85 protein-coding genes (1 of these 85 only partly in view) are annotated in these 115,343 nt (G+C 71.7%); 32 read left to right on the forward strand and 53 right to left on the reverse strand.

Annotated elements, in window-relative coordinates; translation table 11 throughout:
• Positions 1-218: 218 nt before the first annotated feature.
• Complete coding sequence (locus IF04_RS0109995; protein WP_037958992.1) at positions 219-1,544, reverse strand: SWIM zinc finger family protein; 1,326 nt, start codon at positions 1,542-1,544, stop codon at positions 219-221.
• Positions 1,545-1,591: 47 nt separating this feature from the next.
• Complete coding sequence (locus IF04_RS0110000) at positions 1,592-4,561, reverse strand: DEAD/DEAH box helicase (RefSeq protein ID WP_030253681.1); 2,970 nt, start codon at positions 4,559-4,561, stop codon at positions 1,592-1,594.
• Between the two features lie 147 nt (positions 4,562-4,708).
• Here IF04_RS0110000 and IF04_RS0110005 point away from each other — a divergent pair, with 147 nt between their 5' ends.
• Positions 4,709-4,891: a hypothetical protein gene (locus IF04_RS0110005; RefSeq protein ID WP_030253684.1), complete on the forward strand. Its 183-nt coding sequence runs from the start codon at positions 4,709-4,711 to the stop codon at positions 4,889-4,891.
• Positions 4,892-4,997: 106 nt separating this feature from the next.
• Here the strand turns inward: IF04_RS0110005 and IF04_RS0110010 are convergent, their stop codons facing one another.
• Positions 4,998-5,807, reverse strand: a complete 810-nt coding sequence (locus tag IF04_RS0110010; protein WP_051830991.1) for a hypothetical protein — start codon at positions 5,805-5,807, stop codon at positions 4,998-5,000.
• 128 nt (positions 5,808-5,935) lie between these two features.
• Positions 5,936-6,247, reverse strand: a complete 312-nt coding sequence (locus tag IF04_RS0110015) for a hypothetical protein (protein ID WP_030253689.1) — start codon at positions 6,245-6,247, stop codon at positions 5,936-5,938.
• Positions 6,248-6,343: 96 nt separating this feature from the next.
• Between IF04_RS0110015 and IF04_RS0110020 the strand changes: the two genes are divergently transcribed.
• Entirely contained in the window at positions 6,344-7,246 is a 903-nt protein-coding gene (locus IF04_RS0110020; protein WP_030253691.1) for an oxygenase MpaB family protein, read from the forward strand.
• A 7-nt stretch (positions 7,247-7,253) separates the two neighbouring features.
• Here IF04_RS0110020 and IF04_RS0110025 read toward each other — a convergent pair whose 3' ends face one another.
• Complete coding sequence (locus tag IF04_RS0110025; RefSeq protein WP_078600082.1) at positions 7,254-7,904, reverse strand: class I SAM-dependent methyltransferase; 651 nt, start codon at positions 7,902-7,904, stop codon at positions 7,254-7,256.
• 184 nt (positions 7,905-8,088) lie between these two features.
• Here IF04_RS0110025 and IF04_RS0110030 point away from each other — a divergent pair, with 184 nt between their 5' ends.
• The 5 genes from IF04_RS0110030 to IF04_RS38655 all read left to right on the forward strand — a co-directional run bounded on the left by IF04_RS0110030 (position 8,089) and on the right by IF04_RS38655 (position 13,757).
• Entirely contained in the window at positions 8,089-10,314 is a 2,226-nt protein-coding gene (locus IF04_RS0110030) for a sensor histidine kinase (protein ID WP_157847634.1), read from the forward strand.
• Positions 10,314-10,736: a roadblock/LC7 domain-containing protein gene (locus IF04_RS0110035; RefSeq protein ID WP_051830996.1), complete on the forward strand. Its 423-nt coding sequence runs from the start codon at positions 10,314-10,316 to the stop codon at positions 10,734-10,736. The genes IF04_RS0110030 and IF04_RS0110035 overlap by 1 nt, the downstream gene beginning before the upstream one ends.
• 275 nt (positions 10,737-11,011) lie before the next feature.
• Positions 11,012-11,629, forward strand: coding sequence for a GTP-binding protein (locus tag IF04_RS0110040; RefSeq protein ID WP_030253700.1), 618 nt, complete (start codon positions 11,012-11,014; stop codon positions 11,627-11,629).
• Positions 11,630-11,914: 285 nt separating this feature from the next.
• Positions 11,915-12,322 (forward strand): roadblock/LC7 domain-containing protein, encoded by a 408-nt coding sequence (locus IF04_RS0110045; protein WP_030253702.1) that lies wholly within the window; start codon positions 11,915-11,917, stop codon positions 12,320-12,322.
• A gap of 79 nt (positions 12,323-12,401) precedes the next feature.
• Positions 12,402-13,757, forward strand: a complete 1,356-nt coding sequence (locus IF04_RS38655; protein ID WP_051830997.1) for a DUF6397 family protein — start codon at positions 12,402-12,404, stop codon at positions 13,755-13,757.
• Here IF04_RS38655 and IF04_RS0110055 read toward each other — a convergent pair.
• Together IF04_RS0110055 and IF04_RS0110060 are read right to left on the reverse strand one after the other, a co-directional pair.
• Positions 13,688-14,557 carry an acyl-CoA thioesterase gene (locus tag IF04_RS0110055; protein WP_030253706.1) on the reverse strand — a complete coding sequence of 290 codons (870 nt, stop codon included), beginning with the start codon at positions 14,555-14,557 and terminating at the stop codon, positions 13,688-13,690. The genes IF04_RS38655 and IF04_RS0110055 overlap by 70 nt on opposite strands.
• A gap of 142 nt (positions 14,558-14,699) precedes the next feature.
• Complete coding sequence (locus IF04_RS0110060) at positions 14,700-17,213, reverse strand: DEAD/DEAH box helicase (RefSeq protein WP_030253708.1); 2,514 nt, start codon at positions 17,211-17,213, stop codon at positions 14,700-14,702.
• Positions 17,214-17,367: 154 nt separating this feature from the next.
• Here IF04_RS0110060 and IF04_RS0110065 point away from each other — a divergent pair, with 154 nt between their 5' ends.
• Positions 17,368-18,159 (forward strand): metal-dependent hydrolase, encoded by a 792-nt coding sequence (locus IF04_RS0110065; RefSeq protein WP_030253710.1) that lies wholly within the window; start codon positions 17,368-17,370, stop codon positions 18,157-18,159.
• 611 nt (positions 18,160-18,770) lie between these two features.
• Here the strand turns inward: IF04_RS0110065 and IF04_RS0110070 are convergent.
• Together IF04_RS0110070 and IF04_RS37255 are read right to left on the reverse strand one after the other, a co-directional pair.
• Entirely contained in the window at positions 18,771-20,552 is a 1,782-nt protein-coding gene (locus tag IF04_RS0110070; protein ID WP_030253713.1) for an ABC transporter ATP-binding protein, read from the reverse strand.
• Complete coding sequence (locus tag IF04_RS37255) at positions 20,549-22,813, reverse strand: ABC transporter transmembrane domain-containing protein (protein WP_078600144.1); 2,265 nt, start codon at positions 22,811-22,813, stop codon at positions 20,549-20,551. Before IF04_RS37255 ends, IF04_RS0110070 begins: the two co-directional genes overlap by 4 nt.
• A gap of 311 nt (positions 22,814-23,124) precedes the next feature.
• On the opposite strand from IF04_RS37255, the gene IF04_RS0110085 reads away from it, so the two are divergent.
• Positions 23,125-23,925, forward strand: a complete 801-nt coding sequence (locus tag IF04_RS0110085) for a L,D-transpeptidase family protein (RefSeq protein ID WP_030253717.1) — start codon at positions 23,125-23,127, stop codon at positions 23,923-23,925.
• Positions 23,926-24,143: 218 nt separating this feature from the next.
• Complete coding sequence (locus IF04_RS0110090; RefSeq protein ID WP_078600084.1) at positions 24,144-25,529, forward strand: cation:dicarboxylate symporter family transporter; 1,386 nt, start codon at positions 24,144-24,146, stop codon at positions 25,527-25,529.
• 62 nt (positions 25,530-25,591) lie between these two features.
• Here the strand turns inward: IF04_RS0110090 and IF04_RS0110095 are convergent, their stop codons facing one another.
• Positions 25,592-27,151, reverse strand: coding sequence for a Gfo/Idh/MocA family protein (locus IF04_RS0110095; protein WP_078600086.1), 1,560 nt, complete (start codon positions 27,149-27,151; stop codon positions 25,592-25,594).
• A gap of 277 nt (positions 27,152-27,428) precedes the next feature.
• Between IF04_RS0110095 and IF04_RS0110100 the strand changes: the two genes are divergently transcribed.
• On the forward strand, positions 27,429-28,808 hold the full coding sequence (locus IF04_RS0110100) for an alpha-amylase (RefSeq protein WP_030253724.1): 1,380 nt from the start codon (positions 27,429-27,431) through the stop codon (positions 28,806-28,808).
• Between the two features lie 43 nt (positions 28,809-28,851).
• On the opposite strand, the gene IF04_RS0110105 is transcribed toward IF04_RS0110100, so the two are convergent.
• Together IF04_RS0110105 and IF04_RS0110110 are read right to left on the reverse strand one after the other, a co-directional pair.
• On the reverse strand, positions 28,852-31,794 hold the full coding sequence (locus IF04_RS0110105; RefSeq protein WP_030253726.1) for an FAD-binding and (Fe-S)-binding domain-containing protein: 2,943 nt from the start codon (positions 31,792-31,794) through the stop codon (positions 28,852-28,854).
• A gap of 52 nt (positions 31,795-31,846) precedes the next feature.
• Positions 31,847-32,317, reverse strand: coding sequence for a MarR family winged helix-turn-helix transcriptional regulator (locus tag IF04_RS0110110; protein WP_037958885.1), 471 nt, complete (start codon positions 32,315-32,317; stop codon positions 31,847-31,849).
• Between the two features lie 156 nt (positions 32,318-32,473).
• Between IF04_RS0110110 and IF04_RS0110115 the strand changes: the two genes are divergently transcribed.
• Positions 32,474-34,321: an ABC transporter ATP-binding protein gene (locus IF04_RS0110115; RefSeq protein ID WP_030253730.1), complete on the forward strand. Its 1,848-nt coding sequence runs from the start codon at positions 32,474-32,476 to the stop codon at positions 34,319-34,321.
• A gap of 10 nt (positions 34,322-34,331) precedes the next feature.
• A complete protein-coding gene (locus IF04_RS0110120) occupies positions 34,332-34,964 on the forward strand; it encodes an AAA family ATPase (RefSeq protein ID WP_030253732.1) in 633 nt (210 codons plus the stop codon).
• 60 nt (positions 34,965-35,024) lie between these two features.
• Here the strand turns inward: IF04_RS0110120 and lacZ are convergent, their stop codons facing one another.
• The 4 genes from lacZ to IF04_RS0110140 all read right to left on the reverse strand — a co-directional run bounded on the left by lacZ (position 35,025) and on the right by IF04_RS0110140 (position 41,265).
• Positions 35,025-38,213 (reverse strand): beta-galactosidase, LacZ type, encoded by a 3,189-nt coding sequence (gene lacZ, locus IF04_RS0110125; protein ID WP_030253734.1) that lies wholly within the window; start codon positions 38,211-38,213, stop codon positions 35,025-35,027.
• Positions 38,214-38,322: 109 nt separating this feature from the next.
• Positions 38,323-38,979, reverse strand: coding sequence for a LutC/YkgG family protein (locus IF04_RS0110130; RefSeq protein WP_030253736.1), 657 nt, complete (start codon positions 38,977-38,979; stop codon positions 38,323-38,325).
• Entirely contained in the window at positions 38,976-40,472 is a 1,497-nt protein-coding gene (locus tag IF04_RS0110135; protein WP_030253739.1) for a lactate utilization protein B, read from the reverse strand. Before IF04_RS0110135 ends, IF04_RS0110130 begins: the two co-directional genes overlap by 4 nt.
• 40 nt (positions 40,473-40,512) lie before the next feature.
• Positions 40,513-41,265, reverse strand: a complete 753-nt coding sequence (locus IF04_RS0110140; protein ID WP_030253741.1) for a (Fe-S)-binding protein — start codon at positions 41,263-41,265, stop codon at positions 40,513-40,515.
• A 123-nt stretch (positions 41,266-41,388) separates the two neighbouring features.
• Here IF04_RS0110140 and IF04_RS0110145 point away from each other — a divergent pair, with 123 nt between their 5' ends.
• Positions 41,389-42,693 carry an MFS transporter gene (locus IF04_RS0110145; protein ID WP_078600088.1) on the forward strand — a complete coding sequence of 435 codons (1,305 nt, stop codon included), beginning with the start codon at positions 41,389-41,391 and terminating at the stop codon, positions 42,691-42,693.
• A gap of 211 nt (positions 42,694-42,904) precedes the next feature.
• On the opposite strand, the gene IF04_RS0110150 is transcribed toward IF04_RS0110145, so the two are convergent.
• Complete coding sequence (locus tag IF04_RS0110150; RefSeq protein WP_030253746.1) at positions 42,905-43,342, reverse strand: VOC family protein; 438 nt, start codon at positions 43,340-43,342, stop codon at positions 42,905-42,907.
• A gap of 360 nt (positions 43,343-43,702) precedes the next feature.
• Here IF04_RS0110150 and IF04_RS0110155 point away from each other — a divergent pair, with 360 nt between their 5' ends.
• The 3 genes from IF04_RS0110155 to IF04_RS0110165 all read left to right on the forward strand — a co-directional run bounded on the left by IF04_RS0110155 (position 43,703) and on the right by IF04_RS0110165 (position 46,237).
• Positions 43,703-44,584 (forward strand): metallophosphoesterase family protein, encoded by an 882-nt coding sequence (locus IF04_RS0110155; RefSeq protein ID WP_211259789.1) that lies wholly within the window; start codon positions 43,703-43,705, stop codon positions 44,582-44,584.
• Positions 44,581-45,291: a 4'-phosphopantetheinyl transferase family protein gene (locus tag IF04_RS0110160; protein ID WP_051830999.1), complete on the forward strand. Its 711-nt coding sequence runs from the start codon at positions 44,581-44,583 to the stop codon at positions 45,289-45,291. The genes IF04_RS0110155 and IF04_RS0110160 overlap by 4 nt, the downstream gene beginning before the upstream one ends.
• 466 nt (positions 45,292-45,757) lie before the next feature.
• On the forward strand, positions 45,758-46,237 hold the full coding sequence (locus IF04_RS0110165; RefSeq protein WP_063829454.1) for a hypothetical protein: 480 nt from the start codon (positions 45,758-45,760) through the stop codon (positions 46,235-46,237).
• Between the two features lie 168 nt (positions 46,238-46,405).
• Here IF04_RS0110165 and IF04_RS0110170 read toward each other — a convergent pair whose 3' ends face one another.
• From IF04_RS0110170 to IF04_RS0110205, 8 genes are all read right to left on the reverse strand, one after another.
• Complete coding sequence (locus IF04_RS0110170; protein ID WP_211259783.1) at positions 46,406-50,191, reverse strand: SDR family NAD(P)-dependent oxidoreductase; 3,786 nt, start codon at positions 50,189-50,191, stop codon at positions 46,406-46,408.
• Positions 50,188-51,012 carry a thioesterase II family protein gene (locus tag IF04_RS0110175; protein WP_063829455.1) on the reverse strand — a complete coding sequence of 275 codons (825 nt, stop codon included), beginning with the start codon at positions 51,010-51,012 and terminating at the stop codon, positions 50,188-50,190. The genes IF04_RS0110170 and IF04_RS0110175 overlap by 4 nt, the downstream gene beginning before the upstream one ends.
• Entirely contained in the window at positions 51,009-54,326 is a 3,318-nt protein-coding gene (locus IF04_RS0110180) for a non-ribosomal peptide synthetase (protein ID WP_078600092.1), read from the reverse strand. Before IF04_RS0110180 ends, IF04_RS0110175 begins: the two co-directional genes overlap by 4 nt.
• 172 nt (positions 54,327-54,498) lie before the next feature.
• On the reverse strand, positions 54,499-55,293 hold the full coding sequence (locus IF04_RS0110185; protein WP_063829456.1) for a thioesterase II family protein: 795 nt from the start codon (positions 55,291-55,293) through the stop codon (positions 54,499-54,501).
• The gene (locus IF04_RS0110190; RefSeq protein ID WP_211259784.1) at positions 55,293-56,354 is read right to left on the reverse strand and encodes a methyltransferase; all 1,062 of its coding nucleotides are present in this window, start codon (positions 56,352-56,354) and stop codon (positions 55,293-55,295) included. Before IF04_RS0110190 ends, IF04_RS0110185 begins: the two co-directional genes overlap by 1 nt.
• 1 nt (position 56,355) lies before the next feature.
• The gene (locus IF04_RS0110195) at positions 56,356-57,561 is read right to left on the reverse strand and encodes a cytochrome P450 (RefSeq protein WP_030253765.1); all 1,206 of its coding nucleotides are present in this window, start codon (positions 57,559-57,561) and stop codon (positions 56,356-56,358) included.
• 168 nt (positions 57,562-57,729) lie between these two features.
• Complete coding sequence (locus tag IF04_RS0110200) at positions 57,730-59,595, reverse strand: non-ribosomal peptide synthetase (protein ID WP_051831002.1); 1,866 nt, start codon at positions 59,593-59,595, stop codon at positions 57,730-57,732.
• Between the two features lie 169 nt (positions 59,596-59,764).
• A complete protein-coding gene (locus tag IF04_RS0110205; RefSeq protein WP_078600096.1) occupies positions 59,765-61,198 on the reverse strand; it encodes an MFS transporter in 1,434 nt (477 codons plus the stop codon).
• Between the two features lie 505 nt (positions 61,199-61,703).
• Here IF04_RS0110205 and IF04_RS40105 point away from each other — a divergent pair.
• Both IF04_RS40105 and IF04_RS0110215 read left to right on the forward strand, forming a co-directional pair.
• On the forward strand, positions 61,704-65,123 hold the full coding sequence (locus IF04_RS40105; protein WP_078600098.1) for a condensation domain-containing protein: 3,420 nt from the start codon (positions 61,704-61,706) through the stop codon (positions 65,121-65,123).
• A gap of 134 nt (positions 65,124-65,257) precedes the next feature.
• The gene (locus IF04_RS0110215) at positions 65,258-65,785 is read left to right on the forward strand and encodes a DinB family protein (protein ID WP_030253775.1); all 528 of its coding nucleotides are present in this window, start codon (positions 65,258-65,260) and stop codon (positions 65,783-65,785) included.
• Between the two features lie 90 nt (positions 65,786-65,875).
• Here the strand turns inward: IF04_RS0110215 and IF04_RS0110220 are convergent, their stop codons facing one another.
• From IF04_RS0110220 to lysW, 18 genes are all read right to left on the reverse strand, one after another.
• Positions 65,876-66,994, reverse strand: coding sequence for a winged helix DNA-binding domain-containing protein (locus IF04_RS0110220; protein WP_030253777.1), 1,119 nt, complete (start codon positions 66,992-66,994; stop codon positions 65,876-65,878).
• 96 nt (positions 66,995-67,090) lie between these two features.
• The gene (locus tag IF04_RS0110225; RefSeq protein ID WP_030253779.1) at positions 67,091-68,095 is read right to left on the reverse strand and encodes an acyl-CoA dehydrogenase family protein; all 1,005 of its coding nucleotides are present in this window, start codon (positions 68,093-68,095) and stop codon (positions 67,091-67,093) included.
• 5 nt (positions 68,096-68,100) lie between these two features.
• Positions 68,101-69,261, reverse strand: coding sequence for an acyl-CoA dehydrogenase family protein (locus IF04_RS0110230; protein WP_030253782.1), 1,161 nt, complete (start codon positions 69,259-69,261; stop codon positions 68,101-68,103).
• A 45-nt stretch (positions 69,262-69,306) separates the two neighbouring features.
• A complete protein-coding gene (locus IF04_RS0110235; protein WP_211259785.1) occupies positions 69,307-70,068 on the reverse strand; it encodes a thioesterase II family protein in 762 nt (253 codons plus the stop codon).
• Positions 70,065-71,324 (reverse strand): cytochrome P450, encoded by a 1,260-nt coding sequence (locus IF04_RS0110240; protein WP_030253787.1) that lies wholly within the window; start codon positions 71,322-71,324, stop codon positions 70,065-70,067. Before IF04_RS0110240 ends, IF04_RS0110235 begins: the two co-directional genes overlap by 4 nt.
• A 187-nt stretch (positions 71,325-71,511) precedes the next feature.
• Positions 71,512-72,243, reverse strand: a complete 732-nt coding sequence (locus IF04_RS0110245) for a sulfotransferase-like domain-containing protein (RefSeq protein ID WP_030253790.1) — start codon at positions 72,241-72,243, stop codon at positions 71,512-71,514.
• A 34-nt stretch (positions 72,244-72,277) separates the two neighbouring features.
• A complete protein-coding gene (locus tag IF04_RS0110250; protein WP_157847635.1) occupies positions 72,278-73,159 on the reverse strand; it encodes a RimK family alpha-L-glutamate ligase in 882 nt (293 codons plus the stop codon).
• Between the two features lie 66 nt (positions 73,160-73,225).
• Positions 73,226-74,260: a BtrH N-terminal domain-containing protein gene (locus IF04_RS0110255; protein WP_030253795.1), complete on the reverse strand. Its 1,035-nt coding sequence runs from the start codon at positions 74,258-74,260 to the stop codon at positions 73,226-73,228.
• A complete protein-coding gene (locus tag IF04_RS0110260; protein WP_051831007.1) occupies positions 74,257-74,922 on the reverse strand; it encodes a hypothetical protein in 666 nt (221 codons plus the stop codon). Before IF04_RS0110260 ends, IF04_RS0110255 begins: the two co-directional genes overlap by 4 nt.
• 11 nt (positions 74,923-74,933) lie before the next feature.
• Positions 74,934-75,683, reverse strand: a complete 750-nt coding sequence (locus IF04_RS0110265; RefSeq protein WP_030253799.1) for a 2OG-Fe dioxygenase family protein — start codon at positions 75,681-75,683, stop codon at positions 74,934-74,936.
• A 225-nt stretch (positions 75,684-75,908) separates the two neighbouring features.
• The gene (locus tag IF04_RS0110270) at positions 75,909-81,206 is read right to left on the reverse strand and encodes a type I polyketide synthase (protein WP_078600102.1); all 5,298 of its coding nucleotides are present in this window, start codon (positions 81,204-81,206) and stop codon (positions 75,909-75,911) included.
• Position 81,207: 1 nt separating this feature from the next.
• Complete coding sequence (locus tag IF04_RS0110275) at positions 81,208-81,423, reverse strand: MbtH family protein (protein ID WP_245654350.1); 216 nt, start codon at positions 81,421-81,423, stop codon at positions 81,208-81,210.
• 158 nt (positions 81,424-81,581) lie between these two features.
• Entirely contained in the window at positions 81,582-86,150 is a 4,569-nt protein-coding gene (locus IF04_RS0110280) for a non-ribosomal peptide synthetase (protein ID WP_078600104.1), read from the reverse strand.
• A 34-nt stretch (positions 86,151-86,184) separates the two neighbouring features.
• Entirely contained in the window at positions 86,185-87,006 is an 822-nt protein-coding gene (locus tag IF04_RS0110285; RefSeq protein ID WP_030253804.1) for an SDR family oxidoreductase, read from the reverse strand.
• Entirely contained in the window at positions 87,006-88,169 is a 1,164-nt protein-coding gene (locus IF04_RS0110290) for a M20/M25/M40 family metallo-hydrolase (protein ID WP_051831009.1), read from the reverse strand. The genes IF04_RS0110285 and IF04_RS0110290 overlap by 1 nt, the downstream gene beginning before the upstream one ends.
• The gene (locus IF04_RS0110295) at positions 88,162-89,079 is read right to left on the reverse strand and encodes a [LysW]-aminoadipate kinase (RefSeq protein WP_245654351.1); all 918 of its coding nucleotides are present in this window, start codon (positions 89,077-89,079) and stop codon (positions 88,162-88,164) included. The genes IF04_RS0110290 and IF04_RS0110295 overlap by 8 nt, the downstream gene beginning before the upstream one ends.
• A gap of 88 nt (positions 89,080-89,167) precedes the next feature.
• Positions 89,168-90,148: an N-acetyl-gamma-glutamyl-phosphate reductase gene (gene argC / locus IF04_RS0110300; RefSeq protein ID WP_030253811.1), complete on the reverse strand. Its 981-nt coding sequence runs from the start codon at positions 90,146-90,148 to the stop codon at positions 89,168-89,170.
• 43 nt (positions 90,149-90,191) lie between these two features.
• Positions 90,192-90,371, reverse strand: coding sequence for a lysine biosynthesis protein LysW (gene lysW, locus IF04_RS0110305; RefSeq protein WP_030253814.1), 180 nt, complete (start codon positions 90,369-90,371; stop codon positions 90,192-90,194).
• A 456-nt stretch (positions 90,372-90,827) separates the two neighbouring features.
• Between lysW and IF04_RS0110310 the strand changes: the two genes are divergently transcribed.
• The 5 genes from IF04_RS0110310 (at position 90,828) to IF04_RS0110330 (ending at position 95,590) form a co-directional block, all read left to right on the forward strand.
• Positions 90,828-92,099: a DegT/DnrJ/EryC1/StrS family aminotransferase gene (locus IF04_RS0110310; protein WP_211259786.1), complete on the forward strand. Its 1,272-nt coding sequence runs from the start codon at positions 90,828-90,830 to the stop codon at positions 92,097-92,099.
• A 47-nt stretch (positions 92,100-92,146) separates the two neighbouring features.
• Positions 92,147-93,019, forward strand: coding sequence for a transketolase (locus IF04_RS0110315; RefSeq protein ID WP_078600106.1), 873 nt, complete (start codon positions 92,147-92,149; stop codon positions 93,017-93,019).
• Positions 93,016-94,035 (forward strand): transketolase family protein, encoded by a 1,020-nt coding sequence (locus IF04_RS0110320; protein ID WP_078600108.1) that lies wholly within the window; start codon positions 93,016-93,018, stop codon positions 94,033-94,035. The genes IF04_RS0110315 and IF04_RS0110320 overlap by 4 nt, the downstream gene beginning before the upstream one ends.
• A gap of 101 nt (positions 94,036-94,136) precedes the next feature.
• Complete coding sequence (locus IF04_RS0110325) at positions 94,137-94,409, forward strand: acyl carrier protein (RefSeq protein ID WP_157847636.1); 273 nt, start codon at positions 94,137-94,139, stop codon at positions 94,407-94,409.
• Complete coding sequence (locus IF04_RS0110330; protein WP_030253824.1) at positions 94,406-95,590, forward strand: acyltransferase family protein; 1,185 nt, start codon at positions 94,406-94,408, stop codon at positions 95,588-95,590. The genes IF04_RS0110325 and IF04_RS0110330 overlap by 4 nt, the downstream gene beginning before the upstream one ends.
• A gap of 101 nt (positions 95,591-95,691) precedes the next feature.
• Here IF04_RS0110330 and IF04_RS0110335 read toward each other — a convergent pair whose 3' ends face one another.
• Both IF04_RS0110335 and IF04_RS0110340 read right to left on the reverse strand, forming a co-directional pair.
• Positions 95,692-96,090, reverse strand: a complete 399-nt coding sequence (locus IF04_RS0110335; protein ID WP_030253826.1) for a PaaI family thioesterase — start codon at positions 96,088-96,090, stop codon at positions 95,692-95,694.
• A 96-nt stretch (positions 96,091-96,186) separates the two neighbouring features.
• Positions 96,187-96,684: a hypothetical protein gene (locus IF04_RS0110340; RefSeq protein ID WP_030253828.1), complete on the reverse strand. Its 498-nt coding sequence runs from the start codon at positions 96,682-96,684 to the stop codon at positions 96,187-96,189.
• Between the two features lie 246 nt (positions 96,685-96,930).
• Between IF04_RS0110340 and cysC the strand changes: the two genes are divergently transcribed.
• Genes cysC through IF04_RS0110355 form a run of 3 tightly spaced genes read left to right on the forward strand, consistent with a single transcriptional unit; the run spans position 96,931 to position 99,691 of the window.
• Positions 96,931-97,491, forward strand: coding sequence for an adenylyl-sulfate kinase (cysC, locus tag IF04_RS0110345; RefSeq protein ID WP_030253830.1), 561 nt, complete (start codon positions 96,931-96,933; stop codon positions 97,489-97,491).
• Positions 97,488-98,408, forward strand: coding sequence for a sulfate adenylyltransferase subunit CysD (gene cysD / locus IF04_RS0110350; RefSeq protein ID WP_030253832.1), 921 nt, complete (start codon positions 97,488-97,490; stop codon positions 98,406-98,408). Before cysC ends, cysD begins: the two co-directional genes overlap by 4 nt.
• Positions 98,409-98,410: 2 nt before the next feature.
• A complete protein-coding gene (locus IF04_RS0110355) occupies positions 98,411-99,691 on the forward strand; it encodes a sulfate adenylyltransferase subunit 1 (RefSeq protein ID WP_051831013.1) in 1,281 nt (426 codons plus the stop codon).
• A gap of 93 nt (positions 99,692-99,784) precedes the next feature.
• On the opposite strand, the gene IF04_RS0110360 is transcribed toward IF04_RS0110355, so the two are convergent.
• Positions 99,785-101,962: an alpha-galactosidase gene (locus IF04_RS0110360; protein WP_030253837.1), complete on the reverse strand. Its 2,178-nt coding sequence runs from the start codon at positions 101,960-101,962 to the stop codon at positions 99,785-99,787.
• 244 nt (positions 101,963-102,206) lie between these two features.
• Between IF04_RS0110360 and IF04_RS0110365 the strand changes: the two genes are divergently transcribed.
• The 3 genes from IF04_RS0110365 (at position 102,207) to IF04_RS0110375 (ending at position 105,415) form a co-directional block, all read left to right on the forward strand.
• Positions 102,207-103,382 (forward strand): ROK family transcriptional regulator, encoded by a 1,176-nt coding sequence (locus IF04_RS0110365; protein WP_037958890.1) that lies wholly within the window; start codon positions 102,207-102,209, stop codon positions 103,380-103,382.
• A gap of 100 nt (positions 103,383-103,482) precedes the next feature.
• On the forward strand, positions 103,483-104,628 hold the full coding sequence (dgoD, locus tag IF04_RS0110370) for a galactonate dehydratase (protein WP_030253841.1): 1,146 nt from the start codon (positions 103,483-103,485) through the stop codon (positions 104,626-104,628).
• A 67-nt stretch (positions 104,629-104,695) separates the two neighbouring features.
• Entirely contained in the window at positions 104,696-105,415 is a 720-nt protein-coding gene (locus IF04_RS0110375) for a FadR/GntR family transcriptional regulator (protein ID WP_030253843.1), read from the forward strand.
• 53 nt (positions 105,416-105,468) lie between these two features.
• Here the strand turns inward: IF04_RS0110375 and IF04_RS0110380 are convergent, their stop codons facing one another.
• The 6 genes from IF04_RS0110380 to IF04_RS0110405 all read right to left on the reverse strand — a co-directional run bounded on the left by IF04_RS0110380 (position 105,469) and on the right by IF04_RS0110405 (position 111,596).
• The gene (locus tag IF04_RS0110380) at positions 105,469-106,452 is read right to left on the reverse strand and encodes a fumarylacetoacetate hydrolase family protein (protein ID WP_030253845.1); all 984 of its coding nucleotides are present in this window, start codon (positions 106,450-106,452) and stop codon (positions 105,469-105,471) included.
• 91 nt (positions 106,453-106,543) lie between these two features.
• Positions 106,544-107,482: a VOC family protein gene (locus IF04_RS0110385; RefSeq protein ID WP_030253847.1), complete on the reverse strand. Its 939-nt coding sequence runs from the start codon at positions 107,480-107,482 to the stop codon at positions 106,544-106,546.
• Positions 107,483-107,495: 13 nt separating this feature from the next.
• Positions 107,496-108,494, reverse strand: coding sequence for an amidohydrolase family protein (locus tag IF04_RS0110390; RefSeq protein ID WP_030253850.1), 999 nt, complete (start codon positions 108,492-108,494; stop codon positions 107,496-107,498).
• Positions 108,491-109,621: an FAD-dependent oxidoreductase gene (locus tag IF04_RS0110395; protein WP_030253853.1), complete on the reverse strand. Its 1,131-nt coding sequence runs from the start codon at positions 109,619-109,621 to the stop codon at positions 108,491-108,493. The genes IF04_RS0110390 and IF04_RS0110395 overlap by 4 nt, the downstream gene beginning before the upstream one ends.
• 23 nt (positions 109,622-109,644) lie before the next feature.
• Positions 109,645-110,607 carry a cyclase family protein gene (locus IF04_RS0110400; RefSeq protein ID WP_030253855.1) on the reverse strand — a complete coding sequence of 321 codons (963 nt, stop codon included), beginning with the start codon at positions 110,605-110,607 and terminating at the stop codon, positions 109,645-109,647.
• A complete protein-coding gene (locus tag IF04_RS0110405; protein WP_030253857.1) occupies positions 110,604-111,596 on the reverse strand; it encodes a fumarylacetoacetate hydrolase family protein in 993 nt (330 codons plus the stop codon). Before IF04_RS0110405 ends, IF04_RS0110400 begins: the two co-directional genes overlap by 4 nt.
• 133 nt (positions 111,597-111,729) lie before the next feature.
• Here IF04_RS0110405 and IF04_RS0110410 point away from each other — a divergent pair, with 133 nt between their 5' ends.
• Positions 111,730-112,644: a LysR family transcriptional regulator gene (locus tag IF04_RS0110410; protein WP_030253859.1), complete on the forward strand. Its 915-nt coding sequence runs from the start codon at positions 111,730-111,732 to the stop codon at positions 112,642-112,644.
• 390 nt (positions 112,645-113,034) lie between these two features.
• On the opposite strand, the gene IF04_RS0110420 is transcribed toward IF04_RS0110410, so the two are convergent.
• Entirely contained in the window at positions 113,035-114,120 is a 1,086-nt protein-coding gene (locus IF04_RS0110420; RefSeq protein WP_030253861.1) for a class I mannose-6-phosphate isomerase, read from the reverse strand.
• Between the two features lie 178 nt (positions 114,121-114,298).
• Between IF04_RS0110420 and IF04_RS0110425 the strand changes: the two genes are divergently transcribed.
• Positions 114,299-115,343, forward strand: partial view of an acyltransferase family protein gene (locus IF04_RS0110425; protein WP_051831016.1) — the 5' portion only. Its footprint extends 80 nt past the window's final position; 1,045 of the gene's 1,125 nt are visible here — the first part of the coding sequence; it begins with the start codon at positions 114,299-114,301; its stop codon lies beyond the right edge, outside the window.

A 115,343-nucleotide genomic window follows, 5' to 3' on the forward strand; every position in this document is an offset into this window, starting at 1 on the left:
GCGACAGGCCGTCGCACACGACGGGCTCCCGCGGCACCAGCGGGCTGGGCCGTACGACCGGCTGCCGGAGGAGTCCGGGCTCGGACTCGCCATGCTCCGCTCATGACGACCGATGTGGGCGGTGTCGACGCATTTTTGGGCGGAGAGCGAGCCTTGAAGAGCTGCGCCCCTCGGAGCCTGCGTGCACCGAGAGGCTCCCCTTCGGGCCCGCGTACTGCCTACCCCGTGTACGTCCCTTCCTCCGCCACGAGGGACGCGAGTGCCGCTGCCGGGTCTTCGTCCGGCGGCCCCGAAGGCAGCCAGCGGCCCTGCTCCTTCCGGTACGGCCACCAGCGGCCGTCCTGCCCCAGCCGCAGCTGCGCGTCGCCGCCGACGACCGTCCACCGGTTGCGGGTGACCCGGAACCGGGGCCGGTCCGTGTCCTCCGCCCAGGCGGCGGCCAGCCCCGCGGTGGCACGGGCCAGCGCCTCGGGGCCCGGGGCCCACTCCTCCTCCAGGACCGCGAGTCCGGCCGGGCCGCCCTGCCGCCACGCCCGTACGGCCGCCGTCAGGCCCCTGGCGTCCCGCCCTGAGGCCGCCGCGAGCCGTTCGGCGACCGGCGCGGGCGGGCCCGCCGCGGCGAACCGTACGAGGTCCTCGGCGGGCGTCGGACCGCTCGCCGGCGGGGTGTCCGCGTGCCAGGTGGACAGCGCCTCGGCGAGCAGCCTCCTGGCCCGCTCCGCGGTGTCTCCGATGAGGAACTCCAGGGCCGGTACGTCGACTCCGGGCGCGGGCGGGGTGCCGCCGCCCAGCGCGGGCGCGGCGCCCGCCTCGCTCACCGGGGGCGGAGGCGGCGGCAGCGACGGCAAGTCCTCCTGAGCCGCGAACGCCTCGGCCGCCGGCACCCCGGCATCGGCGTCCGGCACACCACGTGGCGTGGCGGTGCCCTCGTCGTCCTGATCCGGCGCGTACGCCTGTGCACGCGCCGCACTGCGCGCCTGCAGCTCGCCCAGCAGCTCTTCCTCACCGCGGCCGCGCAACAGGAGCAGCACGAACGGATCCTGGTCCAGCAGCCGCGCCATCTGATAGCAGAGCGCGGCCGTATGGGCGCAGTGGTCCCATGCCTCGCAGCCGCAGGACGGCTCCAGATCGCCGATCCCCGGGAGCAGTTCGACGCCGGCCGCCGCCGCGTCCTCGACGAGCTGCGGCGGCATGTCACGGTCCAACAGCGCCGCGATGTGCCCCGCCCGGTCGGCGACCATGTCCAGGAACCGGTCCCAGTCCGCCGCGCCCAGCTCCTGGAGCAGCACGTCCGAACGGTGCGCGGTGCGGTCGCGGTCCTGGACGACAGCGGTGATCCGCCCCGGCCTTACGGACACCGCGCCCACCGCCCCCGCACGGGCGTGCCGGCGCCCCAGCTTCAGCTGCGCGTTGTCCAGCGCCGTGTCCTCCAGTGCCTTCAGCCACGCCTGCCCCCACCATGTGCGCGCGAAGCCGCCCCCACGTGCGGGCGGCAGCGCGGCGAAGGTCCGCTCGGACCGCCCCGTGTGCTCGTCCCCGTGCATGCCGTCGGTCTCGTCGCCGTACGCGCCCTCGGCGCCGTGGAAAACGCTCATCGTTCGCCCCCTCGAAGCTCCACCAGGTCTGCCAGTTCCGCGTCGGTCAGCTCGGTGAGCGCGGCCTCGCCCGAGCCCAGTACGGCATCCGCCAGCCGCTGCTTGCGGGCGAGCATGTCGGCGATCCGGTCCTCCACCGTGCCCTCGGTGATCATGCGGTGCACCTGCACCGGCTGGGTCTGGCCGATGCGGTACGCGCGGTCGGTGGCCTGCGCCTCGACAGCCGGGTTCCACCACCGGTCGAAGTGCACGACGTGCGAGGCGCGGGTGAGGTTCAGCCCGGTGCCCGCCGCCTTCAGAGACAGCAGGAAGACCGGCACGTGGCCGTCCTGGAAGCGGCGCACCAGTTCCTCCCGGCGCGCGACGGGCGTACCACCGTGGAGCAGTTGGCTCGGCACGCCACGCGCTGCCAAGTGCGCCTCCAGAAGCCGCGCCATCCGCACGTACTGGGTGAACACGAGCACCCCGGCCCCCTCGGAGAGCAGCGTGTCCAGCAGCTCGTCCAGGAGCTCCACCTTCCCCGACCGCTCCGCGAAGCGCCGCCCGCGGCCCTGCTCGATGCCGTCCTCCTTGAGGTACTGCGCGGGGTGGTTGCAGATCTGCTTGAGCGAGGTCAGCAACTTGACCACGAGGCCGCGGCGGGCGAAGCCGTCCGCGCCGGCGATGTCGGCGAGCCCCTCGCGCACCACCGCCTCGTACAGCGCGGCCTGCTCCCCGGTGAGGGCCACCGCGCGGTCGGTCTCCGTCTTGGGCGGCAGCTCCGGAGCGATGCCCGGGTCCGACTTGCGGCGGCGCAGCAAGAACGGCCGTACGAGCCGCGCCAGCCGCTCCGCTGCGGCGGGATCCGCGCCGCCCTCGACGGCCTGCGCGTAGCGCGTGCGGAAGCGGCCGAGAGGGCCCAGGAGCCCGGGCGTGGTCCAGTCGAGGATCGCCCACAGCTCGGAGAGGTTGTTCTCCACCGGGGTGCCGGTCAGCGCGACCCGGGCACCGGCCGGCAGCGTCCGGAGCTGCCGGGCGGTCGCGGAGAACGGGTTCTTCACGTGCTGGGCCTCGTCGGCCACGACCATGCCCCAGCCCACCCCGGCCAGCTTCTCGGCGTCCACCCGCATCGTCCCGTAGGTCGTCAGCACGACCTCACCGGCCGTCAGATCAGCGAGGCTGCGCCGCTCCGCGTGGAACCGGCGCACGGGGGTGCCCGGAGCGAACTTCTCGATCTCCCGCTGCCAGTTGCCCATCAGCGAGGTCGGGCAGACCACGAGAGTCGGGCCCGCGGTCTCCGGTGCGGCCTGGCGGTGCAGATGAAGCGCGATCAACGTGATCGTCTTGCCCAGTCCCATGTCGTCGGCCAGGCAGCACCCGAGGCCGAGCGACGTCATACGGTGCAGCCAACCGAGGCCGCGCAACTGATAGTCGCGCAGCGTCGCGGCGAGCGCGGGCGGCTGGGCAGGCGCGTCGTCCCCCGGACGCTCCGGGTCGGCGAGCCGGTCGCGCAACTGCCGCAGCGGGCCGGACGCCTGCACCTCCACATGCTCGCCGGGGCCGCTCTCGACCGCTCCCGTGAGCGCTGCCCCGAGCGCGTCCATGGGGGTGACCTTCCGGTCCCGGCGCTCGCGTGCGGTGCGCAGCACTTCGGGGGCGACGAGCACCCACTGGTCGCGCAGCCGTACCAGTGGCCGCCCGGCCTCCGCCATCCGGTCCAGCTCCGCCCGGCTCAGCTCGTGCTCCCCGATGGCGAACCGCCAGCTGAACGACAGCAGCGACTCGGCGGACAGCAGCGACGGCAGAGCGGACTCCGTGCGGTCCGGTGCCGACTCCGAAGGAGCCGCCGCCTCCGGTGGGCCCACGACGGCATGCGTGGTGAGGCTGCGGGCGAGCTGCTTGGGCCAGTGGACCTGTACACCGGCGGCAGCGAGCGCCCGTGCGCCGGGCCCCAGCAGGTCGCCGATCTCCTCCTCGGCGAGCTCGAGAGCGTCCGGTACGGCGGCGGAGAGCAGCGGCTCCAGAGGTGCCCAGGCGGCGGCCGCCCGTCGCAGCGTGAGCAACGTGTCCGTGCGGGCCCGCGCCCCGAAGGCACGCCCTGCCGGCGAGTCGCCCGCCCACACGTCGGAGACATCGGCGACCAGCGTCGGGTCGGTGAGGCTGTGCAACTGGAGCACGGCGGAGAAGCGTGCAGGAGTGGGTCCGCCGTCGGAGCCGAGCGCGCCGTCGTGGCCGTCCAGCCCGGCGATCTCGATACGGAGGGACAGGCGCACGCCCGCGTCGTGTCCCGCGGCTACATCGGCCGCCCAGGCCCGCTGCTCGGGGATGTGCTGTGGCGCCTCTGCCGCATACGCGGGGCTGCCGATGGCGGTCACGGCGGCGGGGGAGCGCGGCAACCCGTCGGCCACGGCGTCCAGGAACGAGCGCAGCAGCCGCTCCGGTGCGGGCAGCCGTACCGGACAGGTCCCCGGGAGTAGCGTGGCGTGCGCGTACGGAGGCATCGCGGCGGCCAGCTCCCGTATGCGGGCGCTGTCGTCCTCTTCGAGCGGACCACAGCGCCAGGCGTCGTGTTCCTCGGCGCTGAGCCCGGGCAGCAGCCTGCCCCGCGCCACGAGGTGCAGCGCGATCACTGAGGCGGCGCCCCAGAAGGCCGCGGCGGGGTGCGCGCTACGGGAGGCGCGCGCTCGGGTCAGTACGGGGAGCGCGGCGGCAACCGGCAAGAAGAGGGCGGGTACCTCCCGGGTGACGACCTGGCCCTCATCGGAGGGCAGGGCGACGGTCAGCCGCTCGGCGGACACGGTGCCCGCGTCGAAACCGTCGGGCAGAGGCTCGCCCTCAGGCAGTGGCTCACCGCCGAGCAGCGGCTCGCCGTCGGGCCGCCAGAAGGCGATCCGTCCCCTGCGCGGCGGATCACCTGGCACGTACACGGCGGCGCACCGGGCGAGGCCGGAGAGCCGGTCGAGGGTGAGCGCGGGAAGTGCTGGCACGTGCCGACGACTCCTCAAGTTTGACTACTTGCCTTCGGAGCGGCCGAGGGTACAGCACGATCCGCGCCTGGGTGGAACCTCCGGGGCCGATCCGGCGTTCAATGGAAGACAGCGAACGCGGCATCCGCCGCGGAAAGGGCGTGAAGGATGTCCACAAGTGCGAAGGTCGCCGTCGGCGGCGTGGCGGCAGGCGTGATCCTGCTGTGGCTGCTGCCGTTCTGGGCGGCGCTGCTGGTCATGATCGGGGTGCCCGCGATCGCTTATCTGACGCTGGACCCCTCGCAACGGCGGCGCCTGCGCCGCGTCACCCGCAAGGAGCTGGGCCGCTGAGCACCCCGGACGCCGCGACGGTGCGGCTGGCGCCCGGGTGACCCGTGGCGGTGCCACCGCGGCCGCCGCAGCACGGCCGTGACGCCGCCGCGCGCGGTGTGCTGCCTCAGGCCGGCCGGGCCGCCATCGCGTCCAGCGACTCCAGCAGTCCGGGAAGCTCCGGGCCGCGGCCCACGGGAAGGACCTCGCCCGGCTCGTCGTCGAGCAGGACGAAGGCGATGTCGTCGGTCCGGGCGACCATGCTCCAGCCCGGCCCGTCCACGCGCAGGGTGCGCGCCTCGTCGGCGGCGAAGGACGAGCGCACCCGCCCCGGCGGAGGAGGCTGCCGCACGTACTCACGCGCCTCGTCCAGCACCCGCCGCACCCCCGCGTGCGGCTTGGTGCCGGGATCGACGAACGTGACCTCGCCCTCGACCTGCTCGCGCCACGCCGCCCACTGCAGGGCGATCTCGTCCGCTCCGAGGCGCCGTTGGGCAGGCCCCCACTCCAGCGCGTCCGGAGGCGTCAGCGGCTCCGGATCGCCCTCCTCGGGCGCCGGGTCGTGCGGCGCCGGCACTCCGGGCGCCGCCACCGCGAGCGCGAGCGGCCAGCCCGGCAACGCTGCGACGATGCTGTTCTCGTCGGGGGAGAGGTCGTACTCCATACCGCAGTCCCAGGCCGCTATCGCACAGGCGACCAGCGAGACGTCCTCGGTCGCGACGGTCCAGCGCGCGCCCCTGCCGTCCTGGCCGAGCACCAGCCCGTAGCCCTCCTCGTACGGCTCCAGGCGCAGCTTGGCGCAGACCTCGGGATAGTCGTCACCGAGCACGCTCGGGAACTGTCCGGGCGTCAGCAGCACCGCGGTCAGTACGAACAGCTGGTCGTCATCGACCTCGATGTCGCTGCCGTCGCCGACGGCGCCCTCCGTCGCGGACACTGGGCCTCCCACTCGTTGGCGGCCCGGGCAGGTGCCGACCGCACAGATCACGTCGTCGGCGCACCTTAATTGGCCGGACAGGCGATTGTCACGGCTCGTGTGCCCGCTCCTGGTAAAGGCGGCGCGACTCAGGCAGCCGGCAGGCTCAGCAGGTCCCTGGCCACTTCCTGCGGCGACTGACGGCGCTCCCGCGCCAGCGCGATCAGCGCCCGGCACGCCAGTTCGTTGATGCCGAAGGCGAGCGCTTCCGGGGACACCCAGTCCGCGGCCTCGGCGCTGCGGTCCTCGTCCCCTTCGGCGCACGCCGCCACATGTGTGGCCGCGGCCTCAAAGAGGTTGTGCGCGCCCTTCCTGGCCGGCTCCCGCTCCGGACGTGGCGGCCTCGGTCCGAACAGGCCATGAGCGAGACGGAGCCGGAGTCTGCGAAGGAGGTCGGTCATCATTCCTCCATGCCGGTAGAGAAGCGTGTGGAGCCTTTCAAGTCTCCCCTCTCCCCGTAGGGTTGGACCTTCGGCGACGAAAGGGACGGTGTTCTCATGAGGCGTTACGACTTCCTCAAGGAGATTCAGCGGCTGGATCCTGAGCGCGACTTCCTGCGGATCTTCCGCATCACGGTGACGCATGAGTTCCCATGGGACATCACCAGAGCGCTTGAACTCGCCCTTTACCGCACGTATGCGGTACCCAGCATCGGCCGTCTGCTCGCGGAGACCTCGGAGCTGACGGAGCGTACGCAAAAGCGCTACGACGACACCGCGCTCCTTCTGGACTCGGTCGTCGAGCACGGCTTCGAGACCGAGGGCGGCCGCACGGCCATCCGGCGCATGAATCAGATGCACCGCAGCTACGACATCAGCAACGACGACATGCGTTATGTGCTGTGCACGTTCGTGGTCGTACCGAAGCGCTGGATCGACCAGTACGGCTGGCGGCGGCTGAGCGAGCACGAGAAGCGCGCGATGGCCGCGTACTACGGGACGCTCGGCAAGCACATGGGCATCACCGACCCGCCCCGGACCTACCAGGAATTCGAACGCTATCTGGACGACTACGAACATGAGCACTTCGGCTGGGACGAGGGCGGAAGACGCGTCTCGGATGCCTCGCTCGACCTGATGGCCGGGTGGTACGGGCCGCTGGCCCCCATAGTGCGCGCCGCGAGCACGGCCCTCCTGGACGACGCCCTGCTGGACGCGTTCCGCTACGACCGGCCACGCCCGGCAGTACAGGCCGCCGTACGTGGCGCACTGCGGTTGCGCGCCAAGGCCGTGCGTCTGCTGCCGCCGCGCCGCACCCCGCACTACGCCCGGCAGAACCCGGAGATCAAGGGCTACCCGAACGGTTACCGCATCGCCGACCTCGGGACCTTCCCCAAGGGCCGGCAGCGCACCGTCGGCTGCCCGGTGCCGCACGCCGCTGCAGAACCGGGCCAACGCTGAAGTGCGGTCATCCTCGGCGCACGGCCAGCGCCAGGTAGCGCGCGTCCTCGTCCACGTACTGGACCAGGTCCCAGCCGCTGCGCGCCAGCATCGGCCGGAGGTTCGGCTCAGCCCGTAGGTCGTCCGGGGTGAGCGGTCGCCCCTTACGGGCGGCGAGGGCGGCCCGGCCGATCGGGTGGAACAGCGCCAGCCGCCCTCCGGGCCGTACGACCCTGGCCAGTTCGGCGAGGTTCTGCGGCGGATCGGCGAGGTGGGAGATCAACCCGGCCGCGAAGACCGCGTCCAGGGCGCCGTCCCGCACCGGCAGCGCGGAGACGTCCGCGAGCAGCAGGGTCGCCTCGGCGTTCCGTCCGGCCCGTACGGCCTCCTCCAGCATCTCCGGCGTGAGGTCGGCCCCGAGCACCGTGCCGGACGGTCCCACAGCGGCACGCAGCGCGGGCAACGCCCGTCCCGTGCCGCATCCGGCGTCCAGCACACCATCGCCCGCCCGCAGGCCCAGCTCCGCGACGCCTGCCGCGTAGGCCGGCCCGTCGTCGGGGAAGCGGCTGTCCCAGTACCGCGCTCGCTGCCCGAAGAACTCCCGCACATCGTGCGGCTGGTGGCCGGGCCCGCGGTGACCGGCGCCTTCGGCAGGGGTGCTGTCGCTGAATTCGTTCATGGTGACGCATGATCCCTCATCGGCCGGGTCCCGTACGGTTCTGATCCCGCAACGACCGGAACACCCGAAGGGCGCGCAGGTTCGGGCGCGCGCCGGTCGGGCGTCGGTACCGGGCCGCCAAATGCCAGCACTTCCGGACTGTACGCCCGGTGGGCGGCCCCGACGCGGATAGCGTCCCGTGGCCATGGGACACCGCATCCTCCGCCCCCGTACGGTGTGCGCCCGCATCGTCTGCGTGCTCACGGCCCCCATCGTGGCCTTGCTCGCCCTCTGGGGCTCGGCGACCGTCACCGCCGTGCAGGACGCGGTGGCAGCGCGGCAGGCGCAGCGTATCGAGGACGAGGTCCGCACACCCGTGTACGAGGTGGCGCGGGCCCTCCAGGAGGAACGCCTGGCCACCGTCACGTACTTGTCGGACCCCACTCAGGCGCGCATGGACGCCTTCGAAGCGCGCGCCAGCGAGACGAAGAAGGCCGCTACCCGGTTGCGGCAGGACGGTCGGCGCACAGTGAACGAGGCCGCGGGGCTTCCGGCCCGCACGGCCGACCGCTTGGCGGACCTCACCACCGCAATCGACGCGCTCCCGGAGCAGCGCCGGCTGACGACGGAGCGCTCCCTCACGTGGCAGCAGGCGTACGGCCCCTACACGGAGGCGATCGCCTCGGCCCTCAGCTTCAACGGAGCGCTGAGCAGCACTACGGATGGCACGCGGCCCGCTGAGGAGTTGGGCCGAGCCCGTGAACTGCTCGCCCAGGAGGACGCCGTCCTCACGGCCGCAGACCTCTCCGGAACGCTCGACAAGGAGCGGCAGCGGTCGTTCACCGGTACCGTCGCAGCGCGGCGCCTCATGCAGCGCATCGCCACGGACGACCTGCCGGCTCCTACGGACGCGGCCTGGCGCACACTCGCCACCAGCCGCGCTCATGCGGACGTCCGCGCCATGGAGAACGCGGTGAGTGCCGCCGCCCCCGGCCGCGGCGCGGCGCAGGCGGCGCCAGGCGCCCGCTGGCGCCCCTCGTACGAGGACCTGCGGCGCGAACTGCACGGCATCGAGAAGGAGCTGGCCACCGACGCTGCACGCCGTCCTGGCCCGCTCGTGTACGGCGTCTCGCCGTCCACTGCGGCGGCTGCCGGCATCGGGTTCCTCGCCCTCGTGCTCTCCCTGGTCGTCGCCGTACGGATCGGCCGCGGCCTGGGCAGGGAGCTCACCGCCCTGCGTGACGGTGCGCTCGGCATCGCCCGGCACGAACTCCCCGAAGCGCTGCGTGCAGCGCGTGCCGGCCGACAGGCCGATATGCCCAACGCCCCCGAGACACCGACCGCCGCTGACGAGATCTCACAGGTCCGCGCTGCCCTGGACAGCGTGCACCGTGCAGCGCTGGACGCGGTCGTGGAGCGGGCCGAAGGGGCCGACGGCATCAGCGGTGTCTGCGTGAACCTCGCCCGCCGCAGCCAGGTCCTCCTCCACCGCCAGCTCGCCCTCCTGGACAGTATGGAACGCCGCTCCCAGGATCCGGCCGAACTCGGAGACCTCTTCAGGCTCGACCACCTCACCACCCGTATGAGGCGTCACGCCGAGAGCCTGCTCATCCTCTCCGGCGCGGCTCCCGGACGTGCCTGGCGGTCACCGGTGCCGCTCACGGACGTGGTGCGCGCGGCGGTGTCGGAGATCGAGGACTACGCGCGCATCGAGGTGCGGCGCCTCCCCGCGGGTGCGATCCCGGGTGGCGCGGTCGCGGAGCTCACCCACCTACTGGCCGAGCTCATTGAGAACGCCGCACAGTTCTCACCGCCGCACACCAAGGTGCGGGTACAGGGCGAACAGGTCGGCACTGGGCACGTGCTGGAGATCGAGGACCGTGGCCTGGGCATGGACGAGGCGGCACGGGACGAGGCGAACCGGCGCATCGAGCAGGCAGCCTCGCTCGACCCCTTCGACGGCGACCGGCTGGGGCTCTTCGTGGTCAGCCGGCTGGCTGCCCGACATGACGTGCGCGTCGTCCTGCGCGCCTCGCCATACGGAGGCACGACGGCCGTGGTGCTCCTGCCGAACATCCTGGTGCACGAGGCCACGCCCCCTGTACGGAGCGCGCCGGCCGGCCCGCCCCAGGACGCGCCACTGGAGCGGGTACGCGCGCACCTCGAACACCGGACCGGGCGCGCAGTGGAGCCGCAGCCAGACGCAGCCATGACGGCCTCGCCCGATGGCGCGGCCCCGCCCGACGGCACGGACGGGCTCCCGCGCCGCATACGGCAGCACAGCCTCGCCGTTCAGCTGCGTGAGCCGTCCCTCACTGAGGCGGACACGCCGCCCGAGGCGGAGCCCGCGCTCGTCCCGGAACAGATACGCACCCGTATGACCGCCTACCGCCACGGCTGGGCCCGCGGCTCCACGATGGGAGAACCCTGATGCACGAGGAACGAGCGAGCGGCACACCGTCGCGCCCCCGGAGCGGCCTCGACTGGCTGCTGGACGATCTGGCCGCCCGGGTGCCGGAGGTCCGGCATGCCGTGGTGCTCTCCGGCGACGGCCTGGTGACCGGGGCCTCGGGCTCGCTCCCTCGGGAGGACGCCGACCACCTGGCGGCCGTGGCCTCCGGGTTCCACGGCCTGGCCAAGGGCACGGGGCGCCACTTCTCCTCGGGAAGGGTGCGCCAGACGGTGGTGGAGATGGACAACGGCGTCCTGTTCGTCGCCGCGGCCGGGGACGGTTCCTGTCTGGCGGTGCTCAGTACGGCGGTGACCGACATCGGAATGATCGCCTACGAGATGGCCCGGCTCGTCCGGCGCGTGGGCGAACACCTGCGTACCCCACCGCGCTTCACCACATAGGCGGCGCGGGTGGCGTGTGATGCCCCAGGACACCATGCACCCGGGCCGCTGCCGTGCGCCGCAGCGGTGATCCGGTTCACCGAATCGCCCCGCGTGGTGACGCGGGAGGGATTACGGTCCTGACCGTAATTGCCGGGCACCGCACATCGGCCCACCGGACCGCTCGGGTCACACCGTCCGGCACCGGCATCCGGGCCCCGGCACCCATGAACGCGTCCGTCCCTCACTTGCGCGCTTGCCCGAGTGCGCACACCGCTTCCTGGAGGTCAGTACCGATGGTTTCCGCGGATTCCGTGCACCCCGGAACGGTGCAGGACGAGCCCGAGATGGCCCTGAAGATCCTGATAGCGGGCGGCTTCGGAGTCGGCAAGACGACGCTGGTCGGCTCGGTCAGCGAAATCCGCCCGCTGCGCACGGAGGAGTACCTCAGCGAGGTGGGGGAGGGGGTCGACGACACCCGCGGTGTGGTCGGCAAGACCACCACCACGGTGGCGATGGACTTCGGCCGGATCACCATCAGACCGGGCTTGTCGCTGTACCTCTTCGGAACCCCCGGGCAAGAGCGCTTCTGGTTCCTGTGGGACGACCTCTCCGAAGGCGCCCTGGGCGCCGTCGTCCTCGCGGACACCCGCAGGCTGGCGGACTGCTTCCCCGCGGTGGACTACTTCGAGAACCGCCGGGTGCCGTTCCTCGTGGCCGTCAACTGCTTCCCCGGAACGCGCTCCTACGGCGCGGACGACGTGTCGCGGGCGCTGGACCTGGACGGCGGTACGCCGGTGCTGCTGTGCGACGCGCGCGACCGGGACTCCGGGAAGGAAGTACTGATCCGGCTGGTCGAGCACGCAGGGCGGATGCACACGGCCCGCCTCCTGGACACGGTGAGCCGTCCTTAGGCCCCGCGGCCCTCGTCCATGCACCGCCCGGTGATGCGTGCCCCCCTCGCGTACCTCGATAGCTCTTCGCTCAGCTGCGCACGCCCTCGAACCACTCGTCCTTGGTCACCCTTCGTGCCATGGGGTCATCCTGCAGTTTCCGGAGGCACTGAAGCCGGCGGGCGCGGGCCGACGTGTCCGGGCCGCTTGCCGAGAACGCCGAGGTGAGCGAGGCTGGCACAGCGGTGCGCGACGCATGGCACTGCCGACCGGTAGGTAGCACGGTGTTACGGGGAGGAAGCGGGCATGGCACTGAGCAGCGGACTGGACTGGCTGCTGGACGACCTGACACGGCGCGTCGATCAGGTACGGCACGCCCTCGTGCTCTCCAATGACGGCCTGGTCACCGGGGCGAGCGAGGGCCTGGTGCGGGAGGACGCCGAGCACCTGGCCGCGGTCGCCTCCGGACTGCACAGTCTGGCCAAGGGGTCCGGGCAGCAGTTCCGGGCGGGCCGGGTACGGCAGACCATGGTCGAGTTCGACGACGGGGTGTTGTTCGTGACGGCGGCGGGCGACGGCAGTTGTCTGTGCGTGCTGGCCGAGGCCGACTCCGATCTTGGGCAGATCGCGTACGAAATGACGCTGTTGGTGAACCGGGTCGGGGAACATCTCGGCGTCGCGGTGCGCCAGCCGCAAAGTTATCCACAGGTCTGAGGCGGGGGTTGACCCGCTGTCACACTCCGCGGCTACAGTCGTGACTGTCAGTGATTGGACTGTAGCGGGGGAGTGCGACATGACCGCGATGTATGAGGGTTCCGAGACACTCGCGATGGGGCGGGCGGCTCGTGAACTAGGGCTGAAGACAGGCGAGTTCGAGCTCGCCGCGCAGCTCGAGGAAGTGATGACGGTCCTGCCGGGGCCGGGCGGCGCGCCCGGCCGACGGCGGGTGCCGGCGGCGGAGGTCGAGCGGCTGCGGGAGGAAGCGGGCTTCCCGGACACGTTGCGTGAGCGGATCCGCGTCGTCGGCGCGACGGAGGGTGCCGAGCTGCTGGGCATCGCCCCCGGCAGGTTCCTGCGTCTGGCCCGGGCGGGCTGCTTCGGCCCTGTCCGCTTTTATGTGAACCGCTACGGCGCGATCGTGTGGCAGTACCTCGCAGCGGAGCTCCAGGCTTTCGCGGGCAGGGAATGCAGCCTCATCCACGGGCCCACACCGCCGCCGATGCGCGAGCTGCTGACCCGCGGACAGGACTGGCGGGGCAGGCTGTGGCGGAGTCGGCGGGTCGCCCAGCTCGTGGAGGAGGCGGACGGCTCCTGGGCGGTATCGGCTGTGATCGCCGCTGTACTGCCGCCGGAGGAGCTGGCGTCGCTGGTCCGTGACCCGGCGGAGCGGGCCTGGCTGCGCAAGCTGAGGCCACGCCTGTCGTCGGCCGGGGCGAACACGACCCGCACCCGTGAGGCGGTCGAACGCGCCGAGACGGCCCAGGAGTTCGACGAGGTGATGTGGTACCGCATCAGCCTCTCCCGGCAACTGGACGCGGCCCGCCAGGAACACCCGGCACCGGTCCTGTCCCAGCCCGGCGCCGCCCCTTCGCGCCCGGCCTTCGACGATCCCCGCCTTCAGGAGATGTATGGAGAAGAGTCTTGTGAGGCAACGGGCCCTGTGACTGTCGGCGCTGCCACGGCGAGCCCTGCAACTGCGGCCCCTGCGACTGCGGCACCTACGACCGCGAGCCGCGCGGGAGCGACGGAACGCGGCAATGCGTCATCTCCCGCCCGCCTCGCCGAAGCGCCGCCCCACGGTACCGATGGAGCACTCGCCCCCGAGGCAGTCGCGCGCCGCGCTCGCCTTATTCGCGCACGGACAGGGACACCGACCACTTCGCGCACCCGGCCGAGGACAGCGGCTACCGGCGGCGTTCCGCCTCAGCCCGGCACCGACAGGGCCGGCTCGTTGTTCGCCCGGCGACGGGCCGGAAGGACCGGCGAGGCGGCCGGACCGTCCCCGGCCCGGCCGTCGACCGAACGGCCCGGTGCGTCCTCGCCCGGCCGCGGCCGGGGCTTCGTCGGCCGCTCTCGCCCTCAGTCGCCGAGCTTGCGGAAGAGCCCTTCCTGGACGACCGAGACGAGCAGCCTGCCCTCGCGGTCGTAAATACGGCCACGGGCCAGGCCCCGGGCGCCGGTGGCGATCGGCGACTCCTGGTCGTAGAGGAACCACTCGTCCGCGCGGAACGGCCGGTGGAACCACATCGCGTGATCCAGAGACGCCATGTCGAACCCGCGCGGACCCCACAGGGGCTCGATCGGGATGCGCACGGCATCCAGCAGCGTCATGTCGCTGGCGTACGTCAGCGCGCAGGTATGGACGAGCGGGTCGTCACCCAGCGGCCCGACCGCCCGCATCCACACGGCACTGCGCGGCTCCGCACCCTCGATCTCCTCGGGCTTCCACCGCAGGCGGTCGACGTAGCGGATGTCGAAGGGCTGGCGGCGGGCCATCCGTTCCAGCGCCTCGGGCAGTCCGCCGAGGTGCTCGCGGACTTCCTCGGTGACCGTCGGCAGGTCCTCGGGAGCCGGTACCGCACGGCTGATCGGAAGTTGATGCTCGAAGCCCGGTTCGGGCTTGTGAAAGGAGGCGGTCAAGTTGAAGATCGTGCGCCCCTGCTGGACGGCCACGACCCGGCGCGTGGTGAAGGAACGCCCGTCACGCACCCGCTCGACCTGGTACACGATTGGCACCCCGGGCCGACCGGGCCGCAGGAAGTACGCGTGCAGTGAGTGGACCGGTCGGTCGCCTTCCGTGGTCCGTCCGGCGGCCACCAGCGCCTGCCCGGCGACCTGGCCGCCGAAGACCCGCTGCAGGGATTCCTGGGGACTGCGGCCGCGGAAGATGTTCACCTCGATCTGTTCCAGATCGAGCAGGTCGACCAGCTTTTCCGCCGGATTGGTCATCTACGGGCGTCCTTCATCAGTGTCGGAGAGGAGTCGGGGCAGAGGCGTTCGGCCGGCACGAGACCCACGGTGGGACCTGAGCAGGCGCCCCCGGTCGGAACCGGGCGGGCGTCCACCGTCAGTACCGAGCAGGCTTCCATGGTCAGAGCTGACCCACCGAGGTGACGCGCACGACCGCGCGTCCCTCCTCGTCCGAGGCGGCGAGATCCACCTCGGCGGAGATGCCCCAGTCGTGGTCGCCGTTCGGGTCGGCGAACGTCTGCCGGACCCGCCACAGTCCGTGCTCGGGGTCCTCCTCGATCTGCAGGAGCTTGGGGCCGCGCGCGTCGGGGCCGGTGCCCAGGTCTTCGTACTCGTCCCAGTAGGCGTCCATCGCGTCCGCCCAGGCGTCCTCGTCCCACCCGGAGTCGGCGTCCAGCTCGCCCAGTTCCTCGACCTTGTCCAGCGCCGCGAGCTCGACCCGGCGGAACATCGCGTTGCGGACGAGCACCCGGAAGGCGCGGACGTTGGTCGTGACCGGCTTGACCTCGTCCGCGTGCTCCATGGCCTCCTCGGCCGTCTCCGCCTCGGGGTTGGCGAGCTGTTCCCACTCGTCCAGGAGGCTGGAGTCGACCTGGCGGACCATCTCGCCGAGCCAGGCGATGATGTCCTCGAAGTCCTCGGACTTCAGGTCGTCGGGCACGGTGTGGTCCAGGGCCTTGTACGCGCTCGCGAGGTAGCGCAGCACGATGCCTTCGGTCCGGGCCAGCTCGTAGAACGAGACGAACTCCGTGAAGGTCATGGCCCGCTCGTACATGTCGCGGATGACCGACTTGGGCGACAACGGGTGGTCGCCGACCCACGGGTGGCTGCGCCGGTAGAGGTCGTAGGCGTGGGAGAGCAGCTCGTCCAGCGGCTTGGGGTACTCGACGTCCATGAGGCGCTCCATGCGGTCCTCGTACTCGACGCCGTCGGCCTTCATCTGGGCGACCGCCTCGCCCTTGGCCTTGTTCTGCTGCGCGGCCAGGATCTGCCGCGGGTCGTCCAGGGTGGACTCCACGACCGAGACCATGTCGAGCGCGTAGGAGGGCGACTCGGGGTCGAGCAGATCGAAGGCTGCCAGCGCGAAGGTGGACAGCGGCTGGTTGAGCGCGAAGTCCTGCTGCAGGTCCACGGTGAGCCGGACGATCCGGCCCTCGGCGTCCGGCTCGTCCAGGCGCTCCACGATCCCGCCGTCCAGCAGCGAGCGGTAGATGGCGATGGCCCGCCGGATGTGCCGCAGCTGGTTCCTGCGCGACTCGTGGTTGTCCTCCAGCAGGCGGCGCATGGCCTCGAAGGCGTTGCCGGGCCGGGCGATCACGGAGAGCAGCATCGCGTGGGTGACGCGGAAACGAGAGGTCAGCGGCTCCGGCTCGGAGGCGATCAGCTTCTCGAAGGTGTTCTGGCCCCAGTTGACGAAGCCCTCGGGCGCCTTCTTCCGGACGACCTTCCGGCGCTTCTTCGGGTCGTCGCCCGCCTTCGCGAGCGCCTTCTCGTTCTCGATGACGTGCTCGGGCGCCTGCGCGACGACGAAGCCCGCGGTGTCGAAGCCGGCCCGCCCGGCCCGCCCGGCGATCTGGTGGAACTCCCGGGCCCGGAGTGTGCGCACCCGGCTCCCGTCGTACTTGGTCAGCGCGGTGAACAACACCGTACGGATCGGGACATTCACCCCGACGCCGAGCGTGTCCGTCCCGCAGATCACCTTCAGCAGACCCGCCTGGGCCAGCTTCTCCACCAGGCGCCGGTACTTGGGCAGCATTCCGGCGTGGTGCACGCCGATCCCGTGCCGCACGTACCGCGAAAGGTTCTGCCCGAATTTGGTGGTGAAGCGGAAATTGCCGATCAGCTTGGCGATCTCGTCCTTCTCGGCCCGCGTGCACATGTTGATGCTCATCAGCGCCTGCGCCCGTTCCACGGCCGCGGCCTGCGTGAAGTGCACGATGTAGACCGGCGCCTGGTGCGTCTCCAGCAGCTCGGTCAGCGTCTCCGTCATCGGTGTCGTGCGGTACTCGTACGACAGCGGCACGGGACGCGTCGCGGACCGGACTACCGAGGTCGGGTTGCCCGTACGCCGAGTCAGGTCCTTCTCGAACATCGAGACGTCGCCGAGCGTCGCCGACATCAGGATGAACTGGGCCTGCGGCAGCTCCAGCAGCGGAATCTGCCAGGCCCAGCCGCGGTCCGGCTCGGCGTAGAAATGGAACTCGTCCATCACGACCTGGCCGACGTCGGCGTCCCTGCCGTCCCGCAGTGCGATCGAGGCCAGTACCTCGGCGGTGCAGCAGATGACGGGTGCATCGGCGTTGACGGAGGCGTCGCCGGTGAGCATGCCGACGTTCTCGGTGCCGAAGAGCTTGCACAGGTCGAAGAACTTCTCGGAGACCAGTGCCTTGATGGGGGCGGTGTAGAAGGTGACCTGGTCCTTGGCCAGGGCGGTGAAGTGCGCGCCCGCCGCGACGAGGCTCTTACCGGAGCCGGTGGGGGTGGACAGGATGACGTTCGCCCCCGAGACCACCTCGATCATTGCCTCTTCCTGGGCAGGGTAGAGCGAGATGCCCTGCTGCTCGGCCCAGGTCGAAAAGGCTTCGAAGAGGGCATCGGGGTCGGCGTCGTTCGGCAGATGATCGATGAGGGTCACGCCCCCATACTGCCTTCCTTCACCCCGGAAGCGGGAACCGGCGGGTTCGGCAGTGATCATCGGGCGCTACGCTGTGTCGCCGACCACACGTCACCGGGGCGCGAACACCCGTCGCCGGGGCGAGAACAAAGACGACAAGGGGTGGGGAACAACCATGATGGGACCGGCGCACTCGCTGTCCGGGGCCGCGGCCTGGCTGGGGGTGGGCGCGGCGGCCGGCGCCGCGGGGCATCCGATGCCCTGGCCGGTGGTTGTCGTCGGCGCGCTGATCTGTGCCGGTGCGGCCCTCGCCCCCGACCTGGACCACAAGGCGGCCACGATCTCGCGTGCCTTCGGCCCGCTGTCCCGGGGGCTGTGCGAGGTCGTCGACAACATCTCGGCGGCCGTCTACAAGGCCACTCGGATGAAGGGCGACGCACGCCGTTCCGGTGGTCACCGCACCCTGACCCACACCTGGCTGTGGGCGGTGCTCGTCGGCGCGGGCATGTCGGTACTGGCCGTGCAGGGCGGCCGCTGGGCGGTGCTCGCCATCCTCTTCGTACACATGGTCCTCGCCATCGAAGGGCTGCTGTGGCGGGCGGCGCGGGTGTCCAGCGATGTACTGGTGTGGCTGCTCGGCGCGGCTTCGGCGTGGATTCTCGCCGGAGTGCTGGACCAGCCGGGGAACGGCTCGCACTGGCTCTTCACGGGCTCGGGCCAGGAGTACCTCTGGCTGGGGCTGCCGATCGTGCTGGGCGCGCTGGTGCACGACATCGGCGACGCCCTGACCGTCTCGGGCTGCCCGATCATGTGGCCCATCCCGATAGGCCGCAAGCGCTGGTACCCGGTCGGTCCGCCGAAGGGCATGCGCTTCCGTGCCGGCAGCTGGGTGGAGCTGAAGGTCCTGATGCCGATCTTCACCCTCCTCGGAGGCATAGGCGGCCTGACGGCGCTCGGGTTCCTGTAGCCCTTGGGCCGCCCGGCGGCTGCGACGAACTGGGCGGCCGAGGTAAACCAGGCGGCCGCGGCGTCCCGAGATTCCTGGGCATCCCGGCCTCCCCGGTTATCCCGAGCTTCCTGGACACCCCGAGCTCCCTGGGTACGCCGGCCTCGACGGGCATCCCGAGCTGCCTGGGGGCCCCGACCTCGACCGGCATCCAGAGCTGCCCGGGCGCACCGAGCTCCTCGGATGCACTGAGTGAGGCTGGCGCGCGAAGGGCCCTTGGCGCTCTCGGTACTCCGGGAGCTCAGCGCGGCTCGGGGGTTCCGGGCGACCGGGCCGGCCTCGTCGGCCCGAGCGACTCAGCGGGCCCGAGCAGTTCAGCGGGCCCGAGCGACTCAGCGGGCCCGGGCGGTTCAGCCGGTCCGGCCGGCTCAGCCGGACTGAGCGGCTCAGTCGGCCCGTGCAGCTCATTCAGCCTGGGCGGGTTGGCCGACTCAGTCGGCCCGCCAGGGCGCCGAACCCCGAGCGAGCGGCCTGGCACCCAGACGTGGGGTCTCGCCTGCCCCGATCTGAGTTCCCCGGCCGTACTCCCCGGCGGTCTTCGGCCCCCGGAGAGCACGGGCAGGGCGAGTGGATCAGGCGTGCCAGGAGCGCCAGAGGGCGGCGTAGGGGCCGTCGGCGGACACCAGCGCGTCGTGGCTGCCGAGCTCGGTGATGCGGCCGTCCTCGACCACGGCGATGACGTCCGCGTCGTGGGCGGTGTGCAGCCGGTGGGCGATGGCGACGACCGTGCGGCCGTCGAGCACCTTGCCCAGCGAGCGCTCCAGATGACGGGCGGCTCGCGGGTCCAGCAGCGAGGTGGCCTCGTCCAGTACCAGTGTGTGCGGGTCAGCCAGTACGAGCCGCGCCAGCGCGATCTGCTGCGCCTGCGCCGGAGTCAGGGAGTGGCCGCCGGAGCCGACCTCCGTGTCCAGCCCTTCCGACAGCCCGCGTGCCCAGCCGTCCGCGTCGACCGCGCCCAGCGCGGCCCACAGCTCCGCATCGTCGGCGCCCGTGCGGGCCAGCAGCAGGTTGTCACGCAGCGAACCCACGAAGACGTGGTGTTCCTGGTTGACCAGCGCCACGTGGGCGCGTACCCGTTCCGCCGGCATCCGGGACAGCTCGGCTCCGCCCAGGGTGATCTCGCCCTTGCGCGGTGCGTAGATGCCCGCGAGGAGCCGGCCGAGTGTCGACTTGCCCGCGCCCGACGGCCCGACGAGCGCCACGCGGCTGCCGGGCCGTACCCGCAGCGAGACGTCGTGCAGCACGTCGACACCGTCGCGGTAGCCGAACCGCACCTCGTCGGCGTGGACGTGCCGGCCGTCCGGGGTGATCCGTTCGTCCGCTGCCTCGGGCTCGATCTCCCGCACGCCCACGAGCCGCGCGATCGACACCTGGGCGACCTGGAGTTCGTCGTACCAGCGCAGGATCATGCCGATCGGTTCGATCATCATCTGGGAGAGCAGCGCGCCCGTGGTCAGCTGGCCGATCGTCATCCACCCCTGCAGGACGAAGACACCGCCGAGCATCAGGACGGCACCGAGGTTGAGGGTGTGGGTCGCGTTGATCACCGGGAAGAGGACCGAGCGGAGGTAGAGCGTGTACCGCTCCCACTGGGTCCACTCGCGGACGCGCCGCTCCGACAGCCGGATGCGGCGGTCGCCGAGCCGGTGCGCCTCGACGGTGCGCCCCGCGTCGACCGTTTCGGTGAGCGCGGCGGACACCGCCGCGTAACCGGCAGCCTCGGAACGGTAGGCGCTCGGCGCGCGTTTGAAGTACCAGCGGCAGCCCACGAGCAGCAGGGGCAGCGGGACGAGTACGGACAGCGCGAGCGGCGGGGCGGTCACGCCGAGCGCCCCGACCAGCAGCCCGATCCAGACCACGCCGATGGACAGCTGCGGCACGGCCTCGCGCATCGCGTTGGCCAGCCGGTCGATGTCCGTGGTGATCCGGGACAGCAGATCGCCGGTGCCGGCCCGTTCGAGTACGCCGGGCGGCAGTCCGACGGACCGTACGAGGAAGTCCTCGCGCAGGTCCGCGAGCATCCGCTCGCCGAGCATCGCACCGCGCAGCCGGACCAGCCGCACGAACACCGTCTGGATGACCAGTGCGAGCGCGAACAGCCCGATGGTGCGCTCCAGATGCAGGTCGCGCGCGTCGGCGGCGAGGTCCTCCACGAGGCCGCCGAGGAGATACGGACCGACCATCGAGGCAACGACGGCGACGGCATTGACGGTAACGAGGAGGACAAATGCCTTTTGGTGACGACGGATCAGCCCAGCGACGTAGCTGCGTACGGTCGCGGGAGAGCCGACGGGGAGAATGGTCGTGGTACGTGCGGCTTCCGGATCGTGCTCCGGCGGCGCCAGGCCGATCATGCCGTCTCCTCGATGGAGTCGAGCGCGCCCATGCGGGCGTGCGGTGGGGTGGCGGAGTCCGTGCCCCGCGGGATGTCCGCCGGGGCTCCGTGCGAGGTGCCCTGCGTTCCTTCACGCGGGTCTGCGCGCGGGCCCTCGCCCGGGTCTGCCTGCGGATCTTCCCGCGGGGCGGGAGCGTCGCCGGCCTGCTTTCGCGCACGTTCCTCGTCGGTCTCGCGGGTGACGACCGAGTGGTAGGCCGGGGAGGTGCGGAGGAGGTCGCGGTGCGGGCCGACCGCGGTGACCTTGCCCTCGGGCAGGAAGACCACCTGGTCCGCGCGGTCCAGTACCAGCGGGCTGGAGGTGAGGACGACCGTGGTGCGGCCGTCGCGGAGGGCGTGCAGACCGTCGGCGATCCGGGCCTCGGTGTGCGAGTCGACCGCGCTGGTCGGCTCGTCGAGTACCAGCACCTCGGGGTCGGTGACCAGCGACCGGGCCAGCGCGAGCCGTTGGCGCTGGCCGCCGGAGAGGGAGCGGCCGCGTTCGGTGATGCGGCTGTGCATCGGGTCGCCCGAGTCGTCGGTGCCGGACTGGGCGAGCGCGGCCAGTACGTCGTCGCACTGGGCGGCGGCCAGGGCCTGTTCGGCGGTGACGGCGCCGGAGGACGGCACGTCGAACAGCTCGTGCAGCGTTCCGGACAGCAGTACCGGGTCTTTGTCCTGGACCAGGACGGCCTGGCGGGCGGCGTCCCGTGGTACGTCGTCCAGGGGGATGCCGCCGAGCTCCACGGAGGGGAGAGCGCCGCGCGAGGGAACGGCCGCGTCCGCCGCGGCTTCCCCGCGGCTCTTCTCGCTGCCCTCACCAGCGTCGCCGTCCGCGCCGTCCACGCCGCCCGTACGGCTCGCTATCGCATCGCCCGCGTTGGCCCGGTCGCCCGTACGGCTCGCGGCCGCACCGCTCGCGATCGCACCGCTCGCGATCGCACCGCTCGCGTCCGTCCGGTCGTCCGGCCGGCCCGCATCGGCCATATCGCCCGCGTCACCCGCAGACTTCGCCTCGCCCGGACCGCCGGCGGCGCCCTCGCGCGGCTCGCCCCACTCGCCCCGCTCATCTCGTTCGTCCGGCTCGCTCGCCGGATGTCCGCCCAGCCGTTCCGCCAGTCGGCCCGCCGCGTCCGGGTCGCCGCAGACCACCGCCGTGAGACGGCCGGCCGGGGCGAGCAGGCCCGTGACCGGGTCGTAGAGGTCGCCCCGAAGCGGAGCGTGGTCCGTGATGCGGCCGTCGGCCGGACGGCTGAGCGCCAGGATGCGGGCCGCCCGCTTCGCGGACGGGCGGGAGAAGGAGTACGCCTGGGCGATCTCCTCGAAGTGCCGGAGAGGATGGAGCAGGAAGGTGACCGCGCTGTACATGGTGACCAGCGCGCCGACCTCGATGCGGCCGTCCAGGGCCAGCCGGGCGCCGTACCAGACGACCACGATCAGCAGCAGTCCCGGCAGCGCGATCTGGACGGCCGAGATCAGTGCCCACATCCGGGCACTGCGGACGGCGGCCTTGCGGACGTCCTGGGAGGCGGTGCGATAGCGGCCGAGGAACAGCTCCTCGCCGCCGATACCGCGCAGCACGCGAAGGCCCGCGACGGTGTCGGAGGCCAGTTCCGTGGCGCGGCCGGCCTTTTCCCGCTGTTCGTCGGCGCGCTGCGTCGCGCGCGGCAGCAGCGGCAGCACGGCGAGCGCCAGTACGGGTACGCCGATCGCGACCACGGTGCCCAGCGTGGGCTGGTAGATCACCAGGGCCACGCACACGCCGACCGTGGTGAGCGCGGCGGCCGAGAAACGGGAGATGGCCTCGACGAACCACCCGATCTTCTCCAGGTCGCCGGTGCTGACCGCGACCACCTCGCCGGCCGCGACCCGCCGGGTCAGGGCGGAGCCCAACTCCGCGGTCTTGCGGGCGAGCAGTTGCTGGATGCGAGCGACGGAGGTGATCCAGTTGGTGACGGCGGCGCGGTGCAGCATCGTGTCGCCGACCGAGACCAGTACGCCCAGGACCACCATCAGACCGCCCGCGAGGGCCAGCCCGGCGCCGGAGCGGTCAGCGACGGCCTGCACGGCGATGCCCACCGGCACAGGAAAGGAGGCCACGGCGCCGGTGTGCACCAGCCCCCAGGCCATGGCCTTGAACTGGCCGCCCAGTTGCCGGCGGCAGAGCCAGACCAGAAAGCGGCCGCCGGAACGGACGTCGGGGACACCCGGGTCGGGATGCGGTAGATCGCGAATCTGCATGACGTCCAAGCGTTTCGTCGGTTACGGAGCCCGGACACGGAGCCCGGACAGAAGTCCGGACACGGAGTCCCGGCCGGAGGGAGCGGGCCGGGAGCCCACCGGGCGCGGCAGGCGCGGCGGAACAGGGCAGGGCTGTGCCGCTTGCGCCTGCGACAGGAGCAGGGCAGAGCCATGGAAGGTTGGCGTGGAATGGCCGGGATTTTCAATCGTTTTTCTGGCGGAACGTATGGATCGGGCCACGATGTGCGGTTCGGGGGCTGTAGTCCGCCTCGCCGGATGGGCCGGGACCGGGCAGTGCGACCATGTGAACCATGCGGAGTACAAGTAAGGCGGCCGCGCTGGTCGCCGCGGGGCTGGTCCTGGTGGCGGGTTGTGGCGGCGCCCAGAACGACGGCAAGGAGGCCGCCGGTCGCGGGGGGAAGCCCAGCGCCATCCCGTCGACGGGGCTGACGCGCATACCCGGAGTGGGGGAGAAGCTGCAGTCCCGCATCCCCGCCGATGCGCGGCAGGTGGTCGCGGTGTACGGCGATGGCGAGAACGCCACCACCTCGACGGTCGTGCTGTACACGAAGGACAGTGACACGAAGCACAGCGACACGAAGGGCAGCGACAGCAGCACGAAGGACAGTGACGCGAAGGGCGGCGACACGGGGGACGCCGGCAATACCTGGAGCCGGAAGCGTAGTTGGCAGGCGCACAACGGCAAGCGGGGCTGGACGCTGCACCACCACGTGGGGGACAAGCGCAGTCCGGTCGGCGTGTACACACTCTCGGATGCGGGCGGGGTGTTGCCCGACCCGGGGGCGAAGCTGCCGTACACCGCGTCCGCAGCCTTCACTCCGCCCTCGTACTGGGCGAAGCGGACCCGGCACGACTTCGACTACGTCATCGCCATCGACTACAACCGTGCCAAGGGCGTCTCGCCGCTGGATCCGACCCGGCCCGAGGGGGAGGCCAAGGGGGGCGGCATCTGGCTGCACATGGACCACGGGAGCGGCACGTCCGGCTGCGTGAGCCTTCCCAAGTCCGCCATGCGGTACCTGCTGCGCACGATCGACCCCGCACAGCACCCGGTCGTGGTCATGGGTGACAAGGCCCACCTGGAGGCGTGAGCGCGCCCCCGGACGGTGACGGGCTGTCGTACTGACGGTTACTTGGAGCAAGCTCCAAGATTTTCTTGGATGTAACACCGACCCCTTCTGTGCGGCATGGGGCTCAGCCATAGTGACGGATCAACGGAGAACGGAAGTCCGTTTTCGCATCCCAGAATCCGTCCTAGGGAGTGCCCGTGCCGCACGCCACCGGATCGCTCGCTCGCCGAGCTGGCCGCATGCTGCGCACCAGTCTGTTCACGCAGGTTCTCGTCGCCCTGCTCATCGGAGTCCTCGTCGGACGGCTGTGGCCGGAATTCGGCTCAGCCGTCCAGCCGCTCGGCGACGGCTTCGTCCGCCTCATCAAGGCGATGATCGCCCCGCTCGTCTTCTGTGTCGTCGTCGCCGGCATCACCAAGGCCGGTGACCTCAAAGCCTTCGGGCGGATCGGCCTCAAGGCGCTGATCTGGTTCGAGGTGGCGACCACCATCGCGCTCGTCGTCGGCCTGCTCGCGGGCAATGTCTTCGGGCCCGGCGTCGGTATGAACGTCGACCCGGCGTCGCTCGACCAGAATGCGGTGGACGAGAAGACCGGCGGTGGGCATCTGCCGTCCACCTCGCAGTTCATCCTCGAATCGCTGCCGGACAGCGCGGTCGGGGCGTTCGCGGAAAACTCGCTGCTCCAGGTCCTTGTCCTGTCCTGCCTGGTGGGTGCGGCGCTGCTGCACCTCGGCCAGACGAAGGTGCCGCAGATCTTGCCGTTCATCGAGCAGGCGCAGGAGGTCGTCTTCACGATCGTCGGCTACATCATGCGCCTCGCGCCGATCGCCGTCTTCGGGGCGACCGCGCACCTCGTGGGGGAGTACGGCCTCGGCGCGATGACGACGTACGCGAAGCTCATCGCGGTCTGTTACGGCGTCGCGCTGGCCTTCCTCGTGCTGCTGGGGCTCGCGCTGAAGGTCGTCACGGGGCTCAGCCTCTGGAAGTTCGTCCGCTACACCCGCGAGGAGCTGCTGCTGGCGCTGGGCACGGGCTCCAGCGAGACGGTGATGCCGCGCATGATGCAGAAGCTGCGTGCCGCGGGCTGCCGGGACGACGCGGTCGGGCTGGTCCTGCCGACCGGTTACTCCTTCAACCTCGACGGTGCATCGATTTATCTCTCCATCGGCACGCTCTTCATCGCGCAGGCCGTCGGGGTCGATCTGTCGCTAGGTCAGCAAATCACCGTTGTGCTCGTGCTGATGCTGACCAGCAAGGGGATGGCTGGTGTGCCCGGTTCGGCGTTCCTGGCGCTGTCGGCGACCGCGTCCGCGCTGGGTGTCATTCCCGCGGCCGCGGTGGCGTTGCTGCTCGGTGTCGACCGGATCATGGACTCGATGCGGGTGGCGACCAACCTGCTCGGCAACTGTGTCGCGGTCTTCGCGGTCTCCCGCTGGGAGGGCGCCCTGGACCGCGTGACGGCGAAGAAGGTGCTCAACGGGGAGGCGCCCGTAACGCCGGAGACGCCCGGCGTTCCGAAGGTGCCCGCCGCTCAGGAGGCGTCGGCCGCCTCGGATGCCGACGCCCCCAAGGTGTCCGCCGCCGCCGAGACGCCCAACGCCCACGACGCGTCCGCCGAGAAGTGACCGCCGCGGAGTGACCCGGGGGGGCTCGGCCGATACCTGCCGGCCGAGCTCCCCGGAGCCGGTCACCCCGTCGGCTTCTCCGAGTCCATCCCCGGCCGGGCCTTCTTCCAGTCGCCGCGCGTGAAGTCCGGGATCTCCAGCGGCATGCCGTGCGCCTTGATCGACAGGTCGCTCAGCGGTACGGGCGCGGTCCAGGTCGCCGCGTCGTACACGTCGAAGTCCGGCACCAGGCCCAGATGCAGGCACTGGGTCAGCCGGAAGACCAGCATGTAGTCCATGCCGCCGTGCCCGCCGGGCGGATTGGCGTGCTCCTTCCAGAGCCAGTGGTCCCACTCCGCGAACTCACCGAAGTCGTGCCACTGGTCATCGCTGTGGCCGGGCTCAAGGTAGATCCGCGACGGATAGTCCTCGAAGACGCCCTTCGTGCCGCCGAGGCTGTTGATACGGCTGTAGGGGTGCGGCGTGGAGACGTCGTGCTCCAGGCGGATCACGCGGCCCTTGGCGGTCTGGACGAGGGAGATCGTCCGGTCGCTCTCGATGTACGTCTCCTTCCAGCTCGGGTCGCCGGCCGGCATGTGTTCCTTGCGGTACGCGGCCAGGCCCAGCGCGGGCGTGCCGAAGCTGGAGATCCGTACGGCCCGGTCGCCGCGGTTGACGTCCATGTAGTTGGCGACGGGACCGAACCCGTGGTTGGGGTACAGGTCGCCGCGCAGCCGGGTGTGCCACAGCCGGCGCCACGGGCCCTCGTAGTAGTCCGGGTCGAACATCAGGCCGCGCAGGTCGTGGTTGTAGGCGCCGGCGCCGTGCAGCAGGTCGCCGAAGAGGCCCGCGTGGGCCATCCGCAGTACCCGCATCTCGTTCCGCCCGTAGCAGCAGTTCTCGAGCTGCAGGCAGTGCTTACGGGTCTGTTCGGAGAGGTCGACCAGCTCCCACAGCTCCTCCAGCCGGAGCGCGATCGGGCACTCGACGCCCACGTGCTTGCCGTTGAGCATGGCTGTCTTCGCCATCTCGAAGTGCCAGTCCCAGGGCGTGGCGATGTACACGAAGTCGATGTCGCCGCGCTTGCAGAGGTTCTCGAAGTCGTGGTCGCCGTTGGCGTAGACAGCCGGGGCGGGCTGGCCGGCGTCGGTGACCTTCTTCGCGGCCTTGGCGGTCTTCTCCTTGACCGGGTCGCAGAGCGCCACGACGCGGGTGTTCGGCACGGCGAGGAAGAGGTCGATCATGGAGCCGCCGCGATTGCCGAGGCCGACGATGGCGACGCGTACGGTGCTGCGCCCTTCGAAGGGCACGCCGATCATCGTTCTGCCGCGCCGCTTCGGGGCCGCCGCGGTGTCAGGCGCGGATCCGGCAGAGACCGGCGTCGCGGCAGTGGCCGGCGTCGCCGCTGCCCCGGCCGCCGACGCCGTTCCCGCGGCCATTCCGGCGAGTCCGAGCCCGGCGCCCGCGGCGCCCGCGGTCCACAGCACCGAACGGCGGCTCGGACCGGCCCCGTCGGCCGCACGGCTCCCGGCGGCCGTACCGGGCTCGCCACCGGCCGCACCGGGCCCGCCGTCAGTCGTGCCTGCGCCGTCAGCCGTACCGGCGTCGTGCTCGTCGTGAGGCTCAGGTCGTGCGTCGTGCATGGGTCCTCCCGGGGTGCGGATGGGGCGCGGCGAATACGTCCAAGCTCGAAGAGGACCTTGGTGGTTGAGACCAGTGGGCCACAAGGGGGCTCATTGGACTCCTGCGGCGAGTTCTTGGACTCTTCTCTTGCGCAAGATTCTGGAAATTCTTGCGGGATGCCTTGACGTGTTCACTTCGTAAAGGCAGGCTCCCTCGCGGAATCCCCCCACGGCGGCCCGGCGCGTGGCTGCCTTCGTGGACGCGTCCCCCACCGCGTCCGTGTGAAGAAGGAGCCGCATGTTGCATCAACGATCCCGAATACTCGGTGGCACGCTGGCCGGCGTGCTCGTCGCTGCCGGCCTCGCGACCCTGGCGCCCTGGCAGTCGCAGGCCACCCCGCCCGGCGAAAAGACCGTCACCGCCACGCTGTTCGAGCGGCCGTACGCGGACGTCGGCAGGGCCTGCACCGACCAGCTCGGCCCGGCCGGGTACGGCTATGTCGAGGTCTCACCCGCCTCGGAACACATCAAGGGCGACCAGTGGTGGACGTCGTACCAGCCGGTGAGTTACAAGATCGCGGGCCGGCTCGGCGACCGCGACGCCTTCGCCGCCATGGTCTCCGCCTGTCACAAAGCCGGAGTCAAGGTCATCGCCGACGCCGTCATCAACCACATGTCCTCCGGGTCCGGCACGGGCACCGGCGGCACGCAGTACACGAAGTACGGCTATCCCGGGTACTACCAGGACCAGGACTTCCACTCCTGCCGCAAGGACATCTCCGACTACGGCAACCGCGACAACGTGCAGAACTGCGAACTCGTGGGGCTGGCGGACCTGGACACCGGCAGCGACGCCGTCCGCACCACCATCGCCAAGTACCTCGACGACCTGCGCTCACTCGGCGTCGACGGCTTCCGCATCGACGCAGCGAAGCACATGGCGGCCGACGACATGGCCGCGATCAAGGGAAAGATGAGCGACCCGGGTTTCTGGGTCTCCGAAGTCATCTACGGAGGCGGCGAGGCGGTCCAGCCGGAGGAGTACACGGAGATCGGCGACGTCGATGAGTTCCGTTACGGGGGGCACCTCAAGAGCGCCTTCCAAGGAGGCAGCATCGCCCAGTTGAAGTCCGTCGCCGACGGCAAGCTCAGCAGCGGGCCGGCACGGACCTTTGTCGACAACTGGGACACCGAGCGCAACGGTTCGACGCTCACGTACAAGGACGGCGCGACGTACACGCTCGCGAATGTCTTCATGCTGGCCTCGCCCTACGGCTCGCCCAACGTCTTCTCCGGCTACGAGTGGTCCGACAAGGACGCGGGTCCGCCCAGCGGCGCCGACGGCTGGACGGACATGCACGCGAAGCAGGAGATCACCGGCCTGGTCGGGTTCCGTAACGCGGTCGGCGACGCCGAGTTGACCGACTGGTGGGACAACGGGTCCAGCGCAATCGCCTTCGGACGCGGCGACAAGGGTTTCGTCGCCCTCAACGCAGGCGACGGCGAGCTGTCCGAGACCTTCGCGACGCCGCTGCCCGCCGGTACGTACTGCAACGTCGCAAAGGCCGCGCCGGACTCCTGCGACGGCAACACCGTCACGGTCGGCGACGACGGCAAGGCACAGCTGACCGTGCCCGCGAAGGGCGCGGTGGCCCTGCACGTGGGCGCCAAGAGCTGAACACACGCACCCCCACCCGTACACGTACGACGCGGCCCGTCGCTCAGGCGGGCCGCGTCGCCCGTTCCAGTTCCAGCAGCACCGAGTAGTACCCCCGGCCCTCCGTCGCGTGGTCCATGCCCACCTCGCACATGCGGTTCGCCGACAGATGCGCATCGAAGTGACGGGACGTCACCTCGGCTGCCTCCCGGGCCGTCGCCGCCTCGGTCAGCTCCTTGTGCAGCATCCCGCGGTCGCCCGCGAAGGCGCAGCAGCCCGCGTCGTCCGGTACCACGACCTCCTGGGCGCACGCCTCGGCGACCGTACGGAGCTGCGCCTCGTCGCCCAGGTGGCGCATCGAACAAGTGGGGTGCAGCACTACGGAGCCTGCGGTCCGCACCACCTCCAGGTGCGGCAGCAGCTCATCGGCCGCCCAGACGACGGAGTCCACGACGGTCAGCTCGGCATGCAGTTGCTTGTTGTCCTCGGTGAGGTACGGGACGACCTCGTGGGCGATGCCGAGGGTGCAGGACGAGGCGTCCACGACGAGGGGGAGGCGGCCGCCCGCGGTCCAGCCCCAGGCGGCCTCCACGATGCGGTTCGCCATCACGGCGTTGCCCTCGTCGTACCCCTTGGAGTGCCAGATCGTGGCGCAGCAGGTGCCCGTGACGTCGTCGGGGATCCAGACCGGCTTGCCGGCCCGCCGGGAGACCGCGACGACGGCCTCGGGGAGCGAGGGGCCCTCGTACCCGTCCGGTTCGCCGAAGATCCGGTTGACGCACGCCGGGTAGTAGACCGCGACCGCGTCCTGCTTACGGGTGGGCGGAAGCCGGCGGGCCGCGGCGCCCGGGAGCTCGGGCAGCCAGCGCGGTACGAGATCGGGGCGTACGGCCTTGCGGGCGGCGTCCGTCACGGTCTCCAGCAGCCGGTCGCCGAGCCTGTCGCCGATCCGGTCCGCCGCGGCGACCGCGAGCCGTGCCGCCGCCTCGACCGCCTTGAAGCGCTTGGCGGCGAGCGCGGCGGCCTTCTCCTCGCGCGGGGAGTGCCGGTGGTGCCGGAAGTCCTTCATCATCGCGCCGGTGTCGATGCCGACCGGGCAGGCCAGTTTGCAGGTCGAGTCGCCCGCGCAGGTGTCGATCGCGTCGTATCCGTACGCGTCAAGGAGCGCGCCGGTGACGGGCGAGTCCGGGCGCTGGCGCATCATCTCGCGGCGCAGCACGATGCGTTGGCGGGGCGTGGTGGTGAGGTTGCGGCTGGGGCAGACCGGCTCGCAGAAGCCGCACTCGATGCAGGGGTCGGCGACCGCCTCGACCTCGGGGATGGTCTTCAGGCCGCGGAGATGGGCCCTGGGGTCGCGATCCAGGATGACGCGCGGGGCGAGGATGCCGTGCGGGTCGAACAGGTCCTTGATCCGCCACATCAGGTCCGTCGCTCGCGGTCCCCACTCCAGCTCCAGGAAGGGCGCGATGTTGCGTCCGGTGGCGTGCTCGGCCTTGAGTGAGCCGTCGAAGCGCTCCACGGTCATCCGGCAGAACTCGTCCATGAAGGCCGCGTAGCGCGCCACGTCCTCGGGTTTCGCGGCGTTGAACGCGAGGAGGAAGTGCAGGTTGCCGTGGGCGGCGTGGCCGGCGACGGCGGCGTCGAAGCCGTGCCGTGCCTGCAGCTCCAGCAGCGCCGTGCAGGCGTCCGCGAGCTGTGCGGGCGGTACGGCGAAGTCCTCGGTGAGCAGCGTCGTACCGGAGGGCCGGGAGCCGCCGACCGCGGTGACGAACGCCTTGCGTGCCTTCCAGTAGCCCGCGATCGTGCCCGGGTCGCGGGTGAACTCGTTGGTGACGGACTCGACCGGCGCGACCAGTTCCAGGTCGCTCAGCACCTGTTGGGCGGCCTCTTCGAACGCTGCCTGACGTTCTTCGTCCGGGGCGCGGAACTCCACGAGCAGCGCGGTCGTTTCCGTGGGGAGTGCCGCCCAGTCGGCGGGTACTCCGGCGACGCGGACCGAGGCGCGCAGCGTGTTGCCGTCCATCAGCTCCACGGCGAGCGCGCCCGCTTCGGTGAAGCGCGGGACGGCGGCGGCCGCGGCCCGCAGATCGGGGAAGAAGAGCAATGCGGTGGAGGTGCAGCGGTCCAGGGGCAGGGTGTCGAATACCGTCTCGGCGATGAAGCCGAGCGTGCCCTGCGACCCGACGATCAGGCCGCGCAGGATCTCGACAGGGGTGGCGCCGTCGAGGAAGGCGTCGAGCCGGTAGCCGTTGGTGTTCTTGAGTTCGTACTTGGCGCGGATGCGGGCGACCAGCTCGGGGTCCGCCTCGATCTCCGCCTTCAGGGCCAGCAGCCCGTCGCACAGGGCCGGTTCGGCGTGGGCCAGCTCCTCGTCGGCGGCCGGGTCGGCGGTGTCCACGACCGTGCCTGACGGCAGTACGACGGTGGCGGAGGCGAGCGTGCGGTAGGAGTTCCGGGTGGTGCCTGCCGTCATACCGGAGGCGTTGTTGGCGACGACGCCGCCCACGGTGCAGGCGATGGCGCTGGCGGGGTCGGGGCCGAGCAGCCGGCCGTGGCGGGCCAGCGTGGTGTTGGCCCGGACGACGGTCGTCCCCGGGCCGATGCGGGCCTGCTCGCCGTTGCCCAGTACCTCGATGCCGGCCCAGTGGCGGCGCACGTCGACGAGGATGTCCTCGCCCTGCGCCTGACCGTTGAGGGAGGTGCCGGCGGCGCGCAGGACGACCTTGCGGCCGTGGCCGTGCGCGTAGGAGAAGACCGCCGAGATGTCATCGATGTCCTCGGCGAGCACGACCACCTGGGGGACGAACCGGTAGGGGCTCGCGTCCGAGGCGTACTTCACCAGGTCGGAGAGGCCGTGCAGCACCTTCTCCGGGCCGAGCAGGGCGGTCAGGTCGCCGCGCAGCGGCTCGGGCGTCCCGGACGCCTGCTCGTCGGCCACCCGGTCGACGGCCGGGCCCTCGGTCGTGGTGGGGCGCAGTACGGTCGGCTCCGGCTCCAGCAACGGCATGGCTTCTCCTCGTAGGCGGCCCGTCGGTAGCGGCCCATCGGTCCAGCGTCGTTCAGCAGCGCCGCCCCGGCTCGTCGACCAGGGTGGACAGCAGCCCGCCGAGCAGCTCGCGCTGGTCGGCGGTCAATGGAGCCAGGATGTCCTCCGCGGCGGCCCGGCGCGCGCTTCGCAGCGCCCCGAGTGTCGTCCGGCCGGTCTCGGTCATCTCGATCCGCACGACCCGTCGGTTGGCCGGGTCCGGCACCCGGCGTACGGCGTCCGCCGCCTCCAGCGCGTCCACGAGGGTGGTCACCGCGCGCGGTACGACGTCCAGGCGGGCGGCCAGGTCGGCCATCCGGGGTGGGGTGTCGCAGTGCGCCACGATGCGCAGCAGCCGGGACTGCGCGGGGGTGAGGGCGAGCGGTTCGAGGTGCCGCTTCTGCGCGCGGTGCATCCGCCGGGTGAGCCGTACCAGCTGTTCGGCGAGGTCGGTGTCGGGGGCGGTGCCGGTGCCGGGGCGTGGGCCGGTCTGGGGGGAGGACATGCCGGGAGGCTATCAGGACCATGTTCATTGTGAGTATAGGTAACAATGGGCTACCCTCGGCAGGCGTCCGGGTCCGGCGCGGCCCGCCGCAATCCCGGAATCCGCCCGCCGATTCCCGGCAGCCGCCCGTCGGCCCCGATCACCCGAAGGAGCTCATTGCGTCCCGACACCATTGACTGGACCCCGCCGCCCAAGGAAGAGCAGCAGCCCGTCCAGGTACGGCGGATCCTCCGCCTCTTCCGGCCCTACCGCGGCCGGCTGGCCCTGGTGGGCCTGCTGGTGGCCGCCGCCTCGCTGGTCTCCGTCGCCTCGCCGTTCCTGCTGCGCGCGGTCCTCGACGTGGCGATCCCGGAACGGCGCACCGGACTGCTGAGCCTGCTCGCCCTCGGCATGATCGTCACGGCCGTGATGAACAGCGTCTTCGGGGTGCTGCAGACGCTGATCTCCACCACCGTCGGCCAGCGCGTCATGCACGACCTGCGGACCGGCGTCTACGCCAAGCTGCAGCGGATGCCGCTGGCGTTCTTCACCCGGACGCGCACGGGCGAGGTGCAGTCCCGTATCGCCAACGACATCGGCGGCATGCAGGCCACCGTCACCTCCACCGCGACCTCCCTGGTCTCCAACCTCACCAGCGTCGTCGCCACCGTCGTGGCCATGCTGGCCCTGGACTGGCGGCTCACCCTGGTCTCCCTCCTGCTGCTCCCGCTGTTCGTCTGGGTCAGCCGGCGGGTCGGCAACGAGCGCAAGCGGATCACCACCCAGCGGCAGAAGCAGATGGCCACGATGTCCGCGATGGTCACCGAATCGCTCTCCGTCTCCGGCATCCTGCTCGGCCGCACGATGGGCCGCGCCGACTCGCTCACCGAGAACTTCACCAAGGAATCCGAACGGCTGGTCGGCCTGGAGATCCGCGCCAACATGGCGGGCCGCTGGCGGATGGCCACCATCGGCATCGTCATGGCCGCCATGCCCGCGCTGATCTACTGGGCGGCGGGCCTCGTCCTCCAGCTCGGCGGCCCGGTCTTCTCCATCGGCACGCTCGTCGCCTTCGTCTCCCTCCAGCAGGGCCTGCTGCGCCCGACGGTCTCGCTGCTCACCACCGGCGTGCAGATGCAGACCTCGCTCGCGCTCTTCCAGCGCATCTTCGAATACCTCGACCTGCCGGTGGCCATCACCGAGCCCGAGAAGCCGGTGCGGCTGGCGGCGCCCCGCGGCGAGGTCCGCTTCGAGGACGTGACGTTCACGTACGACCCGGCCGCCGCGCCCACCCTGACCGGCATCGACCTGACCGTTCCGGCGGGCGGCAGCCTCGCCGTCGTCGGCCCGACCGGCAGCGGCAAGTCCACGCTCAGCTATCTGGTGCCGCGGCTGTACGACGTGACCGGCGGTCGCGTCACCCTGGACGGGGTGGACGTCCGCGAGCTGGACTTCGACACGCTCGCCCGTTCGGTGGGCGTGGTCTCCCAGGAGACCTACCTCTTCCACGCCTCCGTCGCCGACAACCTGCGCTTCGCCAAGCCCGACGCGACCGACGAGGAAATCCTCCGCGCCGCGCGGGCCGCCCAGATCCACGACCACATCGCCGGTCTGCCGGACGGCTACGACACCCTCGTGGGCGAGCGCGGCTACCGCTTCTCCGGCGGCGAGAAGCAGCGCCTGGCCATCGCCCGCACCATCCTGCGCGACCCGCCGGTGCTGGTACTGGACGAGGCCACCAGCGCGCTGGACACCCGTACCGAGCACGCCGTACAGCAGGCCATCGACGAGCTCTCGGCGGGCCGTACGACGATCACCATCGCGCACCGCCTCTCCACCGTCCGCGACGCCGACCAGATCGTCGTCCTGGACGCGGGCCGGATCGCCGAGCGCGGCACGCACGAGGAGCTGCTGGCCGCCGACGGCCGGTACGCCGCCCTCGTACGGCGCGACGCCGAGGAACCCGTGCCCCCGTCCCCCGACGGCCCGGAACCGCTCTCCCCGTCGCGCGCCGCCCTCTCCTAAGCTCGGGCCCATGCTCCTCTGGATCAACGGACCCTTCGGCGGCGGCAAGACGCAGACCGCGCACGAGCTCCGGCGGCGCCTCCCCGGCAGCGTGGTCTGCGACCCCGAGCACATCGGCTTCGGCCTGCACCGGACGCTGCCGCCCGGGCTGCGCGGTGACTTCCAGGACCTGCCCGCCTGGCGGCAGGGGGTGTACGAAGTGCTGGACCGGGCGCTGGACGGGCACGACGGCACGGTGATCGTCCCGATGACGGTCGTGGAACCGGCCTACTTCCGCGAGACCGTCGGCCGGCTGCGCGACAGCGGCCACGACGTGCGGCACTTCGCCCTGCTGGCGGACCGCCGAACGGTGCTGCGGCGGCTGCGCGAGCGCGCCGTCGGCCGTGCCCTCCATTTCCTCGTGGGCCAGTACGCGCCCCCACGTCACGAGACCTTCGCGGTGCGGCGGCTGGACCGGTGCCTGGAGCAGTTGGCGAAACCGGAGTTCGCCGAGCACCTGTGGACCGACCGCCGCACGGTCCCGGAGGTGGCCGACCGCATCGCCGCCTCCGCCGGCCTGCGGCTGACCCCGAACACCGACGGCCCCCTCCGGGGAAGGCTCCGCCGGGCCGGCGTCGGCCTCCGCCACATCCGCTTCGACTGACCGGGGCGCCCGCACCTCAAGACGGCGACCACGGGGCTCGCCGAGAACCAGCGGCAGCGCCTACGCGGGCGTCAGCCGGTACGCATACGTGTACTCACGGTCGGCGTGCAGTACGTACTGCTCCAGCGGGGGCGCGCCCCAGGAGTCGTTGCCGCCGACGCCCATCTGGCGGTGGTTGACGCCGAGCATCGTCTCGGGGCGGCGCTTCAGCTCGTACGGATGGCGCGGCCCGTCCAGATCATGCGGCGTGTAGTGGAGCGCACTGATCTCCAGCAGCGGCGCGTCGTCGCCCGGCTCGGCGCGCACGGTCAGGCCTGCGCCGTCCCGGTCGATGAGCGAGGCGTGCCGGACATCCACCACGTTGCCCGTCTGCTGCGGCCGCACGTACGGGCCGTACTGGTCGTCCACCGAGGAGCGGTAGCTGCCGACGAACGCGGCGGTGCGCCGGTCCTGGTAGTTCTCGTGCGGCCCGCGGCCGTACCACGACAGCGTCTCGAAGCCGGCCGGGACGGTGAGCAGCGCGCCGACCATCGGCAGGTCGGGCAGGCCCGCGCCCGGCTTCAGGGTGTGCGCGACGCGGACCTCGCCGTCGCCGCGCACGGTGAAGACCGTGCGCCAGGTGGAGGCGGCGGGGGAGGTGGGCAGCGTGCAGACGACCTCGATGGTCACCTCGGACGCTGACGGCTGCCCGGTCTTCACGGAGTCCACGGTCCGCTTCGTGCCCGCATCGCGCCAGGTGCGCAGCGACTTCTGGGCGCCGCGGCCGATGTCGTTGTCGGTCGGCCCGCGCCAGAAGTTGGGGACCGGGCCGCCGGCCAGCAGCGTCCGGCCGCGGTGACGGTAAGAGGACAGCGTCCCGGTGGACTTGTCCAGAACCACCTCGACGTCCTTGCCGCTGACCGTGACCGCCTTGTCGGTCTCGGCGACCTTCAGCGGCGGCAGCGAGGACGCCGGGGGATCGGCCGGGGCCGCGGCGTGCCAGGGCAGCGCCAGCTGCTCGGCGGCGACGCTGTGCCCGGCGTCCGCCCACCGGGTGCCGCGGCGCAGCACGAAGGAGAGGTTCAGCCAGTACTCGGCGCCGGGCTCGGGCCGCGCCGGACTCCGGTACGGGATGCGTACGGTGCCGTCCTGGCCCGGCTTGATCCGCGGCGCGGGGAGCGTGCCGTGCTGGATGCGCGCCCCGTTACGCGTCACCTCCCAGCGCAGCTCGTACGCGTCCAGGCCGAGGAAGAGCTGCTTGTTGGTGACCTTCACCGACCCGGAGGCGAGATCGGCCGCGGCCATCCGGACGGCCTGGTAGCACTTCTTGACCTCGTGGATCGCCGGGTGCAGCACGCGGTCCGAGGAGACGATGCCGTTGCAGCTGAAGTTGCCGTCGGTGGGGTAGCCGGGCTTCCAGTCGCCGCCGTAGGACAGGTATGTGCGTTTGCGGTCGCCGGGGACCGGGAGCCGGATGGCCTGGTCGCAGAAGTCCCAGATGAAGCCGCCGTGCAGGTTCGGGTAGCGCTCGAAGATGTCCCAGTACTCGCGGAAGTTGCCGGTGCTGTTGCCCATGGAGTGCGCGTACTCGCACAGGACGAACGGCTTCGGATTGCCGGACTTCCCGTACTTCTCGACGTCGGCGGGCTTGGTGTACATCTGACTTTCCATGTCGGCGACGGCGCTCTGGCCTTCGTAGTGCACCGGCCGTGAGGGGTCCCGGTCGTGTGTCCAGTCCGCCATGGCCTTGAAGTTGTCGCCCTGGCCGGCCTCGTTGCCCAGCGACCAGACCACGATCGAGGGGTGGTTCTTGTCGTGCTCGACCATCGTGCGCATCCGGTCGAGGCAGGCGTCGGTCCATTCCGGCAGGCTCGCCGGGAGCTTGTCGCGCACGCCGTGCGACTCCAGGTTGGCCTCGCCGATGACATAGAGCCCGTACTCGTCGCACAGCTCCAGCCAGCGCGTGGAGTTCGGGTAGTGCGCGGTGCGTACCGCGTTGACGTTGTGCTGCTTCATGATGCGGATGTCCTCGATCATCCGCTCCTCCGGGACCGCCTGGCCGTGGTCCGGGTCGGACTCGTGGCGGTTGACCCCGCGGAAGACGATCGGTACGCCGTTGACGGTGAACTTCCCCGGTTCGCACACGACCGAACGGAAACCGACACGCGTGCGCTGGATGTCAACGGCCTTGCCGTCGGGCCCGGTGAGGGTGATGACGAGCGTGTAGAGATTGGGGTCCTCGGCGGACCAGAGAGCGGGCGCGCGCACGCCCGCCTCCGGCTCGACCGTGACCTGCTCGCCGTCGCCGAACCGCACCTCGGCGGTGAGGGGCCGGGGGAGGACCGGCTTGCCCTGCGCGTCGTACAGCACCGCCGAGAGCCGGTGGTCGCCGGGCGCGGACGAGCCCCCGTTGCGTACGCTCGCCGACACCTTCAGCGTCGCGTCCCGGTACGCAGCGTCCAGGTCGGTGTGCACGAAGAGGTCGTGCAGATGCACCTGCGGGACGGAGTACAGATACACCTCGCGGAAGATCCCGGACAGGTCGATCATGTCCTGGTCCTCCAGCCAGCTGCCGTCGGACCACCGGTACACCTCGACGGCCAGGCTGTTCTCGCCCGGCTTGAGCTTGGCGGTGATGTCGAACTCGGCCGGGGTGTAGCTGTCCTCGCTGTAACCGACCTGCTCGCCGTTGACCCACACGAAGAACGCGGACTTCACGCCCTGGAAGGAGAGCAGGGTGCGGCGGCCGTCCCAGTCCTCGGGGACGGTGAAGGTACGGCGGTAGGAGCCGACCGGGTTGAAGTCGTGCGGGACCTGCGGCGGCTGCGGGTCCTCGTAACCGATCCACGGGTACTTGATGTTGAGGTAGATCGGCTCCGGATAGCCCTCGATCTCCCAGTTGGAGGGGACGGTGATGCGGTCCCAGGAGCCGTCGTCGAAGCCGGGGGCGTGGAAGCCCGTCGGGCGCTCGTCCGGGTTCTTGGACCAGTGGAAGCGCCAGGTGCCGTTCAGGGAGCGGTGGTACGGAGATCTGTCGACCTCGCCGGCGAGTGCGGCCGCGGTGCTCGCGTACGGGATCAGGCGGGGGCGGGCGGGCTCACGGTTGACCTGGAACGTGCGGGGCGCGCCGTTCCACTCCTCGCCCGCCGCCGCCGTGGCCCGTCCGGCCACGGCGGCGAAGGCGCTTTTCTGTGCGCTGAAGGCGGCCCAGCCGGCCAGGGCTGTGCCGGTGGCGAGGAACGACCGGCGGCTGAAACGACGCGACGACATGCGACAGCTCCGAACGTAAGGCAACAGGAATCGTCAGGATCGAACGCAACCCATAGCCAACACAAGCCTCACGTACGCCATTTCGCTCAGAAGCTCACTCGGGCACCTCTCATAGCGGCGCTCGTGACGTCACCAGGACCACCTCCAGGGTCCGCGGCCCGTGCACGCCCTCCACCCGGTCCAGCTCGATGTCGCTCGTCGCGGACGGACCGGAGATCCAGGTCAGCGGGCGCCGCGGAGCCAGCCGCTCCAGCGCCTGCGGTACCGACGCCACGACCTGCTCCGGCACCCGTACGACGCAGATGTGATGGTCCGGTACGAGCGTGATGCGGCGGCGGCCCTGGTCCGGGCTGCCGTCCAGAACGATCGTCCCGGTTTCGGCGATGGCGACCGCGCTGCCCGTCACCACGCTGTCCACCGCGTCCAGTTCGCCGGGCGTCGTCTCCGGTACGTCCGGCACCACTTCCAGGTCACAGTCCGCCAGCCACTCCGGCGGCAGCCCCGCAGGCGCCACCACTGACCGCGACCCCCGCTCACCCAGCAGATGCGCGAGCAGCCCCGGCAGCCCGGCGGCGTCGATGTCGTGGACGATCGCGCGGTAGTCCGCGAGGTTCTCCGCCAGCTGCTGCACGATGTCGTCCGTGGGGAGTTCGCCGTGTGATCGCAGATAGTCCCTCGGTACCGCGGTCTCCTCGGGGCCCGCGGCCCGAGGCACGTCCGCCAGTGCCCGGCGCACCCGCGCCAACACCACGTCCCGGCTGCTCACTTGGCGCCCTCCTCGCGTCCGTCGCCGCGCTCCGCGCCCCGGGTGCGCTGCCACCAGTCCCGGAACGACTCCGCAGGTACGGGTGGTAGGTCGCGGGTGTCGGACCAGGCGTGCCCCGGACCCGGGAGCCGCCGCGGGTGCAGCCTCCGGGTACGCGCTGCCAGCCGCTGGCCCGCGCGCAGCACACCGGGCCGGTCGAACACGAAGCCCGCGGCCCGCATCGCAGCGCGCTCCGCCGCGTGCCCCTTCGCCGGCTGGATCACCGTCCGCATTCCACCCCGGACGACCTTGCCGCCCTCCACGACGCGCTCCCGCAAGTGCACCAGCACCTCCGGAATGTCGATCGCCACCGGACACACCTCGTAACACGCCCCGCACAGCGACGACGCGTACGGCAGTGAGGCGTCCAGCGCGCTCGCCGTGCCGCGCAGCTGCGGCGTGAGGATCGCGCCGATCGGCCCCGGGTAGGCCGAACCGTACGCGTGGCCGCCGGCCCGCTCGTACACCGGGCAGACGTTCAGACAGGCCGAGCACCGGATGCAACGCAGCGCCTGCCGGCCGACCGTGTCCGCGAGGGTGTCCGTCCGCCCGTTGTCCAGCAGGACCAGATGGAACGTCCGCGGCCCGTCCCCGTCAGTCGTACCCGTCCACATCGAGGTGTACGGATTCATCCGCTCGGCCGTGGACGAGCGTGGCAGCAGTTGGAGGAAGACCTCCAGGTCCTGCCAGGTCGGCACCACCTTCTCGATGCCGACGACGGAGATCAGGGTCTCCGGGAGCGTCAGGCACATCCGGCCGTTGCCCTCGGACTCCACGACCACCAGCGTCCCGGTCTCCGCGACCATGAAGTTGGCGCCGGAGATGCCGACCTTCGCGCGCAGGAACTTCTCCCGGAGGTGCAGCCGGGCCGCCTCGGCCAGCTCCGTCGGCCGGTCGCTCAGCCCGTCCGGCGCGGGCCGCCCCCAACTGCCCATCTCCGTGCGGAAGATGTCACGGATCTCGGAGCGGTTGCGGTGGATCGCCGGGACCAGGATGTGTGACGGGCGGTCCTTGCCGAGCTGCACGATGAGCTCCGCGAGATCCGTCTCGTACGCGCTGATCCCGGCCTCTGCCAGCGCCTCGTTCAGCCCGATCTCCTGCGTGGCCATCGACTTGACCTTGACGACCTCGCGCTCCCCGGTGGCCCGTACGAGACGAGTCACGATGCGGTTGGCCTCCGCCGCGTCGGCCGCCCAGTGCACCTGACCGCCCGCCGCGGTCACCGCCTCCTCCAGCCGCTCCAGATAGTGGTCCAGGTGGCGCAGCGTACGGTCCTTGATCGCGCGCCCCGCCGCACGCAACTGCGCCCAGTCCGACAGCTCGCCGACCGCCCTGGCGCGCTTGTCCCGGATGGTGTGCGTGGCATATCGGAGGTTGGCGCGCAGCCGGGTGTCGCGGGTGGAGCGGGCGGCGGCCGCCGGGAAGGCGGGCATGCCCAGGTCGGTGACGCTCACAGCACGTTCCCTTCGCTCACAGGGCTTGTCCTCCCAGGGCTCACAGCACGTTCCCTTCCGTACTGGCCAGGATCTCCGCGATATGAACGGGCCGGACCGTCGAGCCCTGCCGCGAGAGCGTGCCGCCGATGTGCAGCAGACAGGAGTTGTCGACCGTGCAGACCGCCTCGGCGCCGGTCTCCTGGATGTGCCGGGTCTTGTCGGCGCCCATCACGGCGGAGACGGCCGGGTTCTTGACGGCGAAGGTGCCGCCGAAGCCGCAGCACTCCTCGGCACCCGCCAGTTCGCGCAGTTCGAGGCCCTTCACGTGCTGGAGCAGGGCGCGCGGCCGGTCCCCGAGCCCCAGCATCCGCAGCCCGTGGCAGGTCGGGTGGTAGGTGACGGTGTGCGGGTAGTAAGCGCCCACGTCCGTCACCTTCAACACATCGACCAGGAACTCCGTCAGCTCGTACGTCTTGGGCACGGCTTCCGCCGCCGCCTCGGTGAGCGCCCCGCCGCGCCCCTCCGCCGCCGCCTTCTGGCCCAGCCGCGGATAGTTGTCGCGCACCATCGCCGCGCACGACCCGGAGGGCGTCACCACGTACTCGTAGTCGCGGAAGGCCCGCGCGTACCGCAGCGCCAGTGGCTCGGTGGCGTGCCGGTACCCGGTGTTGAACTGCGGCTGTCCGCAGCAGCTCTGCTCGGCCGGGAAGCCGACCTCCACGCCCAGCCGTTCCAGGAGGCTGACCACCGCCCGGCCGGTCCGTGGGTACAGCGTGTCGTTGATACAGGTGACGAACAGTGCTACGCGCACGTTGCCATCTCCTTTCGGCCGCCGAATCGGCTGGCGGCCACCGGCCTCGCGAGGGCATGATCACCTGACGGCTCATCCTGCCCGAGCGGCAGGGCCACGTGAAGGACCCGGGAGCGGAGGCGCATGTCGAGCGCGGAGAACAAGATGGCGGACCGGCAGGCGGGGGAGAAGCGCCCGGTGTCCGCGGCGCGGCAGTTGGTCGCCGCCTCGGTCGGCAATGCGGTCGAATGGTACGACTGGTACACATATACCTTCCTGGCCACGTACATCGCCGCGCAGATCTTCCCCAAGAGCGCGGAGAATTCGCTGGTGCCGCTGCTTTCGACGTTCGCGGTCTTCGCGGTGGGATTCTTCATGCGGCCCGTCGGCGGGCTGGTGATGGGCGCGGTCGCCGACCGGCGCGGGCGCCGTGCGGCGCTGACGGTGACCATTCTGCTGATGGGCGGCAGCAGCCTGCTGATGGGGCTGACGCCGACGTACGCCGCCGCCGGGATTCTCGCGCCGGTCGTTCTTGTCCTGGCCCGGCTGTTGCAAGGGCTGTCGGTGGGCGGTGAGTTCGCCGCGTCGACCACGTTCCTCGTGGAGTCGGCCGGGCCCGGGCGGCGCGGGCTCTTCTCCAGCTTCCAGTACGTGTCCACGACCATCGGGCAGCTCGTCGCATCCGGCGTCGCGGCGCTGCTCGTCGCCAATCTCGCGCCCGCCACGATGGACAGCTGGGGCTGGCGGGTCCCGTTCGTGCTGGGCGCGCTCCTGAGCCTTGTGGGCTTCTGGATCCGGCGCGGCGCGGAGGAGACACGCAGTGAGGAGCAGGCGAAGGCGCCCCGTCCCGGCCTCTTCGAGGCGCTGCGCCGCCATCCGCGCGAGTCGCTGCTGATCTGCGGAATCACCGCGGGCGGCACGCTCGCGTACTACACGTGGACGTCGTACCTGCCGACGTACGCCGAGCTCAACGCCGGGGTGACCAAGGCGGACGCGCTGCTGGCGGGCACCCTCTCGCTGACGTTCTTCGCCGTGCTGCAGCCCGTCGCGGGCATCGCGTCCGACCGCTTCGGGCGCAAGCCGCTGCTGCTGATGTTCGGGATCGGCTTCGCCGCGCTGAGCGTGCCGCTGCTGCGCACGCTCGACGACTCGTTCGTCACGCTGCTGCTCGTGCAGTGCGCGGGCATGATCCTGCTGAGCGGCTTCACGGCCATCTCGGCGGCCGTGAACGCGGAGACGTTCCCGGCCCGGGTGCGCGCCGCGGGAATCGGCTTCCCCTACTCGCTCACCGTCGCCCTCTTCGGCGGCACCGCGCCCTACATCGGCACGCTGTTCAAGGACATGGGGCACGCCGGCCTCTTCCCCGTGTACGTGGCCGTACTGTGCCTGGTCTCCTCCGCCGTCTACCTCCGACTGCCCGAGACCGCCCACAGGCCCCTGGAGCGGTGAGGATGTTGAGTACCGGGTATCCCATAGCGTGTCGCAGAACGCCGTGAACTGGGGCCGCGGGCGGTGTCGGCGGCCCGCCGGCCGGGCTGAAGGTCGTGGTGACCGGCTCCATGACGGGACGGTCTTGTCGTCGTGGGTGAGGCCGTCGGCGCGAAGCGGGCCAGAGCCGAGGCGCGGCTGAGGGTGGTGCACCGCCCCACGACGCAGGCTCTCAGTCGAGGCAGAACTCGTTGTCCTCGGGGTCGGCCATCACGAGGTGTCCGGCTTCCAGCGGGGGCGCGGGCTCATGCCGCCGAAGCCGGGTGGCGCCGTGGGAGACGAGCCGTTCGGCTTCCGACTCCAGGGCCGCCATCCGCTCGTCGCCGTCGAGCCCGGGGGCCGCCCGTACATCGAGGTGGACGCGGTTCTTGGCCTGCTTGCCCTCCGGCACCCGCCGGAAGAACAGCCGCGGCCCGGTGCCCTTCGGATCGACCACCGCCGAGGCGTCGTTACGGTTCTCAAGGGGCACGCCCATCGCGTCCAGAGCCTGCTCCCACGTCTCGTAACCGCCGGGCGGCCCCTGCACCTGGCAGTCGAGGGCGGTGCTCCAGAACGCCGCCAGCCCGGCCGGGTCGGCGCAGTCGAACGTGATCTGGATGTCGCGGGCCACCTCAGCTCACCCTCCCGCTTCGCCGGCAGCGGAGCGCATACCTGTCATCCACCAACAATCCGTTGCATTCAGTCATCGGTCATTGGATATCACCGCGTGGGGCCGGTCCGGGGCGGACACGCCGCAGGCGCTGCGTACGCGCCGGGTGGGGCCGACGCCGACTGCCGTCGCAGGAGGGCCGGGTGATGCGATGCACACTGCACGTAGTTATATAGTCTGTGGAAAGGGGAACCCTCCATGGACGAGGCTCTGCCCTTGGCCAGAGCCCGCTGACAAGTCACACAAGGCAGGCGTCTTCACTCTGTAGTGCGGCCTTTCTGTGGCGTGCCTGCCGGAGAGAAGGCGACACATGTGCCAGCGATGGATGGCCCCGCCGTACCGGCGACCGGTGATGCCGTGGTGAACCTCTTTGCCATCAGCGATCTGCACGTCCACTTCCCGGAGAACCGGAAGTTCGTCGAGGAGTTGCGGCCCGAGTCGGACAGTGACTGGCTCATCGTCGCGGGAGATGTCTCCGAACTCTCCACGGAGATCATCGGGACGATGGAATCGCTGGCCGACCGCTTCGGTACCGTGATCTGGGTGCCGGGCAACCACGAGCTGTGGACTCCGCCGGGAGACCCCGTCCAGCTCCGGGGCGAGGCCCGCTACCGCTATCTCGTCGACGCCATGCGCGGTCTCGGAGTAGTCACTCCGGAAGATGAGTATCCGCTCTGGCACGGCGCCGAGGGGCCGGTCGTCGTGGTACCTCTGTTCCTTCTCTACGACTACACATTCCGGCCCGCCGGCACCCACTCGAAGGAGGAGGCGCTGGGCGTCGCCTATGAGTCGGGTGTCGTCTGTACCGATGAATACTTGCTGCACCCTGATCCGTATCCCAGCCGCGAGGCATGGTGTCAGGCCCGGCTGGAATATACGCAGAAGCGATTGGACACGATCGACGTCGACCTGCCCACGGTCCTCGTCAACCACTTCCCGCTGGTGCGGGAGCCCACCCGCATCCTGCGCCACCCGGAGTTCGCCCAGTGGTGCGGGACCGAGGCCACCGCGGACTGGCACGTTCGCTACCGGGCGGCCACCGTGCTCTACGGGCATCTGCACATACCCCGCACCATCGAGTGCGACGGAGTGCCGCACCGCGAGGTGTCGCTCGGCTATCCACGCGAATGGGGCCGGCGCCCCCACCCGCCCCGGGGGCTGTGTCGTATCACTCCGGTCGTCCCGCCCAGGAGTTACGTGTGACCGCCGCTGTCACGGACCGGCTGCTGCAAGGGGAGCTGCCGCCGGAGGTCTCCCTCGTGGAACTGTTCGCCGACCCGCCCGTCGCGCTGTTCCCGGAGGAGGCCGAGGCCGTGGCCGGCGCCGGGGACAAGCGCCGGCAGGAGTACGCCACGGTGCGGCACTGTGCCCGTAAGGCGCTCGTCCGGCTGGGAGTTGGGCCCGTGCCGATCCCGCCGCGTCAGGACGGCCCTGCCTGGGCCCGGCGGGCCCCTCGCTGGCCCGAGGGCGTCGTGGGCAGCATGACCCACTGCGACGGCTACCGGGCGGCGGCGGTGGCACGTGCGGAAGCGGTCCTCGCGCTCGGCGTGGACGCCGAGCCGAACGAGCCGCTTCCCGCGGGGATCAGCGACACGGTGATGGGGCCCGAGGAACGGGCAACGGCGGCCCGGCTCTCCCTGTCCCATCCCCAAGTCGCCTGGGAGCGGCTGGTTTTCAGCGCGAAGGAGAGCGTCTTCAAGACGTGGTACCCGCTGACCGGAAGATGGCTGGACTTCACCGAATGCACCGTCAGACCCGACCCCGAGCGCGGCACGTTCACCGGAACTCTGGGCGTCCCCGGGCCTGTGGTGGAGGGTGTCCGGGTGAATAGGTTTTCCGGGCTGTGGTGTACCTCGATCGCAGAGGGGCATCTGGCGACTGCTGTCGTAATCCCCGCACGCAGACACTGAGATATACACAGTCTGTGAGCCTAGGCCCAAGGGTCCGTAAAAAATTGTGAAAGATGCGGAGGGAGAGAGGGGTGGGACAAGAGGGGCCGAATTCATGTCGAGTCGGCGCGCTGCTGAGACCGGAAAAGAGGGATTAGGCCCGGCAGATCATGACACGTCTTCGCAGCGTAGGGTGTGGTCGGACCGCCTGGAACGCGGTCCGGCCAGGTCGTCCTGGCCTGCCTGTGGCCATGGCTGCCGTGGTATTCGGGACACTCCTGGGTATTGCCCTACAGGCGTGTGGCTTCTTTCCTCAGCGGACAGTTACCATGATGTCGAGAGCTGTGGACACTTCCGAAACCCCTCATATGACCGATGTGAGGGTTGTGGCCTCCAGGGGGGGCTCTCTCGCTCATACCGCACGATCTATCGCGCGAGTGACGAAGACGAGTGACGAATCGGAAGGGCTCATGATTGTGAGCATCGAATGAAATGGACTATTACCGTCGAGGCGTCCAGCGGAAGCGTCGACGAGACACCAGCGACGATCACCGCAGTGATGCAGAGCAGTGCTGATGAGGCGCCGCGGATAGTGGAGCTCGTGGTCCGCGCCTCGGAGGAGGGCGGGATTCCCCCGCGCGCCGCACTCGACATCGACTTCGAGATGCTCGCCCAAGCGGTGAGCGGAGTCGCTGCCCCGGGAGCGGCGTCCCCCGTACGGAAGGCCCCGGAAGGGCCCAAGGCCCCGGCCCCCGCGGCCGATGAGCACTCCGAGCGCCCGTACCGCAAGATGCCCGACGCGGAGGAGGTGACCGAGGTATTCCTGGAAACCCGCAGCGTGGGAAAGGTCGCGCAGCACTACGAGGTGCCCCGCTACACCGCACAGTCCTGGATCGACAGGCTGCGCCGGCTGGGGTACGTGAACGAGTCCAAGTCGGGCGCGTCGTCCCGGCGCGGCAGAGGCTGACCACACGCCGGAGTCCCGCTGCTCAGCAGAGTCCCGCCACACGGCAGGACGGCCGGCGGCGACGAAGACCTCGAGGAGCGGGGCGAAAACGCCCAGTGGACCTCGCAGCGCAATCCTCTGCGAAGTCCACTGCGTCGGCGTTATGACACAGGCTCTTACGTCCAGCGGTCAGTCGGCGATGCTCACCGCCAGCGAGCGCACCGTCGGTGACTCGTAGAGCGAGCCCACGCTGACCCGGTCGCTGAGGCGTTCGCTGAGCGCCTCAGCGAGCTGCACCGCGCGCACGGAGTCGCACCCCAGACTGAAGAACGAGTCGTCGCGGCCGACCCGGGACACCCCCAGCACCTCGGCCGCGGCGTCCGCCAGCAACTCCTCCAGCTTGCCCTCGGGCGCCACATAGCCCGCGCGGCCGGCGCCGAGGGCGGTGAGCACCGCCGCCGGGTCGGCCGCGCCGCTGCGGTCCCGCTGGATCCCGGGAACCACCGCCACCCGGGCGAAGACTCCCGCACCGGCCAGCCGGGCCGCGACCGCCGCCCGGACCCGCTGTGGTTCCTCGTCGGGCCGGGGCACCACCGCCACCGCGATCGTGCCGCCGCGCAACTGGTCGGTGGCGAGGAACGGCTTGATGTGCTCGTTCGCGGGGTCCGCGCCGAGCAGCAGATGCACCGGTCCGGCGTGCAGCGCGCCGAGCAGCGCCACCATGCCGCGGGCCGGATCGATCAGGTGCAGCCCGCGGTGCCGGGCGGCTGCCACCAGGGGGCTGCCCTGGTTCATGCCGGGGCCGTCCCACATGCTCCACGCCAGGCTCTGCGCCCGACGCCCCTCGGCCGCCCAGCGCTGGGCCCAGCCGTCCAGCACGGCGTTGGCCGCGGAGTACGCCCCGAACCCGGTGCCGCCGAACAGCCCGTTGACGGACGAGAACAGCACCACCGCGGTGTCCGGCCGGGTCTCCAGCAGCCGGTCGACGGCCGCACAGCCGCCGGCCTTGGGCCGCAGCATCCGCTCCAGCCAGTCGGCGGACTCGGTCCGCAGCTCGTGCTCGGACAGCCGCTCCCACTGGGCCGCGACCGCCGCCCCGGCCAGGTGCAGTACGAGGTCCAGCCCCCGCCCCCAGGACTCCTCGGCCGCCGCCACCGCGAGCGTCAGCGCCTCGGGGTCGGCGACGTCGGCCTGGCGGTAGCGGACGTCGCCGAGGGCGGTCAGCAACTCCAGCGCCTCCCGGGCCCCGGCGTCCAGCTCCGCCGCCGGGGTCCGCCCGACGATCAGCAGCCGGGCCCCGTGCGCGACCACCAGGTGCTCGGCCACGGTTCGTCCCAGCCCGCCGAGGCCGCCGGTGAGCAGACAGGTGCCACCGCGCGGCAGCACGTCCGCCGGTACGTCGAACGCCTCCGCCAACGGCACGGTGCGCAGTCGCTGTTGCAGCGGGGCGTTCCCGCGTACGGCCACCACGTCACCGTCGTGCCGGAGTCCGGCGAGCGTCGCCAGTTCGTCGGCGCTCGCACCGGCCGGGGCGTCGATCAGCGCGGTCCGCGCCACCAGATGCTCGGAGTGCGCTGTGCGTACCAGCGCGGCCAGCCCGGCCCGGCCCGGCACCACCCGGTCGTCGGGTACGGCCCGGGCGGCGCCCCTCGTCAGTACGGTCAGCTCGGCGTCGGGCCGGACCCGGGAGAGGGCCGCGGCCACGGCGAGGAACCGCGCCGGCAGACCGGCGTCCCCGTCGGCGGGCGCGTGCGCGGGGTCGCCGGTGGCCACGAACAGCACCTGCGGTACAGGGCCGCCGGCCCGGGGCATGGCCTGCTCGAGCGCGCGGGCCAGCTCATCGGGACCGGCCCCGGCCGGGATACGGGCGTCGGCCACTCGGTCCACCCAGTCGGCCGCGGTATCGCAGACGTACGCCACGAGGGGACCGGCCGGTCTCGGCCGCAGCGGTGTCCCGGCTTGCTCCCAGCCCACCGCCAGCGCCGCCGTGCCGCTCTCGTCGCCGGACTCGGCGTGCCGGCCGGCGGCGACCGGCTCCCCGCCGTAACAACGGTCGTCGAAGCGGCCGGCGCGCCAGTCCTCGAGCAGCCGCTCGCGCTGGACCTTTCCGCCGTTCTGCCGGGGGAACTCCGCCGGCGTCACCGGCACGAGATAGGCCGGGCGCAGCGCCAGGTCACGGGCGAGAGCCGTACGGATGGCGTCGACCAGGGCGGGCACGTCGTCGGTGCCGGGCACGAAGAAGACCACCAGGGCGTCGGTGCCGGTGTCCTCGTCCGGCACCCCGGCCACCGCCGAGCAGGCCGGCCGTACGCCCGGTACCTGCTCCACCACCGCCTCGATCTCGTGCGCGGGGAAGTTGGCCCCGTTGACGATCACCATGTTCTTCTGCCGGCCGGTGAGGAACAGGCTGCCGTTCCGCAGGAACCCCAGATCACCGGTGTCGAACCAGCCGTCGGCCGTGAAGCTTTCGCGGTTGGCCCGCTCGTTGTGGGCGTACCCGTTCTGCACGGTGCTGCCGGATACGTGCAGCCGGCCGACCCGGCCCTCGGGCAGTACCTGCCCGTCCGGGTCCACGATCCGCAGCAGCACCCCGGGCACCGGGGTGCCGACGTCCGTCACCACCACCGCGCCGGGGGTGCCGGCCGGCAGCTCGCGCAGCGCGCCGTCCAGCGAGGCGGGGGCCAGAGAAAGGGTGCCGACCGACGGTTCGGCACGCCGCATACGGGAGTAGGTGACGCCGGAGGAGGTCTCCGACATCCCCCAGCAGGGCACCATGGCGTCGGCCGGGAGTCCGTGCGGGGCGAGCAGGTCGAGGAAGCGCAGGGCGGTGCGGGCGACCACGGCCTCACCGGCGTTGCAGATGTTGGTCACACTGCTCAGGTCCCAGGAACCGGCGGCGATCTCCTCGGGGTGCCGGCACACCAGCGAGAACGCGAAGTTCGGCGCCCAGGTGGAGGTCGCCCGGAACCGGTCCAGGCAGTCCAGCCACAGCAGCGGCCGGCGGATCACCGACTCGGTCCGTACGTTGACGTGCTCGCAGGCGAGGAACACGTCCCGCAGATTGAACATGATCATTCCGCCGACGTGGTCCAGCGGCATCCAGTTCAGCGAGACCTCGTGCTCGGTGAAGCCGTTCGCCGCGATCGCCGCGTAGGTGCGCGCGACGATGGTGCGGTGGCGGTGCTGTACGCACTTGGGCGTGCCGGTGCTGCCCGAGGTGAGCAGGTTGACGATCAGCCGGTCCGGGTCGGGCACCGTCCATTCCGCCGGCTCCGGGTCGTACAGGGTGTCCGCGGGCAGCACCCGCAGCGCCTCGCCGCCGGGCAGCCGGCCGGCCAGCGAGCGCACCCCGTCCACCAGGCCGGGATCGGCGATCACCGGCGGCCCGTCCAGCAGTTCCCAGGCCGAGGCGAGCTTGCGCACGCCGGCGTTGTCGGTGCTGTATTCCGGCGCCGGAGCCACCGGGGTGGGCAGGAAACCGCCCAGCACACAGGCCCACCAGGCGGTGACGAAGGTCCGGCTGTCGGCGCACTGGAGCAGCACGGCGTCGCCCGCCACCAGTCCGTTGCGCCGCAGCCCGCCCAGCATCCGGCGGGCGTCGTCGTACAGCTCGGCGTAGGTCTGCCGGTCGGTGCTGCCGTCCGGCAGTACGTAGGTGGTGCCGCGGCCGGGGGCCACCCGGGCCGCGCGGGCCAGCGCCTGCGGCAGCGTGGCCACCGCGTCCTGCGGCAGCGCCGGTTCCGGCCCGCGGGCCAGCGCCGGCCGGTCGGCCGGCACGTCGGTGCCGGCGGGGAGGCCGCCGCCCCCGCCGGGCGCCGCGCGGTGCGCGCCGGGGGCACGCAGCCGGCGGTCGTGCACGGCGGCGGCGTCCAGCACTCCCGGCGTCGCGGCGGCGATCCGGGCGATGGCGTCGGCGGACAGTCGAACTTCCCTGTCGGAGGAGGGAGTTGGGGGAGTGCCGGTGGTGCTGCTCACGCGGTTCTCCTTCCGGCCGGGACGGCCGCCGGCGCGGCGTCCAACTGCGCGCCGATCTGTTCGGCCGCTGCCGCGGTCAGTGCGGTGATGAAGTAGTGACCGCCCTCGACGGTGATGCCGGTGCGGCCCGCGTCGGTCTGCTCGGCCCAGCCCGCGAGGGCCGTCTCGGCCACGGAACCGGTCAGGCCGCGCACCGTGGTGACGGGGACGGGCAGCGGGGGCCGGGGGCGGTGCTCGTACTTCTCCCAGAGTGCGAAGTCGGAGCGCAGCACCGGCAGCAGGAACTCCAGCAACTGTGTGTTGCGGACCACCGTCTCCGGCAGCCCGCCGCGCTTGGACACGGCCGCCACGAGCTGCTCGTCCGGCAGCCGGTGCAGTGGCTCGGCCGGCGGCGGAGCCTGTGGCGCGGGCTGTTCACCGACGATCAGCCGCTGCGGCCAGGTCCCGAACCGGCGGCCCATCTCGTGCGCGATCTCGAAGGCCAGCAGCCCGCCGGCGCAGTGTCCGTACAGCGCGTACGGCAGGGTCGTGTACGGGCGCAGCGCGATGGAACAGGCCGTGACCAGCGCGGCGATGCTGCTCGGCGGGTCCTCCTTGGACCGGTCCTCGCGCCCCGGGAGCTGTACCGTCACAAGCTCCACCCAGGGCGGCAGCAGCGCCGCCAGCCGCTGGAACACGGACGCCCCGCCCCCGGCGAACGGCAGACAGACCAGCCGCATCCGGGCGTCCGGCCGGGGCACCCGGCGCACCCAGCGGGAGTCCGCGGTGAAGCTCACCGGCCCGATGTCCGGTGCCGCGCCCGCGGGCGCTTCGGTGCTCATCTGCCGGCCTCCCCGTCCAGCGCGGCGGCCAGCTCGACGATCTCGTCGTCGCTGCGGCCCTCCACCAGCTCCAGCGCCTCGGCCAGTGCGTCGCGCTGCGCGTCCCGGCCGGGAAGCGCAGCGTCCACGAGCGCGGCCAGGCCGGACACCGTGGGGGTGGCGAAGAAGTCGGCGATGGGCAGCGACACTCCGAACACCGCGTTCACCTGGGAGGAGAGCTGGATCGCCTGAAGGCTGGTGCCGCCGGCGGCGAAGAAGTTCACGTCGTTGCCGATCCGGGCGCCCAGCAGCGGGGCGAACACTTCCTCGCGCATTCTGCGCTCGGTGGGCGTGCTGTTCTCCTCGTCGGCCTCGGTGAGCTCGTCCGCCGCGGCGAATTCGACGGCGGGCAGCCGGGACCGGTCGATCTTGCCGCTCGGGGTGAGGGGCACCTCGTCCAGCGGCACGAGCACGGACGGCACCATCGCGGACGGCAGCCGGCCGGCCACCGCGGAGCGGACCGAGTCCAAGGAGAGCTCGCCGGGGCGCTCGGGCACCACGTACGCCACGAGCAGCGCGCCGGTGCGGGGGTCGGTGGCCACCTCGGCGACCGCCTGGGAGACGCCGTCCACGGCCTGGAGCACCGCCTCCACCTCGCCCAGTTCGATCCGGACGCCGCGGACCTTCACCTGGCGGTCGGCCCGGCCGACGAAGCAGAGGTCCCCGGCGTCGTCCCAGACCGCCAGGTCACCGGTGAGGTAGCGACGGGAGCCGGGCGGGCCGTCGGGGTCGGGCCGGAACCGGTCGGCGGTCAGATCGGGCCGGCCCAGGTAGCCGCGGGCCACCCCCAGGCCGGCGATGGCGAGTTCACCGAGCGCGCCGGGCGGCAGCACACCGGAGCCGGCGCCGTCCACGACGTAGGCGCGGTGGTTGGCCATCGCGCGGCCGATCGGCGGCGAGGACGTCCACTCGCCCTCGCACCGTTTGGCCACCACGGTCACGGTGGTCTCGGTCGGTCCATAGCCGTTCCAGAACCCGCGGCCACGGGCCCAGCGGGTGGTCAGCTCGCCGGTGAACGCCTCGCCCCCCACGAAGGCGATGCGCAGGTCGGGGTAGCCCTCCGGGCTGAGCAGGTCCATGATCGCGGGCGGTAGGTCGGTGACGGTGATCCGCTCCTCGCGCAGCACCGCGTCCAGGGCGTCCACCGAGCGGCGCTGGTCCTCGTCCAGTACATAGAGGACGGCGCCGGTGAGCAGCGCGCCGAAGATCTCGAAGACCGATACGTCGAAGCCGGGCGAGGCGAAGTGCAGGACCCGGTCCCGCGGGGAGAGCGCGAACATCTCCTGCACGGTCCGGATGAAGTTGGCCGCGTTGCGGTGCTCGACCACCACGCCCTTGGGCCGGCCGGTGGAGCCGGAGGTGTAGATGACGTACGCGGCGGAGGCGGGCGGCACGGCGACGGGGGCGTCCCGACGGTCGGTGTCCGGCTCGTCCCTCGGGGCCTGCGGGTCGGTGTCGACGACCAGCCGCAGCGCCTCGTCGACCCGCTCGGCGGTGCCCGGCGAGACCACGACGGTACGGGCGCCGGTGTCCTGGAGGATCATGGTCAGCCGCGCGTCCGGCTGGCTGATGTCCAGCGGTACGTACGCGCCTCCGGCCCGCAGCACTCCGAGCACCGAGGCGAGCAGCGCCGGGCCCCGCTCCATCACCACCGGCACCAGGTCACCGAGACCGACACCGGCAGCTGTCAGCCGGCCGGCGATCCGTGCGGACCAGGCGTCCAGCTCCCCGTAGGTCAGGGTGCCGCCCTGCCAGGCCAGCGCGGTGCGGTCGGGCCCGGCGGCGACGACCGAGGCGAACAGTTCGTGCAGCGGAGTGTCCGCCGGCTCACCGATGGGCGCGTTCCACCGCTCCAGCACGTCCGCGCGTTCGTGCTCGGTGCCGAGCGGGGCGTCGCCCACCGGGCGCCGCGGCTCTGCGCACAGCGCGTCCAGGGTCTGCAGATAGCGGTCCAGGAGACGGGCGGCCGTGGCCGGGCGGTACAGCGATGTGGCGAACCGCAGGGCCACACTGGGCTGTTTGCCCTCGTCGACCTCGAGCGCGAGCTCGAAAGCGCCGGAGCCGGCGTCGACCTGCTCGCAGCCGATCCGCACCCCGCCCGCCTCCACGGGCCCGGCCGCGCCGCCGGTGGTGGTGAAGCCGATCTGCACCAGGGGCAGCCGACTGGCGTCGGGTTCCACTCCGAGCGCGTCCAGGACCAGCTTGAACGGCAGCGTCGCGTGCCCGGCACCGTCCCGCCGGGCGGCGCGCACCCGGTCCAGCACGGCCGCGAAGCTGTCCGCCTCGTCCAGCTCGACGCGCAACGGCATCAGGTTGCCGCAGTCACCGACCAACAGGCCGGGGTCGAAGGGGCCGGTGACGTCGAGCGGCAGTCCGACCGTGAGGTCGTTCCGGGCGGTGTGCCGAGCGATCACGACGAGGAAGGCGGCCAGCAGGACGTCGTACCGCTCGGCGTCCGGCCCGGCCAACGCGTCGGCGCGGGCCGGCAGTCCGGGCGGCATCGGCAGCCGCACCACGTCGCTGCTCAGGTCGAGCAGCCGCGGCCGGGGCGTGTCGGTGGGCAGTTCGGTGCTCTCCCAGCCGGCCAGGGCGCCGCGCCAGTGGTCGGTGGCCTCACGGGCGGCTTCCTGTGCGCACCACTCGCGCTGCCAGCTCGCGTAGCTGCCGAAGTCGACCGGCTCCTGCGGCCACTGCGGCGCCGCGCCCTTGATACGGGCCTCGTACGCGAAGGCCAGATCACGCTGGAGCACGCGCGCCGAACGCGGGTCCAGCACGATGTGATGGCTGATCAGCACCAGGAGATGCCGCTCGGGGGCGGCCCGCAGCAGCCGGAAGCGGACCATCGGGCCGGTGTTGAGGTCCAGCCCCCGCCGCAGCTCGTCCCGCACCACCTCATCGGCGCGCGACCGCAGTTCGCCGCCGGGGACGTCCTCGGCCGCCAGCCGAACGTCCGGCACCGGCTGCACGAGCTGGGTGCCCTTCGCGTCCTCGTCCGGGAACGTGGAGCGCAGCACCGTGTACCGCGCCAGCAGGTCGGTCAGCGCCGCGCGCAGCGCGTCGGGGTCGAGGCGGCCCTCGACGGGGAAGGCGAAGCCGAGGCCGTAGGCCAGGCTGCTGGGGGCGAACCGGTCGAACAACCAGAGCTGTTCCTGGCGGTACGACAGCGGCGCGGTCCGGACTCCCGAGGAGACACCCTCCAACCGCGCCAGCAACTCCTCCCGGCGCTCCCCCGGGAGCTCGCGCAGTCGGCGAAGCAACTCGCTCTGTTGGCGCATGCCACTGTCCTCCCAGTCAGCGTGCAATTCACTACGGATGATATACAGACTTTGCTTCAACAGGCGATGAAGAGACGACAGATACTCCACAGTCGACGCGGTGGCACGACGTCACCACGGGGCCCCCGGCACCTCGGTGCCGGAGGCCCTTCCACGGGCTGCGGATGCCGCGCTATCCGGCGGATTCCGGTTCCGGGCAGCCGGATGCGGAGCCCGAGCCGGAGCCGGATGCGGAGTCGGTGCGGAGCCGGGGCGCCAGCGCCTCGAGCAGTGCGGGCGGTGCTTCCAGGAATGTGTAGTGCGTGCCCGGCAGCACCAGCTTCTCGGTGGCCGCCCACTCCTGCCAGCCGCCCATCAGCCCGTGCGGCACCTCCACGTCCTCGCTCCAGCCCAGCGCGGTGATCGGGCAGGGCACGGAGCCGGCCGGGCGGTAGTACTTCCGGTTGGCCTCCAGGTCGGCCTCCATCACATCGATGAACAGGTCGACCAGTTCATCGGCCGCGGCCGCGGCGCCCATCGCGTGCAGCAGCCCGGCGATCTCGTCGCGCAGCCCCTGCTCGCTCAGGCCGAGGAAGCGCCCCCAGGGCCCGTCCTGGGGCGCCACCTGGGAGGACACGAAGTACCGCTGCGGCGCCGGCAGACCGCGCCGCGCGATCTCAATCACCGTCTCGAACGCGGGCAGCGCGCCTCCGCAGTGCCCGAACAGCGCGTACGGGCGGGCGGTCAGCAGCTCGCCGACGTCGTCGAGCAGGGACTCGGCCAGCTCCTGGTACGTGCCGAAGTGCGGCTCCCGCATCCGGTTCTCGCGCCAGGGCAGTTGCAGCGGGACCACCTCGGCGTCCCCGATGGCCGCCGGCCAGGACCGGTACATGGACGCGCCGCACCCCGAGTACGGCATGAGCAGCAGAAGCATCCGGGCATCCGCCGACGGCTCGCGCAGGAACCAGCGCCGCTGTTCCGGGCGCATCACGCCTTCACCCCGATCACCACACCGTTGGCCCCGGGCGCGTCGAAGCGGACCGTACGCACCCGGGGGCAGCCGGCGTCGCGCAGCCAGCCGGCGTACTCGGCCGCCGTGTAGTTCCGCCCCCAGGTGCCGACCAGCATGTTCATGCTCATCAAAGCCGCGTCGACGGGACCGGACTTGTCGTCCGCGACCAGCAGCTCACTGATGAGTACGGTGCCGCCGGAGGGCAGGGCCTCCAGGCAGGAGGCGAGGATCTGCCGGTTCTGCTCCTCGTTCCAGTCGTGCAGGATCATCGACAGCAGTACGGCGTCGTGGCCGGCCGGCAGCGGGTCGGCGAAGAAGTCGGCACCCACGGTGCCGATCCGGCCGGACAGCCCGGCGGTCTCGATCTGCTCCCGCGCCAGGCCGCACACGTGCGGCAGGTCCAGCACGGTCCCGCGCAACTGCGGGTGCTGCCTGCACAGTTCGATCAGCGTATGGCCCGCGCCGCCGCCGACGTCGAGGATGCGCCCGACGCCCGACAGATCCAGCACCGCCGCCATCCGGCGGGCGGTGAGCGTGGAGAACGCGCGGAGCCCGTCCCAGAAGAACGGCGGGCGGTTGCCCTCCTCGAACATGTTCCGGTCCGGGTCGGGCACGGGCTTGCTGGGCGCGTCGTTCCGTACCGCCTCGGCGGCGCGGAGCCAGCCCGGCGCGGTGTACTCGGCCAGCATGCGCACGTAGTCACCGAAGTAGTCGGGCCGGCCGGGCACCAGGTAGTGGTCGGCCACTGGGCCGTTGCGGTAGCGCCCGTCGTGCTGCTCGAGCAGCCCCAGCGCGGTGCACGCGGTCAGCAGGATCTCGGCGGGACGATCGGCGATGCCGAGCCGGCCGGCCAGTTCGGGGGCGGTGGCCGGGCCGGTGGCGAGCGTGGCGAACACCCCGGTCTCGATGGCCGCGGTCAGCGTCTGCGACCGCCACAGTCCGGTCGCCAGGTCGATCAGCAGGGCCGGCGGTGGCGCTGCGGGCCCGTTGGCAGGGCCCGGCGCGGTCCGGTCGCTGAGGGTGGGGTCGGCGGTCATCTCAACGCTCCTCCCCGGTGCGGAACCGCACCGGCACCTGGTCGAACATGATGTGCCGACCGTTCTCGAAATGCAGCTCACTGGGGCCGTCCAGGACGAACAGCGGCAGCCGTGCCAGCTCGTCCAGGACCGCGACGAACTCCGCCCGCGCCAGGTGCACCCCCATGCAGTGGTGGATGCCGTGCCCGAGGCTGAGGTGGTGGTGGGAGTTGCCGCGGTCGGGGTCGAAGACATCGGGCTCGGGGAACTTCTCCGGATCCCGGTTGGCGGCGTCGAAGAGCAGCACCACCCTGGCGCCGGCCGGGATGACCGTGCCGGCGATGGTGACCTCGCGGGTGGTGACCCGGGTGAACCGGTCGGTCGGGCACCAGCGGCGCAGCGCCTCCTCGGCGGCGGCCGGGCGCAACTCGGGTTCGCTGCGCAGCCGCCGCTGCAGCGCGGGGTCCCCGGCCAGGGTGTGCACCAGCCGGCTGATCGAGTTCATGGTGTTGTCATGCCCGGCGACACAGAAGCTGACGATGATCGAGTACAGCTCCTCGTCCGGCAGCGGTTTGCCGTCCTGTTGCATCGCCGTCAGCCGCGCGAGGTAACTGCCGTCCGGCTCGGCCCGTACGCGGTCCATCTCCTCGGCCAGCAGAGCGTGGAAGGCGGGCCAGAATTTGCTCGCGTCCCGGTCGGCCGAGATGTACTGCCACATCGTCCGGGTCGCCTCGCGGATCCGGCTGCGGCAGGACTCGGAGAGCCCGAAGGCGACGCCCAGCACCTCGATCGCGAACGGCTCGGCCAGCTCGGCCATCAGATCGCCGTGCCCGCGCTCGGCCACCGGCGACAGCAGCCGGGCCGCGATCCGGCGCAGCTCCGGTTCCAGCGCGCCGACCGCGTCCCGGGTCACCGGGGCGGCCATCCGTTCGCGGATCGCGGTCTGCTGCGGCGGGTCGTAGTCGATCGGGGAGAACATCGGCATCCCCTCAGCGCGGGGGAAGTGCACGCCCCGGGCGGAGCTGAAGGTGCGCCAGTCCGTCAGGGCGGCGCGTACGTCCGCGTAACGGGACAGGACCCAGATCCCGCCGTACGCGGGTGACCAGGTCACCCCGCGCTCGCGGAGCTCGCTGTTGATCCGCTCGGCGGTCTCCGGGGTGTAGCCGGGGTCGTGATGGTCGAATGCGGTCACCAACCGGTCGGTGTCGTGTGCGGCCTCGGTGGTCATGGCAGTCTCCGGGTCTGTGCGTCCGAGGGGTCCGGCGGAGCCGGGTGTGCCGCGGAGCGTGGGCGTCCGGTGGAACTGTGGACGGTGGAATGGGCCTGTGCCTGTGGGGTCCGGCGGAGCCGGGGCGGCGGACGGGGCCTGTGAGTCCGGTGGAGCCGGGAGCGGTGGTCAGCGTCGCCGGGGAGTGATCGGGGGCAGCGTGGGCCCCGCGGCACGGGTGGCGGCCGGGATCAGCCGGGCCAGGGCGCTGACGGTCGGGTCGCCGGCCAGGTCGGTCATCTCGACCCGGGCACCGAGGTCCTGCTCGATCCGGCCCTGCAACCGGGCCAGCAGCAGCGAATCCCCGCCGAGTTCGAGGAAGTGGTCGTCCGCACCGACCCGGTCCACCTGGAGCAAGTCGGCGAACAGTCGGGCCAGTTGGGTCTCCGTGCCGGGGCCGGGCGCCCGCCACGGCCGGACCGGGCGGCCACGCTTCCAGTCGGCGGGCGGCAGCCGACGGCGGTCGATCTTGTTGTTCGTGTTCAGCGGCAGTTCGTCCAGTTGCACATAGGCGACCGGGATCATCCAGTCCGGCAGCCGTTCCGCCGCATGGTTGCGCAGCTCCAGCGGAGCGATCTCACGCTCCCCGGCGAAGCAGGCCACCAGCTTGCGCTGATCGCCGTCCATCGTTGCCACCACGGTGACCTGCCGGACGTCCGGGTGCAGGCCGAGCACCCACTCCACGTCGCCCAGCTCCACACGGTGGCCGCGGATCTTGACGATGTCGTCGATCCGGCCGTGGTGCTCCAGGATCCCGTCGGGGCGGAACCGACCGGCGTCACCGGAGCGGTAGAGACGTGTGCCCGGGGCGCCGAACGGGTTGGGCCGGAACCGGTCCGCGGTCTGCGCCGGGTCGCCCAGATACCCCAGGCTCAGACAGTCCGAGTCGATCCACACCTCGCCGATGCCGTCGCCCGCCGGGGTCAGGCCGTCCTCCGCCAGCAGATGGACGGTGACCCCGTCGATCGGGCGGCCCACGGGCGGGGCGGCTTTGCGGTCGACGTCGGTGGCCGTGGCGGGCGTGCAGCGTTCGGCCCACGGGTGGCAGGTGTTGGCGATCTGGAAGGCCTCCAGACTGCCGTACGAGACGGCGACCTCGAACGGCAGGTCAGCAGGGCCCCACCGGTTCAGCCGGTCGCCGCCCAGGGTGAGCAGCCGCAGGCCGCACTCGCGCGGCCAGGGCAGGTTCTGCAGCACCTCGCCCACCGGGGTGATCACAAAGCTCTGCGTGATCCGCTCGGCCAGGAGCCAGTCCCGCAGCGCGGGCGGGGAGGCGATCACGTCGTGGTCACCGATCACGATGTGCGCGCCCTGCCAGAGCAGGCCGCCGACCTCGTGCAGGGCGATCCCGGCACCGGCCGCGCCCAGCCAGGAGCCGCGGTCGGCGGCCGTGGTGGCGTTGATCATGGCGCTGCGGGCGGCGCTGAGGGCCAGCCAGGAGTGCTGGGCGAGCACGATCTTGGCCTCGCCGGAGGAGCCCGAGGTGAACATGGCGTACGCGAGGTCTGCCCGGCGGGGCGCCGGGCGCGGGTCGGGCGCCGTGCTCGGGACGGGAACGCCCGCGTCGAGGGTGAGCACGGGCAGCCCCTCCGGTACGGGCGGCAGGGGGTTGCCGGTGCGCAGGGCGGGGACCGCGGTCACCACGGCGGCGACGTGGCCGGCGCGGAGCGCCCGGTCGAACCGCTCGGCCGGGACGGCCGGGTCGAGCGGCATGCAGACGCCGCCTGCCTTCAGACAGCCGAGCATGCCGACCACCCACTCCACGGACCGGCCCAGATACATGGCGACCAGGTCGCCGCGCCGTACTCCCCGTTCCGTGAGGTGCCGTGCGAGCTGGTTGGCCTGCCGGTTCAGCTCCTGGTAGGTGAGTTCCCGGTCTCCGTGCCGGACGGCGGGCGCCTGCGGGGTGGTGCGGGCGAACTCCTCGATCCGGGAGACCAGGGTCGTCTCCGTGCCGCCCCCTCTGTCAGCCGGGGCTTCCTGCTCGCTGATCACATGTGGTCCTCTCTGTTCACCGTGCCGAGGCCGCCGTGCGGAGCGCGATGCTCCGCACGGCGGGCAGCTCGACAGCCGGTCTTCGTACGGGAAGAGCGGGGAGAGCGGGAGAGTAGGAGGAACGGCGCAGGGGCGCCCGTACGAAGGGAGCCTTTGTACGGGCCGCCGGTCAGCCGACGACCACGCGCAGCTCCTCCGGGACGTCGTCACGCAGCCGGGTCACCGAGCCCACCAGCACCCACAGCACGGCACCCAGGGCCAGCACGGCGGCCAGGTAGAAGGCACCGACGTTGCCGACGGTCACGGCGACCGCGCTGCCCAGCAGCGGACCGGCGGCGTTGGCGCCCCAGACGAACGGCAGGGCGACCCCGCCGACCCGGCCCATCGCCTGCGGCGGCGTGGCCTTCTGGATCAGGGTCATCACACCCACGTTGCCGACCGGCGTGGTGAAGGAGGCGATGCCCTGCGCGACCATCAGGACCACCACGGCGAACGCGGTGCTGCCGACCTGCGCCAGGGGCATCAGCGCGAACGCCACCACCAGCATCGAGTGGGTCAGCAGCAGCGTGCGGCCGATGCCCAGCTTCTCGTTGATCCGCCGGGACACGAGCGCGCCGATCACCACGGGGGCGCCGCCGACGCCGAGAACCAGGCCCACCTGCCCGGCGCTCAGGTCCAGGTCCTCGTACCCGAACACAATGATCATGGCCAGCACCATGGACACGGCCGTGTTGCCGAAGGTCGCCATCAGCGTCAGATAGCGCAGCAGCCGGTTGCCGAAGGTCATCTTCACACCGCCGCGGAGATCGGCCAGGGTGGCCTTCAGCCCGCGCGTGTGGGCCTGCTGTGCGGGCTCGCGGAACCGCACGAACATCAGGAAGATGCCGGCGGCCAGGTACGAGAAGGCGTCGGCGGTGATGGACCGCGCGGCGCCGAGCAGCGCGACCAGGCCACCGCCCGCGCTGCGCCCGAAGATGAGCGCGACCGAACGGCTGAGCTGGGTCTTGGCGTTGCCGTCCACCAGGTCCTCGCGCGGCAGCAGCTGCGGAAGGTACGCCTGGTAGGCGAGCTGGAAGACGACGTCGAAGATGCCCTTGAGCACCGCGGCCACATACAGGTGACTGATCGTCAGCCCACCCGTCACCCAGGCCAGCGGCAGCGAGCCGAGGATGAGGAAGCGGGCCAGGTTGGAGACCTGCATCAGCATGCGTCGGTTCAACCGGTCGGTGAGCACGCCCATCACCGGGGCGAGCAGGACGAACGGGATCCACTGCAGTGCCATCAGCAGACCGACGCCGAGGGCGCCCTCACCGAAGCCGATCACTGCCAGCGACGGCAGCGCGATCACGCTGATCTCGCTGCCCAGCAGGCTTACGGTCTCGCCGCCCCAGAGCAGGGCGAAGTCCCGGTTGCGGAACAGGACCGAGCGCCGGCGCGTGCTGCCGCCGGCTGCGGGCGGCGCGGCGGGGGCAGCGGAGGGCGCAGCACCGGCCGCGGGCGGCGCGGCGGTGGGGGAGGAGCCCGGCGGCGATCCCGGGGCGACCCCTTCGGCGCTCTCGGCCCGGGTGGTTCCGGTGCCGGTTGACGAGTTGTCTGAGGTCATACCCAATGGCTCCTCTGCAGCGAATCTCGGTGCGAGATGTGCGTATTCCGTCGTGCGGGGCACGCAGACGTTGGCTGTGAAACCCTTCACCACACACCGCAACCGCGATCGGGCATCACCGTACAGCCAGCCTGCATCGCATAGCCAGTGTGTCGCGAAGGTGCTACACCTCCGGAGCTCCTTACGAAATCGAACATGAAGCCGCCGGAACCGGCCTGGCACCCAGCTCGCCCGCCTGCGCCGACCGCACGCGGATGATCCGCTTACGTTATCCGCAAAAAGCCGCGCACGGACGAGACTTGACCGCACGGTAGGTTTGAGCGGCGACGCAGCCGGCCACCGGCGCCGCCCGGCGCGGGTTCCGCATCCCGGCGCCCGGCGGCACCGGCGTGTTCGAAGAAGGCCCGGACTTCGGCACGGAGAAGACTGGACTCCGGCACGGAGAAGACGACGCCCGGCGTGCACATTACTGCGCAATGTCTGCACCGCGGGCTACTGTGTCTCCATGAGAGACGACGAATACTTCATGCCTCTCGCGGTCATCCAGGAGCACTTCTGGTCCGCCGACGGAACGGCGGCCCAGCAGGCTTCCGTGACCGAGTGCGTGGCGCTGGCGGTGCCGGGCCGGCTGGACCCGGCCGCCCTGCGCACCGCCGTCCACGCCCTGTTGACCCGGCACGAGATCCTGCGCACCGCCGTGCGGCTGCACGACGGGCAGCCGGGACAGGTGGTGCTGCCCGTGCCGGACCCGCTGCCGGTGACCGAGGCCCGCCTCCCGCGCGCCGACGGCGATGGCAACGCCGAGGAGCACCGCGACCGGGAGCTGTCCCGGTTCGCCGCCGCCGGGATCGATCCCGCGGCGGGCTGCGGCATCGCCTTCCTGCTGCTGCGCGGCAGCGGCCCCGCCGACGAGGACATCCTGGCCCTCGCCGTGCACCACATCTTCGCGGACGCCACCGCGGTCCGGCTGCTGCTGGCGGAGCTGACCGCCGACTACGACGCGGCGCTGGCCGGACGCCCCTCACCGGTGCCCGCACCGGAGCTCCAGTACGGAGACTTCGTCCACTGGGAGCGGGACGCGCTGCTCCCGGCCACGCAGGAAGCCGACACCGCGTGGTGGCAGGACGCGCTGCGCTCCGTGCCGGCCGGCCTGGACGTACGGCCCGACCGGCCGCGCCGCCGGATCCGGCGTGGGGTCGGCCGGCGCACCGAGACGGTGCTGCCCGGGGTCGACGCCGCTGCCCTGCGCCGCGCGGCCCAGGACCTGCGCTGCTCGCCGTACGCGCTCTGCCTGACCGGCTGGGCGGCCATGATCTCCCGCTCCACGGGCCGCGACGACCTGCTGTTCGGTGTGCTGGCGGCGAACCGCGGCGTTCCCCAGACCGAGCCGCTGGTCGGGCAGCTCTCCAACACCCTCCCGCTCCGCCTCGACCTCAGCGGCGCCCCCGCGCTGGCCGAGGCGGTGGCCCGCTGCTCGGCGCGGGTGGCAGCCGCGATCGAGCATGTCCGGCTGCCGTTCACGCGGATCCTGCAGGCCGTCTCCGTGCCGCGTCCGACCGACCGTACGCCGCTGATCCAGCACCTGTTCATGCCCCGGGTCGACGCCGTCGGCGAGCTGAGCCTGGGCGGGCAGCCGGTGCGGGTGGTGGACTTCGAGCGGGGCCGCGGCCGGTTCGACACCGTCGCCGAGATCGAACTCACCGGCGACCAGGTCCGGCTGTGGCTGGAGTACGACGGCGACCTGTACTCCCCGGAAGGCGCGAACGCGCTGGTGGCGGACTACGCCGCCGTCCTGCGGCAGTGGCTCGGCCGGCCCGCGCTCCGGATGTCCGAGCTGGAGCTGAGCGCGCCGGACCCGGCGCCCCTGGGCGGCGGCCCGGCCGAGGAGGTACGGGTGCAACTGCCGGGCGGCACCCGGGTCACGCTGCTGCTCGACCGCTCCGGCGGCTCCGGGCACTGGCCCGTCCTGACCGGGCTGACCGGCGCCCGCGCGGAGGACCTGGCGCTTGCGCCCGGGGGATCGGCGCACCACCCCGCCGCGCTGCTGCTGGCCGGTGTCCCCACCGGACTCACCGCTCGCAGGGACACACACGGCCGGCTGGAGATCGTCGCCGGTCTGCCGGAGCCCGCGGCGGACAGCGGCCCGGCGGACAGCGGCCCGGCAGACGGCGGCCCGGCGGACACCGCCTCGCCGGAGACCGGCACCGCGGCGGGCGCGGACCGGCTGCTCGGGCTCGTCACCGAGATCTGGGCACAGGTCCTCGAACAGCCCGACATCGCCCCGCACGACGACTTCTTCGCCAGAGGCGGGCACTCGCTGCTGGCCACCCGCCTGGTGTCGGAGCTCCAGGAGGCGCTGGGCGTACAGGTACGGGTGCGGACGCTGTTCGAGAACCCGACACCGGCGGAGCTGACCGCCCGGCTCCGGGCGGCCGGCTCGGAGCTGGACGCCATGCTCGAACTGGTCGCGCAACTGCCCGACGACACCGATGCCGATACCGGCACCGACACCGGCACCGATGCCGACCCCGGCACCGCGCCCGGCGCAGAGGTGACCGACACCGCGGTCGACGTGCCGCTGCTGTCCGGACAGCGCCAGTTGTGGCTGGCCGAACAGGCCGACCCCGGCTCGCTCACCCACACCATTCCGCTGCTCCTCGACCTGACCGGGCCGCTGCAACAGGACGCGTTCGCCGCCGCGTTGAACGACGTGGTGGCGCACCAGCCGGGACTGCGGGGCACGTTCATCGAGGTGGCCGGCGAGCCGATGCAGCGGATCCTCCCGCACACCGGGATCGACGTGCCGCTGCATGATCTGACCGGCCTGGACGGTGCTGCCCGCGACGTCGAACTGGCGCGACTGGTACGGCAGATCGCATACACCGGCTTCGACATCACGCGCGGCCCGCTGCTGAAGGCCCGGCTCGTGCGGCTGGACGAGCGGCGCCACCAGGCCCAGCTGCTCTTCCACCACCTCGTCACCGACGAGGTGTCGATGACGCTGCTGATGCGCGAGCTGAGCACCGCCTACAGCGCCAGAGCAGCCGGCCGCGCACCGGTCCTGCCCCGGCACGAGGCCGACTTCGCCACCCTGGCCCGCGACGAGCAGCGGCTGCTGGCCGGCCCCGAGGGTGAGCGGCTGCGCCGGTTCTGGGCCCGCGAGCTGGCCGGGGCCCCGCCCCTGCGGCTGCCCACCGACCGGCCGCGCGGCGACCGGACGAGCTTCCGCGGCGAATTCCTGGAGCGGCCCGTGGCCGCCGATGCGGCCGACACGCTGCGCAGGCTGGCGGCCGACGGCCGGACGACCCCGTTCACCGTGTTCTGCGCCGCGACCGCCGTGCTGCTGCACCGGCTGAGCGGCCAGCACGACATCGTGATCGGCATTCCCACCGCGAACCGTACGCAGCGCGGTGCCGAACAGCTCATCGGCTGCTTCCTCAACGTCGTCCCGGTCCGCCTCGACCTGTCCGGCAACCCCCGCTTCGACGCGCTGGTACAGCGGGTGGGCGCTGCCGTGCTGCGCGCGTACGAGCACCAGCAGGCACCGTTCGCCGACATTGTGCAGACCGTGCAGCCCCGCCGGGTCCCCGGGCAGCACCCGGTCTACCAGGTCACCTGCGAGCTGCAGTTGGAGAACTGGATTCCGGACCAGTTCGCCGGCCTGGAGTGCGAGTACCGCTTCGTCTCCCACGGCACGGCCCGTTACGACATGGCCTTCCACGGGCTGCTGCGGCCCTCCGGGCTCTCCGCGATGGTCGAACTGAACACCGACCTGTGGGACCGCACCTCGGGCTACCGGCGGATCGACCAGGTGCTGGAGATCCTGGCCGCTGTCGCCGAGGCCCCCCGCACCCCGCTCGCGGACCTGACGGATACGGGGGAGCGCCTGGGGGGCGGGCCGCAGCGGATCGACGCTGCCCGCTGACGAGTGGCACCGGCCGGCGGCGCGTTGCCGCGACGCCACTCGAACTGGCCAACTATGTGGTCGGTCGACTACGCAGCGGAGTCGGGTCCAGTAGCATCGGGCGCGGAATTGACCCACCCCGACAGGAGTGCTGGATGGCCTGGCGCGCGGAAGCGCTCGACCAGCTCGACCTTTACTGGGAGCACCACCTCATGCCCCGGCTCGCTGGTCTGACCGACGCCGAATACCACTGGGAGCCGGTGCCGGACTGCTGGACGGTCCGGGCCGCCCCGGACGGCCGGGCGAGATTCGACTGGGCGGAGCCGGTCCCGGAGCCGCCACCCGTGACCACGATCGCCTGGCGGCTGGCCCATGTCGCCTTTCATGTGCTCGGCATCCGGGCCAGCGTGCACTTCGGTGACGGTTCGCTGACCAATGACAGCGCGGTCCTCCCGCTCACCGCCGAGGACGGGCTGCTGTCGCTGTGCGAGCAGTACAAGATGTGGCGTGACGGGGTCGTCTCGCTCGACGAGGCGGAACTGTGGCAGCCGATGGGCGAGGCGGAGGGCAAGTGGGGGAACCGGCCGATGGCGACGCTGGTCCTGCACGTCAACCGTGAGGTCATGCACCACGGAGCGGAGATCGCCCTGCTGCGCGACCTCTACCGCGCCCGCTTCTCGTGACGGCGAAGGCCGCGCCGGCAGACACGATGCGCTCGTCTGCCCGGCGCGGCCTTCTTCACCGTCACGGCCCCGTCTGCGGAGCAGCCGTTGTCACTTGATACGGACCGACAGGCTGCTCAGACCGCTCGCGCGTGCCACGCGTGCCGCTTCCTTCTCGATGTCCTTCTGCGGCAGCCGGCCGATGTCCGGGAACGGGGTCACGACCAGTTCCGTGCCGTCGATCTCCCACACTCCGGCCGTGCTGCCGTTCAGTACGACGATGGGGGAGATCCAGCCGGCGGCGCGGCTCACCGCGGACCGGTGCTCCGCCGGCAGCAGCGCCTCGTCCTTGGTGCCCGGTCCGAGCAGGTACTGGTCGAAGCCGCCGAGCAGCCGGACCCCCGTGCACGGGGCGATGTCGGCCAGCTCGTCCGCGTGCTCCGTCAGCATCACCGTCTTGCGGCCTTCGACGTCGACTTCGGTGAGCCGGTCGCCCATGTCCGCGAACCAGCGGCGCAACCGCGGCTTGCTCGTGCTGTTGAGTGTCAGCCAGCGGTCGAACACGTCGGGCGAGGCCGGGCCGTACGCGCCCAGGTAGGCCGAGATGACGACGGGCGCGGCCTCGTCGGCGTCGGGGATCTTCTGCCAGGCCGCCCCGAACTGGCTCGCCGGCGAGGTGAAAGTGATCTTGTTGCCGCGGTTCGGGCCGTGGCACAGCACGCCGCGCCAGGCCAGCGGTTTGAGCACCGAACCCCACCCCGACCGCAGGCGCTCCTCCATGCTCGCGAACCGCTTGTCGGCGACGAGCTTGGTGACCATCTCGTCCCGGGTGAGCACCGCGCCACCGTCGAGGATGGCCCCCACCTCGTCGGTCAGCGCGTCGATCTGCTCCGGGCTGACACCGGAGGCCCGCTGCCAGGACGGCTTGAGCCAACTGCCGGCGGACGCCATCAGCGACAGGTACGGGCCGGCCTCACCCGGCGGCAGCAGATGGAGAGTCTGGCGCATGGCCCAGGTCTTCATCAGCGTGCCGTCGGCGACATCCCGATTGACGCTGTCCTTGTCGGGTGTCGACTGCCGCAATGCCACGGCCGTCTCGGCGGAACTCCAGACCTGAGCCTGCACACCCGCCAGTCTGCTCACGATCTCGCTCGCACCGAGCTCGGCACGAGGATCCAGGTACTGACGCCGCATCCGCCAGGCCGCGACCTGCCTCCAGCTGACCTTCACGCCGCCCCTCCCGGTCGACAGATCCTCAGACTGCACGTCACCCTACACCGCAAGACCACACACAGCTCCGGTTTCGCATGAGAACCGACAGCGGGGTCAGGCGGCCGATGCAGCTTCCCGCCACAGCTCGGCGGGGGTGCCCCAGCGCACGGACTCGGCGCAGACCAGGCGGTACGCCGTCGCCGCAGTCGAGTGCGCGAGCATGCCCCGTACGCCATGGAGTTGGAGTGCGGTGCGACTGGCGAGCTGGGCGTGTTCCGCCGCTGCCGCCAGTATGGCCGCGCCTGATGTCCGCCGGCCGCTGTCGTATTCCCAGGCCGCCTTGTGCAGCGCCAGGCGCCAGCCGTCCGCCTCGCCCGTCAGCAGCGCCAGCCGGTGGGCGACCGTCTGCCGTTGGACGAGCGGCTTTCCGGACTGCATACGGGTGTTGACGTGAGTGCGCGCCACCGCCACGATGCGGTCGGCCATGCCCAGCAGCAGTGCCGCCTGGCGGATCCTCGCCGCCGCACGAGCCCGCTCCCACCGGTCCGCGGGCACCGGCAGTGGCACGGCGGCGGCCCCGTTGAACCGCAGTCGCGCGGCGGGCAGTCCGAAGTGCTCGAAGGACTCGGCGGAGCACGTGCCGGCGTCCGGGAACACGAGGTGCCACTCGCTGACACCGTCCTCGTGCACGGCGCGTACGACGCACAGCGCGATGTCGCCGCGCGGCAGCGGCTCCGACTCGCCCGACAGCCGACCGGCCGCGTCCACGCGCACCTCGGAGGGCACGCGCACGCCGGCCGGCACCGCCTGGCGCAGGCCCTTGTACAGGTCGGCGAGGATCCCCGACAGGCGGTCGGTGTCCACACCGTCGCTGTCGAGCATGTCGAGCGCGAACGCGGTGTCGCGGTGACTGCCGAGGGGCTCCAGCGCGTACCCCAGGCGCTGGTTGATCACGACGTCGGCGGAGAGGCCCAGCGCCAGACCGCCGAGGCGTTCCGGCGCGGTGAGGGTGGGGATGTCGATGGTCGCGAGTTCGGCGGCGAGATCACCGGTGCGGGTGAGCACCGTGTCCACCGCCTTGCCCAGGCTCTGCTGGAGCGGGTCGGGTCGCAGGTCCATGGCGCTCAGTCCTCTCCGTTGCCGGTGCCGAAGACCCGGGCACTGCTGACGATGTCGAGCATGACCTCCGACGCGCCGCCGGAAATGGTCATCCCTGGTGCCTCCCGCAGCGCCGCCTCGAGCGTGCGGGCCCCGGCATCGGTTCCGGGCTCCAGTACGCCGGGGCCGAGCGTGTCCAGCGCCCACCACGCGATGCGCTGGGCGGTCTCGCTGCAGTGCCACTTCGCGAAGGACGATTCGGCGATGTCGGCATTGCCTTCCTGCAGGTTCTGCAGGACCTGGCAGCTCAGCAGCTTGCTGGCCTCGATGCGTATCCGGTGGCGGGCCAGCCCGGCGAGGGCGGTGTCGGACGGCTGCCCGCCGGGTGCGGTGAGGCGTTCGGCGGCCAGGTCCAGCCAGTGGCGTCCCCGCGCGTAGTAGTCCAGCCCGGTGCGTTCCGCGGCGAACATCTGCGTGATGAGCGACCAGCCCTCACCGGTGGTGCCGAACAGCGCGTCGTCGTCCACCCGCACGTCGGTGAACCAGATGTCGTTGAAGTGCTCGTCGGCCAGGCTGGGGAGGGGGCGGATGGTCACGCCGGGCGCGTCCAGGGGGACGAGGAACAGCGTGATGCCCTCGTACTGGCTGCTGTTCGGGTCCGTACGCACCGCGCACAGCGCCAGGTCGGCGTAGGCGCTCTTGAGGTTGTAGGTCTTGCGTCCGTTGATGACCCAGCCGTCGCCGTCGCGGGTGGCGCTCGTGGTGATGCCGGCCAGGTCGGAGCCGTTGCCCGGTTCGGTGAACAGGATGCAGGCGATGCGCTGCGCCGCCGCCATGGCCGGCAGCAGTGTCTTGCGCTGCTGCTCGCTGCCCGACGCCAGGATCAGCGAGCCGACGTTCAGCACGGAGATGCAGTACAGGTTCTGCGGGATGCCGCGGGCGACCAGTTTCTCCAGCAGCGCCACGGTCGCGGTGAAGTCGGCGTCCCTGCCACCGTACTCGGCCGGCCAGGACGGCGCGAGAATGCCCGCGCTTCCCAGGTGCCGGTACAGCTCGCGGACGTCACCGTCCAGCCCGTCCTCCCGGGCGCGCACGGCCGCCAGCAGCCGTGCCGTCTCGGGGGAGTTCAGTACCTCGTCGACCTCGGCCGCGAAGTCGGCGGTCTCCCGTGGAATGTCGAACTCCACGCTCTCACTCCTTGTCGGTAGTTCCGGGCCCGCGTGCCGCGGCCGTCAGATGCCGCGGAGGACCGCGTGGACCCTCCGCAGGATCTGGGACCGGTGTTCGGTGAGGAAGAAGTGCCCGCCCGGCAGCACGGACAGCTCGAAGCGCCCCGACGTCTGGTCCGCCCAGGGCCGCATGGCCGACGGTGGCACGTCGGGGTCGCTGTCCCCGCACCAGGCGGTGACCGGACACGACAGCGGCCGTCCCGAAGTGCACCGGTAGTTCTCGATCATCGCGAAGTCCGCCCTGATCATGGGCATGAGCAGGTCCAGCAGCTCCGCGTGCCCGAAGACCGACTCGTCCGCGTGACCGTAGTCGCGCAGCATCTGGATGAACTCGGCACGGGGGAGGTCGCTGACCCGGCCACGGGGACGGGCGATCGTCGGCGCGGGCCGGCCGGTCACGAACAGGTGGCGCACGGGCTGGCCGAGGGCGGCCAGCCGCCGGGCGGTCTCGAAGGCGAGGATGGCGCCCATGCTGTGTCCGAACAGCACCGCTTCGGTCGGCTCGGACGCGATCGCCTCGGCGGTCTCGTCCGCGAGCCGGTGCATGTCGGTGGCCGGCGGCTCGGACATCCGGACGCCGCGGCCGGGGAGTTGCACCGGCACCAGCTCGACCGGGCCGGTGAACTCCTTCTCCCAGTCGGCGTAGTACGTCGAGGAGCCGCCCGCGAAGGGGAAGCAGTACAGGCTGTGGCTTGCCGTGGCGGAGCGGAAGCGGTGGTCGAACCAGAGCCGTGTGTCGCCCCGGGGCACCGGGTGACCGCTCACCGGGCCGCGACCTTACGGGGAGTCATGCGCACCGGCATGCTCTTGAAGCCCGGCACGAAGTGCGAGGCCACGTGCCCGATCTCGCCGGCGATCTCGATGGTGTCCACCATGTCCAGCAGCTCTTCGAGGAATATCCGCAGTCCCCGCCGGGCCAGTCCGGCCCCGATGCAGTAGTGCGGCCCCACCCCGAACGCGACGTGCTGGTTGGGCCGCCGGGTGACATCGAAGGTGTACGGGTCGGGGAAGACCCGCTCATCGCGGTTGGCGGAGCCGAGCCAGGCGCTGACCGGCTCACCCGCCCGTATCGTCTGTCCGCCCAGCTCCACGTCGTGCACGGCGTACCGCATGAGCGCGGTGACCGGCGAGGCCCAGCGCAGGACCTCTTCGAGGCAGGACTGATGGAGGTCGGGGTTCTCCCGCACCGCACGGAACTGCTCGGGGTGCTCGGCCATCAGCGTGAAGAGCGTGCAGAGCGCGTGCGGCGTGGTGACGTTGGCCCCGATGAGGAGCACGAAGCCGTTCAGCAGCGCCTGCCGCTCCGACAGCGGGCCCTCCGTGAGGTCCATCGCCCGGAGCACGCCCATCACATCGGGCTTGGAGTCGTCGCGGGTCCGGCGCTGGAACTCCTCGCGGAAGTACTCGAACAGCTCGTGCCGGGCCTGGCGCACGGTGGCCTGGGCGCTGCCGGTGGAGTACGACGGATCGTCGTACGCGATCGTCATCATGGTCAGCTCCACCATCCGTTCCCAGGATTCGGCGGGCAGGCCCATGAGGGTGCCGGTGACGGCCATCTGGAACATCATGGTGGGCGTGGCGATGTCGTACACATCGGCCTCGAGCGCCGGGCGGAGCGTGGCCCGCGCCAGTCCGCGGATGAGCTCCTCGTGCTCGGTGACCACCGGCGGGCCGAACGCCTTGTTCAGCGGCTCCCGGAACTCCCGGTGGCGCGGCGGGTCGGTGTCGGCCAGCATGTCGTCGGTCGCGACGTCCGCCGTGTCGAGGTCGATCACACACAGGATCGTGCCCCGGCGGGAGGTGAACTCCCCGTGGTTGCGCAGCACTCGGCTGACGTCCGCATGGCGGGTCACCACCCAGAACGGCTCCCGGCCCCCGCCCGGGTCCACGCGGTGGACCGGTGTCTCGTCGCGCATCCGGGCCCAGACGGCGTGCATGTCGGCCGAGGCGTGGAACCCGGAGTCGAGCAGCTCGGGACCCTGGAACTGCACCGGACAGAAGGGCGGCTTGGAAATAATCATCAACCGTGCCTCTCGGACATCACGCGAGTTGCCGTCGGTGTCGGTCGCTCCCGCGTCCACCGCCGCGGCCCGCTGTATCGTCGTTGCAGTGTCGTATGTGTAGTGTCTTGCGCTGAGGCAACAGTAACGGCGGAGACTATGCGAGACAACCTGTCACCCTCGCGCCCGCCGAAAGCGCCGCGATCCGTCACGTGCCGATCCGCAGGCGCTGCTCCCAGAGCTGCTCGTAGAACGGCAGGTGGTGTTCGTGGAGGCGGCGCAGCAGCGGGTCGTTGTCGATCGTGCGCGCGTAGGCACGCGGGCGCCGGCGCACGGTGGAACTCGCGCTGACGTCCGCGTGCCACGAGGCGGACTGGCGCCATTCCGCCCGGTCTCCCGGCTGCCAGTGCAGTGTGTCCTCCCGGTAGGGCAGGCCCACCGCGGCGCAGTACGCCCGAAGGGTGCTCTCCGGGCGGTCCACGAAGTCGTCGGAGTCCAGGACGATCGGCTGCCCGCCCGCCTCCAGGACCGCCTGGTGGATGCGGTGGAGATATTCGATGCCGACTTCATGCAGCGCCATGTCCGGCTTGAGTGCCGCGAACGACGGAATGATTTCCCGCGGATTCCGCAGCAGGAAAGTGTGGCGTACGCGCTTCAGAAAGTCCTGGCGCGCGAAGACGGCATCGTACTGACAGTCGGTGGTGTCCTTGAAGAACACGGTCCGGTGTCCGGAGAGGTCGAGCAGGACGTCCATCAAGTCGTCCGCGGATTCCACCGTACGGTCGCCGGCCCGGGTGCTGCCGTCGTTCACAATGTTGCAGAACGGCTCGTGCAGTGAGAGCACATCGGGGCGCTCCAGCATCGTCCGGAAGAACACCGTCGACCGGGAGCGGGGTGCGCTCCACAGTGCCAGCAGCGAATGGTCACCGGTCGCGCTCAACCGTGCCGCCCCCTCGTCGTCGCTCCGCAATTCTTCATGCCGTCTCCGCTGTTTCCAGGGCCGTCACTTCGTCGAGCACCCAGTCGACGATGAATCCCGGGACATCGATTCCCGTCGCGTCGATGGCACCGTGGAATTCGGGCGTGTGGTTGACCTCGTTCGCGTACATGCGGTGCTCCTGGTCGATCAGGAGGTCCACGCCGAGAAAGCCGCCGCCGACCGCTCGCGCCGCCGCCACCGCGAGTTCGGTGAGTTCCGGCGTGATCGGACAGGGCGTGGCGGCGCCGCCGATGGCGGTGTTGGTCCGCCAGTCGTCCACCGCGTTCTTGTAAATGGCGCACACCACGCGGTCCCCTGCGACGTAAGACTTGATGTCGCAGCCCGGCTTGTCGATGTGTTCCTGCAGGTAGAAGACGTGCTGCTGGGGATTGGGCAGCGCGGCGCGGTGTTCGAGGAGCGCCCGGCCCTGCTCCTCGTCATGGGCCCGCGCCGTCAGGTGCCCCCACGATCCCGTCACCGGTTTGACGACCACGGGATAACCGAGCTTGGGCATGGCGTCCAGCGCGGAGGGAATTCCCCAGGCGACCCCTGCCTGCGGCATCGGCAGCCCGGCGGTGTGGAATGCCAGCGCGGTACGGAGCTTGTCGCCGCAGACGTCCAGCACCTCCAGGCGGTTGAGGGTGGGGACGCCGAGGGCGTTGAGGGTGGCCGCGACGGAGGTGGCGCGGCCGTGGCCGACCTCGCGCATGAGGGCCGCGCGGTAGGGCGGCCGGCCACTGCCGAGGAGCACTGTCAGCTTCCTCGGATCGACGTGCTCATGGGGCACGCCGCGGGCGGCGAACGCCTCGAGGATGAGCCGTTCCTCCCGGCGGATCCGGGAGGCGACGACGGCTATCGGCATGTCAGTTCTGTCCACGGTTGCCTTCCCGATCGACGCCGTGCTTCCTGTGGTGGGGAGCTGTGCCCGAGGGCCGTCGGCCGGTCACGTCGCCTTGGACAGCGCGTCGGCCGCGCGTTCGACCTGGTCGAGCGCGATGTCCAGGCGGCGCACCAGTTCGGTGCTGTGCGCGCGCAGCTCGTCGAACCGCTGCCGTCCCCACACCCGCGCGTGCGCGCCCGTCATGCGCACACCCGTCCAGCCGTGGGCGACGGCATCGACGCCGGCCGCGGCCTCCGCGAGTTCCAGCACGCGCCACTTCTCGCCCTGCCGGCGGAGGAACTCCGCGTGCAGACCGGCCTGCGCCTGGATGTTCCAACTGATCACGTACAGCTCACTGAGCGCCTCGTCGGTGGCCTCGGTCCCCGGAGTGAGCGCACACAGCTCGTCCAGGTACCGCCGCAACCCCGCCATCCCGGTCTGGGTCTCTTCGGTGGAGCCCTGCCGGTACCGGGTGAGGTTGTCGCGGAGCACCTGGCCCACCCAGCCGGCGTCGGGCTCGGGCACGGGCCCCCGCATCCGGGCCTGGAGCCAGCGCCGGTTGCTGGGACTGGCGCTGAAGAACACGTCGGCGTCGTCGCGCGGGTTCGGTGAGCCCCAGGCGGCCAGGAAGTCGGGGATCGGGATGGCCCCCTGGAACCCCGGCGGCTGCGCGTCGGACACCAGCACCTCGGAGGCGGTGATCCCGCACACGACCAGCAGGTGCGCGGCGTGCACATCGTGGAAGGCGGGGCGGAAGGGCAGGTGGAAGTTGTCCACCGCGGCGATGGGCAGCACCCCGGCCGCCAGCGCGTTGCGCAGCTCGTCCAGCCCGTCGCCCGGCGCGCTCGCGTCGCTGCGGTGCCAGGCGGACTCGAACGGGTGGAAGAGGGCGAGCCGCTTGGCGAGCGAGTCGGGCGCCGCGAAGAAGTAGTACTCCTCCGAGGTCCAGTCTCCGGGCCGGCGACGGAACTCCCACGGCGCGCCCAGCACGGTGACCGGGTCGTGCCCGTCGTGCAGCAGCACGGTCGCCAGCGTGGCGTGCAGGCAACTGCCCAGGTCACGCGTCCACAGTGTCGGCTGTTGTGCGGTCCGGGTCATCGTGCCGCCCCGTCCGCGAGCCGTACGTCGATTCCGGTCAGCAGTGTGAGCGCGAAGACGTGCAGCGCGACGCACCGCGGCAGCCGCAGCGCCGTCGCCCGGCCGCGGCGCGGCATCCCGACCCGGGACAGCCACATCGTGGTGGGCAGCCCCTGTTGCACGTGGTGGGGGTAGTGCATCCGCTCGGTGCTGAACGCGGGCAGCTCACCGAATGCCGGGGTGCCGTCGAGGAAGTCCGAGACCCCCAGCCGGAGCGGATCGGCGGTGCCGTCCGCGTAGTGCGCCCAGAGGGTGTTCTCACTGCGCCGTTCCGATGCGGCGAGCAGATAGATCCAGTCGTACTGTCCCGGCGGAATCTCGATGACCTGTCCCTCGCACCGCACGTTGTCGCCTTCGGCGTGGGACCGCGCCCAGGCGAAGGGAATTCCGGCGATCTCGATACGGGCGCCGGGCGCGGGCAGCTCTTCCGCCGGGAAGGAGTTTCCCCAGGCGTTCAGCCGGCCGCTGTCCAGGTCCTCGGTGCTGGTGGTCGCCCGGTTGTTGAGCAGATCGTCAATGCTGATCAGACAGAATTCCGGGGCTGACGCCTTCCCGTGCAGTCTGTCCAGGAGGCGATCAGAAGGCGTGTGGGTGCGTATCGTATTGCTTGATATCTGACTCATCGAACCCCCGTTCACTGGAGAGATCTGTGAGTGCGCCCTGCCATGTCGGCGGGGTCGAGCACGGCGTTGAAGTCAACAATCAGGGTGTCCCGCCAGCTCGGCGCGGACGGATCCGCGGTCCGTATTTCGCTGACGGCATGCTCCATGGACGTATCGGAGAGCAGCAGGACCTCCAGCGGTTCCGTCATGGTGACGGTGTACTGCGGGTCCGGTTCGCCGCGCCGGAAGAGCTGGTTCTGGCCGCCGACGCACTGGTGACGGTCGATCAAGTGGATGGCCACATAAGCGTGGCCGTCCGAATGCCGTCCCTCCGGCGCGGGCTCCGAGCCCTCGTGGGGGTCGGCGAGGACACGGATGCAGTGGATGCCCAGTTCCCAGTCCTGCTTGCCCGCCGCCTCGTTGACGAGTGCGACGTTCTCCCGCAGTATCCGGGCCAGTTGGGGGCTGGACAGCGCTTCCTCGGTCAGCGGCTCGAATACCCGCAGTTGGTCGCCGAAGGCGCGGTTGACCGCCTTGCTCTGGAAGAACTCCGTGCCGTCCAGTGGCTCCAGCGTGCCGTCGCGGTGGGCCAGCACTCGTCCGTACCGGCGGTTGCGGCGGCAGCGGGCCGGGCCGAGGTACGCGTCCGGAACCAGCTCGTTCCACGAGGAGGCGAACCGCCGCCAGTCGTCTCCCTCGGCCGCTACCCGCAGCCGGCCGTGCGTCCAGCCGTGCTCGATGAGGGCGTCGGCGCGCAGATCTCCGGGCTTCGGCTTGTCCATCAGTGGCTTCCCCTCAGCGGTGCAACGTGAATGAGTGCCATCGACAGCGTTGCCGGGGCGGCAAAGCCCTGAGTCGTCCCGCCGCAGCATACTACATTCACTACATTGATGTCTTGCAGACTGTTGCCCTGACACCGCACACCGAACCGGCATCCGGGACCGTGGATGCACCGTCCCGGATGCCGGGTGCGGCGGGGCGGCGAGGTCGTCGCCGCCCCGGCCGGCTCAACCGGCGGTCGCCAGGACCTCCTGTCGTATCTCCGGGGCTTCGTCCGCGGCCTCCTCCTCGCCGCCGACCTCGGTGGCGAGGAACTCCGCCAGTGCGCGGACCGTCGGGTTGCTCCACAGGATCGTGGGCGGCAGGTCCACCGCGAAGCAGCGGTGCAGCCGCACCCGCAGGGCCACGGTGAGCACCGAGTCGACGCCGAGCTCCAGCAGCGGCCGGTCGATCGCGATGTCGTCGAGCGCGAGGTTGAGTTCGGCAGCCACCTGCTCGTGCGTCTCCGCCAGCACCTTCTCCGGCAGTTCCGCCGCCGGCACGGCCGACCAGTCGACGGCGTTGCCGGTGGTGTGCTCGGCCCCGGCGTCGGTGACCGACAACTGCGAGAACACCGGCAGCGTGTGCCCGGGCATCACCCGCATTACCGCGACGTACGGCAGTCCGAACCGGTCGGCGAAGTTCCAGCTGCGCAGCGCCTCGGTGACGGTGATCCCGCCGAGACCGCGGGACTCGGCCTCCAGGATCGTCGCCTGGCCGGTGGTCTCGCCCATGCCCCGGCCGATCCACTGGGCCCATGCGAAGCTGCTCGCACCGTACTCGCCCTGGGCCCGCCGCAACGCGGCCAGCCCGTCCAGGAAGGAGTTCGCCGATGCGTAGCTGACCTGGCCGGTGAGCCGGGCCAGTTGGCCGCATGAGGAGAACATGGTGAAGAAGTCCAGCGTGCCGGCCGGGAACAGCCGGTGCAGGACCATGGCGCCGTCGGCCTTCGGGCCCATCGTGGTGTCCAGGTTCACCGCGCTGGACTTCTCCACGAGAGCGTCGGACACCACGCCGGCGCAGTGGACGATGCCGCGTACCGGCGGCATGTCCAGCGCACCGGGGTCGAGCGCCCTGGCCGTCGCTTCGGCGTCGGAGATGTCCAGCCGCAGCACCCGCACCGTGGCGCCGGCCGCTTCGAGGGCGGCCACCGCGGCCACCTGCGCGGCCACGGCCGGCTCGCTCACCCGGTCCCACTCGGACCGCGGCGGCAGCCCCCGACGGCCGATCAGCACCAGCCGGCGCGCGCCCTGCTCGACCAGGTAGCGCGCGGCTTCCAGACCGAGCGCTCCCAGGCCACCGGTGATCAAGTAGGTGCCGTCCGGGCGGCACTCCACCGGCTCGCGCTCGGCGGGCCGCTCGACCCTCCGCAGCCGGGCGGCGTCCACACCCTCCGGGGTGAGCGACAGCACGTCCTCCGTGGGCGGCAGGGCACCGATCACCCCGGCCGCCGACGCGGCCTCGGCGGCCTCGGCGACATCGATCAGGCCACCCCACAGGTCGGGGCGTTCACCTGCGACGATACGGCCGGCTCCCCACAGCGGGGCGTGTGCCAGCGCGGCCTCCGTACGGCCTTCGCGCACGCCCTGGGTGAGCGCCCACACGGTGGGCCGGTGCTTCTCGTCCGGGATCGCGGCCACCTGCTGCACCGCGTCGAGCAGCGCTTGCGCGCACCGCCGGGCCGCCTGCTCGGGAGCCTCGCCCGCGAGCAGCGCCGGGGGCGCCACGATCACCGCGTCGCCCGCGGCGAGCCGGCCGTCGGCGATGGCTGTGGCGTCCTGCGCCGTACGGCTCTCCACGCCACGCGCGGCCAGCGCCTCGACCAGCGCGGCACCGCCGGCCGGGTCGCCCACCAGCAGGGCCTGCCGCGGTACGGGCGCGTCGGCCGGCACCTGCACCGGCTCCCAGGCCAGCTCGTGCACCAGGTCGCGCGGGCCGACCGCGCCGGAGCCGACGTCCTGCACCTTGATGTAGCGCAGCCCCCGGGCCTCGCACACCACCGTGCCGTTCTCGTCGGCCACCACCATGTCGATGGTGTCCGGCGTGCGCGGGTCACTCGTGGTGTGCACCAGGATCCGCGGCGGCGGGGCGCCGCGGAAGGCCAGCGACTCCAGGTGCGAGCAGGTGCGCAGCACGGACGAGTCCTCGGACATCACCAGCACGCCGCTGGCGGTCAGCGCGGCGTCGACCACCGCTGTCCAGCTCGACGGGTGCAGCTTCGGGGTGTGGTCCACGGTCACCGTGGCCAGCTGCTCGCCGTCGCCGCGGACCAGCTCCTCCACCACCCAGGGGAAGGTGTAGCCGTCCACGCCCATCGTCCGGAAGATCCCGTCGACCTTGGACCAGGTCCAGGAGACCGGGCAGCGGGCCCGGATGGCGTCCGGGTCCTCCAACGGGACGGCCCCGACCACCGGTTCGCGTACGACGGTCGCGGTGGTGTGGGTCAGCCACTCGTCGTCATGAGCGCCGCTCTCCTGGTCGCGCTTGATGCGGCTGGCGAGCCTGACCTTGTCCTGCTCCATCACGACCTGCACCACGCGTGTGGGGTGCGCGGCGAGCGGGATGCGGAACACGATGTCGCGCAGCCCGTAGGCCACGTCGTCGTCGCCGGTGGCGGCGGCGATGAACGAGTTGAGCACCACCGAGGCGGGCACCGTCTCCACGCCGACGACCTTGTGCGACTGGGCGTAGGGGCGGTTGGACATGTCCAGTTCGGTCTGCCAGACCCGCTGCACCGGGGCGCTGGCGACAGTGGTGTGCGCGCCGATCAGCGTGTGCTTCTCCGGGTCGTGGCCCCGGCCGGCACCCTGCTCCGGCGGCTCGTCCGGGAAGATCCAGTACGGCCGGTGCTGCCACTTCACCGCCGGGACGTCCACCAGCTCACCGGGGTACGACCAGGCCACCGGGGCACCCAGGCAGTGCAGCCGGGCCAGGTTGGCCAGCACGGTGCGCTGCTCCGGCTGGTCCCGGCGCAGGGTGACCGCGACCTGGGCGTCGGAGATCCCCGCGTCCAGCGCGGTCTCGGTGACGGAGTGCGCCACCACCGGGTGCGAGGAAACCTCCAGGAACACCCGGGCGCCGTCGTCCAGCGCGGCCCGTACCGCCTGGTGGAAGAGGACCGGGTCGGCCAGGTTGGCGGCCCAGTACGCGCCTTCGCGGGGGGTGTCGGAGCGCGGGTCCGCCAAGGCGGTGCTGTACAGCCGGACATGGGGCGTGCCGGCGCGCAGTTCGCCGGCGGCCTTGCGTACCTCGTCCAGCACCTCGCGCACATGCGGGCTGTGGAAGGCCACGTCGGTGTTGACCCGGCGCGCGGTGATGCCTTCGGTCTCCAGCTCGGCAATCAGCGCCTCGACCGCCTCGGTGTCGCCGGACACCACGGTGGAGTGCGGGCTGGCGGCGATCGCGGCGACCACGCCGTCCCGGCCCGCCACCCGCTGCTCGACGTCGGCGAAGGCCATCGGCACCATCGCCATGGCACCCCGCCCGGCGACCTGCTCCAGAGCGCGGGCGCGGCGGCAGGCGAACCGTGCGGCCTCGGCGCGGCCCAGGCTGCCGGCCACCGTGGCGGCGGCTATCTCACCGACCGAGTGCCCGATGACCGCACCCGGGCGCAGGCCCAGTTCGAACCACACCTCGGCCAGGGCGACCTGCATGGCGAAGGTCATCGCCTGGGTGCGGGTCACCGTCCACGGGCCGCCCGCCTCGATGGCCTCCCGCGGGGTCCAGCCCAGCTCCTCCGCGAACACCGAGGCCAGTTCGTCGATGACCCGGGCGAACACCGGCTCCGTCGTGAGGAGTTCCTGTCCCATCCCGGACCACTGGGAGCCGTGCCCGGAGAACACCCAGACCGGACCGGCGGCGTCGTTGCCGGCGAAGGCCGATGCCGCGCCGAGGGCTGTGGCGGGCGACTTCTCGCCGTCCGCCAGCGCGTCCAGCCCGGCCAGCAGTTCCTCGGTGCCGTCGGCCACCACGGCCACGCGGTGGGCCAGGTGGGAGCGGCGGTCGGTCAGCGTGTGCGCCAGCGAGTCCAGGTCGGTGCCGGGGTGCTCGCGCAGCCACGCCGCGACCGAGCCGGCCAGGGCGCGTACGCCCTTCTCGGACGCCGCCGACACCGGGAACACCCAGGGCCGGGCAGTGGCCGTGCTGCCGCTCCGGCGGCCGGACCGCTGCGGGGCGGGCGGCTGCTGGAGCACGGCGTGCGCGATGGAGCCGCCCACGCCGTAGCTGGAGACACCGGCGCGCCGGCCGTGCTCGCCCGCCGGCCACGGCGTCGGCTCGCCGACCAGGCGCAGCCCCTGGGCCTCCAGGCGCAGTTCCGGGTCCACCTCGTCGTGCAGGCTGGGCGGCAGCTCGCCGTGGCGCATGCTCAGCAGCACCTTGATGACACCGGCGATGCCGGAGGCGGCCTCGACATGGCCCACGTTCGGCTTGAGCGTGCCGATCAGCAGCGGGTCGCCGGCGTCCCGGCCGGGGCCGAAGACGCTGCCGATCGCGCGGGCCTCTGCGGCGTCCCCGAGCCGGGTGCCGGTGCCGTGTGCCTCGACGTACTGCACGGTGCGCGGGTCGATGCCGGCCCGCTGGTAGATCTCGCGCAGCATGCGCTGCTGGGCCTCGCTGTTCGGCGCCATCATGCCGTCGGAGCGGCCGTCCTGGAAGACACCGCTGCCCATCACCAGGCCGTGCACCGGATCGCCGTCGCGGACCGCGTCGGACAGCCGCTTCAGGACGACGACGCCGCCGCCCTCACCACGCCCGTAGCCGTCGGCCGACTTGTCGAACGCCTTGCTGCGCCCGTCCGGTGAGGTCGCGGAGGCCGCGTCCAGGGCCACCACCAGGGCGGGGGAGGCCATGATGTTGATGCCGCCGACGAGCGCGACGCCGGTCTCCCCGGACCGCAGGCCCTGGCAGGCCACGTGCAGTGCGGTCAGCGAACCCGCGCAGGCGGTGTCCACGGCCATGCTCGGACCGCGCGCGTCCAGGAAGTACGAGATCCGGTTGGCGATGCCGTAGAAGGTGGTGCCGTTCACCGCCCAGGCTCCGGTGCGCTCCAGGTCCTCCAGCAGCCGGCGCCCGTAGTCGTTGGAGTTCGCCGAGACGTACACACCGGCGTCGCTGCCGGCGAGCGAGGTCGGCGGCAGTCCGGCGTCGCACAGCGCCTCCCACGCCAGCTCCAGCATGATCCGCTGCTGTGGGTCGATGTACTCGGCCTCGCGCGGCGTGATCTGGAAGAACTCGGCGTCGAAGCCCTCGATGTCCTGCATGAACGCGCCCTTGCGGGTGGTCCGGCGCAGGATCGCGCGGGTCTGCGGGTCTCTCTCGTACGAGTCCCAGCGGCGGGCCGGCATCTCGCCCACCGTGCTGCGTCCCGTGCGCAGCGACTCCCAGAGCTGTCCGGGGGTGTCGAGGTCGGGGGCGAACCGGCAGCTCATGCCGATCACCGCGATGGGCTCTTCGGGGTCAGGGGTCACCGGCGGGGTCTGCTCCATCTCAGCCAACCTGTACATCTCCCTCGGCAATGGCGCGGCGCAGGCTCAGCGGCCGCATATCGGTCCACACCTCGGCGATGTGGGTCAGGCATTCGTCCTTGGGGCCTCCGAAACCCTCCGCGGCCCAGCCGCTCGGGATGTCCTGCCCGGCGGGCCAGATCGAGTACTGCTCCTCGTGGTTGCGCACCACGAGATACGTGCGCTCCTCCGTGCTCACCTTCACTCCCATCGATCACAGGCATATCGATCACAGACATGGGGTCTCGTTCTTCGGTGTGCGGCTGGGGCTGGGCATCCTCCCGGTCGGTTCCGGCAGCGGATACGGGTGGTCGCGACCGCTGCGGTCCGGCGGCAGCGGTCGGGATGGTCGACGGGTCAGGACGCGGTGAGCGTCCTGATGTACCCGGCCAGTTGGGCCGGGGTGTGCAGGGCCCGCGTGCGCAGCAGCTCGCCGAGCTCGTCCGGGGCGGCGAAGCGGCGCAGGGTGCGGGGGGCGGCGGCGGACGGGTCCGCGGCCAGTCGGTCGGCGGCCTGGCCGGCGATGCCGGCCACCCAGACCCGGCTCGGGTCCAGCCCGGCCACGAGGGAGTACCACTCGCGGTCCGGGCAGGGCCGCAGGGTGTGGCCCGCCGCCCGGATCGCCGCCACCAGGTCACGGGTGTGGCCGATGGTGTCCGGGACGGCGTTCACGAAGCGGGCGCCGGCTTCGGTGTGGCCGTGGCCGGCGAGCGTCACCGCGTGCGCCACGGCGTCCGCGGGCAGCGCCTGGAACAGCTCGTTGCCGTCCAGCGCGAAGCTTTCCGGGAAGCTGCCGGTCTCCACCATCGCCCGGGACCAGCTCCACACCGCGTCGGCCGGGTTGATCTGGAACCGCCGCTGGTCACCGAAGACGCTGGGAATTCGCACGACCGTGACCGGCACGTCCAGTTCGGCGGCCCACTCCGTGTACCGCTCGGCCACGGCCTTGGACCGCACGTATCCGTTGGCCGCCGACGGCAGCGCGGACAGCGGGCCGGACGGCACGGTGGAGCCGGGCGGGTAGGCGGCGGAGTCGAAGACCGAGCTGGTCGACACCAGCGTGAGCGCTGACCGGCGGCCACGGGCCGCCAGCTCCAGCAGACCGGCCATGCTGTGCGTGTTGGCCGCCGCCAACTGATCGTACGGATAGACGTGGTTGACCCAGGCGGCGACGTGCAGGATCCGGCCCGCCCGCTCGGCGAGCCGGTCGCGGTCCGCCACGGCCAGGCCGAGCCCTTCGGCGGCGATGTCGCCGTCCACCAGCTCCAGCAGCGGCGCGTGCTCCGCCCGCCACAGCCCCAGCTCGGCCATCCCGGACACCAGTTGCCCGCGGCGGGCCGCACCACCGCGGACCAGGCACACCACGTGGGCCCCCGCCGCCAGCAGATCGGCCAGCACGAACCGCCCGACGAAGCCGGTGGCGCCGGTGAGCAGCACGGTGTTCGGGTCGGCGGCGGCGCGCCGGCCGGGACGGGGGATCCCGGCGACGCGCGCGGACAACTCGGCGCGTACCTCGGCCAGTTCGGCGCCCTGTGCGGCGTCCGGACCGGGTGCCGCGGTGGTCGCGGCGGCGCGCACCTCGTCCACCGCGTCGGCGAGCGGCTGGAGCTGGGGATGGCGGAAAAGGGTGTCCATCGGCACGTCCACACCGAGCTCGGCGCGGATCCGGGCCACCATGCGCATCACCATCAGCGAGTGCCCGCCCAGCTCGAAGAAGCTGTCCTCGCCGCCGACCGCGGGCACGCCCAGCAGCTCGCACCAGATCGCGGCCAGCTCGCGGGCGGTTTCGCCGCGCGGTGCCGCGCCGCGCGGCCCGGCCGGTGCGGCCCGGTCCCGGCGGTCGGCCAGCGCCTCGCGGTCCAGCTTGCCGTTGCGGGTCAGCGGCAGCTCGTCCAGTACGGTCACCGAGGCCGGCACCATCCACTCCGGCAGCGAGCGCAGCAGCGCCCGGCGGATGCCGGAGCCACTGGTCGACGCGTCCGCGGCCGGTACGACATAGGCCGCCAGGGTGGCCGCGCCGACCCGGTCGCGCTCCAGCACCACGGCGGACCGGCCGACGACGTCGAGCGCGTCGAGCGCCGCCTGCACTTCGCCCAGCTCGATGCGGTGCCCGCGCACCTTCACCTGGTCGTCGCCGCGGCCCAGGTAGACCAGCTCGCCGTCGGCGCGGCGTACGGCCAGGTCGCCGCTGCGGTACAGCCGGGCGCCCGGACGGTCGCTGAACGGGTCGGCCGGCATCCGCTCGGCGGTGAGCCCGGGGTTGGCCACGTACCCCAGGCTCACCCCGTCGCCGCCGACGCAGATCTCCCCGGGCACGCCGGTGCCGACCGGGCGCAGCGACTCGTCCAGCAAGTACAGGGACAGGTCCGCCAGCGGCTCGCCGATCAGTGACGCGGGCTCGTCCAGCTCGTCCTCCCGTACCCGCCGCGCGGTGACGTGCACGGTGGTCTCGGTGATGCCGTACATGTTGATCAACTGCGGGCGCTGGTCGCCGTGTGCCCGCACCCACGGGCGCAGGGAAGCGTGCTGGAGCGCTTCGCCGCCGAACACGACGTACCGCAGCGCGGTCGGCGCAGACTGCTCCAGCAGGGCCTGGCTCACCTGCCCGAAGGCGGAGGGGGTCTGGCTCAGCACGGTGACCTGCTCGGCCAGCACCAGTTCGGCGAAGACGTCCGGGGCGCGGGTGATCCACTGCGGTACGACCACGAGCCGGGCCCCGTGCAGCAGCGCGCCCCAGATCTCCCAGACGGAGAAGTCGAACGCGTAGGAGTGGAACAGCGTCCACACGTCGTCCGGCCCGAGTTCCAGGTGCTCGTCGCAGGCTGCCAGCAGCCGCAGTACGTTGCGGTGCGTGACGAGCACGCCCTTGGGCCGGCCCGTGGAGCCCGAGGTGTAGATCACGTAGGCGGGCGCGTCCGGCGGCACCTCCGCAGCGGCCGGCCCGGGCGCGGCGGCCTGCCACGCCGGGTCCTCCCAGTCCAGCACCAGGACCTCGGGCCCGCCGGAGCCGGCGTCGCCCAGTGCGGGCGCCGCCGCGGTGGCCGGGGTGACCAGCACCGTCCCCACCCGGCACTCGGCGAACTGCCCGGCGGTGCGGTCGGCGGGGTTGTCCGGATCCACCGGCAGATAGGCGGCCCCGGTGCGCAGTACGCCGAGCACGGCGGCCGGCAAGTCCACGCCGCGGTCCATGACCAGGCCGACGATGCCGCCCGGACCCACTCCGCGAGCCTGCAGGGCCGCCGCGATCCGGTCGGCCCGCGCGGAAAGCTGCGCGTAGCTGAGCCGTTCCCGCTCGTCGGAGACCGCGAGGGCGTCGGGCCGCCGCGCGGCCTGCGCGGCGAACGCACCGTGCAGCGTCCCCGCGTCCGGTACGGAACCGGCGGCCGCAACGGCCGCGGACAGTCCGCGGGCCGGGATCACCGCGCGCTCGTCGGGTGCCAGCATGTCCAGGTCCGCGACGGGCACGTCCGGTGCCGCCAGTCCGGCGCGGAGCAGCGCCTCCAGCCAGCGGGCCCAGCGGGCCACCGTGGCCTCGTCCAGCAGCTCGTCGTCGTAGGGCAGATAGCCCACCACCTCGTCGCCCTCGCACCACAGCTCGGCCATCAGGTCGTAGTGCGTGGCACCGCCGTCCAGCTCGGCGAAGGAGACGTCGACGCCGGGCATCCGTGGCGGGGTGGGGGAGCCGTCGCGCAGCGAGAAGGAGGTCTGGAAGACGGGCGTCCCGCCGGGGCGGCGCGCGGACTGCAGCTCGCGCACCAGCATGTCGAACGGCAGGTCCTGATGGGTCAGCGCGTCGGCCAGGGCCGCACCGGTGCGGCTCACCAGGGTGTGCAGGTCCGGCCGGTCACCGACGCGGACATGGATGGGCAGCCAGTTCAGGAAGTACCCGATCATCTGCTGCATCTCCGGCCGGGGCCGCCCCGCCACCGGCACGCCGACCACCAGCGACTCGGTACGCACCAGCCGCGACAGCAGCGCGAAGTAGCCGGCGAGGAAGGCACCGAGCAGTGTGGTGTCGTGCTGCTTGGCCAACTCCCGCAGCCCGGCGACCAGTTCTGCGTCGAACCGTACGTGGTGGAACCGGCCCTGACTGCCGCGGATCGCCGGCCGGGGCCGGTCCACCGGCAGGTCCAGGGTGTCCGGGGCGCCCGCCAGCCGCTCCCGCCAGTGCTCCAGGGTGCGCTTCATCGTCACGCCGTCCACCGTGGCCCGCTGCCACTCGGCGAAGTCGGGGTAGTGCACCTCCAGCGGGGCCGGTTCCGCCCCCTCTCCGCGCTCCTGGGCGTACAGCTTGCCCAGGTCGTCCAGGAGGATCCCCAGCGACCAGTTGTCGGAGACGATGTGGTGCTGCACCACCGCCAGCAGATGGCTGCGCTCCCCGGTCCGGTAGAGCGTGCAGCGCACCAGCGGCCCCGTTGTCAGGTCGAAGTCCTCGGTGACCAACTGGGAGGCGTGCCGCCGGGCCGCACCCGCCGGGTCGTCCGCGCCGCGGCAGTCGATGGCCTCCAGCGGGAGCGCCATCTCGTCCAGGACGAGTTGGTACGGGTGGCCGTCGCGCTGCCGGAAGACCGTGCGCAGCGACTCGTGCCGCCGGGCGAGCCGCTGGAACGCCCGCCCCAGCGCCCCGGCGTCCAGCTCGCCGTCCAGCCGCAGCGCGACCGGCACATGGAAGATCTCCCGCCGGGTCAGCAGTTCGTACATGAACCACAGCCGCTCCTGCTCGAAGGAGCAGGGGGCCTCGGCGGCGCCGCCGGCCCGGCGGGTGATGCCGAGGTCGACGCCGCGGCGGGCGAGCATCCGTTCCACCAGGCGGCGCTTCTCCGGGCTGAGCGCGTTCAGCCGGGAGCGCAGCGTGTCCAGTCCGGGCTGGGCCGCGCCGTCCACCGGTGCGTCCGGCCGGGGCCGCGACTCGGTCGGCAGATCCATGGCGGGGAACTCCTTGTCGGTCGGTGGGTCCCGTTCAGTGGGCGGTGAAGCCGCCGTCGACCACCAGCTCGGTGCCGGTGACGCCGCCGGAGTGCGGGCCGGCCAGCCACAGGCAGGCGGCCGACACCTCGGCCGCCGTGATGAGCCGGCCGATCGGGTGCAGCGCAGCGGAGGTGCGCTCGTAGTCCTGGAGTCCGGCGCCCATCTCGGCGGCCACCGCACGGGTGCTCCGGGTGTCCAGCGTCGAGTCGTCGGCCACGGTGCTGGGGGAGACCGCGTTCACCAGCACGCCGTGCCGCCCGTACTCCAGCGCCATGGCCTTGGTCAGCCCGACCACGCCGTGCTTGGAGGCCACGTAGTTGGCATACCTCTCGAACCCCACCCGCGCGCCGGTGGACGCCGTGTTCACGATGCGTCCGCCGCCCTGGCGGACCATGTGCGGCAGCACCGCCCGGCAGCATCGCCAGGTCCCGCTGAGGTTGACGTCCAGCGCGAGCTGCCACTGCTCCTCGCTGAGCTCGTGTGTCAGCCGGCCGCCCGGGCCCAGTACGCCGGCGTTGTTCAGCAGCACATCGATCCGGCCGAACTCGTCCAGACCGGTGTGCACCGCCTTGTCCACGGCGGCCTGGTCGCGCACGTCGGCCACCGCGGTCAGCACCCGGGCCCCGAGCCGGCGGCAGGCGTCGGCGGTCTCCTCCAGCGCGCGCCGCCCGGCCATCGGATACGGCCCGCCCTCCGGGTCGCAGCGGTCGACCAGGATCAGGTCCGCGCCCTCCCGGGCGAAGGTCAGCGCGTGCGAACGGCCCAGCGCACGGGCCGCGCCGGTGATCATGGCGACGTTCCCGTCGAGCAGCATCAAGCCTCCAGGGAGTCGGGTCGGGGGGCCGGCACCGGGACGGCCCGGTCCTGCTGCGCCGCGGCGGCCAACTGCCGCGCGAGCCGGGGCAGCGCCAGGGCCAGTACGTCGATCGCGCGGTACAGGGAGCTGAGCGGGATGTGTTCGTCGGCGGTGTGGTCGAGGTGGGCGTCACCCGGTCCGTAGGCGGCCATGGGGACACCCCACGGAGCGAGCGTGTTCATGTCCGAGGTGCCCGCCTTGCGTTTCAGTGTCGGCCTGGCCCCCTGGGCGGCGATCGCGGAGCGGAGGTTGCTCACCACGGGGTCGGCCCGTGGCCGGCTCACCCCCGGAACCCGCTCGTCCACCCAGATCCGGCTGTGCGGAAGGCTGCGGGCGAAGCGCTCCAGCGCCGCGAAGTCGAAGCCGGGCGGCACCCGGCAGCTCAGATACGCCTCGGCCCGCGCCAGGTCGCCGTGCAACCGGGTGAGCGTGCCGGCGGCGACACCGAACGCGACCGGATCGCGGTCCGGTGACAGCCCGAGCAGATACTCCTGCACCGCACGGGCGAACGCGGCGGCCCGCTCCACGGCGGTCGGCTCCGGGCTGCTGGTGTGCAGGGGCGGCTGCTGTATCTCGTACCCGATGCCCGTACGGCCCTTGTAGCCCAGGCACACCCCGTCCCAGCCGCTCGGTTCGCCGATCACCAGCGCCGCCGGCGGCGGCACGGTCGCCAGCACGTGCCGGGCCCCGCGCGAGCCGGGTACCTCCTCGCCGACCGCGCCGATCACGTGCACCCGCACCTGCCGGCTGCGCGCCGCCGCACAGATCATGGTGATCATGGAGCCCTTGGCGTCCACCGCGCCCCGGCCGTACAGCAGGTCCCCGACCTGACACACCGGCACCCGCCCGGGCACGGTGTCGATGTGGCCGAGCAGCATCACCGTGGGGCCGGTGGCCGGGCCGGTCACGCCGTGCACGTTCCCGACCTCGTCGACATGCGCATCGAAGCCGAGCGCCGCCATCTGGTCGGCCAGGAAGCCGGCCACCGCGAGCTCCTGGCCGGAGACCGAGGGAATGCTGAGCGCGGTCCGCAGCAGCCACGCCGGATAGTCCTCCAGCAGGGCGTCCGGGCCGACCCGGGGAGCGGCGATCCGGGTGGCGGTGCGCTGCCGGTCACTCATCCCGCTCCCCTTCGCGCACCCAGCTGCCGGCGCCGGCCATCGCCTGCCGGATGGGCCGGTGCCGGTGCGCGGAGGCGATGGCCACCCGCTCGACGCTCCGGCTGGCCCGCAGTCCCGCCCGCACCTTGTGGCGCATCCGGCCGCGCACCGCGCCCTCTTCCAGGTGGTGCGGGCCCACCTCGGGGATCCGGCTGACCGGGTCGGCGGGGTCGGCCAGCACTCCGGGCACGCCGGTGAGCAGCACCAGCGCCGAAGCCTCCAGGGCGACGGCCAGCCGGGCGGCCACCTCGTCGGCGTCCACATTGAGCAGGTTGCCTTCGGCGTCACTGGCGGGCGGGGACACCACGGGGACCTCTCCCCGGGCCAGCACCGCCTGCACCAGAGTGGGGTCGACGTGTTCGATACGGCCCGACCGGTCGTCGCGGATCAGCACGGTGCGCCCGTCCTGCACCGACCGGATGGCAGGCTTTCGCGTCGCGGTCAGCAGTGCGCCGTCCGCACCGCTCAGCCCCACCGCCCGCGCACCGCGCGCCCGTAACCCGCTGACCAGCCGTGGCTTCACCCGTCCGAGCAGGGCAAGGGTGAGGACATCGAGCATGGCTTCGTCCGTGCGCCGACTGTGCGTGCCGTCCGGGGACTTGATGACCCGGTGCGCCACGCCGAGCTGTCCGGCCAGCTCGTCGGCGGGGTCGCCGCCCCCGTGCACCAGCACCGCCGGCCGGCCCGCGGCGGCCAGCTCGGCCACCTCGTCCAGCACCTGTTCCGGATCGGCGCCGCCGCCGATCTTGACCACGATCACCCCGTCGGGGGCGGAGCCGCCGGTCAACGCGCCGCCCGCCGTGTCCCGTGCCAGGTCTGCCGCCACGTCCCCGCCCACCTCCCCCTCGCGTACGCGTCCCCGTGCCGTCACGTCCCGCTCTCTCCGATCAGGTCCCGCCCCGAGATCGGAGCCCACTCCGATCAGGTACCGCTCGCCGGTCAGGTATCGCTCTCCGGTCTCAGGCCGGATGCAGGCCCGGGAAGTCCAGTCCCGCGTCCTCGGGCAGACCGCGGGCCACGTTGAGGCTCTGCACCCCGCCGCCCGCCGCCCCCTTGACCAGGTTGTCGAGCGCGGCCACCAGTACGATGCGGCGGCCGTCCTCGTCGACCGCGCAGCCGATGTCCGTGAAGTTGGTGCCGCCCAGGAACTGCGGGTCCGGCATCCTGTGCACCCCGCGGCCGCGCGCGATCACGCGCACGAACGGGCTGTCACGGTAAGCGCGTTGCAGCACCCGCAGTACGTCGCGGCGGGTGACCGGCTCGGGGGGCGTGACGTGGCAGATCACCTGCAGGCCCCGCACCGCCGGGACGGCCGTCACCGTCATCCGTGCCCGCACTCCGGCCAGTTGGGCGATCTCGGCCTCGTGCCGGTGCCCGGCGGGCCGGTAGACCCGGAAGGCGTGGCCGCGCTCCGCGTGGTGCGAGGACGCGGTCGGCTCGGCCCCGGAGCCGGACGAGCTGGCCCGGGCGTCCACCACCACATCGCCCGCCACCAGACCGGCCCGTTGCACGGGGGCGAGGGCGAGTACGGCGGCGGTGGCCGTACAGCCCGGCACACTGATCCGCTCGGCACCGGCCAGCTCGTCCGCGAACAGCTCGGGCAGGCCGGTGCGGTACGGGCTGCCGGACGCCGAGCGGGCACCCGCCCGGAAGTCCGGGCTCAGGTCCACGACCGTCCCGGCCCGCTCCGCGACCTCGGCCTCCACCTCGGCGGAGGCCCCGGCCGGCAGCGCCAGGAAGACGGTGTCCACCCGGTCCAGCTCTTGCGGGGACCGGAACGTCAGCCCGAGGTGCTGGAGGTTGGGATGCACCTCGGCGACCGGCCGACCCGCGTACCGGCGCGAGACGGCCTGAGCCAGCTCCAGCTCCGGATGGGCGTGCACCAGGCGCAGCAGTTCCCCGCCGGTGTAGCCAGCCGCACCGAGAACACTCGTCTTCATGGGCCACTCCTCCCAGTTGGCGAAAGAAACGTGCGGGCCGGGTCTATTCGCCCCAGTCCTCTTCGACTTCGGGGGCCATGGCCAGCACCACCGGTCCGGTCGCCACGACTTCGAGTTCGCTGGAGCAGTGCCGGCAGATCACGATCTCGGCCGCCAGCACGTCTTCACGCACGTTCACCGAGCCCCCGCACTCGGGGCACTGCACGCTGAGTGCAGTAGTCATGTGTTGCCTCCTGAAGATTGTGTGACTACTCTCTGGAGAACTCTGCAGAAGCTAACACATGCTGCACAAGGGCACACCTCCTGGAGATCGGGTTCGGGGCCAATTCTCGTGAGCCACGGCATCGTTCACCCGCGGTACCGGCAGGAGCGAACGCACGTATCCAAGTCGGTGACTCCCCGCGGCCGCGCCGCGCGGAATCACCGAAGAAGCAGGTGGGAGGCCCTGCGAGTGGAGATCGAGGTGGGGGAGCCGGGGAGCGGCACCACACAGTCCGCAGACATCGCCGCGCCGGCCGGGCAACAGCGCGACGACGGATACACAGACGGTGCCCCCGATGCAGACTCTGCATCGGGGGACACGGAACAACGGGGCACCGGACAGCGCAGTGCGGAAGAGGCGGAAGAGCCGAGGCAACAGTCTTCGCACGAACTGGCCCTGCTCGGCGGGGAACGGGCCGTGCCGAGGGACACCCCCGGCGGCACCTGGCCGGTGGTCACCCCGGAGGACGAACAGGCCGTGCTGCGCGTACTGCGCAGCGGACGGCTGAACGCCGCGTCGCCGGGAGAGACGGAGGTCCCCGCCCTGGAGCGGGCCTGGGCCGAGGCCACCGGAACCCGGCACTGCGTCGCCGTGGCCTCCGGCACCGCAGCGCTGCATCTGGCCCTGCGCGGCTGCGGGATCGGCCCCGGTGACGAGGTGATCGTCCCGGCCCTGACCATGAACGCCACCGCGCACGCCGTGTACGCGACGGGCGCCACCCCGGTGTTCGCCGACGTGGAACCCGGCACCTACACCCTGGACCCGGAGGCCGTCGCCGCTGTCGCCGGGCCGCGCACCGCGGCGCTGCTGCCGGTCCATCTGCACGGGCTGCCCGCCGACATGCCGGGGCTGCGACGGGTGGCCGACCGGCTGGGCGTACCGCTCGTGGAAGACGCGGCGCAGGCGCACGGCGCGCTGCTCGACGGTCGGCGGGCCGGGGCGCTGGGCCGGGCCGGCTGCTTCAGCCTGCACCCCCACAAGAACCTGCCGTCCTGCGGCGAGGGCGGGCTCATCACCACCGACGACGACGGTCTGTACGAGCAGTTGGTCCGACTGCGCAATTTCGGCGAGCGGGCACCGGAGTCGACGGGTACGCGCACCTACATCTCCCATCAGGCCGCACTCAATGCCCGTATGGCCCCCGTCGCTGCGGCGTTCACCCGCTCCCAGTTGGCCCGCTTCGACGAAGACGCCCGCAGGCGTGAACCGGGCATCCGCGAACTGGTCGGCCGGCTCGACCGGTTGCCCGGGCTGCGCGGACCGCGGATTCCGGCCGGGCGCACCCACGCCTGGCACATCCTGCGCCTCATGCCCGAGCCGGACGAGCTGGATCTCAAGCCGGAACACCGCACCGGCCTGCGTGCCGCCCTGCACCGGATGCTGCGGGCCGAAGGAGTGCCGGTCTCCCAGTACCAGGTCGCCCCGCTGCCCGCGCACCCCGCGTTCCGCCCCGCAGGGCTGTCCGACAGCGCCGCCCTGGACCAGGTGGCCGAGCGCTTTCCGGTGACCACCGCCGTGGTGGACGGCTCGCTCTGCCTCCAGCGCCGGCACCTGGACCCGGCCGCCGGGCCGCTGCTGCGGCACTACGCCGACGCCTTCGAGAAGACCTGGCGCCACCTCGACCTGGTCCGCCGCATGGCCGTCGCGCGCCCCGCCCCCGGCTGGCGGGAGATGCTGCGCAAAGGCTGACCGCCGGACCGACGAACTCCCCGACCACCACCACGAAGGGAACAGACATGGCCGCGCCGCCACCGACCGCCCACGCGCCCGCCGGGCCTGTGGACCCCGCGCCCGCGGACCCCGACCTCCCCGGGGAGGCGGCGCCCGACCCGGCGGCGATGGCCCTGCGGATCCGCCAGGACGTGATCCGGATGGCCGGCGGCCCCGAAGGCGCGCACACCGGGGGCAGCCTGTCCTGCGCCGACGTGCTGGCCGTCCTGTACGCACAACTGCTGCGCCCGGGCGACTCGTTCGTCCTCAGTAAGGGCCATGCCGCACCCGCGCTGTACAGTGCGCTGGCCCAGCTCGGCCGGATCCCGGCCGACGAGCTGGACGGTTTCGCCCGGCCCGGCAGCAGGCTGTTCGGGCATCCGCCGTACGACCTGCCCGGTGTCGAGTTCGCCACCGGCTCGCTGGGCCATGGGCTGGGGCTGTCGGTGGGGCTCGCACTGGCCGAGCGGCTGCGCGGCGGCGACCGGCACGTCTACACGTTGCTGGGCGACGGCGAGCTCCAGGAGGGCAGTGTCTGGGAAGCCGCGCTGCTCGCCGGGCACCGCCAACTGTCCGGTCTGGTAGCGGTGGTGGACCGCAACGGACTCCAGATCACCGGGGGCACCGAGGAGTGTGTGGGTCTGGAGCCGCTGGACGCCAAGTTCGCGGCCTTCGGCTGGCACGTGCGTACGGTCGACGGGCACGACCTGTCCGCGCTGCCCGAGGCACTGAGCCCCTCCCCGGCCGGTCCCGTCGCGGTGATCGCCCGGACCGTGAAGGGCCGCGGGGTGCCGTTCCTGGAAAGCCGGGTCGCCGGACACTACACCAAGCTCAAGCCGGCACTGGTGCGCCGCGCCCTGGGCGCACTCGGCCAACCGGCCGCCGGAGGTGCACAGTGAGCAGCACACCGACCGTCCAGGACACCGGCCCGTCCGCACCGCACGCGGGGGAGAGCGCGGGGCCGGCCATCGGCCCGGACCCCCGGGCCGCCTACCGGGAGGCCCTGCTGGAGCTGGCCGCCGAAGACCCCCGTGTGGTCTGTGTGGACTCCGATACCGGCGGCCTGGAGTCCGTCTTCGGCGAGCGGTTCCCGGAGCGCTACATCAATGTCGGGATCGCGGAGGCGAACCTGATGACGGTCGCCGCCGGACTCGCCCGGCGCGGCTTCGTCCCGTACGTGCACACGATGGCCGGCTTCGCCGCGCTGCGCGCCGGTGAATTCCTCAAGCTCGACGTGGTCGGCAACCAGCTCCCCGTACGGGTGATCGCCACCCACGCGGGGCTGGCCGCCGCCCACTTCGGCACCAGCCACTTCGCCCTGGAGGACCTGGCAGTGGTGCGTGCCCTGGCCGAGCTGACCGTCGTCGTACCGGGCGACGGCCGCCAGATCGGCGCGGCCACCCGGCAACTGCACGCCCTGCCGGGCCCCGGATATCTGCGGCTGGGCCGTTCGGCCACACCCGAACCGCCCGGCCCGGTGCCCGAGTTCCGGCTCGGCCGGGCCCGGGTGCTGCGCGAGGGCGCGGACATCACGCTGGTCGCGGCCGGGCCGCTGCCGCTGCTGTTCGTCCTGGAAGCGGCCGCGGAGCTGGCCCGCGAAGGGTACGAAGCGCACGTCCTCGACCTGCACACACTGCATCCGCTGGACCGGGACGGGCTGCTCGCCGCATGCCGCGGCCGGGCCGGGGTGGTGACCGTCGAGGAGCACCGCCCGCAGGGCGGCATGGGCGACGCGGTCGCCGAGGTGGTCGCGGCCGAACTGACCGTGCCGCTGCGCCGGCTCGCCGTACGGGGCCGTGTGGGCACCCGGGTCGCCACCCAGCGGGACGCACTGGAGGCGCACGGAGTGAGTACCGCCGAGGTGGTCGAGGCCGCCCGGCAGTTGCTCACCCGGGCGGCAGGACCGGCCGGCTGACGTGCCGGGCCGGACAGCACGCACGCCCGGGCCCACAGGCCGAAGGAACCAACGAGAACCGGCGCGGCACGGTGCCGCCGCCCAACGATGAGGGGATGACGATGGCCGACCCGGCTCTGGTCCACGACGAGGACCGAATCCGCTATGTGCAGAGCGTCTACCGGCGGGTGCTCAAGCTGGAACAGGAGGTGACCCCGGAGGACGACTTCTTCGCGCTCGGTGGCACCTCGCTGACCGCCGTCGAGGTGATCGACTTGATCGAGGCCGAACAGGGCCTCCGCCTGCCGGTGCGCAACTTCTACCGGTCCACCGCCATCCGTGAGCTGGCCGGCGAACTCGCCCCCGCCCCCGCCGAATCCAACAGGGAAGCGTGAGCGTGCAGAGACAGCGCACCGTTCCGAGAGACACCCTGCCCGTCACCACGCTCGACGTCCCCCGGGACCGGAAACTGGACTCCCTCACGGGACTGCGCTTCATTGCCGCGTTCATGGTGGTGCTCTCGCACGTGGGCACGAACCTGCTGCCGCGGGTCGCGCCGGACCAGATACCCCTGCTCCTGGTTCTCCATGAACTCGGCGCCGTCGGCGTGTCGTTCTTCTTCATCCTGAGCGGATTCGTCCTGACGTGGGTCGCCCAGGACAACGACACCGTGGGCCGGTTCTGGCGGCGGCGATTCTTCAAGATCTATCCGAACCATGTGGTGACGTTCCTCGCCGCGTGCTTGCTCGCGGCGGCTGCCGGCCACGCCCTGTCGGGCCGCGACACGCTCGCGACGCTGTTCCTGGTGCATTCCTGGATCCCGAGCCAGCAGCTCCAGTTCAACCTGTGGTCCAACACCCCGACCTGGTCACTCGCCTGTGAGCTGCTGTTCTACCTGGCCTTTCCGGTACTGCTGACGCTGTTGCGGAAAATCCGCCCCGAGCGGCTGTGGCCGGCGTTCTGCGGTGTGTACGCCGCGATCTGGGCCGTCCCGCTGGTGGCCGCGGTGCTGCCGAAGTCCGGCGAGATCCACCGGGGCACCGGCCAACCCTGGGAGGCCATGTGGTTCATGACCTTCTTCCCGCCCGCGCGCATGCTGGAGTTCCTGCTGGGCATCGTGATGGCGCTGATCGTCATCCACAAGCGCTGGTTCCGGCTGCCGCTCCCCGTGGCGCTGCTGCTGCCGGTGGTGCCGCTCGTGGCCACGGCCATGCTGCCGGGCAACCTCGGCTTCGTGGTGCTCACGGCCGTGCCGCTGGGCTTCCTGGTCGCGTCGGCCGCCAACGCCGACATCACGGGCCGGGGCAGCTTCTTCAGCAGCCGGATCATGGTGTTCCTGGGCGAGATTTCCTTCGCCCTGTATCTGGTGCACTGGCTGGTCGTGGCCTACGGCTGGATCGGCCGTACCTCGCCGGCCTGGGGCGCCCCGCCGGGCGGCCCCGCGTCCTGGCCGCACGTACTGACGCTGGCGGTGCTGACCATCGGGACCAGCCTGGTGCTGGCCTGGCTGCTGTACGCCTTGGTGGAGCGCCCGGTCATGCGGCGCTGGAGCCGCTCCGCCCGTCCGCGCGAGTGACGGGCCGCGTTCCGGTGGGAAAGCCGTCGGCCCGGACGCGGGGCGTGCTCCGCTTCCGGGCCGCTCGGCGGCTCGGGGCCCAGGTCTGCACTCCGGCCGGTTCAGCGCAGGTTCTGCAGCCTGACCTGGCCGTGGGCGACCAGACGGCCCGTCGCGTCCACCGTCTCCACCGCCCAGACCTGCTGGGTGGCGCCGCGGTGGATCGGCAGCGCGGTCGAGGTGAGCCGGCCGTTGGCCACGGTCACCGGGGCGAAGAAGTCGGTGGAATTGCTGGTCCCGACCACGGTGCCCCGGTCACCGAGCCAGCGCGCTGCGGCCACGCTGGCCACGGACTCGACCACCGCGCAGTGCACCCCGCCGTGCAGGATGCCGTGCGGCTGGAGCAGGTCCCCCCGCGCCGACCAGCCGGCCACCACCTGGTCGGGGCCGATCCGCTCGAACTCCAGGCCCAGATGGTCGACGTAGGGTCCGAAACGCTGCTCCGTCTTTTCCGTTGTCATGTGACGAGTATTTCAGGAAAACACCGACTCATGCAGAGTCTGTACCAGGAGGCTACGAACGACGGTGCGCGGCCGCTCACCGCACCCGGCTGCTGCTCACAGCACGCCGCCGCGTCGCAGCCGGTCCACCCATGCCTGGGCGGTGTATCGGGGGACGTCGAAGTGCCGGGCGACCTGGCCCACGCTGCCGCTGCGGCGGAAGACGTCCGCCACCAGTTCGGCGTCCGGCATCCGCCGGTACGGCCGCTCGGTCCTGGCGCCGCGGGTCTCCCGCGCGGACTCGGCGGACCGGCCCGGCAGTTCACCGACCTTCTGATAGGTGGTCTTCGGCGACGGCTCCGCGGCGGGCAGTACTCCCGTGACGGCAGTGCCCAGCCACTGGATGAGTCCATCGAAGTCGATCGAGCGTACGACGTTGGCGGACAGGGCGCCGTCCTTCGGTGCCATGACCGACACCTCCACGACCTGTGGAGCAAGGTCCTCATCGATCCGGACCCGCGAGGAAATGGTCGTCCGTGCTCTCTCGTCCGCCGGGTTCTCCGCCACGATCGTGACGGAATAACTGGTCTCTGCGTACTTCGGATCGATGTTCATGGAGATCGCCTGATTCTGTTGCGTGTCTCGGCCTGCCGGGCAACAATGTCGTCTGCGGCATGTCGAGTGGAGCAGTCTTTTCTGCATACTACTCGTTGCGAGAACTTGTTGAGAGCTGCACCAAGTGCGATACGTCACTGCTTCCGCGCAGCGAACGACGCGTACGTATCGGGTCACGCCGAAGGCAATACAACTGTCCTCACTCCTCGGTCAGTGGCATCGACCTGAAATGAGGTTCAACCGACCATGGTGGTTCACCCCGGACCGTGTGACTGCGGTGTGACCGTACTGCTGACCGGACTGCCCAGCGCGGGCAAGTCGACCCTCGCGCACCTCGTGGCCGAGCCGCTGCGCCACGACGGATACCGCGTCGAGGTGCTGGACGGCGACGAGATGCGCAAGACCCTGACGGCGGACCTCGGCTACAGCCGCGAGGACCGGCACCAGAACCTGGGACGCATCGGTCTGATGGCCGAGGTTCTCGCCCGCAACGGCGTGCTCGTCCTCGTCCCGGTCGTCGCTCCGTATGCCGACAGCCGCGACGCGATACGACAGCGGCACAGTGAGAGTGGCACCGCCTTTTTGGAAGTCCATGTGGCCACACCCGTCGAAGTCTGCGCGCAGCGCGACGTGAAGGGCCTCTACGCGAAACAGCGGGCCGGCGAACTCACCGGCCTGACCGGCGTGGACGACCCGTACGAAATCCCCGAGAAGCCGGATCTCGTCATTCCGGCACACGGGCAGCCGGCCGCGGAGTCGGCAGCGGCGCTGCGGGATCTGCTCGTCGAGCGACGGTTCGTCGCGTGACGGCCACGAGCCCGCATCCGAACCTCACCCTCGGACATCTGGACGTACTGGAGTCCGAGGCGGTGCACATCCTCCGGGAGGTGGCGGGGGAGTTCGAGAATCCGGTGCTGCTCTTCTCGGGAGGCAAGGACTCGATCGTGATGCTGCACCTGGCGCTGAAGGCGTTCGCGCCCGCGCCGGTGCCGTTCTCCCTCCTGCACGTGGACACCGGGCACAACTTCCCCGAGGTGATCGACTACCGGGACCGGGTGGTGGCCGCGCATGGATTGCAGCTTCATGTGGCGCTCGTACAGGACTATCTCGACAGGGGTGTGCTGCGCGAGCGGCCGGACGGTACGCGTAACCCGCTCCAGACGGTGCCGCTCACCGAGAAGGTCAGGACCGAGCGGTTCGACGCGGTCCTGGGCGGCGGGCGCCGGGACGAGGAGAAGGCGCGGGCGAAGGAACGGGTGTTCTCGTTGCGGGACGAGTTCTCGCAGTGGGACCCGCGCCGGCAGCGGCCGGAGCTGTGGAACCTGTACAACGGCCGGCACGCCCCGGGCGAGCACGTGCGCGTCTTCCCGCTGTCGAACTTCACGGAGCTGGACATCTGGCAGTACATCGCGCGGGAAGGCATCGAGCTGCCGTCGATCTACTACGCGCACAAGCGCGAGGTGTTCGCCCGGGACGGCATGTGGCTGGCGCCGGGGGAGTGGGGCGGTCCCAAGGACGGCGAGACGGTCGAGTGCCGCCGGGTGCGCTACCGCACGGTGGGGGACATGTCCTGCACCGGCGCGGTGGAATCCGACGCCGACACGATCGAGAAGGTCATCGCCGAGGTCGCGACGTCCCGGCTGACCGAGCGCGGGGCGACCCGCGCCGATGACCGGCTCTCGGAGGCCGCGATGGAGGACCGCAAGCGCGAGGGGTACTTCTAGACATGGGCAGCACCACTGACCAGCCGTCCGCCACCACACTGCTGCGGTTCGCCACCGCCGGCTCGGTGGACGACGGCAAATCCACCTTCGTCGGCCGGCTTCTGCACGACTCCAAGTCGATCCTCGCCGATCAACTGCAGGCAGTGGAACGCGCCTCGACCGCCCGCGGCCGGCAGGGCCTCGACCTGGCCCTGCTGACCGACGGGCTGCGGGCGGAGCGGGAACAGGGCATCACCATCGATGTCGCCTACCGCTACTTCGCCACGCCCCGGCGGCGGTTCATCCTCGCCGACACCCCGGGCCACGTGCAGTACACCCGCAACATGGTCACCGGCGCCTCGACCGCCGAGCTGGCCGTGGTGCTGGTCGACGCCCGTAACGGCGTCGTCGAGCAGACCCGCCGGCACGCCGCTATCGCCGCGCTGCTGCGCGTCCCGCACGTGGTCCTCGCGGTCAACAAGATGGACCTGGTGGACTACCAGGAGTCGGTCTTCGCGGCCATCGCCGAGGAGTTCACCACCTACGCGGCCTCGCTGGGTGTACCGGAGATCACCGCGGTCCCGATCTCGGCGCTGGCCGGCGACAACGTGGTGACGCCGTCCGCCCACATGGACTGGTACGGCGGCCCGACCGTCCTGGAGCACCTGGAGACGGTCCCGGTCGTCGCCGACCCGTCCGAGGAACCGGCGCGCTTTCCGGTGCAGTACGTCATCCGGCCGCAGACCGTCGAGCTACCCGACTACCGGGGCTATGCGGGCCAGATCGCAGCCGGTGTGTTCCGGGTGGGCGATGCGGTCACCGTCCTGCCGTCCGGCCGTACGACGAAGGTCACCGGGATCGACCTGCTGGGAAGGCCCGTCGAGGCGGCCCGGGCCCCGCAGTCGGTGACCCTGCTGCTGGCGGACGACATCGACATCTCCCGGGGCGACCTGCTGGTCCCGGCCGACAACCCGCCGGCGATCAGCCAGGACGTCGAGGCGACGGTGTGCCATGTGGCGGAGACTCCGCTGACCCCCGGACAGCGCGTACTGCTCAAGCAGACGACGCGCACGGTACAGGCCATCGTCAAGGAGATCCCCTCCAGGCTGGCCCTCGACGACCTCTCCCAGCACCCGGCGCCGGGCGAGCTGGCTGCCAACGACATCGGCCGCGTCGTGCTCCGCACCGCCGCGCCTCTCCCGTTGGACACCTACGCCACCTGCCGCCGCACCGGTTCCTTCCTCCTCATCGACCCCATCGACGGCACCACCCTCACGGCGGCCATGACTGTCCAGTCCGGCTGATCCGACCGCAAAAGAAGATCTGCACGAGACGTTGACGCACCTGCCTGCCGACCCTGTGTTCCTGGCCGGCTGCCGGAGCGGTACCGGGTGACGTCAGACGCGGCGGGCCTCGATGAGGACCAGCCGCTCCGGGTACAGCGCGGGGGCCTGGACGCCGGCGGTGCTCAGCACCCGTCCGGTCAGCTCCACCCCCTTGTCGCCGTGCCACCAGGGGAGTGGTGAGTCGGTGGGACCCTCGGGGCGGTCTCCGGGCGGCAGCGGGGAGAGGCGGTAGACCGCGTCGGGGGCGAGGCCGGGCAGGCGGACGCGCCCGGGCGGGGACTGCACGCTCGTGGCCGTCTGCACCACGGCATAGACGGCACGGGACCGGTCGGGCGCCACGACGCCGTGCAGCCACAGGGCCGGGTCGGGGTGGTCGGCGTGGACGACGGTGCCCGAATGCAACAGGGGCCGCAGCCGCTTGTACGCCGAAACCCACTCCGCGAGGCGGGCGCGCTCCTCGGCCGGGGCGAGGGTGAGGTCCCATTCGATGCCGAAGTGGCCGAACAGGGCCGTTCCGGCGCGGAAGTCGAGGGTGTGGGCGCGGCCGGTCGTATGGGCGACGGGGGAGGCGACGTGAGCGCCGAGGAGCTCGGGCGGCAGCAGGAGGCCGGTCCAGCGCTGGATCTGCTGGCGTTCCAGCGCATCGATGCAGTCGCTGGTCCACACCCGGTCGGTGCGTTCCAGGATGCCCAGGTCGATGCGTCCGCCGCCGGAGGAGCAGGACTCGATCTCCAGGCCGGGGTGGCGCGTGCGCAGTTCGTCGATCAGCCGGTACACCGCACCGGTCTGGGCGTGGACGCCGGCCGTCCCGCGCGGACTGTGTCCGGCCTCGACCAGGTCCCGGTTGTGGTCCCACTTGATGTAGCCGATGCGGTACTCGGTGACCAGGGCGTCCAGGCGCTCCAGGAGGTAGCCGTACGCCGCCGGGTGGCCGAGGTCGAGGACCTGCTGGTGGCGGGCGGTCGGCGGGGTGCGTCCGCCCGTGGCCATGATCCACTCGGGGTGGGCGCGGGCGAGGTCGGAGTCGGCGTTGACCATCTCCGGCTCGAACCAGAGGCCGAACTCCATGCCAAGCGCGTGCACATGGTCCACCAACGGATGCAGCCCATCGGGCCAGACGCCCTTGTCCACGTACCAGTCACCGAGCCCTGCGGTGTCGTCCCGGCGTCCCGTGAACCAGCCGTCGTCGAGGACGAAGCGTTCCGCGCCGACCTCGGCCGCCGCGTCGGCGAGTGCCTTCAGCTTGTCCAGGTCCTGCTGGAAGTAGACGGCTTCCCAGGTGTTGAGCGTGACCGGGCGGGGCGTGCGGGGGTGCTGCGATCGGTCCCGCAGGTAGCCGTGGAAGCGCCCGGCCAGTTCGTCGAGCCCGTGTCCGTACGCACCGTAGATCCACGGGGAGGCGTAGCACTCGCCCGCGGCGAGCCGGACCTCACCGGGCAGCAGTGCTTCGCCGCCGCCGAGCAGGCGCACCCCCGCGGGGGTGCGCTCGGCCAGCGAGCGATGGTTTCCGCTCCAGGCGACGTGCAGTCCCCACACCTCGCCGGTGCGGAAACCGAACCCGCTCTCACCCGCGACGTGCACGAGCGTCGCGTCGAGTCCGGTGCGGCCCCGCCGGTTCTCCCGCAGATGCGTGCCGATGGTGAACTCGTGGCGCTGCGGGGCGCGTTCGCGCAGATGCCGACCGGTGAGGTCGAGCAGTTCGGTGGCCTGGCCGGGGACGGGGAAGGTCAGGAGCAGGCCGGCCACGGTGTACGGGCGATCGCTGTCGTTGGTGAGCGTGGCCCGCTGCCGTACGAGTCCCGACGCGGTGACCTCGATCTCCAGGCACAACGCGAGTTCCGCCTGGCTGTCGATGGCGTCCACGACCAGGCGGTGCCGTACCGGGCCGTCGCTGTCGCCGTGGTTGTCGCCGGCGCCGCGCCGGACGGACCGGACGGTGAAGGCGGTGGAGAAGTCCGCCCCGTCCCGGTGCCCCGTGAGGCCGGGCGTGCCGAGCCAGCCGGCGGACTGCTGCGGCAGCACGCTGACCGGTACCGGCTCGTCGAGTGAGCTCGACATGACCTGTGCCGCTTCGGTGCGGACCAGTGTGGCCAGCGCGTCGCCGGTGAGTTCACCGAGATCCGCGCCCCAGTGGACGACCCGGGGGAGCAGGCCGCTGGTGCAGTCCAGGACGAGGCTCATGCCTGCGGCGCGGAAGTGGAGACGGTGGTCATGGAGATGCTCGGACATACGAGATCCCTTGGAAAGGAGTGAGGGCGTCCAACACCCTTGACGGGGCAGGCGAGTGAGTCGCCGACTCGACATTTACTTTCATCGCGGAAGTCTTGCTTCGTCAACCCCGGGAAACGCTCGCTTTTCGCCGGGGAAACGACCGTCCTCGCGACCTATTGATTTCGCGACGGAACCATTAGAGGGTGCATGGGATGATGAACCCCGCACGACGCCCGTCTCTACTCCCTGCGGAGACCACCCGGTGGATGCCACGTCTGCTCCGTCGACCCCGCTCGCCGGAGCCGGTCGCGCCGTCGCCCTGGAAGTGCTGCTGCGCGGGCCGGTCACTCGCAGCGAGATAGCCCGCCGTCTGTCCATGTCGGCCGGTAGTCTCACCCGGCTCGCCAATCCCCTCGTTGACAGCGGTCTGCTCGTGGAGGTGGACGCCGATCATGGTCAGGCCGGACACGAGGCCCGGACGGGGCGCCGGTCCCGGCCGCTGGACATCAACGCCGCGGCCCACCACTTCATCGGCGCCAAGGTGACCGGCGACGATGTCCACGCCGTCCTCACAACGCTGCGTGCCGAGGTCGTCGGCTCCGCCCGAAAGCCGCTGCCCGGCCGTGACCCGGCCTCCGTCGTGGCGACCATCGCCGAACTGATCGGCGAACTCACCGCAGAGGGCCCGCGCATCAGCAGGGTCGGAGTCAGCCTCGGCGGACGCGTCGCGCACCACACGACCGTCACGGCCGCGCCGTTCCTGGAGTGGTCCGAGGACGTCCCCCTCGGCAGCCTTCTCGCTGACGCCCTCGGCCTCCCCGTCACCGTCGACAACGACCTGCTGGCACTGACCCGGGCCGAGCACTGGTTCGGCACCGCCCGCGGCCACGACCGCTTCGCGGTCCTCACCATCGGCGCCGGCGTGGGCTACGGCCTGGTCATGCACGACACCGTCGTCGACAGTCCGGACGTCGGCGTCGGACTGCTGGGGCACTGCCCCCTCGACCCGATGGGGCCGCTCTGCCCGAACGGGCACCGAGGCTGCGCCACGGCCATGCTGTCGCGGCCTTCCATCTGTGCCGCCGTCTCCGTCGGGTTGCGCCGCTCGGTGACCTACGACGAGTGCCTCGATCTCGCCGCGCACGGTGACCCGGTCGCCGCACCGGTCATCACCGCAGCCGGACGCGCCCTCGGCCGTCTCCTCGCCGCGGTCGCCAACTTCACGCTGGTGCAGAAGATCGTGCTCACGGGGGAAGGAGTGCGCCTGGCCGAGGTGGCCCGTACCGCTGTCGAGGAGGCCGTACGAGCCGACCGCGACCCCAGCACCGCCCCGCTCGAACTCGACGTCCAGCACAGCGACTTCGCGTACTGGGCCCGCGGCGCGGCGGCCACCGCCATCCAGGCACACGTCCTGGAGGAGACGCCCGCGGTGGGCTGAGACCGTGCTGACCTCGAACGCAGCACCTGCTTGGCCTCGCCGATTAATTCATATTTAATAGTGGTGTCGGATCCTCCCCCGTGATTCCTTCAGGAGCCCCATGAAGATCACCCGTGTTGAGACCTTCGCCGTGCCGCCGCGCTGGCTGCTGTGCCGGATCGAGACCGACGACGGGCACGTCGGCTGGGGTGAGCCGGTGGTCGAGGGCCGGGCGGCGACCGTGCGCACCGCCGTGGGGGAGCTGACCGAGCAGTTCCTGATCGGCGCGGACCCGCTGCGGATCGAGGACCTGTGGCAGCAGATGACCAAGGGCTCCTTCTACCGTGGCGGCCCGGTGCTCTCCTCCGCCGTCGCCGGGCTCGACCAAGCGCTGTGGGACATCGCGGGCAAGCACTACGGCGCGCCCGTGCACCAGTTGCTCGGTGGCCCCGTCCGCGAGAAGGTCCGGGCGTACAGCTGGGTGGGCGGCGACGAGCCCGCCGAGCTGCGTGACCACGTGCAGCAGCAGGTCGAGGCCGGTTTCACGGCGGTGAAGATGAACGCGAGCGGCCGGATGAACCGGCTCGCCACCGTACGGGACATCCAGGGCATCGTCGACCGCGCGGAGACCGCCCGCGACGTGCTCGGCCCGGACGGCGACTTCGCCGTCGACTTCCACGGCCGCTTCACCGCGGCGAACGCCCGCAAGGTGCTGCCCCACCTGGCCCCGTACAACCCGCTGTTCGCCGAGGAGCCGCTGCTGCCGGAGTACCCGCACCTGCTCGCCGACCTCGTCTCCGCCTCCCCGGTGCCGATCGCCACGGGCGAGCGTCTCTACTCCCGTACCGACGTGCTGCCGGCGCTCCAAGCCGGGGTCGCCGTGCTCCAGCCGGACCTCTCGCACGCCGGCGGGATCTCCGAGACCCGCCGTATCGCCGCGCTCGCCGAGACCTTCGACGTGCCGGTCGCTCCGCACTGCCCCCTCGGTCCCGTCTCCTTGGCGGCCAGCCTCCAGATCGCCTTCTGCACTCCGAACTTCCTCATCCAGGAACAGAGCATCGGCATCCACTACAACACCGGCGCCGAGGTGCTGGACTACGTCGTGGACAAGGAAACCTTCCGCTTCCACGACGGGCACCTGGCCCGCCCCACCGCACCGGGCCTCGGCATCACGGTGGACGAGCGCGCCGTGCGTGCCGCGGACGGATACGACGCCTGGCGCAACCCCGCCTGGCGGCACCCCGACGGATCGTTCGCCGAATGGTGACCGCCGCCTGCTCCCCGCACCCGCCCCTTACCACCTGGAGCGCCGTAAGGGTGAGGGAGCAGCACACATGACGTCATACGCAGGCCGGGGTGTGCACGGCCAGGTCGTCGAACGTCTCGGCTACCGCATAGTCTCCGGAGAGGTGCCGGAGGGTGCCACGCTCGATCCGCGGGAGATGGCAGCGGAGTTGGACATCAGCCTCACGGTGATCCGTGAGACGTTGAAGGTTCTGGCGGGCAAGGGACTGGTCGCGGCGCGGCAGAAGCGTGGGACTTTCGTCCGCCCGCGCGGTGAATGGAACATGCTCGACGCGGACGTCATCCGCTGGCGCGTAGCGGGCGGCAAGGGTGAAGCGCTGCTGCGCGACTTCGCCGAGCTGCGGGCCATCATCGAACCCGCCGCGGTACGCCACGCCGCCGAACGCCGTACGGACGCGGACCTGGCTGCTCTGGAGCGGGCGCTGACGGCCATGGGGGAGGCCGGTGACGACACCGGCGCTGCCGCGGCAGCGGACGCCGCGTTCCACCGCGCCCTGCTCACTGCCTCGGGGAACGAGATGCTGACTCGGCTCGACCAGCTCATGGAGCCGGTGCTGCGTGCCCGTGACGGCATCGTGCACGCGCCGCACGGTGTGGCCGACGATCCGGTGCCCAGTCACCGCGCAGTGCTCGAAGCCATCCGGGAACGTGACGCGGACCGCGCTTCCGCCGCCATGGTCTACCTGCTGGCCAAGTCCGTCGCGGACTTCGACCGCGCCGTACGGAGTGCCTCCCGCCCCGGGGAGTGAGTTCACGACGCAGGCGCCCGGAGGCATGAGCGCCACCGAAGCCGAGGCCCTGGTCACGGCCGCTCCCGGTGGCGACGCCGGCCGGCCGGCAGTGGTACGGGATCGGAGCCGGGGACGACGGTGTTGGCGACGGTACCGATGCCCTCGGCCGTGAGGGTGACGGTGTCGCCCGGCTTCAGCGGCGGTGGGATCGGTTCGCCGCGCCTGCCCCACAGTTCGGCCAGGCAGCCGCCGTTGCCGCAGGTGCCGGAGCCCAGGACGTCGCCCGGCACGACGCGGGTGCCGCGGGAGGCGTAGGCGACCATTTCCTCGAAGGTCCAGCTCATGTGGGACAGCAGGTCCTCCCCGACGGTCTCGCCGTTGATCTCGGCGGTCAGGGCCAGGCGCAGGAAGCCCTCGGCGTCCCGGTAGGGCTCCAGCTCGTCGGCGGTGACCAGGTACGGGCCGAGGGTGGTGGCGGTGTCCTTGCCCTTGCACGGGCCGAGGCCGACCTTCATCTCGGCGGACTGCAGGTCGCGCGCCGACCAGTCGTTGAAGACGGTGTAGCCGATGATGTGGTCGCGCGCCTGCTCCGGGGTGAGGTCGCTGCCCTCGCGACCGATGACGGCACCCACTTCGAGCTCGAAGTCCAAGGCGGCGGACCCGGGCGGCACGGGGACGTCGTCGTACGGGCCGTAGATGGCGTGCGGATTGGTGAAGTAGAAGGTCGGCGCCGCGTACCACTGCTCGGGCACCCCGGCGACCCCGTCGACGGCACGGCGGACGCCCTCGACGTGTTCCTCGAAGGTGACGAAGTCCCGTACGGACGAGGGCTGGAGGGGTGGCAGCAGTCGTACCTGGGAGACGTGCGGGCCGGGCGGCGCGTCGAGTGCGGCGGCGCCGGCGTCGAGCAGAGCGGGTAGGCCCTCGCCGGAGCGGATCAGTTCGGTGAGGGACCGGCCTCCGGGTACGGGATGGAGGGTGCCGTCCTCTCCGACGACGGCGGCACAGGGCTGTTGCTGGTGTGCGTGTGCGTGTATGTAGGCGGCGAAGCGCACGGGGGGCCTCCTGGTGCTGGGACGGACCGGGGGCGCGGACTGCCGGCGTCAGGGCGTTGACAGGCCGCCGCGCCCCCGGAACTCGGTGTGGTCAGACCGGCGGGGCGACGAAGCAGCCGCGGTCGGGGTCGTTGAAGGACTCCTTGGCGACCAGTTCGTTCATGGGGTTGGCGGTACCCCACTGGTCGGTGACCTCGGGCTGGGAGAAGTCGTAGACGTGCGGGTGCCAGGTGTCCTCGTCGAGGTTCTCCAGCTCGGTGGTGTACTCGATGGTGTTGCCGTGCGGGTCGAGGAAGTACGTGAAGGTGTTGTCACCCGCCATGTGCCGCCCGGGGCCCCAGATCTTGCGGTACCCGGCCCGCATGACGCGCCCGGAGCCGCGCATGTACTCGTCCAGGCCGCGCATCTCGAAGGAGACGTGGTGCAGGGCGGTGTGCGGCCCCTGCGCGATGGCCATCGAGTGGTGCTGGTTGGAGATCCGCATGAAGTGCATGACCTCGCCCATGTGCGGCGAGCTGAGCGTGTCGGAGAGGCGGAAGCCGAGATGGCGCTCGTACCACTCCCGAGTCCGGTTCAGGTCGGGGGAGTTGAGAACGACGTGGGAGAGCTTGACCGGGATGGCCTCCTTCTCCTCGATCTTGCGGTGCTGCCGGACCTCGACGTCGGCGGAGACCTCGATGGTGCGGCCGTCGACGTCGAAGAAGCGGAAGCCGTAGCCACCGCCGGGGGTGTCCACCTTCCCCGGATGAGTCACCAACTGGACGCCGCCCGCGAGGAGTTGCTCGGCGAGGGTGTCGACGTCGGCCGGGGACGCGGCACCGTAGGAGACGAGGTCGAGACGCTTCTCCCCGGCCTTGCGCAGCCGGACGACGTACTGCTCGGGGGAGCCCTCGGCGGCGAGGAAGGAGATGCCGGAGTCCTCGGCGACCTTGGTCAGGCCCCAGACACCGGAGTAGAAGTCGAGCTGCTTGTCGTAGTCGGGCACGGCGAGGTCGACGTGCCGCAGGTGGGTGAGCAGACGTGCGCTCATGGTTTTTGCCTCCTCAGACGAGGTCGAGCAGGGTTGCTGCATTGCCGCCGCGGACGGCGTGGAAGTCGGGTTCGGACAGCTGGGCGGCGCGCAGTGCGCCGAGCGGGTCCTCGGTGCCCATGTCGAAGGGGAAGTCGGAGCCGAGCAGTACCCGGTCGGGCCCGGCGGCCCGGATCAGTTCCCGCAGGACGTGGGGATCGTGGACGAGGGAGTCGAAGTACAGCCGCTTCAGGTAGCTGCTGGGCGGGTGGGCGCAGCCGGCGCGTGCGTCGGAGCGGGCGGCCCAGGCGTGGTCGGAGCGGCCGATATGGGTGGGCAGGTAGCCGCCCCCGTGTGCGGCGACGATCTTCAGGTCCGGGTGCCGGTCCAGTACGCCGGAGAAGATGAGGTGGGAGAGGGCCACGGCGTTCTCCGTCGGCTGGCCGACCGTGTTGGACAGGTACCACTGGTCCAGCCGCTCGTCGAGCGTGCACCCGAAGGGGTGCAGGAACAGGAGGGCGCCGGTCTCCTCGGCCCGCGTCCACAGCGGCTCGTACACCGGGTCGGACAGCTCCCGGCCGGGTGCGTGGCTGGAGATCTCCACTCCCAGCAGGCCCCGTCGCAGCGCGTCGTCCAGGGCCTCGACGGCCTGCCCGGGGTGTTGCAGTGGTACGAGGCCCAGTCCCCGCAGCCGTTCCGGAGCCGCCGCGCAGTGCGCCGCCGTGGCCTCGTTGGCGAGCCGGTAGACCTTCTCGGCCGTCTCCTCGTCCGCCCAGTAGTGGTAGTGCGACGGGGACGGGCTGACCAGCTGGACGTCCACGCCCTGCGCGTCCATCGCGGCCAGGCGCACGGCCACGTCGGTCAGCTTGGGGACGCGGTCGCGCACCATGGGCCCGCTGACGGCGAGTGCCGCGGGGCCGTTGCGCCGGGCGTCCAGCGCCTTCGCCTCGGCGAGGCCGGGCCGGCCGGCCACCAGGGCCTCGATATCGGGCAGCAGGACGTGGGCGTGCACGTCCACGGTGGGCGGAGTCATGGCGCTTCCTTGAGCAGGGGCATGGTGCGGGCCATCACCCCTGGCACATCGGCGTTGCGGACGCCGTCCAGCTGCCACTGTCCGATCTGCACCGACGCGTCCACGACCGCCCGCACCCGCGGGATGCGCCGGTCGTAGTACGCCTGGAACAGCGCGTCGTCCCACTGCTCGGCACCGGTCAGCAGCTCGGCCAGGACGAGGGCGTCCTCCAGGGACATGGCCGCGCCCTGGGCGAGGGTGGGCGGACAGCAGTGGGCGGCGTCACCGGCCAGTACCACGCGGCCGCGGTGCCAGGAGCCCTCCACCAGCATGCGGTCGAACCAGGTGTAGTTGACCTTCGCCGGATCGGTGATGTGCGCGGTGATCTCCGGCCAGAAACCACCGTAGGCGGAGGCGAGGCGCCGCATCTCGTCCGCGTAGGTCTCGGGCGGTATCGAGGCGCGGTCGCGATTCGCCTCGACGACGTACGCGTAGAGGGTGGTGTCACTGGTGGGGCAGTAACCCGCGATGTAGGCCGGGCCGCCGTAGGCGAGGTCGGTGCGGGTCACTCCCGCCGGGCGGGGTGCGGCGATGCGCCAGATGGCCATGCCGGTCGGTTCGGGCTTGTCGGTGATGCCGATCGCGGCGCGGGTCGCGGAGCCGATGCCATCGGCGGCGATCACCACGTCGTAGCGGCCGGTCGTGCCGTCGCTGAAGCGTACGGACACGCCCTGCGCGTCCTGGTCCAGGCTCTCGGCCCTGGTACCCAGGCGCACCGATGCCCCGCTCGCGCGCACGGCGTCGATCAGGATCTGCTGGAGCCGGGGGCGCTGCATGCCGACGGTGGCGGGCAGATCGTCACCGCCGGTGCGCAGATCGCTCTGCTCGTGCAGGACGGTGCCGTCGGGAGCGGTGATCCCGGCAGCGTCGAAGCCGTAGCCGGACGCCTTCACCTGTTCCCACACGCCCAGTTCACGCAGCACGCGCAGCGCGTTCCCCTGGAGGGTGATGCCCGATCCGGCGGTGGCGTTCCAGTCGTGTTTGGCCTCGACCAGGTCGACGGCGATACCGGCCCGGCGCAGCAGGACCGTCACGGCGTTACCGGCCGCGCCGCCGCCGACGACGAGGACGGTACGGGACTGTGTCATGGATAACTTCCTTGTACTTCGCGCTACTTGACGGCGATCGGGCTGACGGGGGAGCCGACCGCGCCGGTGATGGGCAGGGGCGCGGCAGTGAGCCAGAACTCGTACACACCGTCGGCCGCGCAGTCCGCGGCGAGTGCGTCCAGGTCCCACATCTCACCGATCAGCAGGCCGATGTTGGGGATGGCGACCTGGTGCAGCGGCTGGAACGCGTCCTCGAACTCGTTGGGCCGCACCTCGAAGCCCCAGGTGTCGGTGGCGATCGCGGCGATCTCGGTGCGGTGCAGCCAGCCCGCGGTGGTGAACGACAGGCCGGGGGCCGGGCCGCCGGCGTAGTCACCCCACCCCTCGCGGCGGACCCGGGCGAGCTGCCCGGTGCGTACCAGGACGATGTCGCCGCGTCCCACGGTCACACCTTGGGCCTCGGCAGTCGCCGTCAGGTGGTCCTCGGTGATGGCGAACCCGTCGGGCAGCTCTCCGTCGGTGCCGATCGCCCGGCCCGCGTCCAGCAGCACCCCGCGCCCCGCGACGTACGGAGCCATGTGCTCGATGCCGGTGACCAGGTCGCCGTCGGAGGTGACGGTCTGCGCGGCGTCCCGGCCGTTCCACGCCTTGCCGTGGTCGAAGATGTGCCCGAGCCCGTCCCACTGGGTGGAGCACTGGAGCGGCATGGCGATCACGTCGTCGGCGCCGCCGAGGCCGTGCGGGAAGCCCTGGTGGCCCGCGGCGGCATCGGTGCCGGTGTCGAGCATGGTGTGCACCGGGTTGGTGCGCCGCCGCCAGCCCTTCTGCGGGCCGTTCATGTCGAAGCGCTGGGACAGGGAGAAGCTGACACCCCGTCGGACGAGGCCGGCCCCTGCACGGCGCTTGGCCTCGTCGAGGAAGTTGAGGGTGCCGAGCACATCGTCCTCGCCCCAACGGCCCCAATTGGAGTACGCCTTGGCGGCTCGGGCTATCGCGCCCTCGGGATCGTTGCGGTCGAGCGTCATGACGCCTCCGCCACGCAGCGGGTGCGCTGCACGCCGAGGCCGGTGACGGACCCCTCCATGACGTCGCCGTCGCGCAGCAGCCGGCCCCAGTGCATGCCGTTGCCGGCCGGGCTGCCCGTCAGCACGAGGTCACCGGGCAGCAGCCGGGCGGTCTGCGAGGCGTACGACACCATGCGTGCCACGTCGAAGATCATGTCCTGGGTGGACTCGTCCTGCATGGTCTCGCCGTTCAGCTTCAGCGTCACCCGCAGGTCGGAGGGGTCCGCGATCGACCCGGCGGGCACGATCCACGGGCCCAGCGGGGTGAAGCCGGGCGCGTTCTTACTGCGCAGCCAGTCGGTGCCGATCTGCGGCATGTCGCGCCGGAAGACGGTGGCCCGGTCGGTGAGGTCGTTGGCGATCGTGTAACCGGCGACGTACTCCAGCGCCTCCTCGACGGACACCCGGTGGGCGGGCCTGCCGATGACGGCCGCCAACTCCAGCTCCCAGTCCGGCTTTTCCGCCCACGACGGCAGCACGACATCGTCGTACGGACCCGTGATCGCGCTCGGCAGACCGATGAACACGTACGGCAGGTCCTCCGCGGCCCGCCGGTCCATGATCTCGGCGGCCTCGGCGCGCCGCTCCTCCTCGGGACGGTCGTCACCGGGGGCGCGGTGGGCCACGTGCAGGTCGATCACATGCTGCCGGTAGTTGGCACCCGACTGGAATACCTGACGCGGAGTCACCGGCGCGTGCACCTGGAACTCTTCGAGCGGACGCCGCTCCGGTCCGGATTCGGCGACCAACTCATGCAGGCGCGGCAGCGCCTCCGCCCAGTGGTCCAGCAGCGAACGAACCGTCAGCTCCGGCTTGCCGAAGGCGGTCCGGAGGTCGATCACCTGGCTGTCCGAAGTGACGAGGGCAGGGAAAGCGGGCTCGTTCGCTGCGGACAGGGTGGCCAACGCGAAAGGTCCGGCGAAGAGCGGGGATGCGGGTGCGGGTTTCACAGACGTGTTCCTCCTGATGGTGATGTCACTAATGTGGACCCACCACCATTGATCTGGGAAATTGATTCCGTGGATGACCGGCATCCACCTCGTTTATGCTCGCTGGCAGGCGCGGCACGTAAGGGAAGTTCTCGTGAATCTGGCTCGTCTCGACATGAACCTCGTCGTTGCCCTGCGCGCCCTGCTGGAGGAGCGCAACGTCACTCATGCCGGGCAGCGCGTCGGCCTCAGCCAGCCTGCGATGAGCGCCGCCCTGGCCCGGCTTCGGCGTCATTTCGACGACGACCTGCTGGCCAGGGTCGGGGGGCACTACGAACTCACCGCTCTCGGACAGGTCCTCCTCGACCGCACCTCCACCGCCTGCGACCTGCTGGAGCGGCTTTTCAGCAGTCAGGCGGACTTCGACCCGGCCACCGAGAGCCGCGAGTTCAAGCTGGTGGGCTCCGACTACGCCGTCGCCGTGTTCGGCACCGAACTCGCGCGGGTCGTGCACGAAGAGGCCCCGGGAATCCGACTGCGCTTCACACAGCCCCCCGCCGGCGTGGTCGACGACACCGCGACACTGCTGAGTGCCACGGACGGCCTGCTCATGCCGCACGGCGTCATCAGTGACTTCTGCGCCACCGACCTCTATGAGGACCGGTGGGTCTTTCTCGTTGCCGAGGACCACCCCGACGTCGGTGACCGCCTCACCCGCGCGGACCTGGCCCGGCTGCCGTGGGTCACCTACCAGCGCACCTATGACGCACCCGCCGTCCGGCAGCTCGGCATGCTCGGCATCGAACCGCACGTCGAGGTGTCCGTCGACAGCTTCCAGACGTTGCCACTCCTGGTCGCGGGTACCCGCCGGATCGCGCTGGTGCAGGAGCGTCTGGCCAGGGCCTTCGTGGACATCGCCGCCGTGCGCGTACTGGAGCCGCCGTACGAGGCCGTCCCCTTGCGGGAGGCACTGTGGTGGCACCCGGTGCACACGCACGACGCGGCGCACATCTGGCTCCGCGAGACGGCCGTCCGTGTGGGGTCGCGGCTACCGGCCGTGGAGCAATGACAACGTTGAACGCCTCAACCGTGGGCCGGAGACCTGAGCCGCGGTCTCCGGCGAAACGGCGGGCGCCGCCCCTCCCTGGGACGGGGAGGAGCGGCGCCCGGTGATGCGGTTCCGTCAGACGAGCCAGCCCACGAAGTGGATGACGCCGGCCAGCACGTTGGTGAGGAAGTCCATCGGGTTGTTCTCCTTGTACATGGTGCATTTATGGGACACACTCCCGCTCCGGAAAGGGACTTCGGCCGGGAGCGGCGCGGTGACGGTCTGCAGCCCGTCGCTTGCGCCCCGTAAGAATCGCCTGCCTCAGGCAACCAAGGAAAGCGCTTTGGTGGCTGATCACGCGTTCTGGGGAACAACCGCTCCCGTGTTCGCGTGTTCGGGGCCTGATGTGCGTCAGACGCCGGGCCGGCCCAGCCCTTCGCCCAGCGCGGCGATCGCGGCCGCGTCATGGCCCGCGGCACGGAGCGGGGCGCGGACGTCCCGCTCCAGGTCGGGCACGTAACCGAGCAGGACGTCGGCCGGGCCGTGGATCTCCACCCGGCCGAGCGCCGCGGGCAGCAGCAGCGTCTCGGCCCGCCCGAGCGGCTCGCTCCCCGCCCCGTACGCGACGGTCACCGCGGGCCCGGCATTGCTCAGTACGACGGCGGTGTCGAACGAGCGGACCAGCGGAGCCGAGGTTCCCGCCGCCCGCGTCCGCCACCGCTCCAGCGCGAAGTACGGCCCGGCGCAGAGCATCCGGCCCTCGACGCCGCCCGGCGACGGCAGCCGCAGCCCCGGGTGGAACTCCGGCCGCGGCTCCGGATTCCACTCGTCCAGCAGTGCCTCGATGTTCGTCCGCCACTCCGCCTCGTCCAGCGGCGAGCCGTCCTCCATCCGGTGCCGCATCGCGTGCTGCTGCAGGTCGGAGGTCTGCTCGATCTCGTACACCAGCGTGTCGGGCCCGAAGCGGTGCAGCGTCCCGGCCGGTACGTACAGGGTGTCGCCCGCGCGGACCGGCAGCCGCCGCAGTACGGAGGCGAAGTCCTGGCCGAGCAGCGCCTGGCGCAGCCGCGCGCGGTCCACCCCTGGGTGCACGCCCGCGTACGCGGCGGCACCGGCCGGTGCGTCCAGGATGTGCCACGCCTCGGTCTTGCCGTTCGGCTCGCCCTCCTTGCCGCGGGCCGCGGCGTCGTCGGGGTGGAGGTGGACCGGGAGCGGGTGGTGGCCGTCGATGTACTTGGTCAGCAGTGGGAAGCGCGGGCCGTGCCAGTCGCGCCCGACCAGCTCCGCCGGATGCTCCAGGGTCAGGCGGCGCAGGGTCCACCCGGCCAGCGCGCCGTTCCCGATCCGCGCGCCCTCCCCGTCCACGTCGCTGACCTCCCAGGTCTCGGCGACCGGCCCTTCGGGCAGCCCGCCGCGCCCGAGCCGGTCCGGGATGGCCCGGCCGCCGAAGACGTGCTGCTTCACGGGCGTGGTCAGCCGCAGGGGGTACCAATTCATGCGGCCAGTCTCATGCCGCGGCCGCCGCCCTGCACGGCCGGGTGCCCTCGCCCGGGGAGATCACGCGGCCCTCGGCCGACACCCGCCTGCGGCATTCGACGCCGCGCCCCATGGCCCCCTAGGGTCGTCCCCTACAACGTGTAGGAGGGAACGGCGCGGTCATCGCCGAGGAGGTCACGTGGGACAGCGCTCGCCGGACACGCAGGGTACGGGACGGGATCCGTTCTTCGACAACGCGAAGCTGCTGGCCATGGTCCTGGTGGTGGCCGGGCACGCCTGGCAGCCGCTCAAGGACAGCCACGCCGTGTGGTCCGGCTATCTGTTCCTTTACATGTTCCATATGCCGCTGTTCATCGTGATCTCCGGCTACTTCTCGCGGAGCTTCGCCTTCAAGCCCGAGCAGGGCAAACGGCTGATCACGGGGATCGCCGTGCCGTACCTCCTCTTCGAGGCCGCGTACAGCCTCTACGGCAACGCCGTCGACGGGCGGCACAACGACCTCAGCCTGCTGTCCCCGTGGTACCTCACCTGGTTCCTCGCGGCGCTCTTCGTCTGGCGGCTCACCGCCCCCGTATGGCGGGCGATGCGCTGGTACGTCGCGGTCGGCCTCTCCCTCGCCCTCGCGCTGATCGGCGCGGCCACTCCGTTGAGCGGCGTCCTCAACCTCGCACGCGTCCTGCAGTTCCTGCCGTTCTTCGTGATCGGCCTCGTGCTGCGCCCCGAGCACTGGCAGCTGCTGCGGGCGCGGTGGGTACGGATCGCCGCGGTGCCGGTGCTGGTGGGCGGCGCGGCGACGGCCTACTGGGTCAAGGGCCGGATGACCGCCCAGTGGGCCATGCACAACCACAGCTGGGTCGATCTGCATGTCTCCTGGCCGGTCGGAATGGCGATGACGCTGGCCACCACCGCCTGCTCGCTGGTCCTCGCGGTGGCGTTCCTGGCCTGGGTCCCGCGCCGCCGCACCTGGTTCACCCCGCTCGGCGCCGGCACCCTCTGTGCCTATCTGCTGCACGGCTTCTTCGTGCGCACCGCCGCCTGGGAGGGCTGGTTCGACGCGCCCTTCTGGCACACCCCGGCCGGCGAACTGACCGTCACCGCCTTCGGCGTCGCCCTCGCGCTGGCGCTCACCTCGCCCCCGGTCCGCCGCTTCTTCCGCCCGGTGATGGAACCGCGGCTGGACTGGGCGTTCCGGCTGCCCGCGGCCACGCGCGCCCGCTCCCGGT

The organism is Streptomyces violens (genome assembly GCF_000717745.1).
Lineage (GTDB): Bacteria > Actinomycetota > Actinomycetes > Streptomycetales > Streptomycetaceae > Streptomyces > Streptomyces violens.

Excerpts from the sequence above, each read along its gene's own strand:
- IF04_RS0109995 (WP_037958992.1), bottom strand. The coding sequence starts at position 1,544 with ATGCACGGGGACGAGCACACGGGGCGGTCCGAGCGGACCTTCGCCGCG.
- IF04_RS0110005 (WP_030253684.1), top strand. The coding sequence starts at position 4,709 with ATGTCCACAAGTGCGAAGGTCGCCGTCGGCGGCGTGGCGGCAGGCGTG.
- IF04_RS0110015 (WP_030253689.1), bottom strand. The coding sequence starts at position 6,247 with ATGACCGACCTCCTTCGCAGACTCCGGCTCCGTCTCGCTCATGGCCTG.
- IF04_RS0110020 (WP_030253691.1), top strand. The coding sequence starts at position 6,344 with ATGAGGCGTTACGACTTCCTCAAGGAGATTCAGCGGCTGGATCCTGAG.
- IF04_RS0110025 (WP_078600082.1), bottom strand. The coding sequence starts at position 7,904 with ATGAACGAATTCAGCGACAGCACCCCTGCCGAAGGCGCCGGTCACCGC.
- IF04_RS0110030 (WP_157847634.1), top strand. The coding sequence starts at position 8,089 with ATGGGACACCGCATCCTCCGCCCCCGTACGGTGTGCGCCCGCATCGTC.
- IF04_RS0110035 (WP_051830996.1), top strand. The coding sequence starts at position 10,314 with ATGCACGAGGAACGAGCGAGCGGCACACCGTCGCGCCCCCGGAGCGGC.
- IF04_RS0110040 (WP_030253700.1), top strand. The coding sequence starts at position 11,012 with ATGGTTTCCGCGGATTCCGTGCACCCCGGAACGGTGCAGGACGAGCCC.
- IF04_RS0110045 (WP_030253702.1), top strand. The coding sequence starts at position 11,915 with ATGGCACTGAGCAGCGGACTGGACTGGCTGCTGGACGACCTGACACGG.
- IF04_RS38655 (WP_051830997.1), top strand. The coding sequence starts at position 12,402 with ATGACCGCGATGTATGAGGGTTCCGAGACACTCGCGATGGGGCGGGCG.
- IF04_RS0110055 (WP_030253706.1), bottom strand. The coding sequence starts at position 14,557 with ATGACCAATCCGGCGGAAAAGCTGGTCGACCTGCTCGATCTGGAACAG.
- IF04_RS0110065 (WP_030253710.1), top strand. The coding sequence starts at position 17,368 with ATGATGGGACCGGCGCACTCGCTGTCCGGGGCCGCGGCCTGGCTGGGG.
- IF04_RS0110070 (WP_030253713.1), bottom strand. The coding sequence starts at position 20,552 with ATGATCGGCCTGGCGCCGCCGGAGCACGATCCGGAAGCCGCACGTACC.
- IF04_RS37255 (WP_078600144.1), bottom strand. The coding sequence starts at position 22,813 with ATGCAGATTCGCGATCTACCGCATCCCGACCCGGGTGTCCCCGACGTC.
- IF04_RS0110085 (WP_030253717.1), top strand. The coding sequence starts at position 23,125 with ATGCGGAGTACAAGTAAGGCGGCCGCGCTGGTCGCCGCGGGGCTGGTC.
- IF04_RS0110090 (WP_078600084.1), top strand. The coding sequence starts at position 24,144 with ATGCTGCGCACCAGTCTGTTCACGCAGGTTCTCGTCGCCCTGCTCATC.
- IF04_RS0110095 (WP_078600086.1), bottom strand. The coding sequence starts at position 27,151 with ATGCACGACGCACGACCTGAGCCTCACGACGAGCACGACGCCGGTACG.
- IF04_RS0110100 (WP_030253724.1), top strand. The coding sequence starts at position 27,429 with ATGTTGCATCAACGATCCCGAATACTCGGTGGCACGCTGGCCGGCGTG.
- IF04_RS0110105 (WP_030253726.1), bottom strand. The coding sequence starts at position 31,794 with ATGCCGTTGCTGGAGCCGGAGCCGACCGTACTGCGCCCCACCACGACC.
- IF04_RS0110110 (WP_037958885.1), bottom strand. The coding sequence starts at position 32,317 with ATGTCCTCCCCCCAGACCGGCCCACGCCCCGGCACCGGCACCGCCCCC.
- IF04_RS0110120 (WP_030253732.1), top strand. The coding sequence starts at position 34,332 with ATGCTCCTCTGGATCAACGGACCCTTCGGCGGCGGCAAGACGCAGACC.
- lacZ (WP_030253734.1), bottom strand. The coding sequence starts at position 38,213 with ATGTCGTCGCGTCGTTTCAGCCGCCGGTCGTTCCTCGCCACCGGCACA.
- IF04_RS0110145 (WP_078600088.1), top strand. The coding sequence starts at position 41,389 with ATGTCGAGCGCGGAGAACAAGATGGCGGACCGGCAGGCGGGGGAGAAG.
- IF04_RS0110155 (WP_211259789.1), top strand. The coding sequence starts at position 43,703 with ATGGATGGCCCCGCCGTACCGGCGACCGGTGATGCCGTGGTGAACCTC.
- IF04_RS0110165 (WP_063829454.1), top strand. The coding sequence starts at position 45,758 with ATGAAATGGACTATTACCGTCGAGGCGTCCAGCGGAAGCGTCGACGAG.
- IF04_RS0110175 (WP_063829455.1), bottom strand. The coding sequence starts at position 51,012 with ATGAGCACCGAAGCGCCCGCGGGCGCGGCACCGGACATCGGGCCGGTG.
- IF04_RS0110180 (WP_078600092.1), bottom strand. The coding sequence starts at position 54,326 with ATGCGCCAACAGAGCGAGTTGCTTCGCCGACTGCGCGAGCTCCCGGGG.
- IF04_RS0110185 (WP_063829456.1), bottom strand. The coding sequence starts at position 55,293 with ATGCGCCCGGAACAGCGGCGCTGGTTCCTGCGCGAGCCGTCGGCGGAT.
- IF04_RS0110190 (WP_211259784.1), bottom strand. The coding sequence starts at position 56,354 with ATGACCGCCGACCCCACCCTCAGCGACCGGACCGCGCCGGGCCCTGCC.
- IF04_RS0110195 (WP_030253765.1), bottom strand. The coding sequence starts at position 57,561 with ATGACCACCGAGGCCGCACACGACACCGACCGGTTGGTGACCGCATTC.
- IF04_RS0110205 (WP_078600096.1), bottom strand. The coding sequence starts at position 61,198 with ATGACCTCAGACAACTCGTCAACCGGCACCGGAACCACCCGGGCCGAG.
- IF04_RS40105 (WP_078600098.1), top strand. The coding sequence starts at position 61,704 with ATGAGAGACGACGAATACTTCATGCCTCTCGCGGTCATCCAGGAGCAC.
- IF04_RS0110215 (WP_030253775.1), top strand. The coding sequence starts at position 65,258 with ATGGCCTGGCGCGCGGAAGCGCTCGACCAGCTCGACCTTTACTGGGAG.
- IF04_RS0110225 (WP_030253779.1), bottom strand. The coding sequence starts at position 68,095 with ATGGACCTGCGACCCGACCCGCTCCAGCAGAGCCTGGGCAAGGCGGTG.
- IF04_RS0110240 (WP_030253787.1), bottom strand. The coding sequence starts at position 71,324 with ATGATTATTTCCAAGCCGCCCTTCTGTCCGGTGCAGTTCCAGGGTCCC.
- IF04_RS0110255 (WP_030253795.1), bottom strand. The coding sequence starts at position 74,260 with ATGACCCGGACCGCACAACAGCCGACACTGTGGACGCGTGACCTGGGC.
- IF04_RS0110260 (WP_051831007.1), bottom strand. The coding sequence starts at position 74,922 with ATGAGTCAGATATCAAGCAATACGATACGCACCCACACGCCTTCTGAT.
- IF04_RS0110265 (WP_030253799.1), bottom strand. The coding sequence starts at position 75,683 with ATGGACAAGCCGAAGCCCGGAGATCTGCGCGCCGACGCCCTCATCGAG.
- IF04_RS0110270 (WP_078600102.1), bottom strand. The coding sequence starts at position 81,206 with ATGGAGCAGACCCCGCCGGTGACCCCTGACCCCGAAGAGCCCATCGCG.
- IF04_RS0110280 (WP_078600104.1), bottom strand. The coding sequence starts at position 86,150 with ATGGATCTGCCGACCGAGTCGCGGCCCCGGCCGGACGCACCGGTGGAC.
- IF04_RS0110285 (WP_030253804.1), bottom strand. The coding sequence starts at position 87,006 with ATGCTGCTCGACGGGAACGTCGCCATGATCACCGGCGCGGCCCGTGCG.
- IF04_RS0110290 (WP_051831009.1), bottom strand. The coding sequence starts at position 88,169 with ATGAGTGACCGGCAGCGCACCGCCACCCGGATCGCCGCTCCCCGGGTC.
- argC (WP_030253811.1), bottom strand. The coding sequence starts at position 90,148 with ATGAAGACGAGTGTTCTCGGTGCGGCTGGCTACACCGGCGGGGAACTG.
- lysW (WP_030253814.1), bottom strand. The coding sequence starts at position 90,371 with ATGACTACTGCACTCAGCGTGCAGTGCCCCGAGTGCGGGGGCTCGGTG.
- IF04_RS0110315 (WP_078600106.1), top strand. The coding sequence starts at position 92,147 with ATGGCCGCGCCGCCACCGACCGCCCACGCGCCCGCCGGGCCTGTGGAC.
- IF04_RS0110325 (WP_157847636.1), top strand. The coding sequence starts at position 94,137 with ATGGCCGACCCGGCTCTGGTCCACGACGAGGACCGAATCCGCTATGTG.
- IF04_RS0110335 (WP_030253826.1), bottom strand. The coding sequence starts at position 96,090 with ATGACAACGGAAAAGACGGAGCAGCGTTTCGGACCCTACGTCGACCAT.
- IF04_RS0110340 (WP_030253828.1), bottom strand. The coding sequence starts at position 96,684 with ATGAACATCGATCCGAAGTACGCAGAGACCAGTTATTCCGTCACGATC.
- cysC (WP_030253830.1), top strand. The coding sequence starts at position 96,931 with ATGGTGGTTCACCCCGGACCGTGTGACTGCGGTGTGACCGTACTGCTG.
- IF04_RS0110355 (WP_051831013.1), top strand. The coding sequence starts at position 98,411 with ATGGGCAGCACCACTGACCAGCCGTCCGCCACCACACTGCTGCGGTTC.
- IF04_RS0110360 (WP_030253837.1), bottom strand. The coding sequence starts at position 101,962 with ATGTCCGAGCATCTCCATGACCACCGTCTCCACTTCCGCGCCGCAGGC.
- dgoD (WP_030253841.1), top strand. The coding sequence starts at position 103,483 with ATGAAGATCACCCGTGTTGAGACCTTCGCCGTGCCGCCGCGCTGGCTG.
- IF04_RS0110375 (WP_030253843.1), top strand. The coding sequence starts at position 104,696 with ATGACGTCATACGCAGGCCGGGGTGTGCACGGCCAGGTCGTCGAACGT.
- IF04_RS0110385 (WP_030253847.1), bottom strand. The coding sequence starts at position 107,482 with ATGAGCGCACGTCTGCTCACCCACCTGCGGCACGTCGACCTCGCCGTG.
- IF04_RS0110390 (WP_030253850.1), bottom strand. The coding sequence starts at position 108,494 with ATGACTCCGCCCACCGTGGACGTGCACGCCCACGTCCTGCTGCCCGAT.
- IF04_RS0110395 (WP_030253853.1), bottom strand. The coding sequence starts at position 109,621 with ATGACACAGTCCCGTACCGTCCTCGTCGTCGGCGGCGGCGCGGCCGGT.
- IF04_RS0110400 (WP_030253855.1), bottom strand. The coding sequence starts at position 110,607 with ATGACGCTCGACCGCAACGATCCCGAGGGCGCGATAGCCCGAGCCGCC.
- IF04_RS0110420 (WP_030253861.1), bottom strand. The coding sequence starts at position 114,120 with ATGAATTGGTACCCCCTGCGGCTGACCACGCCCGTGAAGCAGCACGTC.